Below are 107,132 nucleotides of genomic sequence, written 5' to 3'. Positions count from 1 at the left end.
TCATCGCGCGGCGTCTGCTGGCCTGAGCGCCCGCCCGTCGCGGTTTCCCCAACTTGACCCGGCCCAGCGCCGGGTCTTTTCTTTTGTACAAATCAAACAGGTTCACGGGCCTTGATCTTCGGGATTGTACATCCCTGATCTGGACCGTACGCTCCGGCGGAGAACAAAATTTGCCTTGGGTTCCGGCACCGGTTTCGGCTAAGTAGCCTGCGAACCGCATCATGCTGCGCCGCCGCAATGCAGATGCCCGAACAAGCCTTGCGGAGAAACCATGGCGCGCCTTCTGATCCTTGTTCTTGGCCTCCTGTTTGCAGGATGTAGCACGCCGCCCGGCACACCCTCGAGCGATGTTGCCGGTCTGAACCGCGCCATTCAGAACCTCAGCCCCGATGTCGATCCGCAGGAAGCCGCCCGCGCGGCGCAGATCGCCCATGACTATGCGCTGCAGCTGAGGGCCGAATACCGGGTCACCGATCCGGCGATCATCCACAACGCCAAGGTCATCAACGGTTTTCGCGAGCGCGGGCTGTGCAATGACTGGGCCGAGGACATGCTCAAGCGGCTGCGGCAGGAAAACTTCCGCACACTGGACCTGCACTGGATCACTTCGCCGCCGACCCCGTTTCGGATCATCCACCATTCCGCCGCGATCAGTGCCAAAGGCGATGGGCCCAATGACGCGATCGTGCTGGACGGCTGGCGCAACGGGGGTGACCTGTTCTGGGCGCCAGTACGCGAGGACACACGCTACAACTGGCGCCCCCGGATGGAAGTGCGCGCCGAACTGCTGGCGCAATGACGCCAAGTCGGGATAGAAAGCCCTCATGCTGCGCCTGAGCCTGATCCTGCCCGCCCTTGCCCTGCTGCAATGTGACCGCGACGAAAGCGTCGCCGCCTATGGCGCAGCCGACCGCACCTGGGTGCTGCAGGAGGTGAACGGCCAGCCCTATGACGCCAGCGCCCTGCTGCGCTTTCCCGAAGACGGCAAGATTGCCGGAAACGCGCCCTGCAACAGCTACTCGGGCACATTGAACGCGCCCTATCCGTGGTTCGAAATCACCGACCTCACCGCCACACGCGCCGCCTGCGCCGGGCTTGAGGCCGAAGGATTCTATTTCGCCGCGCTGCTGGCGATGACGCAGTCCGAGGTGTCGGGCGACGTGTTGATCCTGCGCAACGAGGACGGGCACGAGATGGTGTTCAAAGCCGCCGAGTGAATTGATCGACAAAGCGGGCGCGGGCTTCGGGCAGCGGCGTGTGACCCAGCGATGGCGCCACGCGATGCGCCAGAAAATAGCCGGTCGTGCGCAGCCCGGCGGCGATCTCGTCATCCGGGGCAGCCCCCTGCCCGCGCAGCACCGGCGGCAGAGGCAACAGCCGGTCGGCCCAATCCCCGGCGCCTTCGGCGCTGACCGCCCGGCCGGTCTTGGGCGAGACATAGGCCAGCCCCTCGGTCGTGCCGGTCACGGCGCATCGGGTCAGGTCCAGCCCAAAACCCAGTTCTTCAAGCAGGGCCAGTTCCCAGCGCAGGTAAGCCAGCGGCCAGATCTCGTCCTGGCCCAGCAGATCCATCAGCTGTTCCGTCTGTCGATAGATGCCGGGGTGCGGTTCGCGTTCGGGCAAGCAGAAGGACAGCAGCGCCACGACCGCGTTCAGCCCCGACAAGGCCAGCCGCCCCGAAAACGCCGCCGCCGCGCGCGAGCGCAACGGCTCGACCTGGAAGGTGCCGATATGTTCCTGCAGCCGCGCCCGCCACAGCACGTCCAACTGCGCGCCGGGTTGCAGGATGGGCGCGATCTTGCGGCTGGCACCCCCGCGCACCACGCCCGCATGTCGGCCATGGGTTTCGGTGAAAACCTCGATGATGGCCGCGGTTTCGCCGTGGCGGCGGGCGGTCAGAAGAATGCCATGGTCGCGCCAGTCCATGCGGGGCCCTTGGGTTGCCTTGAGGTCGCGTCGGACCGCGAAGGTAGAGCGCGGCGCGGAAAGAAGCAAATTCAATCGGAAGACACCGGCTGACGTGCCGGAATTGTGGACTTGGACCCGGGGCGATATTACCCAGAACGGGCAGCCACGAGACCAGACATGACCGACGCGACCTTTCCCAGTTTCAACCCTGCCTTCCGCCGTGCGGACATGACGGTGCATGCAGTGGGCCTCGCGTTGATCTTGATTGCGGGTGGCTTGCTGGTGGCTAAGGCGGCAACCCATCTGCAAGGTCCGCTGGTTGCTGCCGTCGTGGTTTACGTCTTGTGTGCGCTGGCGTCGAACCTGGCGTCCTGGGCCTATCACTTTCTACCGCTGCACGCACGGCGCACACTGCTGCGGCGCATCGACCACGCGGCGATCTATCCCAGCATTACGGGCACCTTCACGCCGTTCTTCGTTCTGGCTGGCACGCCCTGGACTTTGGGCCTGCTGGTGGTGTGTTGGGCGCTGACGGCGGTGGCGGTCTGGAACAAGATCACCAACGAAACAGTGAAATCGCGCTGGTCAACCGCATCCTACCTGGGGTTGGGCGCGCTGGGCCTGCTGGCCCTGCCCGACCTGCGGGGCGTACCGGTGGCGACACTGTGGTGCATTCTGGCCGGGTCCGGCTGCTATGTGATCGGAACCGCGTTCTACGCCCGCAAGACGCTGCCCTACCGCTATGCGATCTGGCACATCTGGGTGAACCTGGGCGGGATCGCCATGTTCGCGGGCGTCTGGCTGGCGCTGTCGCCTTTGTGGTAAAGCAGCCCTAGTCCAGCCCCTCTTCGTCCAACAGGTGCCGGCCCTGCCGGTCTTCGACCTCGATCACCCAAAGATCGGGGTCAAAGCTGCGCTGACGGGCAATGGCCTCGTCCACCTCGTCCTCGGGACCTTTGGCGAGCTCGATCCACTTGCGTGCGCCGCTGAGCAGGTCGAAGCTGCGCTGAAAGGCGGTGGCATTGCCGTCAAGCGTGTTGAGCTTGACCAGAACCGCGCCGGCAGTGTCGTCGCCATGGGTTACGACAAAGGCGGGGATCTCGTGCAGGCGCAGCCGGGCCAGATAGGCGTGGACCCAGAACTCGGCCGTCAGGCGGGTCATGCGTTGCCGTCTTTGAAGTCCAGCCCCATTTCCGAGTAGCGCTCGGCCTCTTCCAGCCAGTTGGGCCGGACCTTCACCTGCAGGAACAGGTGGACCTTGCGATCAAGGAATTCCTCCAACTCGGCCCGGGCGGCCTGGCTGACGGCCTTGATCGTCTCGCCGCGCTTGCCCAGCACGATGCCCTTGTGACCGTCGCGCATGACATAGATGATCTGGTCAATCTTGGCCGAACCATCCTTGCGCTCCTCCCAGTTCTCGGTCTCGACCGTCAGCTGATAGGGCAGCTCCTGGTGCAGGCGCAGGGTCAGCTTTTCGCGCGTGATCTCGGCCGCGATCATGCGCAGCGGCAGATCGGCGATCTGGTCTTCGGGATAAAGCCAGGGGCCTTCGGGCAGATGCTGTGCCAGCCAGGCACGCAAGTCCTCGACGCCGTGGCCCTTTTCGGCCGAGATCATGAAGGTTTCAGCAAAGGGGAAGCGGTCATTCAGGTCGCGGGTCAGTGACAGCAGCGCGGGGGCTTCGACCCGGTCGATCTTGTTGATCGCCAGCGCCACCTTGCGGCCCTGCGCGATCTCGGACAGGCCATCCAGGATGCGCTCGACACCTTCGGTGATACCGCGATGCGCTTCGACCATCAGCACGATGATGTCGGCATCGGCCGCGCCGCCCCAGGCCGCCGCGACCATCGCGCGGTCAAGCCGGCGGCGGGGTTTGAACAGGCCCGGCGTATCGACGAAGACCAGTTGCGCATCACCCTCCATGGCGACGCCGCGGATGCGGGCGCGCGTGGTCTGCACCTTGTGCGTCACGATCGAGACCTTGGCCCCGACCATGCGGTTCAGAAGGGTGGATTTGCCTGCATTGGGCTCTCCGATCAGGGCGATGAATCCGGCGCGTGTCGTCATTGTGTGGTGATCCTGTTTTCAAGTGCGCATCCCTATCGCAGAAAGGCACAGCGGGCCAGAGGCATTTGTCGCATTGCCGGGCCGGTACAGGAATGGCAGGACTGGCGCACAGGCCAAGCCGATCCCAGCCAGGCCGCGACCCGCATCTTGAGGATCAGGCATGAAAAGACGGGAGTTTCTTTTATCGGGCGGCGCCGCAATGGGGGCCGCGGGCTTGGGTGGACTTGCATTCGCGCCCAATAGCACTGATCAGGAACTGGCGGTTCAAAGCGCCAGCTACATGTTTCGGGACCAGCCTACGCAAGGAATGGTCAGCCTGAGCCCCGACGCTCCTCCGCCCGTCCTTTTTGGACGTCAGGGTGAAGCGATGAGACTGACGGTCAAAAACACTCTGTCCGATAATACCTCGATGCACTGGCACGGGATGCGAATCCGCAATGATATGGATGGCGTGCCTTATCTGACCCAGATGCCGCTGGGACAGAACGAAAGCTTCACCTACGAGTTCACACCCCCAGACGCCGGAACCTACTGGTATCACCCGCACTGCATGACGATGGAGCAGATGGCGCACGGTTTGACCGGAGTGATGGTCATCGCCGAGCCCGAAGACGTCGGGTTCGACAGCGAGCAAGTGATCAACCTACGGGACTTTCGCCTGGACGAGACGGGGGCATTTCTGCCCGCCTACACCCAGCGGGGCGCGGCCAGAGCCGGAACTTTCGGCAATGTGCAGACCGCGAACTGGCACCAGCATCCAGTCTATGACCACGCCGCCGGCAGCCTCGTGCGGCTGCGACTGCTCAATTCGGACACGACCCGGATCTACAAATTGCACCTGACGGGCGGAAACGCGCAGATCATCGCGTGGGACGGTCACCCGGTCACCGCCGAACTGCCGATGCCGAGTGCAGATGATCCCTTGCTGGTAGGCCCCGGTCAGCGTGTGGACTTTGCCGTTGCGATGCCAGACGGCGAAGGGGCGCAGGTCGACCTTGTGGCCAAACTGCCCGGTCAGCCCTTGAGGACGATGGCCAGCCTGCGATCGGTCGGGCGATCCGCGCACCGGGACCTGAGAGAACTGAAGCCTTTGCCGAAGAACCCGGTCGCCCTGCCCGACCTCGGCAACGCTCAGGTGCACGAATTCGTCTTCGGCTGGACGCCAGAAGGTGAACTGCCGGACAATGGGTTCTGCGGGTCTCTTGGATACAATTTCTGGTCGATCAACCGGGTTCCCTGGCCCGGAGATGCTGCCGCAGACGTCGGACCACTGGCGACGCTGGAACTGGGCAAAAGCTATGTCTTGAGGCTGCGCAATGAATCTCCGAACCTGCATCCGATCCATCTGCACGGGCTGGTCTTTGTGCCGTTGCGATCAAACCTGCGAGAATTGCCGCCGCTGGTGACGGACACCATGCTGCTGTTGAAAGACGAGGTCGTCGAAATCGGGCTGGTCGCAGACAATCCGGGCGACTGGGCCTTTCACTGCCATGTGATCGAACACCAGAAGACCGGGCTGACCGGGTTCTTGCGGGTCGTTTGAGCGGCAAGGTCTAGCCGTTGCAGACGTGGTTCGTGATAGGTGGACAGCCCTCGCGGACATTCCCGGACAGATCAAGAGCAGGCAACACCGCGATCGAAGAGATCAGCTTGTCACACGATCCAGCAGAGCCTGCGCGGCCGCCTGTTCCGCCTGACGTTTGGAGCCGGCGGTTGCCTGGGCCTCGGATCCGTCCTGCAGGCGGGCCGCGATGGTGAAAACAGGGGCGTGATCCGGGCCGCTGCGCGAAATCTCGACATAGGCGGGCGGTTTCTGCCCGCGCGCCTGCGCCCATTCCTGAAGCGATGTCTTGGCATCGCGCGCATCCGCTTCGACCGTGTGGATCCGGTCGCCCCACAGCGACAAGATCACTTTCTGCGCCGCCTCAAAACCGGCATCGCGATAGACCGCGGCGATAACTGCCTCCATGGCGTCGCCCAAAAGCGCCTGCTTGCGGCGCCCGCCCGACAGCATCTCTGACCGGCCCAGCTTCAGAACCGCGCCGATATCGATCTGGCGGGCAACGTCGGCACAGGTTTCCTTGCGCACCAGTGCGTTGAATCGGGGGGCCAGTTGGCCTTCGGTGGCCTTCTGATCCGCCTCGAGCAATGCGGTGGCCATCACAAGCCCCAGAACACGGTCACCCAGAAACTCGAGCCGCTGGTTGTCCGGACGCGTCGAAGACGAGACCGAACCATGGGTCAGTGCCCGAACCAGTAGTTCAGGGTTGGAGAACCTGTGTCCAAGGCGTTTTTCGAACGCCTTCATGTCGGTCGAAAGCTTCAATTGACCGCCTTGAAGAACCGGTCACCGCGCCAGGTCCAGAAAAACAGCATCGAACGCCCGGCGGACGAGAACATGATGCGGTCGGCTCGACCGATCAGGTTTTCATAAGGAACGTAGCCGACGCCGCCTGCGACCTGCGGCACGCGGCTGTCACTGGAATTGTCACGGTTGTCGCCCATGAAGAAGTAGTGCCCTTCCGGCACAGTGTAGACACCCGTGTTGTCAGTGCTCTGATTGCCGATATTCAGGATTTCATGCGACACGCCGCCCGGCAGAGTTTCGATCATCCGGGTCTTCTCACAGGTGCCGCCCACGCCGACCGGGCCATTTTCACAGCGGGGCCGAAGACGTTGAGGCCCTTGCGGCTCGGCGATTTCGGTAAAAGTGCCATCCGGGGTTTGCTTGGCTTCGGTGCCGTTGATGTAGACCACGCCATCCTTGATCTGGATCTTGTCTCCGGGCAGGCCGATCAGTCGCTTGATGTAGTCGCGCCCCGAAACCGGATGGCGGAACACGATGACGTCGCCACGCTCGGGCTCGCCGCCCAGTAGTCGGGTATTGTCGCCCCCCATCCAGCCGCAGATGTCTTCTGCATCGACATCGAGGCCGACACTGGGGATGATCAGACTGGGGCAGGACGCGTAGGAATAGCCATAGGCCATCTTGTTGACGAACAGGAAATCACCGATCAGCAGCGTGGGTTTCATCGACCCCGACGGAATCCAGAATGGCTGAAAGAACAGAGTGCGGAAAACGCCCGCGATCAGCAGGGCATAGACGATTGTCTTGATCGTCTCCCAGATGGCGTTTCCGGATTTGGCTTGCTCGGCCATACTGCTCTCCAGTCCTTGCTCGGCTCGGGGGGTTACATGCGGCGCGGTCGCGGGGGTGTCAAGGCCGCTGCGTCGGGATCACCAAGCGGGCGCGCCTCGATCACCACGAAGGCCTGCGCCCATGGATGATCGTCGGTCAAGGTGACGTGGATGATCGCCTCGTGTCCTTCGGGCGTCATTTCCTTCAACCGTTCCGCGGCCCAGCCGGTCACATGCATGACGGGCTGACCGGTGCGCAGATTGGTGACAGCCATGTCCTTCCAAGCGATGCCCATGCGCAGCCCCGTGCCCAGCGCCTTGGAGCACGCCTCTTTCGCGGCCCAGCGCTTGGCGTAGGTTCCGGCCGTATCCCGCCGGCGCTCGGCCTTGCGCTGCTCGGTCTCGGTGAAGACACGGTTGCGGAACCGGTCACCGAACCGATCGAGCGTGCCCTGAATGCGCTCGATATTCGCAAGATCCGTACCGATGCCGAGTATCATGAGTTCGACTCTTTCTTTGCCCTTTCAAGAGCCTTGAACGCCGACCGGGCGCCCACCCACAGGAATAGCCGCGAAATGAGAAACGCCACGACAAAGGTGATCGTGAAACCGATCACCAAAAAGTTCACCGGGATACCGGCCAATCCCTCGGACATGCCCGGAACGACAAGAAAGAACAGCCCAGCCATGACAAGGTTGGTCAACATGCCGACGACGCCCATCCATAGTGCGGCGCTCCACATGTCGCCGCTGCCCGGCATGGTCTGGTGCGTCTGAACCTGTCGGTGTCCTTCGAAAGTCGCGGCGGCCAAAAAGGGGATGAACGGCAGGAAACTGCTGGACAAGTCAATTCCGAACACCGCCGAAACGCCGAACAAAACAGCCGGGACCGCAATCGATGTGATTACGAAGACGACAAGAAACCTTGGAATGTTCAAGCGCATCGGGAGATCCAGAAGAAGGAGGCTTCAAGGCAGCGGATCATTGGCGCGCCTCATCCATCAGGCGGCGCATTTCCTGAATGGCTGGGGTGAGACCCCGGAAGATGGACTCGCCGATCAGGAAATGGCCAATGTTCAACTCGCGCACTTCGGGAAAGGCGGCAACGGGCTGGACCGTGTCATAGGACAGGCCATGGCCGGCATGCACTTCAAGGCCCAGCGAATGGGCAAAGGTGGACATCTTGCGCAGCGCCTCCAGTTCGCGTTCCGCATCGTCCACCCGACCGTCGGCATGGGCGTCGCAATAGGCACCAGTGTGCAGCTCGATCACTTCGGCGCCGATGCGGTGGGCGGCCTCGATCTGCTTGGGGTCTGCGGCGATGAAGATCGACACCCGGCAACCGACGTCACGAAGCGGCGCGATGAAATGCGCCAGACGGTTTTCCTCGCGCGCGACTTCCAGGCCACCTTCGGTGGTACGTTCCTCGCGCTTCTCGGGGACGATGCAGACGGCGTGCGGCTTGTGGCGCAGAGCGATCTTCTGCATCTCATCCGTAGCCGCCATTTCAAAGTTCAGCGGAACAGACAGAACCTCCATCAGCCCGTCGATATCGGCATCCGAGATATGCCGCCGGTCTTCGCGCAGGTGCGCGGTGATGCCGTCGGCCCCGGCCTCTTCGGCAAGCTTTGCGGCGCGAAGCGGGTCGGGATAGGCGCCGCCACGGGCGTTGCGCACGGTGGCGACATGGTCGATATTCACGCCCAAGCGCAGAGGGGTGTCAGACATCCTTCGAATCCTTTTTGTTCGCGTCGCCCGAGCCTATCGGGTTTGGTCGGGGAACGGCAGAGCTTGCTTCGGCCAAGCGTTTGATTTCTTCGAACTTCGCCTTGATCTTTGCGCGGCGGCGCATCTGATAGGTTCGGATCACCGGCAGGCTGATATAGGTGCAGATCACGCCGGCCACGATGCCGGGAATGATGCCGCCAATCATGTAGGGAAAGAACACTTCGTCATAAAATTGCGACAGCCCGTGCCAGTCAACGACCCGATCGGAAAACATCGCCAGGAAGTTATCCTTGAGGTCCCCCATCGCGCTGGCAAATTTGCCCATCAGCCCCTTGGTGTCGCCCTCTTCGTATTCGGTGCCCAGCAGGAAATGCCCAGTTTGCAGGCAGACCACGCCGATCGGAACGTAGGTCAGCGGGTTGCCGAAAAACGTGCCGCTCAACGCGGCAAGGATGTTGCCGTTCAGCAGCCGGGCCAAGACCGCGGCAACCAGAAAATGAAGGCCGTAGAATGGGGTGAAGGACGCGAACACCCCGGCCCCTACCCCGCGGGCAATGCGTTCGGGCGAGTCCGGAAGACGACGGACGCGGTGTTTGACATAGTGGAAGGCGCGGGTCCAACCGCCGCGAGGATAGACCAACTCGGACAGGACCTGGAGTACCGAGCGGCGATCACGGCGCTTGAAAACCACTCCTGATCACCCCTTCTCAGCCAGCTGCGACCGCAGCGCTTGTCATGTCCCGATACCGTTCGACCGCAGCCACGTCACTTTCCGCCTCGAGCATCAGCATCAGCGAATGCAGCTGTTCAAGATCCCGCACCTCGATACTGATCAGCAGACGATAGAAATCTGGCTTCCGGTCCACGAATTCCAGGTTCGAAATATTGGCCTTTTTCTCGCCGATCAATGTGCAAATACGTCCCAGCACGCCGGCGTCGTTGCCGATGGTCAGTTCCAACGTGGCGCCGTAGGCGGCCGGATGCGTGCCGGTATGCCAGTGGAGGTTCACCCACCGTTGCGGCTGATCCTCGAATTCGGCAAGGCGATCGCAATCGATGGAATGCACCACCACGCCCTTGCCCCGAGACGTGATACCCACGATGCGTTCGCCCGGCAAAGGCTGGCAGCACGGCGCGCGTTCAAACCCCTGCCCCGGCTCAAGCCCGATCACGGCGCGACGCAAGGGGATTGCTTCGCCCTCGTCGCGGGTCAGGTCGGGATAGACCGCGGCCACTACATCATGGGCGGTCAGTTCGGCACTGCCGACGCGGGCCAGCAACTCATCGCTGTTCTTGATGCGCAGGTGTTTGGCGGCGGTTTCCAATGCCTTGTCGGTCGCCTTGCGGCCAACATGTTCGAACCCCGCGCGGACCAGTTCGCGTCCCAGTTTGATGAACCGTTCACGGTCAACCTCGCGCAGGGCGCGGCGGATGGCGGTGCGGGCCTTGCCGGTCACGGCAATCTCAAGCCAGGTCACCTGCGGGGTCTGGCCGTCGGCGGTGATGATGTCGACCGATTGGCCATTCTTGAGCCGCGTCCACAGCGGCACACGGATACCGTCCACCTTGGCTCCGACACAGGCATGGCCGATGCGCGTATGAATGGCGTAGGCGAAATCGATCGGGGTCGCCCCGCGCGGCAGTTTCACCACGTCGCCCTTGGGGGTGAAGCAGAACACCTGGTCCGAATACATCTCGAGCTTCACCGCCTCGAGGAAATCTTCGTGGTCTTCCTCGGTATCGAACTGCTCGGTCAGGTTGGCGATCCACTTGGCCGGATCGACCGCAAAGGGGTTTTCCGTCCGCACACCGTCACGATAGGACCAGTGCGCGGCCACACCTGTCTCGGCGACATCATGCATCTGACGGGTACGGATCTGCACCTCGACCCGCTTGCCGTCACGGCCCGAGACCGTCGTATGGATCGAGCGGTAACCGTTCGATTTCGGCTGGCTGATATAGTCCTTGAACCGCCCCGGCACCGCGCGCCAGCGCTGGTGTATGGCCCCAAGGGTGCGATAGCAGTCTTCTTCGGTCTGGGTAATGATGCGGAAGCCATAGATGTCGGACAGGCGCGAAAAGCCCTGATCCTTTTCCTGCATCTTGCGCCAGATCGAGTAGGGTTTCTTGGCGCGACCAAAGACTTCGGCCTCGATCCCCGCTTTCTCAAGCTCGTGCCGCATGTCGCCGGTGATCCGGTGAATCACGTCGCCGGTTTCGCGCTGCAGCGTGATGAAGCGGCGGATGATCGACTGGCGGCCTTCGGGATTGAGGACGCGGAACGCCAGGTCCTCAAGCTCTTCGCGCATCCACTGCATGCCCATCCGGCCGGCCAGCGGCGCGTAGATGTCCATCGTTTCGCGCGCTTTCTGCACCTGCTTTTCAGGGCGCATTGCCTTGATCGTGCGCATATTGTGCAGGCGGTCGGCCAGCTTGACCAGGATCACCCGCAGGTCCTTGGACATGGCCATGAACAGTTTGCGGAAGTTCTCGGCCTGCTTGGTTTCGCGACTGGAAAGCTGCAGGTTGGTCAGCTTGGTGACACCGTCGACCAGCATCGCCACCTCGTCACCGAACAGTTCGGCGATCTTGGAATAGCTTGCCTTGGTGTCCTCGATCGTGTCGTGCAGCAGCGCGGTGATGATCGTGGCATCGTCCAGGCGCTGCTCGGTCAGAATGGCGGCAACTGCGACGGGATGCGAAAAATAGGGCTCGCCCGAGTGCCGGAACTGCCCTTCATGCATCTGCATTCCGAACTCATAGGCCCGGGCGATGCGATCGGCATTTGTCTTGGGGTTGTAGTTGCGGACCAGCGCAATCAGGTCTTCAACAGAAATCATCCGGTCCGCACCTTCGCTTGCAGGGCTTACCCCTGCCCCTGGGCCTCCATCAGGGCACGCAGGAGTTTCTCTTCGGACATGTCGTCATCTGCCGGCTTGTCCGACTCTGCACCCATCAACAGCGCCATCTGATCTTCTTCGGGCTCGTCGACCTCGATCTGTGTCTGGTTGGCCTCGATCAGACGTTCACGCAGCTCGTCCGCCGTCTGGGTTTCTTCGGCAATCTCGCGCAGAGCCACGACGGGGTTCTTGTCGTTGTCGCGGTCAACGGTGATCGATCCGCCAGTGGAAATCTCGCGCGCACGATGGGCGGCAAGCATCACCAGTTCGAACCGGTTCGGTACCTTGTCTACGCAGTCTTCGACCGTCACGCGGGCCATGAGGCGCTCTCCACAAATGAATCCGTGTCAGGAAGGGGTTTATCTAAGCGCGATTCTCTGCCTTGACAAGCGGGAAATGCCCAGCATTGGCGGCTCAGAGGGGTGTTACGGCGGCAACCTCGTCCGCAGGCAGCTGTCCGATCATTTCCCGGACGGTCAAATCCAGCACCGGATGGCGCCAATCGGGCGCGACGTCAGCCATTGGAACCAGCACGAATGCCCGATCCTGCAGGCGCGGGTGCGGCACTATCAGTTGTTCGGGCGCGGATCGCACCTGCTGGTCCATCGGCAAATCCAACCAGCGGCGGTATCCGTCCAGGTCCGGCAGAACGCGGTCGTCCCAGCAGACAAGATCAAGATCAAGTGTGCGCATACCCCAACGCTGAACCCTGGCGCGGCCGAACTCGGCCTCGACCTCATGCAGCAGGTCCAGAACACCGCGCGGATCCAGTTCCGTCTCGATCACAGCGGCTGCGTTCACGTAGTCCGGGCCGGCGCCCGCAGGGAAGCAGGGGGTCGAAAAAAGCCGGCTTTTGGCCCGAATCACCAGCCCCTTGGCCTCCATGACCTCGAGAGCCTGCGCGAGTGTCACCTTGGGCCCGTTTCCTCTCAAGGTGAGATTTGCCCCCAACGCCACGACCACTTTTGACATGGATTTGACCACTTTTATCCCCGTATTCCGTTCAGAGAATACTTGCGATACAGGTCAAATAGCCTATTTTAAAGGCATCAATGCGCGAATTTATTTTTTTCACTCACAGACACCTCCGCGCGTTGAGCGATACCGGAAGGACAAATTAATGTTTTACAAGGACGAACGGCTTGCGCTGTTCATCGACGGCTCGAATCTGTACGCCGCCGCAAAAGCACTGGGGTTTGACATCGATTACAAGTTGCTTCGCCAGGAATTCATGCGTCGAGGCAAGCTTCTCAGAGCCTTCTACTACACAGCGCTGCTAGAAAACGACGAATACTCACCGATCCGTCCGCTTGTCGATTGGCTGCATTACAATGGCTTCACCATGGTGACCAAGCCGGCCAAGGAATACACCGACAGCATGGGGCGCCGTAAGGTCAAGGGGAACATGGACATCGAACTGACTGTCGATGCCATGGAGCTTGCGCCGCGCGTGGATCATATCGTGCTGTTTTCGGGCGATGGGGATTTCCGCCCGCTGATTGCCAGCCTGCAACGTCAGGGCGTGCGCGTTTCGGTGGTTTCGACCATCCGTAGCCAGCCGCCGATGATTTCGGACGAGCTGCGTCGTCAGGCCGACAATTTCATCGAGCTTGACGATCTGCGCGACGTGATCGGACGCCCTCCGCGGGACGTGTCCGATGAACCGCGCACGGTAGCCGTCGCAGGAAAATAAGAACTCCGCCATCCACCACTCACACATGTGGAGCAATCGCGCGGTTAGGACTTCGTGTCCTGGCCGCGCTTCTTTAATCAAAAACCCGTGCTCAAACGGGTATTGGCTAACAGGACTTCATGTCAGCATGATGACAAGGCTGTCCTGACTGGACCAACAGGTGGAAAAGCCTTACCTGTCCCTGTCAAGGAGACAGACGCATGACCAAGCCCCCCCTGACCCTGTATCTGGCCGCCCCGCGCGGGTTCTGCGCCGGTGTGGACCGCGCGATCAAGATCGTGGAAATGGCCCTGCAGAAATGGGGCGCCCCGGTCTATGTCCGGCATGAGATCGTGCACAACAAGTTCGTCGTGGACGGGCTGCGCGCCAAGGGTGCCGTCTTTGTCGAAGAGCTGGACGAATGCCCCGATGACCGGCCGGTGATCTTTTCCGCCCACGGCGTGCCCAAATCGGTGCCCGCCGCCGCAGCCGCGCGCGAGATGATCTATGTCGACGCCACCTGTCCGCTGGTGTCCAAGGTCCATATCGAGGCCCAGCGCCACGCCGAGGCCGGGTTGCAGATGATCATGATTGGGCACAAGGGCCACCCCGAAACCGTCGGCACCATGGGCCAGTTGCCGGACGGCGAGGTCCTGCTGGTGGAAACGGTTGACGATGTGGCCGGGGTGCAGGTCCGCGACCCTGAAAAACTGGCCTTCGTCACCCAGACCACCCTGTCGGTGGACGACACGCGCGACATCGTGGCCGCGCTGCAGGACCGGTTCCCGGCCATCGTCGGCCCGCACAAGGAAGACATCTGTTATGCCACCACCAACCGCCAGGAAGCGGTGAAAACCGTTGCGCCCAAGTCGGATGCGCTGCTGGTGGTGGGTGCGCCCAACTCCTCGAATTCGCGCCGCCTGGTCGAGGTGGCGTCCAAGGCGGGCTGCACCTATGCCCAGCTGGTGCAGCGCGCCACCGACATCGACTGGCGCGCGCTCGACGGGATTTCCAGCATCGCCATCACCGCCGGTGCCTCGGCCCCCGAAGTTCTGGTGAACGAGGTGATCGACGCCTTCCGCGACCGCTATGACGTGACCGTCGAAACCGTCGAAACCGCCACCGAGAATGTCGAGTTCAAGGTGCCCCGCATTCTGCGCGTGCCTGCATGAGCGGCATCCCCCGCGCACCGTTGGTTCTGGGCCTGGCCGGTCTGATCCCCTTTGTCTGGGGCGCGCTGACCTACCTGAGCGGAGACCTAAATGATTGGGGCAGCCGCGCGCTGGGCCCGCGGTTCGTGGGGCCCTATGTGCAGCTGTTTTATGGCGCTGTGATCCTCAGCTTCATGTCCGGCGTTCTGTGGGGCTTTGCCACCAAGACCGCGGGCAGCCGGGCGGCGCTGTGCTATGGGCTGTCGGTTCTGCCGGCGCTGTGGGCGTTCTTCACCACCGGCGGCGGGCCGGTCGACGCGGGCACCAACCTGATGATCGGTTTTGCCGGGCTGCTGGTGCTGGACGCGCTGTTCTGGTCCTGGGGCCTGACCCCGCGCTGGTGGATGAAACTGCGGTTGCTGCTGAGCGCCGTCGTGCTGGCCTGCCTGGCCGTTGGAGTAGTCCTGTGAGCGACAAACGAACCATCGACGCCTACACAACCCGTGTGGACGACTATCTGAAAGTGCCACTGCCGCCCGAGCAGATCGAGGCGCGCGCAGCCTTTGCGCAGGCGGTCGGCGACGGGCTGGTGCTGGATCTGGGGTCGGGTCCGGGGTCGGACAGCGGTTTCTTTCTGCGCCAGGGGCTGCGGGTTCGGGCGCTGGACGCCACACCGGCCTTTGTCGAACACGCCCGCGCAAATGGCGTGGACGCGCATCTGGGCACGTTCGACGACGTGACCGAAACGGCCGAATACGATGGGGTCTATGCCAGCTTTTCCCTGCTGCACGCCCCGCGCGCCGAATTCCCGCGACACCTGGCCGCCATCCACGGGGCCCTGAAGCCGGGCGGCGTGTTCTTTCTGGGCCTCAAACTGGGCACCGAAGAGCATCGCGACGAACTGGACCGCTATTACACCTATTTCACGCGCCCCGAGATCGAGACCGCGTTGGTCGAGGCCGGGTTCGTCATTGACCGTGTCACCACCGGTATGGGAAAGGGGCTGGCCGGATCGTATGACGGTTTCATTCTGGTGCTGGCCCATGCCTGATCTGTTTGCCTATACCGATGGTGCCTGTTCGGGCAATCCCGGCCCGGGGGGCTGGGGCGTGCTGCTGCGGGCGATGGATGGAGAAACCGTCCTGAAAGAGCGCGAGTTGAACGGCGGCGAGGCCGAGACCACCAACAACCGGATGGAGCTTCTGGCCGCGATCAGCGCGCTCGAAACATTGGAGCGGCCCTCGAAAATTACCATCGTGACCGACAGCGCCTATGTGAAAAACGGGGTGACGGGCTGGATCCACGGGTGGAAGCGCAACGGCTGGAAGACCGCAAGCAAGAAGCCCGTCAAGAACGTGGACCTGTGGCAGCGGCTGGACGAAGCCCAACAACGCCATAACGTGACCTGGGAATGGGTCAAGGGCCATGCCGGCCACCCCGAAAACGAACGCGCCGACGAACTGGCGCGCGCGGGCATGGCCCCGTTCAAGCCGAAAAAGGCCCGCACATGAGTGGTCTGGCCCTGCTGGACTATGCCTCGGTTCTGGTCTTTGCGCTGACCGGCGCGCTGGTGGCCAGCCGGGCGCAGCTGGATCTTGTGGGATTTGCCTTCATCGCCTGTCTGACGGCGGTGGGCGGTGGCACGGTGCGCGATCTGCTGCTGGATCGGCATCCCGTCTTCTGGGTGGGCCAACCTGACTATATCCTGATCGCGGTAGCAGCGGCGGTGGTCGTGTTCTTCACCGCGCATCTTGTCGAAAGCCGCTACAACTGGTTGGTCTGGCTGGACAGTTTCGCGTTGTCGATCGCCGTGGCCGCGGGAACGGGCGCGGCGCTGGCGCTGGGTCAGTCGGGCGTGATCGTGGTGCTGATGGGTGTGACCACCGGTTGCCTGGGCGGGCTGATGCGCGACGTGGTCTGCAACGAGGTGCCGCTGGTGCTCAAACAGGGCGAGCTCTATGTCTCGTGCGCCTTCACCGGGGCGCTGGTGGCCGTGGTGGCCACACGTCTGGGGCTGGAGACGCTGCTGGCACTGGGCCTGTGCGCGCTGTCCTGCTGGGCGCTGCGGGCCGGATCGCTGCTGTTCGGCTGGCAGTTGCCGGTCTACAAGGCACGCCCGCCACGAAGCTAGAGGCCGCGCCAGACCTCTTCCTCGGTCAGGTTGAGAGATGTGAAGTCTTCGGCCCGCAACGATCTGTCAGCCTCCCACTCCATGAAGAATTCATCCAGTTGCGGCGGAGCGATCATCGTGCCCGAAAGCATCGAATGCACTTGTCCCCGATGGTGAATCTGGTGCTGCAGCAAGTGCAGGATCGTGCGGTCGTAACGCTCGACTTGCACCAACTCCCCACGTGGAATCCTGACGCGTGCAGTTTCATCCAAAACCTTCTCATCGCGGCAAACATCCACGAAACGTCGGTCGATGGCGCGTTGGTGCGCCGAAAGCTCGGGCAAGTCGGGATAGGGAGTTTCCGGGTCGAAGGCGTCCAATCCCATTGGCCGGCCTTCCAGAGCGGTGACGTAGAAAAGATCAACCGTATAAATGTGATTGAGAGTCTCGATGATGGACGGGAAGAAACCAGTACGGTGCTTCGCCAGTTCCTCGGGGGGCAATTGCGCGCAAGCGTCCAGAATTCGGTGGTTGGCCCATGCGTTGTTATAAGCTTGTGGCAAGAAATAGTTTTTCATTGCCGATGCCTAGTTGATTGCCAAGGCACTGTCTAGCGTGGCCTGCGGCCTGCCGCATCAACGCCGGAAATAGGTCTTCCAGATCCAGATCAGCAGCAGCGCGCCCAGCACCGCGCCGACGAATCCGGGCATCCAGCCCATGACCGTCAGCAAGGCGCGCATGATCAGCCCGCCCACCACGGCCCCGGCGATACCGATCAGCAGGGTGGTGGGGATGTCCGCCTCGATCCGCATCAGGCGGGTGGCCAGAAATCCGGCCGCGGCGCCGATGACGATCAAGGCAAGGACGGGCATCTCATTTCCTCCAGTGCGTGGGCACGATGATCAAGGCCCCCACCGACGAGATCACCGCATCCAGCCCAGGCGGTGCAAAGCTGATGCCGAACATGATGCGGATGAAATAGAACAGGAACGCCCCGCCCACGCAGATGATGATGGATTGCAGATAACCGTTGTGGGTAAAGCCCGTCACCTCGGACAGATAGCCGACGATGCCGGCAATCACGACGGTACCCATCATCACCATGAACATCAGGACGTCTCCGAGCCGAGGCGGGTTCCGGCCGGGATCGGCCAGCCCCGCAGGAAGGTTTCCCTATCCTGCGTCGCCTTGCCCGCCCGTTGCAAGCGCAGCAGTTCGACTGCGCCGGTGCCGCAGGCCACCCGCAGCGCGTCGTCCAGCACCTCGCCCGGCATGCCCTGCCCGTCCGACAGGCGCGAGGCGAGCAGCTTGACGCGCTCGCCCTCAATCTGAGTCCAGGCGCCGGGAAAGGGCGACAGGCCGCGGATCTGGCGATCGACTTCGACAGCTGGGCGCGACCAGTCCACGCGGGCCTCGGCCTTGTCGATTTTTGCGGCATAGGTCACGCCGACCTCGGGCTGCGGTTCGGGAGTCAGCTCGGGCAGGCGGTCCAGAGCCTGCACGATCAGATCGGCGCCCATCGCCGACAGGCGGTCATGCAGCTGGGCGGTGGTTTCCTCGGGTCCGATCGGGGTGGCCTGACGCAGCAGGACGGGGCCGGTGTCCAGGCCGGCCTCCATCTGCATGATACAGACGCCGGTCTCGGCATCGCCCGCCATGATCGCCCGGTGGATCGGCGCGGCCCCGCGCCAGCGGGGCAGAAGGCTTGCGTGAATGTTCAAGCAGCCATGTTTCGGAGCATCCAGGATCGCCTGCGGCAGGATGAGCCCATAGGCCACGACCACGACCACATCGGCCTTCAGCGCAGCAAAGGCGGCCTGTTCCTCGGGCGATTTCAGCGAGGTGGGATGGCGCACCGGCAGGCCCAGCGCCTCGGCGCGGGCATGCACCGGCGTGGGCCGGTCCTTCTTGCCGCGACCGGCCGGGCGCGGGGGCTGGCAATAGACGGCGGCGATCTCATGCCCGGCCTGCACCAGCGCATCCAGCACCGGCACCGAAAACTCGGGCGTTCCCATGAAAATGACGCGCATGCCGCCCTACCCCGCCTTTTTCGCCTTGCGCAGCAGCATGTCGCGTTTGACCTTGCTGAGACGGTCAAAATACATCCGGCCGTTCAGATGGTCGATCTGGTGCTGCACGCTGGTGGCTTCGATGCCGACGAAATCGCGCCGGTCGATCTCGCCTTTTTCATTGAGGAACCGGACCGTCACCGCACGCGGACGTTTGATCTTGGCCGACACGCCCGGCAGGTTCGGGCTGGCCTCGTCATGCTCGCGCAGTTCGATCGAGCTGTGCAGGATTTCGGGGTTGGCCAGGCGCACCGCGCGGCCACGCTCGGCCGAGCCGTCCACGACCGCCAGCCGCAGCATCACGCCGATCTGGGGCGCCGCCAGGCCGACGCCGGGCATCGCCTCCATCGTGTCGATCATGTCGTCCCAGATGGCACGGATCTCGTCGGTGATCTCGGTCACCGGCCCGGCCTTGGTGCGCAGGCGCTTGTCGGGCCACGGCAGGCAGGGACGGACGGTCATGCGCGGGCACGCTCACGCTTGAGCTTGACCATCTTGCGCGTGATCATCTGCCGTTTCAGCGGCTTCAGATAGTCGATGAACAGCTTGCCGTTCAGGTGGTCGATCTCGTGCTGCACGCAGGTGGCCCAAAGCCCGTCGAAGGTTTCGCGCTGCGCCTTGCCGTTCTGGTCCATCCAGGCGACCTCGACCTCGGCCGGGCGGGTGACCTCGGCGAACTGATCGGGGATCGACAGGCAGCCTTCCTCGTAGACGCTGGTTTCGTCCGAGGCCGAGATGATCTCGGGGTTGAACATCACCAGCGGGCGGGGGGTGGCGCCTTCCTCTTTGACGCAATCCAGCACGATCAGCCGTTCCAACACGCCGATCTGGGGCGCGGCCAGCCCGATGCCCGGCGCATCATACATGGTTTCCAGCATGTCGTCGGCCAGCGCGCGCAGCTCGTCCGACAGGTCGTCCACGGGCGCACAGACCTTTTTCAGGCGGGGATCGGGATGGATCAGGATGTTGCGTTTCATGGGGCTGATTTAGGTCATCGCGCGCGTGGCCGCAACGCCCCCCTTGCACCGGGCGAAATTCCCGATAGCTTTCGGGCCAACGAATGGAGCAGACATGACTTTCAACGATCTGATCGACCGCCGGGGCACCTTCAGCTCGAAATGGGACAAGATGGAGAAACTCTATGGCGTCTCGCCCGAGGACGGGCTGGCGATGTGGACCGCCGATTCCGACTATGCCACCGCGCCCTGCGTGATCGAGGCGGTGCGCCGCGCGGCGGATCACGGGGTGTTCGGCTATTCCTGGCAGCACCCGGCCTATCTGCAGGCGGTGCGGTGGTGGATGCAGAACCGTCACGACTGGGCGATCGACACCGATTGGATCCTGACCTCGCAAGGTCTGGGCAACGCCATCGCGCTGAGCCTCGATGTCTGGACCGAGCCGGGGGACGGGGTCGTGATCTTCACGCCGGTCTACCACGAGTTTGCGCACAAGGTGAACAAGACTGGCCGCCGGGTGGTCGAATGCCCCTTGGTGCGGGCCGGCGACACCTATGAGATCGACCTGGACGACGCTCAGTCGCGGCTGGACGGATCGGAAAAGCTGTTGCTGTGGTGCTCACCACAGAACCCGTCCGGGCGGGTCTGGACACCGGACGAGCTGCGCGCGGTGGCGGCTTTTGCCGAACGCAATGGGTTGATCCTGATCTCGGACGAAGTGCATCACGATCTGGTCTATCCCGGGCATACATTCGTACCGATGGACGTTGCCGCGCCGGATGCACGGCCCTGGACGGTGACGCTGACCGCACCGTCCAAGACCTTCAACATCGCCGGCCAGCGCACCGGCAACATGATCATTCCCGACGACAAGCTGCGGGCGCAAATGCGCCACCGGCTGAACACGCTGGACTACGACCCCAGCGCATTGGGCGTGGCGATGATCACCGCAGCCTACTCACCCGAGGGCGCCGAATGGGTGGATGCCCAGATCGACCACCTGAACGGCAATCGCGCGCTGTTCGATGCTGCTATTTCCGAGATCCCCGGCCTGTGGTCGATGCCCCTGCAGGCGACCTACTTGGCTTGGGTGGATTTCTCGGGCACCGGAATGGACCACGCCGAATTCGTGCGCCGTCTGCGCGATGATGCGCGGATCGCAACGTCATCCGGTCCGGGGTTTGGAACGGGAGGCGAGACCTTCGAACGGTTCAATCTCGCCACTCAGCGGGCGCGGGTCGAGGACGCGTGCGCCCGTTTGAAACTTGCTTTTTCCGACCTTCAATAAGGCCGCGCGAACGGTCTGCCCTAGTCGTCTTTGCCGAGAAGGGCGATTGGGGCATCCGGCGCGCGATAGAAATCCAGTGGCGCCTTGTCCGCCGCGACGGTGCTGCGCTTGAACTCATATCGCATCTGGCCGCCGTCTTCCTCGTCAGCGACGATCAGGCATTGATACAGGTGGTTGGCGCCGTCAAAAATATCGACCAGTCCACGCAGACGCGGTGTTGTCTCGGCCTCGACGGCGAAACCATCCTTCCACAATTTGAGGATTCTGTAGGTATTGTCGCCCATTTCCACCCGCAGGCGGCTGGACTTCTTGAGCGATGCGATTCGGGCCGCATCCAATTCGGCGCTAATTTCTTTTGAAACATAAGTACTCATCAAAATTTCCCCCAAGCTATGCCATCTATTGTGGGGGTATCTTCGTAAAAATCCAGTGAAGCCCGACCGTTGACGCGGACCTGTGGGCGATTTGTTGCACAGTCATCCCGGGCGGCACTGTGCGACTGCGCAGAGATGCTGCGCGCCGTCGGCGATGTGAACTGCGGCGCTGTCGCACTAAGCTTGGTCCGGAGACGGAAACGGAGGATCCAAGATGGGCCTGTTGGTCGACGGCACCTGGCACGACACCTGGTATGACACGAAATCCACCGGCGGAGCGTTCAAACGTTCGGCTGCCCAGTTTCGAAACTGGATAACGGCCGATGGCAATGCAGGTCCCTCGGGCAAGGACGGTTTCAAGGCCGAAGCCGGGCGATATCACCTGTATGTCAGCCTGGCCTGCCCTTGGGCACACCGGACGTTGATCTTCCGCCAGATCAAGGAACTTCAGGACCTGATCACCGTCTCGGTGGTTCATCCGGACATGCTGGACCGCGGCTGGACTTTCCAGACCGACGATCACGGCGCCACCGGCGATGCTTTGTATGGGCTGGACTATGCCTATCAGGTCTACACACGCGCCGACCCGAACTACTCGGGCCGGGTGACGGTGCCCATCCTGTGGGACAAGGTGCAAGAGACCATCGTGTCGAACGAAAGCTCGGAAATCATCCGCATGTTCAATTCGGCCTTCGACGAAATCACCGGCAACACCGACGACTACTGGCCCGCCGAGATGCGCGACGCGATCGAAGAGGTCAATGCGCGGGTCTATTCAAACGTGAACAACGGCGTCTACAAATCCGGCTTTGCCACCACGCAGGAGGCCTATGACGCGGCCGTGCACCCCCTGTTCGACACGCTGGACTGGCTGGAAGACCGGCTGTCCACGAACCGATACCTGATGGGTGATCGCCTGACCGAGGCCGACTGGCGCCTGTTCACGACCCTGATCCGGTTCGACCCGGTCTACCACCTGCATTTCAAGTGCAACCGCAGGCGGCTGATCGACTATCCCAACCTGTGGGCCTACACGCGCGAACTGTATCAATGGCCGGGCGTGGCGGGCACGGTGAACCTGCACCATATCGTGCGGCACTATCACTACAGTCACGACAGCATCAATCCGCACCGGATCATCCCGATCAACCCCATCCTGGACTATTGGGAGCCGCACGGACGCGATCAGCGCCCCGCAGCGTAATGCTCGACCATCGCCGCCAGATCCTCGGGCGGCGTTCCGCTCTGGACATAGGCGCAGGCGTTGGGGCTGTGCGCAAAGATCGACCCGTCGGAAAAGAACGTGGTGTTGGTGACGAAAATCACCCGGGCATCCGGGCGGCGATAGCTGGCGAAATCCGCGACAGCCAACGCGCTGCCTGAATCCAGAACCAAGTCCAGGATTATGATGTCGAAGGGCGTGCCATAAAGTGCAAGGATCGCTGCCTCCTGGCTTTCGACCAGAGAAACCTCAGCCCCCTGCCGTTCCAGGTGCCGCTGCCAGACCCGACCCAGGTCGGGGTTACTCTCAACAATCAGAACTTTCATTTGCAACAACCTCGGCACTTGATAAGGTGAGTGGTGCCGACCCCCATAAGCTGTGATCACGTTATTTCGTTAACAAAGGGTTAACGGTCGCTCCAGCGCTCCTCTATGAACCGGATTTGCTTGTAAAAACGGCGTAAATCCGCTTGAAGCGGGGTAAATTCGGCGTTTTGGACGATTCCGGCATGACTTACCGCACAGACGACTTGAACCCACGCGGCAAGCGTGACCACGGCGGTGGGCTGGACGACGCCATTGCCCGTCATGGCGGAGCGCGAACGGAATGGATCGACCTGTCGACCGGTATCAACCCACACCCCTATCCTGTGGCGGACCTTACGCCCGAAGACTGGGCCGCCCTGCCCGACCACGGGGCCTTTGCCCGGCTGAGCGCCACGGCCCGTCGCTTCTGGGGTGTGTCGGACGGCGCGGCGATTCTGCCCGCGCCGGGGGCCTCGGCCCTGATCGCGCGGATCCCGGCGCTGGCCCCCGTTGGTGCGGTCCAGATCACCACGCCCACCTACAACGAACATGCCGCCGCCTTTGCCGCGCAGGGCTGGACGGTACAGCCCGACGGCCCGGCACAGGCGCGGGTGATCGTGCATCCCAACAACCCCGACGGCCGGATCTGGCAGGCTAAGGACGCCAACGCGCCGCTGACCGTGATCGACGAAAGCTTTTGCGACGTGACGCCCGAGGCATCTCTCATCCGCCTTTCCGAGCGCCCCGGCGTGATCGTCCTGAAAAGCTTTGGCAAGTTCTGGGGCCTTGCGGGGCTGCGGCTGGGCTTTGCCATCGGGCATCCCGACCTGATCGCGCGGCTGAACGATCTGACCGGCCCCTGGGCGGTGTCCGGCCCGGCCCTGCGCATCGGCGCGCAGGCCTTGAATGACACGGCCTGGGCCGAGGCCACGCGCGCGCGGTTGGTCCGCGATGCGGAACGGCTGGATACGCTGATGACCGGTAAGGGCGCGCATTTGGTCGGCGGCACGACCCTGTTCCGCCTGTATGAAGTGGACGATGCCGCCACTTGGCAGGACCGGCTGGCACAGGCCCATATCTGGAGCCGCATCTTCCCCTATTCCGATCGGTTCCTGCGGCTGGGCCTGCCGCCCGAGCATGGCTGGTCACGACTCGAGGCGGCGCTGTGAGCACCGCGCTGACGCTGACCCTGGCGATGCTGCTGGACGCCGCATTGGGCGAGCCCGATTGGCTGTGGTCGCGCCTGCGGCACCCGGCGGTTCTGATGGGCAACGCCATCGGCTGGCTGGACCGCCGCCTGAATCACGGCACGCATCGCCGCGCCAAGGGCATGTTCGTCGCCCTTCTGTTGGTCCTGGGCGGCTGGGTGGTCGGTGCGGCGCTGGCGTGGCTTGGCTGGGCGGTCGAGGTCGTGGTCTGCGCGATCCTGTTGGCACAGAACTCTCTGGTGGCGCATGTCCGCGCCGTGGGCCTCGCGCTACGGCAATCCTTGCCCGAGGGCCGCGCGGCGGTGGCAATGATCGTGTCGCGCGACACCTCGCAGATGACCGAGGCACAGGTGGCGCGCTCGGCCATCGAGAGCGCCGCCGAGAACCTCAGCGACGGGGTGATCGCTCCGGCTTTCTGGTTCCTGCTGGGCGGCTTGCCCGGTTTGCTGGTCTACAAGGCGGTGAACACCGCCGACAGCATGATCGGATACCGCAACGACACGTACCGAGACTTCGGCTGGGCCGCCGCTCGGCTGGACGATCTGCTGAACCTGATCCCGGCGCGGCTGACTTGCCTGATGATCGTGGCCCTGTCAGGGCAGTGGCGCCAATGGCGGGCCATCGTTGCAGACGCGCAGCGCCACATTTCGCCCAATGCCGGCTGGCCCGAGGCAGCCATGGCCCGCGCACTGGACGTGGCACTGGCCGGACCGCGCAGCTATGACGGGCAGATGCGCGATCTGGCCTGGGTCAATGGCGAAGCCCGGCGCACGATCGGTGCAACGGAGGTTTTCCGCGCATGCGGAATGCTTTGGCAGGTTTGGGGGCTTGCGTTGGCGGGGCTGACGGTGTGGGTTGTTCTGAACACGGTTTTCTGAGGATGGTTTTCGTCATGCGCTTTGTCTCGGGCCTTGTGGCCGCTTGCCTGTTCGCTGCCCCTGCCCTTGCCCAATGCGGCGGCGGCTTCAACGCCTTCGTTCGCGGACTGAAGGCCGAAGCGGTACAGCAGGGTTTCGATACGGCCACGGTCGATGCGTTCTTCAAAGGTGTGCAACAGGACTCCAAGGTGCTGAAGGCCGACCGCGCGCAGGGCGTATTCCAGAAACCGTTCATCGAATTCTCGCGCCGCCTGATCTCGCAGGATCGGATCAGGCGCGGCCAGGCGATGGCACAGAAATACGATGCCGTGTTCGACCGGATCGAGGCCGAATACGGTGTGTCGCGCGGGGTCCTGCTGGCCTTCTGGGCGTTCGAGACGGATTACGGCGCCTTCCAGGGCGATTTCAACACCCGCAATGCGCTGGTGACGCTGGCCCATGATTGCCGCCGGCCCGAGCTGTTCCGGCCACAGATCTTTGCCGCGATCGAGCTGTTCCGGAACGGCGATTTCGACCCGAACCGCACCACCGGCGCATGGGCGGGCGAGATCGGCATGGTGCAGATGCTGCCCCGGGACATTCTGGAAAACGGCGTGGACGGTGATGGCGACGGGCATGTTCGGTTGAAAACGTCGGCACCCGACGCGCTGATGTCTGGGGGCAAGATGCTGTCGCATCTGGGCTGGCAACCGGGTCAGCCCTGGCTGCAGGAGGTCACCGTGCCCGCGCAGATGGACTGGTCGCTGAGCGGGCCGGGCAAACCGCGTCCTATCTCGGACTGGCAGGCGATGGGCGTGCAGGCGCGCAGCGGGTCATTGGCCAACCTGCCGGCCTCGCTGATCCTGCCGCAGGGGCGCAAGGGGCCGGCCTTTCTGGCCTATCCGAATTTCGATGTCTATTTCGAATGGAACCAAAGCTTTGTCTATGTCCTGACCGCGGCCTATTTCGGAACGCGCCTCGAAGGCGCACAAGTCTATGCCGCGGGCAACCCCGATCCGGGCCTGACCGGCGCGCAGATGAAACAGCTGCAGGCGAAACTGCAGGCGCGCGGCCATGATGTGGGCAAAATCGACGGCATCTTGGGGGCCGGAACGCGCGCTGCAGTACAGGCTGAACAGGCCCGACTGGGCCTGCCAGCAGATGCCTGGCCGACAGTTGATTTGCTGAACCGACTCTAGCCGCTCAATCCGTTGGGTCGTGGAACACCAGCGTGAATCCTTCCTCAGGCGTCGGTTCCGCGTAATGCCCGGAAAACCGGCGGAACTGTTCTTCGGTTGCGGCAAAGGCGTGGTCGCCCGCTGCGTTACGTGCTTGCAGTCGGGCCAGACAAACGGCGTCGGGCGTGGTCAGCACATGCATCTGATGCGCGGCATCGGTCTGATCCAGAATTTCGCGCATCCAAGCGCGGGTTTCGACCGTGTTGGCCGGGAAATCCAGAACAACCGACATGCCCGCCTCAAGCAGAGTCGTGACATGCGGACTCATCGCCGCCCGCAGACGCGTGGAACAGCGCAGATAGTCGGCACCTGTCACCATCTGATCGGCAAAAAGCGGCTTCAGCCAGGCGTCCTCGGAAATCAGAACCGTGCCGGGCTGCCTCGCGAGCTGGGCGGCAAGCGTCGATTTTCCCGCGGCGATCTTGCCGCAAAGCATGTGCAGGGTCGGAGCGGGTCGGGTCATCGGTCGATTCCTGGTTGGGCACGGCGGGTGAAGGAGAGGCCCCGATCACTCGGGTCGCACCGGGTAACGTTCACCTTTTTCGGTGATCAGGATCAACCGGCCATTGTTGCGCACGTACAGATCGCAGCGGTCGAACCCGTTGCGGTACTGCACACAGATGCTGCCATCAGCGGCGATTCTGTAGGTTCCGAAGGCCGTTCCGCCGCCATTGACCGCCGAATAGGTATAGGAATAGGCCCCACCGGCCGAGTATTTCGACTGCCCGTCGTCATAGAAAGTCAGCGTTCGCCCGGCCAACGCGTTCAGTTCAGCGGGGCTCAGGGGGATATCACCGGGGCGTACAGCCCATTCGGCAGCCCAGAGCGGCGATGCGGCGCAGGCCGCGGCGATCAACATCAGGTGTTTCATGCGGCCAGCCTAGCCCGGCCCGGCCCGATCGCGGAATAACGTTGCGGTGAGCGGTCAGGCGACCATCTGCTCGGCCTTCTTCAGATCGACCGAGACCAGCTGGCTGACGCCCTGTTCCTGCATGGTCACGCCGAACAGACGGTCCATCCGCGCCATGGTCACCGCGTGGTGGGTGATGATCAGGAACCGCGTGTCGGTCTGCCGGCACATCTCGTCCAGCAGATCGCAGAACCGGGTCACGTTGGCGTCGTCCAGCGGTGCGTCGACCTCGTCCAGAACGCAGATCGGCGCCGGGTTGGCCAGGAACACGCCGAAGATCAGCGCGGTGGCCGTCAGCGTCTGTTCCCCGCCCGACAACAGGCTGAGGGTCGACAGCTTCTTGCCCGGCGGCTGGCACATGATCTCGAGCCCCGCATCCAGCGGGTCGTCGCTCTCGACCATCACCAGATTGGCCTCGCCACCGCCGAACAGATGCTTGAACAGCATGGCGAAGTTCGCGTTGACCTGTTCGAAGGCAGTCAGCAGACGCTCGCGGCCCTCGCGGTTGAGGCTGGCGATGCCGCTGCGCAGTGCCTTGATCGCCTCTTCCAGGTCGGATTTCTCGCTGTTGAGCGTGTCGAACTCCTCCTGAACCTCCTTGGCGTCCTCCTCGGCGCGCAGGTTCACCGCACCCATCGCGTCGCGCTGACGCTTGTGGCGGTTCACCTCAGCCTCAAGGGCATCGGCGGCCGGCATGCCGTCGGGGTTCACGTCCAGCTGGTTCAACAACTGGTTCGGGGTCAGTTGCTGATCCTCGGCGATGCGCTCGGCAGCGGCGGCGACACTTTCCTTGGCCGCCTCGAACCGCGCCTCGGCCGCGGCGCGGGCTTCGCGCGCCTCCGAGGCCTTGCGCTCGGCCTCGCGTTCGGCCAGCACGGCCTCGCGTTGCAACGCTTCGGCCTGGGCCAGCTTGTCGGCGGCCTCGGCGCGGCGGGCCTCGGCGGCCTCGATCATCTCGTTCAGCTCTTCGCGCGCCTCGGCGATCTCGGCGGGCGCGGCCATCGCCTCGGTCAGCTCTTCCTCGGAACTGGCTTTGCGCTCGGCCAACTCGGCGATGCGCTTCTCGGCGGTTTCCAGACGGTGTTTCCAGCCGCTCAGGTCCTTGGCCACCTCCTGCGCGCGTCGAGTGCGGGCCTCGCCCTCGCGGCGCAACTCGTCATGGGTCGAGCGGTGCGTCAGCATGGTGATCCGCGCGGCCTCGACCGTCTGCTTGATGTCCTCGACCCGGGCACGGGCGGTGTCCAGATCGCCCAGCTCGGCCAGCGCGGCCTCGGCCTCGCGCAGCTGGGCGCGGGCCGCCATCGCATCCTGCTTGTGGCGGTCGACCGCAAGCGTCAGGTTCTCCAGCTTGCCCTGCGCCAGGTTGCGGTCGGCCTCGGCCCGGCTGAGCGCGCGGGCCGCTTCGGCCATGCGCTGATCGGCGGCGCGGCGGGCCTCGCGGGCGCGGCGGTCGGCCTCGGTCACCTCGGCCAGTTGCCGCGACAGGGCCTCGTGCGCGGCGCGGGCGCCGTCGGCCTGCGCTTCGACCTGCGCCAACTGCTGTTTCAGCGCCTCAAGCTTGTTGAGCTGCTCGAGCCGGAGCGCCGCGGCGCTTGGGGCATCCTCTGCCCAGGCGCGGAACCCGTCCCAGCGCCACAGATCGCCCGAGCGCGACACCAACCGTTGGCCGGGTTTCAGCAAGGGTTGCAGCCGCGCGCCCTGATCGGCGTCAATCAGGCCGATCTGCGCGATACGGCGGCTGAGACGGTCCGGACCCGAGACGTGTAGCGCAAGCGGCTCGGCCCCGTCCGGCAAAGGCTGATCGGCGTCATAGCCCGGCACCTGCACCCAACCCGACGGCCCATCGCCTTCGACAAGCGGGGCGCGGAGATCATCCGCCAGCGCGGCCCCCAGCGCCTTTTCAAAGCCTGGCTCGACCCGCAGCAGGTCCAGCACCTGCCCGCCCTCGGCGGTGTCGCGCTCGACCAGCTTGGCCAGCGCGGTGGTCTCGGCCCGAATCGCGCCCAACTCGCCCTCGGCCTCGGAGCGTTGGGCGCGGGCCTCGGCCTCGCGCGCCTGCGTTTCACCGCGCAGCTCGTCGGCGGCGGCCAGCGCTTCTTCGGCGGCTTCGGCGGCCTCGCGCGCCTCTTCCTCGGCGGCTTGCGCGGCCTCGAACGCTTCGTCGGCGCGGGTCAGCGCGGCGCGGGCCTCGGCAACGGCCGCGCGTGCTTTTTCCTCTTCGGCCTCGGAGCGTGCCAGCGTCTTGCGGCTGTCCTCGACCAGACGCTGCGCCGATTGGTGACGCGCGACCAGACGAGCGGTGTCCTCGGTCTCCTGCGCCAGCAGATCCTCACGCTCCTGCAGAACCGCGGCGGCCTCTCGGGCAATTTCGGCGGCTTCGGCCAGCTTGTCGTCATGGCCCCCGGCGGCCTTGGCCAGTTCGCGGGCCTCCCATTCCAGCCGTTCGATCATCTCGCCGGCGTCGCGGTTCAAACCGGTCTCACGCTCGATGTCGCGGCCCAGCTGCTGGATGCGGGCGGTCAGGGTTTCGATGGTCTGGCGCGCGCGGGTTTCCTGATCGGACAGCTGATCGCGCTGCACCTGCTGGCGCTGCAGGACGGCGGCGGCGATGGCCTCCTCCTCGCGCAGCGGCGGCAGGGTTTCTTCGATCTCGGCGCGTTTCGCGCTGGCGGCGCGTGCCTCGGCCTCGGCGCGGGCGGCTTCGGTGGTGCGGTCGCGCAGACGCTCTTCGGCCTGCTGGCGGGCCATGTCGGCCTCTTTCCAGCGGCGATACAGCAACATACCCTCGGCCTGGCGTAATTGCTCGCCGATTTCGCGATACCGCGCGGCCTGACGGGCCTGCCGCGCCAGCTGCGCCAACTGGGTGCCCAACTGTTCCAGCACGTCATCCACGCGGGTCAGGTTGGCCTCGGTGCCCTTGAGCTTCAGTTCGGCCTCATGCCGCCGCTGGTACAGACCCGAAATGCCGGCGGCCTCTTCCAGAATGCGGCGGCGGGCGCGCGGTTTGGCGTTGATCAGCTCGGCGATCCGGTTCTGCCCCACCAGCGCGGGTGAATGCGCGCCGGTCGAGGCATCGGCGAACAGCATCTGCACGTCGCGGGCGCGCACGTCCTTGCCGTTGGCCTTGTAGGCGCTGCCCACGTCGCGGGTGATGCGGCGCACGATCTCGATCTGATCGCTGTCATTGAACCCGGCCGGGGCCAGACGTTCCGAGTTGTCCATGGTCAGGACGACCTCGGCGAAGTTGCGCGCCGGACGGGTGGCGGCACCGGCAAAGATCACGTCCTCCATCGCACCGCCGCGCATCGATTTGGGGCGGTTTTCACCCATCACCCAGCGCAGCGCCTCGAGCAGGTTGGACTTGCCGCAGCCGTTGGGCCCCACCACACCGGTCAACCCGTCCGCGATGATCAGATCGGTCGGATCGACGAAGCTTTTGAAGCCGGTGAGTTTGAGTTTGGTGAAGCGCAAAGGCCGATTTCCATGATTCCCGTTCCTTGAAAGTCTGGACAAGGGAAGGCCCGCGAGTCAACGCAGTTGCGCAGGATATGGGATATTGAGCCGAGTTATCCACAATATCTTGCTGATTTGGGCGGAATTGCGCAGAGTCAATAAGGCGAACACTCGAACACCTGATACCCGGTGTCCGACCCGCTGTCATAGGTTCCGAAGTCAATGCATTCATAGTTGGTCGGCGTGACCGCAGCCAGCAGCAGCCGGTCCGACGCCCTGCGGTCGCAGGCGAGGATGCCCACGGTCACCGCCGCATCGCCCAACACGTCGGCGACCGGACAGCCCGAGACCTGCGCCATGGCCAATGCGGCCCGATCCCGGATCGGCCCCAGCCGCGGGGCATATTGGCTGTTGACGCGGACCGCCTCGGCCAGGTCACCGCGCAGGCGCACGTCGAAGACGCTGCCATTCACGGCCACGCGGGTTGCGGGCAGGTCGCGGAAATGGGGCGTGCCGGCCGAGCAGCCGGCCAGCACCAGCAAGGCGAAGAACCGGATCATGCCGCAGCTTTGCGGCAAAATGGTTAACGAAAGCTTTCCCGCGCTCAGCCGCGCAGGACCGTGCCCAAACGGGCAATGCCCTCGGCAATCGTGGCCTCGTCCGAGTTGGAGAAACTCAGCCGGATCGTGTTGGCGCCGCTGCCATCGGGGTGAAAGGCCTGGCCGGGCACAAAGGCGACCTTGACCGTCTCAAGCGCGCGGGCCAGCAGTTGCGCGCCATCCGCACCGGGCGGCAGGGTCAGCCAGATGAACATGCCACCCTCGGGCCGGGTCCATTGCACGCCTTCGGGCATGTGCCGAGCCAGCGCCGCCAGCATCGCGTCGCGGCGCGCACGGTAGGTTGCGCGCACTTTCGGGATGTGGCTGTCGAAACAGGTTTGGGCCACCTGGTGCACAGCCATCTGGTTGATGGTGGCCGAATGCAGGTCTGCGGCCTGTTTCATCAGCACAAGCTGCGCGATGACGGGCCGCGCCGCCACGACCCACCCCACCCGCAGCCCGGGCGACAGGGTCTTGGAAAAACTGCCGCAATAGATCGTCCGGCAGGCTTGCAGATCGCCCTTCCGCGCCAGTTCCAGCGCGAGGATCGGCGGTATCGCCTGCCCGTCATAGCGCAGGGCCTGATAGGCGCCGTCCTCGATCAGGGCGCAGTCCAACTCTTCGGCCAGATCCAGAAGGGCCTCGCGCCCTTGCCGATCGACGGTCTCGCCGGTCGGGTTGGCAAAGTCGGGGGACAGATAGGCGTATTTGACCGCCCCCGGCCCCGCGGCGGCCCGGTATTGCGCCGCACCCGCATTGCCGCCTGCGCGCAACCGGTCAAAGCGCGGCTCGTAGGCGTTGAAGGCCGCCAAAGCCCCCAGATAGGTCGGCCATCCGACCAGTGCCGTGTCGCCGGGCGACAGAAACAGCTTGCCCAGATAGTCCAGCGCCTGCTGCGAGCCTGAAGTGATCAGAACGTCGTCGGGGCCGCAGTCGATGCCGATCTGGCGCATGTGGCCGGCGATCCATTCCCGCAGCGGCATGTACCCTTCGGACACGGAATACTGCAGCGCCAGCGCCCGGCTGCCCGCGCCAAGCGCTTGTTGGAATGCCTGAGAAAACGCCTCGGCGGGAAACAGCGCCGGGTCGGGGATGCCGCCTGCAAAGGAAATGATGCCGGGTTGATCCAGCAGCTTCAGCAGCTCTCGGATTTCGGATGCCTTCATTCGCGCGGCGCGCGTTGCAAATAACTGGTGCATGGGCCGAGCCTCCTCCGCTGGGTCGGACTGACGCTATGACCTCCGCGCTTAAAGTCAATAATGCTGACCTAGTGTTTCAGCCAATGTGATCGCGGCCCGTTCTTGCGCGGGCCCGGCATGTGTGGTCATATGATTTGACCAATTTTCAGCGATGATCCGATGCCCTTTCAGAAAGTCCAGACCGAGAAACTGTCCCTGGCCGTGGTCAAACAGATCGAGTTGCTGATCCTGCGCGGGATCCTGCGCCCCGGTGAACGCCTGCCGTCCGAGCGCGAGTTGGCCGACCGGCTTGGCGTGTCGCGCCCGTCGCTGCGCGAGGCGATCTCGCAACTGCAGGAGCAGGGCCTGCTGACCGCCAAGGCCGGATCAGGCATCTATGTGGCCGAGGTTCTGGGCTCGGCCTTTTCTCCGGCGCTGATCCGCCTGTTCAGCAGCCATGACGAGGCCGTGTTCGATTACCTGTCGTTCCGGCGCGACATGGAAGGGCTGGCGGCCGAACGCGCCGCGCGGCTGGGCTCGGACAGCGACCTGAAGGTGATTCAGGCGATCTTCGACAAGATGGAGGCTGCCCATGCCCGCAACGCGACCGATGACGAGGCCCATCTGGACGCGCAGTTTCACATGGCGATCATCGAGGCCAGCCACAACGTGGTGATGCTGCACATGATGCGGTCGATGTTCGATCTGTTGCGGCAGGGCGTGTTCTACAACCGCCAGATCATGTTCCACCAGCGCACGACGCGCGACGCGATCCTGAACCAGCACAGGGCAATCAACGCAGCCCTTCAGGCCCGCGACCCCGAAGCCGCCCGGCAGGCGGTGGAACAGCACCTTAGCTTTGTCGAACGCTGCATGGAAGACCAGCAGAAGGCCCGGCGCAACGAACTGATCGCGCGGCAGCGGCTGGAACATGAAACCGCCGAACGATAGGGGTCAGTTGTCAGACCCGACGCAATCTTCGTATTTGTAAAATCCGTTAGTTGGGGCGGTCCTGTTCGACATTCGGTTCGGACAGACAAACTGCGAAGTAAGGAAGATACTCTGTGACGGTTTGAAGAGCTTCGTTACTGCTGGTTTCAAGGATCAGATTCAGTTTGCGAGAAAGATGAGCAAAGACCGAACGTATCGTGCGTTCGATAAACTCACGCTATTGGAGTTGAGAATCTCAGGCCTGATCCCGGACACCGTGTTATGTATTGCTCTGGTATTTATCAGGCAACACGTAACATGCCTAAAGAAGATGCCTGGCTGTACAACAAAATGAGGCGAGGGCAGAAAACAGAGCCCTCGCCATATTTGTTGAGTCTTAGATTTAGCGCTGATGTCGTCTGGCGGACGGCTGCCGGCAGCAGCGCGCCGAACAGCTCAGTGCAGCTTGTCACCGACCTCGGAGATCGCCGAGTCAATCAGCTTGTTGGCTTGCGCCGCAGTCATCTGCTTGGCAAGCACGGACTTGGCCGCCGCAACGGCCGCAGTAACAGCCTGGTCGCGCACTTCCTTCACCGCCGAGGCCTCGGCCGATGCGATTTGATCCTGTGCGGCAGCCAGACGACGCGCGATGGATTTCTCCAGATCCGCCTTTGCCTGTTCGGCAGCCAGAACCGAATCTTCCTTCGCCGCGGCCACAATGGCTTCGGCCTGAGTCTGCACTTCGCGCTGCTTGCGCTCGTATGAGGCCAGCAGGCTGCGCGCTTCTTCATGCAGGGCACGGGCCTCGTCCAGCTCGGCCTTGATGCCTTCGGCGCGGTTGTCCAACGCCCCGCCGATCATCGACGGAACCTTGAAATAGAACAGGACCGCGATAAAGACGATGAAGCCCAGCGTCACAACGAAGTCGGTGTTCGCCAGCGAGAAGAAAGGCCCGCTTGCGGCCAGCGCCGGGCTGGCGAAGCCTGCGGTCAGGATAAGAGCAAGTGTATTCCGCATGTCACTTATCCTTTCATCTGGGCGCTGACGGCACTGCTGATGGTTTTGGCATCCGCCTCGCCGCCCAGCGCAGTCACCAGTTCGGCCGCCGTATCGTCGGCAACCTGTTGAATGCTTTCCAGCGCTCCGGCACGGATTTCGGCAATTGCCTTCTCCGATTCTGCCGCCTTGGCCGCGATTTCCGCATCTGCCTTGGCAATCGCGTCATCCAGATCCGCCTGGATTTCGGCGCGCGCTTCGGCTGCGATCCGCTGAGCCTCGGCACGGGCATCGGCCAGCGCCTTGTTGTAGGCCTCTTCGGCCTCGACCGCCTTGGCCTTCAGGTCTTCGGCCGCAGCCAGGTCATTTGTAATGGTCCCCTGACGCTCGGCCAGGATCGCCGCGATGCGCGGCAGGGCCACGCGGGACAGGACCAGAAAGATGACGACCAGCGTAATGACCAGCCAGAAGATCTGGTTGGGGAACCAATCGAAGCAGAGCTGCGGCATCCCGATGGCCGAGCCATGGGAATCGACGCATTTGCCGACTGCTTCTGCAGCTATGGGTTCTGTCGCCATGATGTCCTCCGTCGGAACGTTGTCTTTACAACAGGTGGGCCGCTATGGCTTGGGCCCACCTGCGCGTAAGGATCAGGTTCCGCAGATTATACGGCGAACATCAGCAGCAGCGAGACCAGGAATGCGAAGATCCCCAGGGCTTCTGCGAATGCGATACCGATGAACAGGGTTGCGGTCTGCGAAGCAGCCGCCGAAGGGTTGCGCAGAGCGCCGGCCAGGAAGTTGCCGGCCACGTTGCCCACCCCGATTGCGGCCGCGCCGGAACCGATTGCTGCCAGGCCTGCGCCGATGTGTGCGAGATCGCCTTCCATGATGTATCTCCTTACGAATTGGAAGTTTCGATTTTGGGTTATCGTTCCTGTGCTCAGGGTCGTCCCTGATCAGTGATGCGGATGCAGAGCGTCCTTCAGATAAACACAGGTCAGAATGGTGAATACGTAGGCCTGAATGAAGGCCACCAGGACCTCGAGGCCGTACATTGCAGTGATCGCCAGAACGGACACGGGCGAGATCACGGCGACCGCGGCGAAGCCGGCGAAAACCTTGATCACGGCGTGGCCCGCCATGACGTTACCTGCAAGACGAATGGAGTGGCTGACCGGGCGCACGAAGTACGAGATCAGCTCGATGATCGCCAGGATCGGGCGCAGCGCCAGCGGCGCGCTGGACACCCAGAACAGGCTGAGGAACCCGGCGCCGTTCTTGACAAAGCCCAGAACGGTCACGGTCAGAAACACGGCCAGCGCCAGCGGAATGGTGACCGCGAAATGCGATGTCGTGGTAAACGAGGTCGGGATCAGGCCGAGGAAGTTCGCGGTGACGATGAACATGAACAGGGTCATGACATAGGGGAAGTATTTGACGCCTTCCTTGCCACAGATGTCTTCCAGCATCTTGTAGATGAAGCCGTAGGCCAGCTCGGCGATCGACTGCATGCGGGTCGGGACGATTGCGCGCTTCGAGGTGCTCAGCACCAGCAGGCCGATGATGGCCAGAACCGCGAAGAACAGCCACAGGGTCACGTTGGTGGGCGTGTACCAAGCCATCTCACCGCCGAAAAGCGGCTTGACGATGAACTGGTCCATCGGATGGAAAACCAGGCTGCTGCCTTCTGCTGCGGTGGTCTCGGTCGCCACGTTCAGTCCCTCTCGTCCTTCTCGGCCTGTGTCGAGGCCGCTTGTTTCTCTTGAGCTTCTTGCGCGCTGCGGAGCATGACCTTCACGCCCGCGACAAGGCCCAGCAATGTGAACAGCACCAAGAAGATCGGGATCGTCCCGAACAGGCTGTCCAGCCCGTACCCGATGCCAAATCCGATCCCCAGACCGGAAACCATCTCGATGACCATCCGCCAGGCCAGTTCGCCCCCGGATATGTCAGCGTCCGCACGCGGTTTCGGCGCTTTGGCCTTTTTTGCCGCGTCGATCTTGGCCTCAAGCTGCGTCAGGCGCTGCTTTGGGTCGTCATCGGTCACGGGCGTTTCCCTCGCACAGTCTTGGCGCAGTTGCTATGCGGCCTCGCGCGCAGAGTCAACGCTGTTGATGGCTCCAATTGACGCAGCTTAACCGTTTGTTTTCAAATGTATATTAAGGGAGCACGTTGTCTGCCGATCGGGTCACTGGCAATCCATTCCGCTGGAAGCACCGGATTCCGCATATTCAACCAAATGGTTGACCAAACTTTCCCGCTGTGGTTCAGCGGGATCATGTCCGATGACCTCGATACCGTCTTTGCGGCCTTGGCCGACCCCACGCGGCGCGCGATCCTGGCGATGCTGCTCGAGGATGACATGGCCGTCACCGACGTGGCCGAGCCGTTCGAGATGTCGCTGGCGGCGATCTCGAAACACCTGACGATCCTGACCCGCGCGGGGCTGATCAGTCAGGAAAAGCGCGGCCGGGTGAAATGGTGCAAGCTGGAACCAGACGCCCTGCGCGCGGCCTCGGTCTGGATGCAGGGGTTCGGGCAGTTCGAACCCGTGAATCTGGATGCGTTCGAGCGGTTCCTGGAAAACCAGCTTTCCGCGGGGGACGAGGCCTAGCGCACCACGAAGACCGACATGCTGGCATGTTTGGCCAGGTATCCGGCATGGCTGGACAGGATGAAGTCGGTAATCCGTGGCGCATGGGTGCCCACCACGATCAGGTCGGCACCGATCTCTTCAGCGGTGCGGGCCAGGTCACCATCCACTTCGACCGCCACATCCACCGAATGAATGTTGCGGAAATCGACTTGCGCTCCGCTGGCCTGGGACAACTCGTCCGCCAGATCGGACAGATGGTCCTTGATCGCGGATTCGGTTTGCGTGGGGTCGCCGGGCTGGTTGCTTGTCACGCTGACGATGGTTATCCGCGCGCCCTGCCACCGGGCGACTTGTGCCGCAACTTCGGCCGCTTTGCGCACTTCGGGTGGCAGATGCAGATCGACGGGAAACATTATGTGTTTGAACATCAGTCCCTCCTTTCACGCCGATAGCTTAGCGGGTTTGACTCAACCGGCCCTTGATGTGGCTCAATCCAAGAGGATCAGCCTTGCTGGCTGTACTCGACCCCTGTGACCACGCCGCTGGGATCGGCGCGGCACAGCCAGGGTGCCTGAGCGCCAGCCACTGCGACCTGTGTGACGGTTCCCGCCGGTTCGGCAGTTGTTGACAGAGCCTGGACATCCGCGGGGCTCCGGTTTGCCTCAGCAGCCACCAATGCCTCGCAGCTGGCTTGAAGGATTGAATTGTCGGCGGTGTCCTGCGTACACCCAAAAACCAGCATTAGCGTGGCCGAGGCAATCAATCTGTGCATGTTCCGGTCCTTTCGGAGTTTGCCTCACCCTGCCACGAACGGGCGCTTTGGCAAAGGTCAGTCCGGCGCGGTTTGTTGCCGGGCCATCCCCAGGTCATCCCCTTTCAGCAGCAGCACAAGGGCAAGGATCGTCAGCCCGATCCCCACTAGAACCAGAAGGCCCGGCGCCGGTTGGCCCAGCGCGATCTGCCAGATGATCACCCAGCTGGGCGTCAGGTAGGTATAGGCCATGACCTTGGCCGACGGCAGCAGCAGCGTGGCGTACTGCAACAGAACGAAGGTGGCCGCGCTGGCGCAGATAGCCACATAGAACAGGCCGATCCAGACGATCGCCGGCAGGTTGGCCCAGTTGGTCGCGCGGATGTCGGACCAGCCGAACACCGTCAGCACCGCGCACCCAGCCACCAGCGTGCCGAAGGTGAACACGACCGGCGGCTCGCCCCGGTTCAGCTTGCGCACCATGGGTGTATAGATCGCATGGGCCACACAGCCCCCAAAATAGATGATCTCGCCCTGCCCGATCTCAAAGGCGCGAAAGGCAAGCCAATCGGCGCGGAACACCACCCACAGCGCGCCAACTGCGCCCACGCTCAACGCAAGGGCCATGTGCGGGGTGGTGATCTGGCGCAGCAACACCCAACCTGCCACCGCCGACAGGATCGGCGTCAGGGTGAACACCGCCGCCGCGCTGACCGGCGGCGCGGTCTTCAGCCCATAGAACATCAGCACGAAATAGGCAGAGAACAGCCCGCCCAGCACCAGATAACGCCACGGCGCGCGCGCCGCGCTGCGCGGCAGGCCGGTCGTCATCCGTGCCGCAATGCCGATCACCACGCCGGCAATTGCGAACCGCGCGGCGTTCAACGCCGCCGGCGCGATCTCGTTGGCAATCATCGAACCCAGCGAGAAACTGCCCGCCACCAGCGCCGAGAACACCAGCATGGCCAGATGGCCACGCGCCTGCGGGCTCATGGCAGCCAGCCCTTGGCTTGTTCTTTGAGAAATTTGAGAAAGGTCTGCACCTTGTTGGTGCGGTGCAGATCCACATGGGTTACCAGCCACAGATTGCCGGCCCATTCCGGCAGCGGCTCCATCACTTCCTGCAACTGCGGATGGCGGGCGGCCTCCCACCGGGCCATGAAGCCGATCCCCGCCCCGGCCAGAACCGCCTCGGCCACGGTAAAGTTGTTGGAACAGCGGAAGGTGATCGCCTCGGCCGGGACATTGGCGCGCAGCCAGCGAGAAAAAGGCGCGCGGCTGTTTTCATCATCCGCCCCGACGAAGGCGTGGTTGGGGAAATCCTCGACGCCCACAGGCAGGCCGCGCCGCGCGATATAGTCCTGACTGGCATAAAGCCCCACCTCTTGCGTCATGAAGGGCTGCACCACGTTGTCCGGCTGATCTGGGGCCGCACCGGCACGTATGGCCACATGCGCCTCGCCATATTCAAGGCGGAACAGGCGGTCGCCGGTCAGATAGCGCACGATCAGGTCGGGATGGTCCTGCTGGAACGCGGTCAGCGTGGGCACCACCAGCGGCGCCAGCGAGGCCAGCGACGTCACCACCAGCTCGCCCGAGACATCGTCTCCGCGCCCCTTCAGCCGCCCGACCAGCTGGTTGAACTGATCCTCGGTGGCCTGGGCCACGCGCAGCAGATCCTCGCCCGCCTCGGTCGGGGTGTAGCCGCGCGCGTGGCGCTGGAACAGCTTGACCTTCAACCGGGCCTCGATCGCGTCGATATGGCGGATCACCGTGGCATGGTGCACCCCCAGAACCTCGGCCGCGCCGCTGACCGTGCCCATGCGCGCAACCTGGTAGGCGGTGCGGACCTCGTCCCAATTGTCCATGACAAAACCAATTCTGTGCAATTTCCAACAATGCCTGTTGATTTATCCCAGTTTCGTTCGCTCACGCAACACTCATATTGGGCTCAGACGCAAAATCCGAACCCTGAGAAGGATCCACGCCATGACAAAGACCATCCTGCATATCGACGCCTCGGCCCGCCGCACCGGCTCGGCCACCCGCGACCTGTCGGCCCGCATCGTCCAACACCTGGGCGCCAGCCGCATCATCCGCCGCGACCTGGCCACACCCCTGCCCCTGCTGACCGAGGACTGGATCACCGCCAACTTCACCCCCGCCGATCAACGCGACGCCACCCAGCGCGACCTGCTGGCCCTGTCGGATGAGTTGGTCAAGGAACTGCAGCAGGCCGACACGGTGGTGATTGGGTTGCCGATCTACAATTTCTCGGTCCCGGCCGCCTTCAAGGCCTGGATCGACCTGGTCGCTCGTGCAGGCCTGACGTTCTCTTATACCGAGAATGGCCCCAAGGGCCTGCTGGAGGGCAAGCGCGCCATCCTCGCCATCGCTTCGGGCGGTACCGCGGTGGGGTCCGAGATCGACTTTGCAACCGGATACGCCCGCCATGTTCTGGGCTTCATCGGCATCCATGACGTGGATGTGGTGGCCGCTGACCGCATGGCGCTGGACCCGGAAGCAACTCTGAGCAACGCCCAGAAAGCCGTGGCCGAACTGGCCGCCTGATCCGGCCACTGGCCATCCCCGGCCAAACCGTCCAATCTGTCCCCGAGCGGGATCGGCAGATTGGACGGTTGTCATGAAGAAGATCGGAATTCTGGGCGGGGTCGGCTGGGCGTCGACAATAGACTATTACCGCGCCATCGCCGAGGGCGCGGGGCGCCATTTTGCAGAACGCGGGCACGGATCACCGCTGCCTGTTCCTCCGATGACCATCGAATCCGTCACCCAGGCCAAAACCCGCGCGCTGCGCGGAACCTCCGGCGACGAAGCAAGCTGGTCCGCGTTCGATGCCGTTTTCCGCGATGCACTGCTGACGCTTGAGCAGGCGGGATGTGATTTCGGCATCATCGCCTCGAACACACCTCACGCCCGTTTGCATGCGATCCGGCAGGGCGTGACCATGCCGATCCTGAGTATCTTTGATGCAACCGCCGTGGCCACCAAAACGACAGGCGCCAAAAGCGCGCTGGTGCTGGGAACCTCGGTCACGATGCAAGCGCGCCACTACGCGGAACGGTTGGCGGCTGAAGGCATCACAGCCAATGACCGGCTTCCAGAGGACCAGATCGCGGAAATGCAGGCCATGATCGACACCGAATTCTATGGCGGTGCCTCGGCCAATGCCCGCCACCGTCTGCTGGCATTCTGCAACCGGCACGCCGCCCCCGGAACCGCGATCCTGCTGGCCTGCACCGAATTGCCGCTGGCCTTTCCCCAACATCTTGATGACCCGGTTTTCGAGACCGACGGGCACCTGTTCATCAATCCCTCGGCCGCCCATGTCGCCGCCGCGTTGAAAGAGGCGCTGAGCGATTGATCAGGGATGCCAGGTAACCTCGCACCCGATCCGGTCGAAGAAGGCGATCAGGTCGTCGCGCGCCATGGCCACCGTCCGGTCGTTGACAAGCGGATGCATATAAATCACGTCCGCATGCTGCGCCGCGTCGTCCATGAAAAACCGCACATCGTTGCCGACGCCGTTGATCATCGCCAGCGGGCTGACCGCGCCGGGACGGATGCCAAGGTTCTGCATCAGCCGATCCGCCGACCCGAAGGACAGGTTGCCCACCCCCAGTTCGGCGCCCAGCGCCTTGAGGTCGATCTCGCGGCTCTGCTCCAGCGTCACCAGGTAGTTCCGCTTTTTCTTGTCGCGCAGATACAGGTTCTTGAGCCGCAACGCGTTTTCGCCCGGCACCATGAACTGATCCTCAACCGCCTTCGACTCTTCGACCGTCCGCAGCGGGACGTGGCTGTGCAGGCGATAGGGCAGCCCCCAATCGTCCAGCTGCGCCAGCAGTGCATCGGAACTAAGCGGCAATGTGTCCTGAAAGGCGGATGAGGCGTCCATGGTCTTCTCCCGAATATCGCGGCAGTCATGGCCGACGGGGCAAGACGATGCAACCCGGCAAGCGCGGATGGTTGACTCGGGTGGCCAATGGGCCTAAACGCCAACGCAACATCCGGAAGCGTCTGTTCTTCCGGTCCCTTGAGTCGTTCAGGGATCGCCCCCCACCAGCGAGTTTCGCCCGTGGGGGCGTTTGTGCATTGACCCGTCTGCCCCTATCTATGGGGCGCCAACCGACAACCGGCGAAGGAGGCCGAAGGCATGTTTGAAAATCTATCCGAACGCCTCTCTGGCGTCTTTGACCGGCTGACCAAACAGGGCGCCCTGTCCGAGGAAGACGTCAAGACCGCCCTGCGCGAAGTTCGCGTGGCGCTGCTTGAGGCTGACGTGTCGCTGCCGGTGGCGCGTGCGTTCGTCAAGAAGGTGCAGGAACAGGCGACCGGCCAGGCGGTGACCAAGTCGATCACGCCAGGCCAGCAGGTCGTCAAGATCGTGCACGACGCGCTGGTCGATACCCTGCGCGGCGAGGAGGACCCCGGCAAGCTGAAAATCGACAATCCGCCCGCGCCGATCCTGATGGTCGGCTTGCAGGGCTCGGGCAAGACGACGACCACCGGCAAGCTGGCGAAACGCCTGAAAGAAAAAGAGGGCAAGAAGGTCCTGATGGCCTCGCTGGACGTCTACCGCCCGGCGGCAATGGACCAGTTGGCGGTGCTGGGCACCCAGATCGGGGTGGACACCCTGCCGATCGTGCCGGGCCAGAAACCGGTGGACATCGCCAAGCGCGCCAAGCAGCAGGCCACGCTGGGCGGATATGACGTCTACATGCTGGATACTGCGGGCCGTCTGCATATCGACGAAGTGCTGATGGACGAGGTCGAGCAGGTCCGCAACGTGGTGGACCCGCGCGAAACCCTGCTGGTGGTCGATGGCCTGACCGGTCAAGTCGCCGTCGAAGTGGCCGAAGAGTTCGACGCCAAGGTCGGCATCACGGGCGTGGTCCTGACCCGGATGGACGGTGACGGCCGCGGCGGTGCGGCGCTGTCGATGCGCGCAGTGACCGGCAAGCCGATCCGCTTCGTGGGTCTGGGCGAGAAGATGGATGCGCTTGAAACCTTCGAGCCCGACCGCATCGCGGGCCGAATCCTGGGTATGGGCGACATCGTGGCCCTGGTCGAAAAGGCCCAGGAGACCATGGAGCTCGAGCAGACCGAGCGCATGATGAAGCGCATGATGAAGGGTCAGTTCAACATGAACGACCTGAAGATGCAGCTGGAACAGATGATCCAGATGGGCGGCATGCAGGGCATGATGGGCATGATGCCGGGCATGGGCAAGATGGCCAAGCAGATGGATCAGGCCGGACTGGACGACCGGATCCTGCGCCAGCAGATCGCCATGATCCAGTCGATGACCAAGAAGGAACGCGCCAACCCCGCGCTGCTGCAGGCCAGCCGCAAGAAACGCATCGCGGCCGGTTCGGGCATGGAAGTCAGCGACATCAACAAGCTGCTCAAGATGCACCGGCAGATGTCGGACATGATGAAGAAGATGGGCAAGATGGGCAAAGGCAAGATGCTGAAACAGGCCATGAAAGGCATGTTCGGCAAAGGCGGGCCCAGCCCCGAGGACATGGCTGCGGGCATGGACCCCAAGGCGCTGGAAGCCGCAGCCAAGGCGATGGGCGGCAAGATGCCCGGCGGCATGCCCGGCATGGGCGGCGGCATGGCCCTGCCCCCCGGCCTGAGCGGGTTCGGAAAGAAGAAATAAGTGACCGCGCCCGTCGCATATCCCTGGGAGGCTCCGGCCACTGGCCCCGCTGCCGCTCTGTCGGCGCGGCTGGCTGCGGACTTGCCGCGGCTGGAGACTGCGCGGCTGGTGCTGCGCGCGCCGCGGATCGGGGATTTCGACACCTATGCCGACATCCTGATGTCGGACCGCGCCAAACACATGGACGGCCCGTTTGACCGGCAGGCGGCTTGGCTGGATTTCTCGCAATACGTCGCGGGCTGGCTGCTGCGCGGGGCGGGAATTTGGGCCATCGAGGACCGCGCGGGCGGTCAGGTTCTGGGCTTCGTGTCGATCGGCATGGAATTCGGCGACCGCGAACACGAGCTGGGCTATCTGCTGACCGAAGCCGCCGAAGGGCGTGGCCTTGCAACCGAAGCGGCCGAAGCCGCCCGCGACTTTGCGCTGGGTCCGCAGGCCCTGCCGTCACTGGTCAGCTATGTGGACCCCGACAACGCAGCCTCGGCCCGCGTGGCCGAGCGCCTGTGCGCCCAGCGCGACCTGCAGGCCGAGGCCGGGTTCGACGAGCCGGTTCTGGTCTATCGTCACCTGCCCGGCGACGGCGATGGCGGGATGGAGGCCTACGCATGACGACCTTCACCATCCCGACCCTTGAGACTGAGCGCCTGATCCTTCGGGCACCGCATCCGGACGACCTGCCGGCCATGACGGCCTTCTACTCGACCGAGCGCAGCCACATGGTGGGCGGCCCCAGGGATGCGGCGGGCTGCTGGAACGGACTGGCGAACCGGCTTGGCCACTGGGCGCTGCGCGGCTATGGCTTGTGGCACCTGACCGAAAAGGCCAGCGGTACTTTCGTGGGCTGGACCGGCATGATCTATGTGCCGGGCTGGGACGAACCCGAGCTGGGCTGGACCCTGATGGAACAGGCCGAAGGCAAGGGCCTGGGCTTCGAGGCCGCGCAGGCCGCCCGCGACCATGCGGCGCGCCATCAGGGGCTGAACGGCGTCATCAGCTACATCGCCCACGCCAATGACCGTTCGCGCGCTCTGGCAGAGCGCCTCGGCGCCACTTACGAGCGCGAGGGCGAAGTGCTGGGCAAGTCCGCACAGATCTGGCGGCACCCGAAACTCGACACGTCAACGACCGATCTGAACACCGAAAGGACCGGCCAATGAACAATCCCGTGACGCGGGCCGCGGCCTTGCTGAAAGATCACCGCGAAAGCATCGACCGGCTGGACGCGATTCTGGTCTATACGCTGGCCGAGCGGTTCAAGCACACGCAGGCCGTTGGCAAGCTCAAGGCCGAACACGACCTTCCCCCGTCCGATCCCTCGCGCGAGGCCGCGCAGATCGCACGGCTTGAAGACCTGGCGAAAGAGGCGGATCTGGACCCCGATTTTGCCAAGGCTTTCCTGAATTTCATCATTCAGGAAGTCATCCGACACCACAAGAAGCACCAGAAATAGCCGGAGCTTTCCGGCCAACGCCATCCAAAGGAGATACCACAATGGCAATGAAAATTCGTCTGGCCCGTGGCGGCTCGAAAAAGCGCCCCTTCTACCGCATCGTTGCAGCGGACAGCCGCATGCCGCGTGACGGCCGCTTCATCGAGAAGCTGGGCACCTACAACCCGCTGCTGCCGAAAGACAGCGAAGAGCGCGTGAAGATGAACATGGAGCGCATCCAGTACTGGCTGGACCAAGGCGCGCAGCCGACCGACCGGATTGCCCGCATGCTGGAAGCCGCCGGCGCCAAGGAGAAAGCCGAGCGCAACAACCCTCAGAAGGGCACCCCGGGCAAGAAAGCCCAGGAGCGCGCGGAAGAGAAAGCCGCCAAGGCTGCTGAAGCCGCAGAGGCTGCTGCCGCTCCGGCCGAAGAAGAAGCTGCTGCTGCAGAAGAGTAAACAGGCGGGCGCGTGCAGGATCAGGCTTTCACCGAAGATTTCCGCACGCAGTTCGATCTGTTGATGCGGCTCCGGCGCGATGTACGCCGGTTCCGCACCGACGCGGTGGACGAGGCAGTGCTGACGCGCTGCCTCGACGCGTTTCAGCTGGCCCCTTCGGTGGGGCTGAGCGAACCGTGGCGCGTGATCCGCGTCGAAAGCCCTGAGGCCCGGGCCGTGGCGCTGGAGAACTTCAAGGCGGCCAATGACGCGGCGCTGGCGGGTTACTCCGGTGACCGAGCGCAGTTGTACAGCCAGCTGAAACTGTCGGGCATGCAAGAGGCGCCGGTTCAGCTGGCGGTGTTCTGCGATGACGCCACCGACAAGGGCCAGGGGCTGGGCGCAGGCACCATGCCCGAAATGCGCCGCTATTCGGTGGTCTCGGCCGTCACTTTGTTCTGGCTGGCGCTGCGCGCGCATGGGCTGGGGCTGGGCTGGGTCTCGATCCTCGATCCCGGCCGGCTGACCCGCGACCTGTCGGTGCCCGAGGGCTGGCGGCTGATCGGCTATTTCTGCGTGGGCTGGCCCGAGGAAAGCTCGGACACGCCAGAACTGGAAACCCATGGCTGGGAGCGCCGCCGCGGCAGCCTGCCGGTGGAAACGCGGTAGGGTGGCATGTTTGGATTGATACGCCTTCCCATCCTGCTGCTGATCGCCTTTATTGTGGGCGTGTTCTTTGAACGCAGCAATCAACGCGAAGCCTGTGGCGAAATCGGTGTCTGGGAAAGTGGAATATGCGTGACAACGGAAATGCCCAATGACTGATCTGATCTGTGTCGGCAGCATCGCCGGGTCCTTCGGCGTACGCGGCGAGGTCCGCCTGAAAAGCTATTGCGCGGTACCAGAGGATATCGAGACCTACTCCCCCCTGACCGACGAGAGTGGCGCCCAGCGCTATCCGCTGATCATCACACGCGCGATCAAGAACGGATTTGCCGCGCGTCTAGGCGGGGTCGAAACCAAGGAACAGGCGGACGCCCTGAAGGGGCTGCGCCTTTATGCCCGGCGCGAGCAGTTGCCATCGCTGCCGGATGACGAATTCTATCACGCCGACCTTTTGGGGCTTGAGGTCTATGACACCGGGGGAACCCTGCTGGGGCGGGTCAAATCGGTGCAGAACCACGGCGCCGACGACCTGCTCGAACTGCACGGGCCCGGGCTGAAATCCACTGTATTTCTGCCATTCACCAAAGCGGCCGTACCCACGATTGACCTTGAGGCCGGGCGTATCGTCGCCGACCCTCCCGAGGGCCTGCTGTGACGCGGCGCATCCTGCTGCATCTGGGCCTTCACAAAACCGGCACGACCGCCGCGCAATCCTTTCTGTTCGAGAACCGAGCGTTGATCTGGCCGCGCCACGCATTGGTTCTGCCATATGTCACCCGCAAATCCGGGTTATCGGAAGCCGCCACGCGCCATTCGCTGTATGGGACATTCGGTACGCTGTCCGAATTCGGCAATCGCTGGCGCGAACTTCTGGCGACGCTGGATTTCGGGGAAAAGCGCGGGCTGATCCTGAGCGAGGAGAACTTCTCGGGGCTTCGCCCCAGCCGCAATCTAATTGTGGGATACGCCGAAGCCCCAGATCTGGCCGCCTGCGTGGTCGATACGCTGCGCAACCGGCTGGTCGGATCGGAACTGGACATCACCGTCTATCTCTCGCTGCGCCAGCGCGGCAGTTGGATCCGCAGTCTCTGGGCCCATGATCTTCAGCGCACGCGGCTGGTGCAGGATTTTGACACGTTCCGCGAGAGGCTCGAAGAGCTCCCTTCGCTGCAGCAGACTGCGGACGCCGTTCGTGATCGGCTGCCTTCGGTTCGAGTGCAGACCGAATGGTTGGAAGACCTGCGTGAGCGCAGCTTTGGCCCCGGCACACCTTTTGCCGAATTCCTGGACCTGCCGCCCGAGAAGGCCACCCTGCTGGTCAAGCCCACTCGCTCAAACCCGGCATTGCCGCAAGAAGCGCTTTCGGAAATGCTCGAGTTGAACCGATCGGGGCTGGACGAGGCGGCGCTGGTCCGACAGAAAGCCCGCATCGTCGAACGCGCCCAAAACAGCCTGACCACGAACACATGACGGACAAACCTGCAAAGTCACATGGCCGCAAGGCTATTCGCCCCACGCTGAAACCGCGTGAGTTGCTGACGCCCACGCCGGACCTGCATGGCGTGTGGAAGGCCAAGGTGATCACGCTGTTCCCATCTGCCTTTCCCGGCGTCTTGGGCGAAAGCCTGACCGGCAAGGCGCTGCAGGAGGGTCAGTGGCAACTGGAAACGGTCGATCTGCGGCAGTTCGGTGTCGGCAAGCATCGCAATGTCGACGACACGCCCGCAGGCGGCGGTGCCGGCATGGTGTTGCGGCCGGATGTACTGGGGGCCGCCGTTGATCACACTATGGATGGGGTACAGGGCAACTGGCCGCTGATCTACCTCAGCCCGCGCGGGCGCCGGATGGATCAGCGCATGATGCAGAACTTGGCCCTTTGCGATGGCATGACCCTGTTGTGTGGCCGATTTGAAGGCGTTGATGAACGGGTTTTAGAGCACTACGGCATCCAGGAAGTCTCGCTGGGCGATTTCGTCATGACCGGAGGCGAGATTGCCGCGCAGGCGCTGATCGACGCCACCGTGCGACTGCTGCCCGGGGTTCTGGGAAATCAGGCCTCGACCGAGGAAGAGAGCTTTTCGTCCGGCTTGCTGGAACACCCGCAATACACTCGGCCAGCCGAGTGGAACGGGCGCGAAATCCCCCCGATCCTGATGTCTGGACATCATGGGCGCATCGCCGAATGGCGTCACCAGATGGCGGAAGAGATTACCCGCACGCGCCGCCCGGACCTGTGGGATGCCTACCTGAAGGCGCGCAGGGAAGCCGACGACTAGGGTGCGCCCGCCTTCCAACGCGCCCAAATATCAGGTGAGCCGTTGAAGGCGTTGATGTCCACTCGCCCCTGCACTCCGGGCACCAAACCGGTACCCGTATACTGCCAGAACCGCCAGACTGCCTTGGGATAGACATTGCGCGGATGCCCCGCGACCGAGCGCAGCCAGAACTCGGTCTTTGGTAGCCGTCCGATACCTGTGTCCTCGTAGAAATCGACCGTGGTGTAGACGATCGGCCGGCGACCGTAGTGTCGCTCCAATATGTCGAGGAACCTTTCCGCCTCGGCCCGCACCGTCTTGCCATCGGGGCGCAGGGTGCAGGTTTTGGAATGAGGGGTCCATTCCATGTCCAGCACATGCGGCAGGTCGGCCCCTCGGGGAACGTTGCGAATGAACCAGCGGGCCTGCTCGGCCGCGGGGCGGCAGAAGTAGTAATAGTGATATGCACCCCACGGAACCCCAGCCGCCCGGGCGCCCTGACTGTGATCCTGGAACATCGGATCGGCCACGTCGCCCCCTTCGGTCGCCTTAATGAACACGAAACTGACCCCCGAGGCCTTGGCCTGACGCCAGTCGATCGGTCCCTGCCAGCGCGAGACGTCGAGCCCATGCACGGGATAGTGCTCGGGCCGCCGCCGCTCCCAGTCATGCGGGTCGGCATCCGCAAAGGCGGGGTACAGAACCGAAGGCCCGGAAAGTCCCGCAACCACCGGTTGGTCTACGATTTGGGGCGCCGGCGCACGACGCCCGCAAGACATCAGTGCCAGCGCAAGAACCACGCAGAAAATCGCTTTGCTCATCCTGTTGCTCTGCCTCTAAACCTGCTCTTGAATTATGATCCAGAATGCCCGATCCCCGGCACAAGGCAACGCCGCGGTACAGGTGACGGCGGATTCCCACCAAATCCACCGCGATTTGGCCTGAAAACCGGCGATTTGGGCTTGATATGCACGTCCGACTTCCCTAAACGGGCGCAATCCGGTGCCGCCTCTGGGGCGACTCCGGTGTTTTGGGTTGATCGCAGGAACGCACCTGCCCTTCTTCGGATCAGGGAAGCTGTGGAATAACCCGGACCAAAAGGAACATTCGACCTGACCTCTGGCGGGCTGCAGATCGCGGGACCCGGAGAAGACCAAGAGCTCTCAGATCGTGCCCAACTTCGTGGACCAACCACGAGCAGATAGGAGTAACTGCGATGGACCTGATCGCACAGCTTGAGGCGGAACAGATTGCCGCCCTGGGGAAAGACATCCCCGATTTCAAAGCCGGTGACACCATCCGTGTCGGCTTTAAAGTGACCGAAGGGTCGCGTACCCGTGTGCAAAACTACGAAGGCGTCTGCATTGCGCGCAAAGGTGGCAGCGGCATCGCCGGTTCGTTCACCGTTCGCAAGATTTCGTTTGGCGAAGGCGTTGAGCGTGTGTTCCCGCTGCATTCGACCAACATCGACAGCATCACCGTTGTCCGTCGTGGCCGCGTCCGTCGCGCCAAACTGTACTATCTGCGTACCCGTCGCGGTAAATCCGCCCGTATCGCAGAAGTCACCAACTACAAGCCCAAGGCTGGCGCCGAGGCGTAAGGAGCGGAAAGATGAAAAAAGACATCCATCCCGACTACCACATGATCGACGTCAAACTGACCGACGGCACCGTGATCCAGATGAAATCGACCTGGGGCGCCGAAGGCGATCAGCTGGCCCTGGAAATCGACCCCTCCTCGCATCCTGCGTGGACCGGTGGCTCGTCGCGCCTGATGGACGCCGGCGGTCGCGTGTCGAAGTTCAAGAAGAAGTACGAAGGCCTGGGTTTCTGAACCAGCGCCTTTGCGGAAATTCCAAGGCCGTCCCCGAGGGGGCGGCCTTTTTCGTTGGCCGCTTCTATTGCGCGTCCGGCACGTCTAGGTCAAAGACGATGATCCCGTCGGCACCATTCTGACACAGATCACACATCTGACCGCCCAACCGGCGGTGTGTCGGGTGTTCGGCGTAAGCCTTCACGGCGGGTCGATCCGCAAAGCGGATCACGAACCCATCGAGATAATCCTGCGACTTTCCTTCGAAATCGAGATTGGGGCCGCTTTCAAAGGCCAAGGCCCCGTCCAGATCTGCGCATAGCTCGGCCAAGCCGGTCAGAACGGCGCGGCGCGCGTCCTGCGGTGCATCTGATCGGAAAGTGAAGAACACGCAGTGCAATATCATGATGTCGGTTCCTGGTTGGGCAAAGTCAGATCCAGTAGGCCAAGGCGAGCGGCAGCACCAGGATCGTCGTCAGGGTTGAGACCATGATGTACCCGGCCACTTCCGGGCCATTTTCCGGAACATGCTGGTCGATGAACAGGTATGTCGCAACCGAAGACGGCATCAGGCAGCACAGGATCAACGCTCCGCGTTCGACCCCGGTAAAGCCGAACAGCCAGATAAGCGTGGTGGCGATCCCGGCAGCCAGAACGAGATGCAGACCTGTCAGAACGACTGCCCGGCCAAGGCTGCCCGTACGAAGCGTGGCCAGCGTGTGACCCAGTGTCAGCAACATCAGCGGGATCGACAGCCCGCCCAGAATGTCAAAGGATTTGGCGATCGGTTGCGGCAGGGCAGAACCCGTAGCCATCAGCGTCAGCGCGATGGCAACCGCATAGATTATCGGAGATGTTGCAAGCTTGCGGGCCGAGAACTCTCCGGCCGGGATCCACATGCCGACCGTGAAAATGCTCACCAACACCACGACGACAAAAGCCATCGTATATGCCATGCCCGCATCGCCCAGTGCCAGCAGAGTGATCGGCAACCCGATATTGCCCACATTGCCATGCATCAGCGGGGTCAGAAACGCCCGCACCGGCCAGCGCAACAGCCGCAATACCAAAAACCCGAGCACGCCGAACGCCGCAATGGCGAGGGCAGCGGCCGCCATCATGTCCAGAAACGTGGCAATCTGGATCTTGGTGGCGGACAGATGAGAGATGATCAGTGTCGGATATCCCACCTTCGAGACAATCCCGCCGATCACCTTGTTGTCGAACGGTGCGCGCGCGACCGCCAGCCCGTACCCCACACCAGCACAGATCAGCACCGGCAGAACGATGTTCAATACGTTCAGGAATACGTGCTCCAAGCCGGGTCCTTGCGTCCAAGTCAGTTTACAGACTGTGGCGGCGCACGCCCCGTTTGGCAACAACCAAGCGTCAAGCTGCGGGTATCGCGAAAAAAACCAATATAGACACTGATATTGTCCCGCAGACCCTACAGGACCGCTTTTCTTCGCGGATCACACAACATATAGTGGGTTCAAACAACGTGTAGGCAAACACGGCGCGACTTGGGAATACAGGTATGGCACATATCATCGTTGTGGGGAACGAAAAGGGCGGCGCAGGCAAGTCGACGGTTTCCATGCATGTTGCAACCGCGCTTGCGCGTTTGGGCAACAAGGTCAGCACCCTGGATCTGGACCTGCGGCAGCGCAGCCTGGGCCGCTATTTCGAGAACCGCCGCAATTTCCTTTCCACGGAAAAGCTGGAGCTGCCCAGCCCGCGTCACCATGACCTGCCCGAGATCGACGCAAGCAAGCTCAAACCCGGCGAGAACATCTATGACCACCGTCTGTCGGCCGCCGTGGCCGAGTTGGAAAGCGACAGCGATTTCATCCTGATCGACTGCCCCGGCTCGCACACAAGGCTGAGCCAGGTGGCTCATTCGCTGGCCGACACGCTGATCACGCCGCTGAACGACAGTTTCATCGATTTCGACCTGCTGGCCCGGATCGACTCGAAGGGCGAAAAGATCCTCGGGCCCTCGGTCTATTCCGAGATGGTCTGGAACGCGCGGCAATTGCGGGCGCAGGCCGGGCTGAAACCGATCGATTGGGTGGTGGTGCGCAACCGCGTGGGCACCCAGCGCATGGTCAACAAGGAAAAGATGCAGCGCGCCATCGAGATGCTGTCGCAGCGCATCGGCTTCCGCGTCGCCTCGGGCTTTTCCGAGCGTGTGATCTTTCGCGAACTGTTCCCGCGCGGGCTGACGCTGCTGGACCTCAAGGATATCGGGGTGAAACAGCTCAATATCTCGAACATCGCTGCCCGTCAGGAGTTGCGCGACATGATGCGTGAACTGAACCTGCCCGGGGTCGAGATCGACTTCTAGGCCGTCGGCGCGTAGATCGTGAACAGCTCTTTGGGTTCGGGCACGCCGCGCAGCATATAGCGCCCGACCGAGATCAGGTCCTGTTCGCAGGGCTGAGCGGCACGGGCCACGTCATCCGAGATCAAGATACGCCGGTCCAGCGAGCGGTGCATGCCTGCGATACGCGCGGCCTGGTTCACCGCCGGTCCGATCACGGTGAAATCCAGCCGGCTTTCAGCACCGATATTGCCATAAAGGATCTCGCCCGAATGCAAGGCAAGTGTGAAATTGGCGACCGGCAGGCCGGCGGCGGCCCGTTCCGCGTTGAGCTCGGCCATACGCGTCTGCAGAACACCAACGGCGGCCAGCGCGGCGCGGGCGTCCTCGTCGATCTCGCCCACGTCGAACATGGCCATCAGCCCGTCGCCCATGAATTTCAGGATATTGCCGCCACAACCCTGAACGACCTCGACCGCCACGGCCAGATAGTCGTTCAGCATCGCTATGATGTCCGACCCGGGAAGGCGTTCGGCCAGGCCGGTAAAGCCCTCGAGGTCGAAGTTCCAGATCACAGCGTCGATCTGCTGCAACGATCCGCGCCGGATTTCCCCCGACAGCACGCGCCGACCCGCATCCCGCCCCAGATAGACGCGCAGCAGATCCTGCGCCATTTTCCGGTTCGAGGCCGATTTCAAGGCCAGCCCCAGATGCGGCAGAGCATATCGGATCAGATCCAGGTGAATGTCGTCGAACCCCTCGGCATGGTCCGTCGTCCACGACATCAAGACCCCCTCGGGCATCTGATCCAGGGCAATCCGGTTTTCGGGCTCGACCTTCTGCAGAACCAGACCGGATGCAAAGTAGTCTGTGGCACCTTTCTGGTGCAGTTCGTTCAAAAACGGAAATCGGCTGGGTTCGTTCTGGTCTTTCAGCCTTTCACGCAGCTCCTTCGCGCCGGACTGCAGCATCTCGTAGAGCGGGCTGGAAACCCACTGATCAGGCAATTCCTCGCGGTGCTCGTAATTCTCGACGCTGCCCCCTTCGTCCCGGTACCAGTTGAAACCGGTGCCGCCGTAAGTGGGGTGATAGGCGCTCTGGGCGGCGTGAAACCGCATCAGGGGAACGCCCGCATCTACAAGCCGCAGGCAATAGCCTTCGAGTATTTCCGACTGTTCGGCCCCTTCCAACCCCCGGTCCAGCAACCATCCAATCAGATCATCGGCGCGGGCTTTGGGGTCGGTGGATGGCATCTTGGGGCTCCGTCTGGTCTGCACCCCACTTGGGGGCTGCGGGGCCAGATTACCAGAGGTCAGTCCATCCCGGCCAGCCGCCGCAGCATCATCCGCAACAGCGCCGCCTCGCCCGTGGTGAACATGCCCGCCAGCCGAGCGTCATAGTCGCGGGCGATGTCGCGCAATTCGCGGTACACCGTCAGACCGGCGGGTGTCAGGGTCAGCCGCTCCATCCGGCGGTCGTTTTCGTCGCGGGTGCGCCGCAGGTATCGGCGCTGTTCCAGCTTGTGCACCGCGCGGCTGATCTTGGTCTTGTGCATCTTGGCACGTTCCCCGATCTGCTTGGCGGTCATCTCTCCGTAATTGCCAAGGTGGAACAACACGCGCCATTCGGTGCGCAGCATCCCATAGCGGTTCTTGTAAACCTTCTGGAAATCCAACGAGCTTTCCTCGGCCGCCTGGTTGAGCAGGAAGGGCAGGAAATTTCGCAGGTCGAAGTCATCTTTTTCGGCGGAATCTGGCTGTGTCATGGTTGTTAGTTACAAAATCAACTATTATCCGACAAGCAGCAAACGGAGGAACCCCGATGAATCGTCCGACTGACCCGCACGCTCTGACCCAAGCCAGCACGCCCGTTGGCACCCATGCAGGCTATATGCCCGGCTTTGGCAATGACTTTGAAACCGAGGCGCTGCCCGGCGCGCTGCCGCAGGGCATGAACAGCCCGCAGAAATGCAACTATGGCCTATATGGCGAACAGCTTAGCGGCACCGCCTTCACCGCCAACCCGCCCGAGCGCACCTGGTGCTATCGCATCCGGCCGTCGGTCAAGCATTCGCACCGCTATGAAAAGACCGACCTGCCCTATTGGAAAAGCGCCCCGAATGTCGATCCGGACGTGATCAGCCTGGGCCAGTACCGCTGGGACGCGGTGCCCCATTCCGACCAGCCGCTGACCTGGCTGACCGGCATGCGCACCATGACCACCGCCGGCGACGTGAACACCCAGGTCGGCATGGCCAGCCACATCTATCTGGTCACCGAATCGATGGTGGACGACTATTTCTTCTCGGCCGATTCCGAGCTTCTGGTGGTGCCGCAGGAAGGCCGGCTGCGTTTTGCGACCGAGCTGGGCATCATCGACCTGGAACCCAAGGAGATCGCCATCATCCCGCGCGGGCTGGTCTACCGCGTCGAGGTGCTGGAAGGCCCCTGCCGCGGTTTCGTCTGCGAGAACTACGGCCAGAAATTCGAGCTGCCGGGCCGCGGCCCGATTGGCGCCAACTGCATGGCCAACCCGCGCGACTTCAAGGCGCCGGTGGCCGCGTTCGAGGATCGCGAGGTGCCCTCGACCGTGACGATCAAGTGGTGCGGCCAGTTCCACACCACCAAGATCGGTCACAGCCCGCTGGACGTGGTGGCCTGGCACGGCAACTACGCGCCCTACAAATACGACCTGCGCACCTATTGCCCGGTCGGGGCCATTCTGTTCGACCACCCCGATCCGTCGATCTTTACCGTGCTGACCGCGCCTTCGGGCGTTCCGGGCACGGCCAATATCGACTTCGTCCTGTTCCGCGAACGCTGGATGGTGATGGAGGACACGTTCCGCCCGCCGTGGTACCACAAGAACATCATGTCCGAGCTGATGGGCAATATCTACGGCCAGTATGACGCCAAGCCGCAGGGCTTCGTGCCGGGCGGCATGAGCCTGCACAACATGATGATCCCGCATGGCCCCGACAAGGAAGCCTTTGAAAAGGCATCCAACGCCAATCTGGGGCCGGACAAGCTGGACAACACCATGTCCTTCATGTTCGAGACCCGCTTTCCGCAGCACCTGACCGCCTTTGCCGCGAACGAGGCGCCGCTGCAGGATGACTACATCGATTGCTGGACGGATCTGGAGAAGAAATTCGACGGCACGCCCGGAAAGAAATGACACCGGTGGCCCCACGGCCACCGCACCGCACAAGGAAACGCAATGCCTTTGATGAAATCCTGGGTGGCCTCGGCCAATGACGCGAACCACCCGTTTCCGCTGAACAACCTGCCCTATGGCGTCTTTTCGACCGAAGGCACCGAACCCCGCTGCGGCGTGGCCATCGGGGACATGATCCTTGACGTGTCCGCCGCCGAGGCCGAAGGGCTGATCACGCTGGGCGACGAGCCGCTGTTCGACCTGCCCTTCTGGAACCCGCTGATGGAGCAGGGACCGGCGGTCTGGGCCGCGCTGCGCGAGCGGCTGACCGCCCTGCTGGCGAAAGGGTCGAAAGAACAGGACAAGATCGAACCGCTGCTGGTTCCGCAGGCCGAGGCCCAGCTGCACATGCCCTTCGCCGTCAGCGAATTCACCGATTTCTACGCGGGCAAGCACCATGCCACCAATGTGGGCACCATGTTCCGCGGCCCGGAAAACGCGCTGCCACCCAACTGGCTGCACATCCCCATCGGCTACAACGGCCGCGCCTCGTCGGTGGTGGTTTCGGGCACCGATATCCGCCGCCCGTGGGGGCAGTTGAAATCGCCCGACCATGACCGACCCGCCTTCCTGCCCAGCCGCCGCTTCGACATCGAGCTGGAGATGGGCGCCATCGTCGGCACCCCGTCCGACGGCCCGATCACCGTGCAGGAGGCCGACGACCACATCTTTGGCTATGTCCTGCTGAACGACTGGTCGGCGCGCGACATTCAGGCCTGGGAATACCAGCCGCTGGGCCCGTTTCAGGCCAAGGCCACCGCCACCTCGATTTCGCCCTGGATCGTGACCAAGGCCGCGCTGGACCCGTTCCGCTGCGACACGCCCCCGCGTGAGGTCGAGTTGCTGGACCACCTCAAGGACTGCGGCCCGATGCTCTATGACATCGAGCTTGAGGTAACGATGGCGCCCGAAGGCAAACCGGCGTCCACCATCGCGCGCACCAACTACAAGGAAATGTATTATTCCTCGGCGCAGCAACTGGCGCATCACACCACCTCGGGCTGCCCGATGAACGTAGGCGATCTGCTCGGCTCGGGCACGATCTCGGGCCCGACGAAGGACAGCCGCGGCTCGCTTCTGGAACTCAGCTGGGGCGGCAAGGAACCGATCACGCTGGAGACCGGCGAAACCCGCAGCTTCATCGAAGACGGCGACACGCTGACCCTCAAGGGCGCCGCCCGGGGCGACGGCTACACGATCGGTTTCGGCGACTGCACCGGCACGGTGCTGCCTGCCCTTGAAGACCCATACGCACGATAAGGAGCGCCAAATGGCCAAGGCATTCGCGTCCCAGGGGGACATGACCGAAAAGAAGATCTCGTTCACCGAGGTGGGCGAAGGGCTATATGCCTTCACCGCCGAAGGTGACCCGAACTCGGGCGTGATCATCGGCGATGACAGCGTGATGGTGGTCGAGGCCCAGGCCACGCCGCGCCTTGCGCAAAAGGTGATCGACTGCATCCGTTCGGTAACCGACAAGCCGATCACCCATGTGGCGCTGACCCATTACCACGCGGTCCGCGTGCTGGGCGCCAGCGCCTTCGGTGCGCAGCAGATCATCATGTCGGACATGGCCCGCGCCATGGTCGTCGAACGCGGGAAAGAGGACTGGGACAGCGAGTTCCAGCGCTTTCCGCGCCTGTTCGAAGGGCACGAGAGCATCCCCGGCTTGACCTGGCCCACCACTACTTTCAGCGACACGATGACGGTCTATCTGGGCAACCGCCGGGTCGATCTGATGCATCTGGGGCGGGCGCATACGGCCGGCGACATCGTCATCCACGTGCCCGACCAGAACGTGATGTTCACCGGCGACATCGTCGAATACCACTCGGCCTGCTATTGCGGTGACGGGTATTTCAGCGACTGGGGCGAGACGCTGGATCAGATCCAGTGGTTCGACGTGGACGCCATCGCGCCGGGGCGCGGCGATGCGCTTGTCGGCAAGGAAATGGTGAACGCCGCCATCGAGAACACCCGCGATTTCGTCGAAAGCACCTATCGCCCGGCGGCCAAGGTGGCGGCACGCGGCGGCAGCCTGAAAGAGGCCTGGGACGCGGTGCGTGCGGAGTGCGATCCGAAATTCTCGGACTACGCCATCTATGAACACTGCCTGCCCTTCAACGTGGCCCGCGCCTATGATGAGGCGCGCGGCATCGAGACCCCGCGCATCTGGACCGCCCAGCGCGATCTGGAGATGTGGGAGGCCCTGCAGGGCTGAGAAATGGCCCGGCAACTTGATCCAGATCGTGTTGCCGGCCTGAAAACGATGCAACCATGGAGGAGAGCCATCGGCGCCCCGCGCCGGTGGGCAGGGAATGTGCGCCCGGCGCACGGAACTTGGGGAGAGAGCCCATGAACAAGATTTTTGAACAGCCGCTCTATGCCTATGCCCGCAGCCCCGATCAGGATGCCCCGGCCCCGGTGCGGCATCAGGTGATCGTGATCGGCGCGGGCCCGGTCGGGCTGGCCGCCGCCATCGACCTGGCCCAGCAGGGCGTCGAGGTGGTGGTGCTGGACGACAACGACAAGGTCAGTTTCGGCAGCCGCGCCATCTGTTTCGCCCAGCGCACGCTGGAAATCGCCGACCGGCTGGGGTGTGCCCGGCCGATGGTGGGCAAGGGCGTGCTGTGGAACACCGGCAAGGTGTTCTTCGACGACCGCAAGGTCTATGAATTCAACCTGCAGCCCGATGAGGGCTACGCCCATCCGGCCTTCATCAACCTTCAGCAATACTACTTTGAGCAGTTCATGGTCGAACGGGTCCGCGCGTTGCAGGCCCAAGGCGCACCGATCGAAATCCGTGGCCGCAACAAGGTCGAGGCGATCGGCACCCATGACGACCACGTCAAGCTCGAGGTGGAAACGCCCGAGGGGTCGTACACCGTCGAAGCCGACTGGCTGATCGCCTGCGACGGGGCCAATTCGCCCACCCGTCGGATGCTGGGGCTGGATTTCGTGGGCCGCGTGTTCGAGGACAACTTCCTGATCGCCGACGTGATCATGGAGGCCGATTTCCCGTCCGAACGCTGGTTCTGGTTCGACCCACCCTTCAACCGCGGCCAGTCCGCCCTGCTGCACAAACAGCCCGACAATGTCTGGCGCATCGACCTGCAACTGGGCTGGGACATCGACAAGGAACGCGAAAAGCGCCCCGAAAACGTGATCCCGCGCCTCAAGGCGATGCTGGGCGAGGATGTCCAGTTCGAGCTGGAATGGGTCAGCATCTATACTTTCCAGTGCCGCCGGATGGAGAAATTCCGCCACGGTCGGGTGATCTTTGCCGGCGACAGCGCCCATCAGGTCAGCCCCTTCGGCGCGCGTGGGGCCAATTCGGGCCTGCAGGACACTGACAACCTGTGCTGGAAGCTGAAGATGGTCCTTGATGGTCCCGCGCCCGACGGCCTGCTGGACAGCTATGATGTCGAGCGCACCCATGGTGCGGACGAGAACATCCTGAACTCCACCCGCTCGACCGATTTCATCACGCCGAAATCGGAAATGTCGCGCATCCTGCGCGACGCGGTTCTGGACCTGAGCGAACATTACGACTTCGCTCGCCCGCTGGTGAATTCCGGGCGGCTGAGCGTGCCCTGCACCTATGATGGCTCGCCGCTGAATTCGGCGGATGCGCTGGATGGTCCGGCCGAAACGCGCCCCGGATCGCCCTGCCCCGATGCGCCGCTGGGGGATGAATTCCTGTTGCCCAAGCTGGCGGGCAAGTTCACCCTTCTGACCATCGACGCCGACGCCCCTGACATGATCGAGGAAGAGGGTGTGACGGTCGAGCGGCTGGCGCTGTCGGTCAAGGATGACCGGACGCTGGCGCTGAAGCGGCGGTATATGGGCGACGCGGAAGGTGCGGTCTATCTGATCCGGCCCGACCAGCATGTGGCGGCGCGGCGCGACAGCTATGAAGACAACGCGTTCCGGCATGCGATCCGCCGGGCCATCGGCAAGGAGTAGGCACAATGGATGAACTGATCCTCACCCCGAATATCGACGGCGCGGATAATTTCTATGCCGATCTGCTGGCCGCGCACGACGGTCTGGACAAGGCCAAAAGCGATGCGTTGAACGCGCGTCTGGTGCTGGTGCTGGCCAACCACATCGGCGACCGGACCATCCTGAAACAGGCGATCGACGCGGCCAAAGCCCGATGAGCGACGTCGTCCTGTATGACTATTGGCGGTCCTCGGCCAGCTACCGGGTGCGCATCGCGCTGAACCTGGCCGGGATCGCCTATCGCGCGCAGACCGTCGATCTGGTCAAGGGCGAGCAGACCGCGCCCGCTCATCTGGCGCGCAACCCGCAGGGCTTTGTGCCGGTGCTCGAGATCGACGGCGCGCAATTGACCCAGTCACTGGCCATTCTCGACTATCTCGACCGGACGCGGGGTCTGAACCTGCTGCCGGAAAAGCCGGTTGCGCGGGCCAGGGCGCAGGCGCTGGCCCATGCCATCGCGGTGGATCTGCACCCGGTCTGCAACCTGAAGGTCGCCCGCCACGCCACGCAGTTGAGCGGCGGAAAGGGCGACATGCCCGGCGACTGGATGCGCCATTTCATCCGCCCCGGTCTGCTGGCCTTCGAGGCAATGCTGGCCGGATTCGAACAGGCCCCCTATTGCACGGGTTCGGCGCCCGGTTTGGCCGATCTGTGCCTGATCCCGCAGATGTACAACGCCCGGCGCTGGCAGGTCGATCTGTCGGACATGCCGCGCATTCTGGCGGTCGAGGCGGCCTGCGCGGACCACCCTGCCTTTGCAGCGGCCCACCCGGACGCCCACGCGCCGGGCTGAGCCGCGCACAGGGTCTGTGTGCCAATGCGTCTGTGCACCGGCGCCGATCGGGCCTAGCCTTGTGCCGGAAATCACCGCACGAGGCCCCCGATGCCACAGATCACCGGCTATCACGCCCATGTCTATTTCGACGCCGAAACGCAGGAGACCGCCCGCCGTGTCTGCGAAGAGGCTGCACGCCTGTTCCCCGTCGAGATGGGCCACATGCACAGCCGCAATGTCGGCCCCCACCCGCGCTGGAGTTGCCAGTTGAGTTTTGCCGCAGATGCCTTCGACAAGGTGATTCCATGGCTGATGCTCAACCGGCAGGGGCTGACCGTGTTCACCCATCCTGAAACCGGCCAGCACCTGCCCGACCACCGCGACCGGGCGATCTGGATGGGCGAGATGCTGGACTTGGACCTGTCGATCTTTGACCGGCTGGGCGCCTAGCCCAATGCCCGCGCCTGTTCCCTGAGCTTGAATTTCTGGATCTTGCCCGTCGATGTCTTGGGCAGCGGCCCGAACACCACCGTCTTGGGCGCCTTGAAGTGAGCCATGTGGTCGCGGCAGAACGCGATCAGATCGGACTTGGTCGCTTCGGCGCCCGGCTTCAGCTCGACAAAGGCGCAGGGCGTCTCGCCCCATTTCTCGTCCGGTTTGGCGACCACGGCGGCCTCCATCACGGCGGGGTGCTTGTAAAGGATATCCTCGACCTCGACCGACGAGATGTTCTCGCCCCCCGAGATGATGATGTCCTTTGACCGATCCTTCAGCGCGACATAGCCGTCGGGATGCATCACCCCCAGATCGCCCGAGGCGAACCAGCCGCCGCGGAACGCTTTCTGCGTGGCCTCGGGGTTCTTGAGATACCCTTTCATCACGATGTTGCCCTGCATGAAGATCTCGCCCATGGTCTCGCCATCGGCCGGCACCGGCTCGAGCGTTTCGGGATCAGCCACCATCAGCCCCGACAGGGCAACGTATTTCACCCCCTGCCGCACTTTGAGCGCGGCGCGCTCCTCGGCGGGCTTGTCGTTCCAATCCTCCTTCCAGGCGCACACGACCGACGGCCCGTAGGTCTCGGTCAGGCCATAGACATGGGTGACCTCGATCCCCATCCCCTCCATCGCGGCGATCACCGCGGCAGGCGGCGGGGCGCCTGCGGTCATCACCTTGATTTCATGGCCGAAATCCTTGAGGTGATCGGGTGCGTTGGCCAGCATGTTCAGAACGATGGGCGCGCCGCAGAAATGGGTCACGCGCTCGTCGCGGAAGGCGCGGTAGATTGGCTCGTCCCGCACCGCACGCAGGCATACGGACGTGCCCGCGTTCGCGGCCATGGTCCACGGAAAACACCAGCCATTGCAGTGGAACATCGGCAGCGTCCACAGATAGACCGAATGTTGCGGCATGCCCCAGGTCAGGATGTTCGAGGTGGCGTTCAGCGCCGCGCCACGGTGGTGATAGACGACACCCTTGGGGTTGCCCGTGGTGCCCGAGGTATAGTTCAGCGTGATCGCGTCCCATTCATCGGCAGGCAGAGACCAAGAAAATTCCGGGTCGCCCTCGGCCAGCAGGTCGTCATAGGTCAGCGCGCCCAGCTTCTCGCCACCGTCGAAACTCGGGTCCTCGATGTCGATCACCAGAATGTCGTGATCCACCTGCTCCAGCGCCTGATTCACCACGCCCGAGAATTCGGGATCGACCAGCAGCACCTTGGATTCGGCGTGGTTCAGGATGAAGGCGATGATCGGGGCATCGAGCCTTGTGTTGATGGTGTTCAACACCGCGCCGGCCATGGGTACGCCGAAATGCGCCTCGTACATTTCGGGGATGTTGGCGGCAATGATCGACACCGTATCGCCCTTGCCCACCCCACGCGCAGCCAACGCGCTGGCCAACCGGCGGCAGCGCGCATAGGTCTGCGCCCAGCTATAGCGTCGGTCGCCATAGACCACGGCCGGATAGTCCGGGTAAACGGCCGCCGTCCGCTCGATATAACTAAGCGGGGACAGGGCCGTGAAATTGGCCGGGCCTTTGTCCAGATCGCGCTGATAAATGCTGTGGGTCGCCATCCGCCTCTCCTCCCCAATTCGTCGGATTTTTCGTATTGAGCACAAAGGTTGCCGCAAAACAAACCCGTAAAAATACGCGAGGCGAATATACTGGAGCTACGCGATCGGGTAATCTGGCCCTACTGCGTACCGGGCTTTCGGGCTGATCTGCGGTATCTGGTTCATCCGCGCCCGCCGGGCATTGTGATTCCCGCGCGTCGCGTCTTACTGAAAGGACATGTCATGGACGGCACGTTCAACGAAAACGATCTTTCCCGCGTGGTCGAGGCCGACCGCGCCCATATCTGGCACCACTTGATCCAGCACAAGCCGTTTGAGACGAACGATCCGCGCATCATCGTCGAAGGCAAGGGCATGCGCGTCTGGGATCAAAAGGGCAAGGAACACCTGGATGCCGTCTCGGGCGGCGTATGGACGGTGAACGTGGGCTATGGCCGCGAATCCATCTGCAAGGCCGTCTACGACCAGCTGATGAAGCTGTGCTATTTTGCAAACTCGGCGGGCTCGATCCCCGGGGCGCTGTTTGCCGAAAAGCTGATCGAGAAGATGCCGGGCATGAGCCGGGTCTACTACACCAACTCGGGGAGCGAGGCGAACGAGAAAGCTTTCAAGATGGTCCGCCAGATCGCCCACAAGAAATACGGCGGCAAGAAGACCAAGATCCTGTATCGCGACCGCGATTATCACGGCTCGACCCTGGCGGCGATGTCGGCGGGCGGTCAGGATGAGCGCAACGCGCAATACGGCCCCTTTGCGCCGGATTTCGTGCGCGTTCCGCACTGCATGGAATACCGCAAGCACGAACTGGACGGCGCGCCCGACGAGAACTTTGGCGAATGGGCCGCCGATCAGATCGAAGCGGTGATCCTGCGCGAAGGTCCCGACACCGTAGGCGCGCTGTGCCTTGAGCCGGTGACCGCCGGCGGCGGCGTGATCGAAGCGCCCGAGGGCTATTGGCAGCGCGTGCAGGAGATCTGCAAGAAGTACGACATCCTGCTGCATATCGACGAGGTCGTCTGCGGCGTGGGTCGCACCGGCACCTGGTTCGGGTACCAGCAATACGGGGTGAAACCCGACTTCGTGACCATGGCCAAAGGCGTGGCCTCGGGCTATGCCGCGATTGCCTGCATGGTGACTACCGAGGAAGTCTTTGACATGTTCAAAGACGATGCCGCGGACCCGATGAACTATTTCCGCGACATCTCGACCTTTGGCGGCTGCACCGCCGGGCCGGCCGCGGCGATCGAGAATATGCGCATCATCGAAGACGAGAACCTGCTGGGCAATTGCGCAGCGATGGGGGATCGCATGATGGGCAACCTGCAGGCACTGATGGACAAGCACAAGGTCATCGGCGACGTGCGCGGCAAGGGCCTGTTCCTGGGTGCCGAACTGGTCGCGGATCGGGCGTCCAAAGAACCGGTGGATGAAAAGCTGGCCCAAGCGGTCGTGGCCGATTGCATGGCGCAAGGGGTAATCATCGGTGTCACCAACCGCTCGGTCCCCGGCCGCAACAACACGCTATGCTTCTCTCCGGCTTTGATCGCCACGGCGGACGACATCGACCAAATCACCGATGCGGTTGATGGCGCACTGGGGCGTGTGTTCGGGTAAACCCAGCGCGGGATAGAAGACCAAGTGAAGCCGGCGTTCTTCGCGCCGGTTTCTTTTTTTAGCTCCATTTGCTCAGGCAATAGCCTTTGTTTGAGTCAATCAGCGCATCCAGACCAAAGTCTAGGATTTGCGCCCGCTGATGACAAAATGAGTTAGCGAAAAGAAAAACCGGCCCCTCGCGGCCAAGGATCTCTGCTCATCCGCCCATTCCTTGGCTTCCTGATCCGGAACGAGCTTGTTGGACTCGGCAAACCTTTTCATCAGGGTGATCATCATATTGGCCAGCCCATCTGGCCGGAGTTCGTTATCGCAAATCGTGATCGGCGTGATGCTTTCCACAGTGAAACCCGCGTCTCTCAATATCGGTGGCAGTCGTGCGGGCACGTCTCTCCCGACAAAGTGCTCGTCCCAGGCTTTTATCATCTGATCCATTCTTGCCGGATCATCACTGTACCAAACCAGACTGTCGAAATGGATGTCGCCCACGACAAGCAGACCAGCCGTCCTGAGACAGCGATGGGCCTCCGCCACCGCGGCGGCAATGTCGTCTAAATACTCGTAAACCTGAACCGATACCGCCTTGTCGAGTGACGCATCCTCGACCGGAAGTTGGCCTGCCTCACCCTCCATGATCTGGACCCAGTCATATTCATGGCAGCGGTTTTTGGCGGAACTCCGCATCGCCTCACTTGGATCGATCCCCAAAACACGCCCGGTCGGACCAACCGCCCGCGCGAGCTCTGCTGTCAAAAGACCGTTGCCGCATCCAACGTCCGCAATGGTATCACCCGGGGCTGGTCGCAACGCGTCAAAAGACCCTCGCCGCCGCCGGGTGACATCGGCACCTTGATACACGCTATCGAGTAGACGCGTTGTTGCTACATCAAATTCAAGCATGGCACTCGCAAAACCAATGTTGGTCAATTCAGCACGTGCAAGCCTAGCGGTTTTTGGTCTAATTGTCTGCCTGCGCAAAAAAGCAGGCACTCAGGCATCAAAAAAAGCCGCCCCTTGTAGCGCGGCCTTTCTTTCACTGTTTACTGAATGAGGAGGCCAGAGGGGCAAGTACCCTAGAAACCACCCCACCAAGCAGCTCCAGTTCGTGCAACCTGCGTTTTTGTGCGTCAGTTCGCCCTTTTGATTTCGACTTCATCAAATTCGAAACGGCCAGTTCCAAAGGCTGCCAGGCCTATCCCCGCACGAGCGCCCTGGCTGGAGTTCGTGGACGTTCGCTTTGAGAACAGCGTTTGAACGACCTTGGTCCCGTTGGCAAAGAAAACCACATGCGCCCCACGGACCTGGAAGGTCAGCTTGTTCGGGGCGCCGACACGTATCGCGTCATGTCTGTCCGCGTGTACCAGCCGCAATTGGCGACCGTCCTTTTGCAGTACGTGATAGCGCCCTTTGTCGTCCACAGTGAACGCCACATACTTCCCGGACTTTCCGCTGCCAACCAGAATGCCCACACCGCTTTTGCCGCTGAACTCTCCGTCCACCACGGCAGAGATTACCATGTCCTGCGTGCTCTCCAACGAATCCGAGCCGGGAAACTTCACCCACGCCACATCGTTGAACTGAAGGCTACGCGCATCCTGTCTGTTCTCCATGACGAATTTTTCATCGGCCACATAAACAGCCCAGGGCGGCTTGGCCGATTGAAAGTCGATCTGCCCACCCAGCATGAGCGTCGTGTCGTCGCCATCAAAGGTTTCAACCAAAACGTCAGGAAGGTCAGGTTCGGTGATCGTGTCCTGTGATCTTGCCACTGTCGGGTGGCAAATCGCCACTGCCGTCAAGACAAGAAGGGCTTGTGTAAGTCTTTGGCAAATAGGCATTTCAGTATTCCGCATTCAATTCATCAGTGAAACTCAGTAGATGATTACATCAAATGCGTGTAGTGACCATGACGGAATCCCATACTTGGTTTATGCGAAATCCAATCTGGTCGATCCAAAGAAAAAAGCCGCCCCGAACGGGACGGCCTTTCTTTCACTGTCTCTCGAAAGAGGATCAGGCGGTCAGAGCGGCCTGTGCCTTGGCGACGATCGCGCCGAACGCTTCCGGTTCGTGCACGGCCAGATCGGCCAGGACTTTGCGGTCCACTTCGATACCGGCCAGGTTCAGGCCGTTGATGAAGCGGGAATAGGTCAGAGCTTCGTCATGCGAACGAACAGCGGCGTTGATGCGCTGGATCCACAGGGCGCGGAAGTTGCGCTTGCGGTTCTTGCGGTCGCGGGTTGCGTACTGGTTGGCCTTGTCGACGGCCTGACGGGCAACCTTGAAGGTGTTCTTGCGGCGGCCATAGTAACCTTTGGCGGCCTTGATGACCTTCTTGTGACGGGCGTGAGTTACGGTTCCACCTTTAACGCGGGACATATCGATATCTCCTCTTAGCGGTCGTAGGGCATGTAGCCCTTGACGATCTTGGCGTCGGGGGCGGACAGGGTGGTGGTGCCACGGGCGTCGCGGATGAACTTCTTGGTCCGCTTGATCATGCCGTGCCGCTTGCCGGCCTGAGCCGACATGACCTTACCGGTCGCGGTCACCTTGAAGCGCTTCTTGGCGCTCGATTTGGTCTTCATCTTGGGCATTTCCGTCTCCTTTCAGGGTTCGGTACGAAACGCGACTCGGCATGCCACATCGGCCGGTCGCGCGATCAGATGCGCCGTTTACGCAAGTTCGGTCATGCTGGCAAGGGGTTTTTGACCCGTTCGGGTGCTTTTTGCACCGGGGTCGGGAACCGGGGCAGCGGTGCCGCCCCGGTTGGTGTCATCAGTCGGCGAACTTTCGGATTTCGCCGCTTTTCAGTCGCGCGCTGTACGAGGCCAGTTCCTGACGCACCACTTTCATCAGGAAGTAGAGCGCAAAGACGTTGACCACGGCCATGGCAAAGATCGCCGCGTCCGAGAAGTCGATGACCGGACCCAGGTTGGCCGCAGCCCCGATCACCACGAAAACGCAGAAGATCAGCTTGAACGCCAGCTCCTTGGTGTGACCCTCGCCGAACAGGTAGGTCCAGGCCTTGAGGCCATAGTAGGACCAGCTGATCATCGTCGAGAAGGCGAACAGGATCACCGCGATGGCCAGGATGTAGGGGAACCAGCTGAAGGCGCTGCCGAAGGCGGCCGAAGTCAGGCTGACGCCCGAGTTGCCATCCACGGTTGCGATCGCCGTGCCGGCTTCGTTCAGCACGTACAGGCCGGTTGCCGGGTCGATCACCAGCTGCTGGGTGATGATGATCACCAGCGCGGTCATGGTGCAGATCACCACGGTGTCGATGAACGGCTCGAGCAGTGAAACAAAGCCTTCGGTGATCGGCTCTTTGGTACGGACAGCCGAGTGTGCAATGGCCGCCGAGCCAACGCCTGCCTCGTTCGAGAATGCGGCGCGCTTGAAGCCTTGGATCAGAGCACCGACCATGCCGCCCGCGACACCCAGACCGGTGAAGGCACCAGCGAAGATCTGACCGAAGGCCCAGCCGATCATGTCAGCGTTCATGATGATGATGACCAGAGCAGTGGCGACATACAGGATGCCCATGAACGGCACGACCTTCTCGGTCACGCGGGCGATCGACTTCAGGCCGCCCACGATGACCATGAACACCACGGCCGCGAAGACCAGGCCGGTGATCCAACCGGGATAGTCACCGACGATGCCCGCGATCTGCTGGTGCGCCTGGTTGGCTTGGAACATGTTGCCCCCGCCCAGCGCGCCAAGGATACAGAAGATCGAGAACAAGACCGCCAGGATCTTGCCGCCGGGCAGACCCAGCTCGGCAAAGCCCTTGGACATGTAGTACATCGGGCCGCCCGAAACGGTGCCGTCTTCGTACTCGTTGCGGTACTTCACACCCAGCGTACATTCGGTGAATTTCGAAGCCATGCCCAGAAGGCCGGCGAGGACCATCCAGAAGGTCGCACCGGGGCCGCCGATGCCGACTGCTACGGCGACGCCCGCGATGTTGCCCAGGCCGACCGTACCGGACAGGGCCGTTGCCAGCGCCTGGAAGTGACTGACCTCGCCCGCATCGTTGGGGTCGGAATAGTCACCTTTGACCAAGCTGATCGCATGACTGAAGAACCGCATCTGCACAAAGGCGAAATACAGCGTGAACACCGTCGCGGCCACGACCAGCCACATCACGATCCAGGGAAAGCTCGTCCCCGGAAAAGGTGCGAAGATAAAGCTGACGAAGGGGCCCGTCAGATTCGCGAAGGTCTGGTTGATCTTTTCATCCAGACCGGGGGCCTCCTGCGCAAATGCGGGGTTGGCCAGCAGGGCCGCGGCCGCACCGGACAGGCCCAGGGTTTTGATCGATTTCATGTCTGCTCCTCCCGTCAGTTCACGACTGTGACCGGAACGTCGGCATGCATGACCAAATTCTGGGTCGAACTGCCGAAGATTCGCTTTTTGATGCCGTCAGCCGAGGATCGTCCCACGACGATCTGCGATCCGCCGTTTTCGACCGTGATCGCGTTCAGCGTTTCGGCCACATCGCCATGGCGGACAATACCGCGGGCGCTGAAGCCTGCGGCCTTCAGGGCCTCGACGGCGGGTTCCACCACGCGGCTGGTGGCAAGCGCGATCTCCTCTTCGCGCCGCTTGTGCCGCAAGGCGTTTTCCTCGGGAGTTTGGAAAGTATAGGGCGACCATTCGATGACATAGGCAACCAGCAGTTCACACGATCCAATCCGACTTGCCAGATCCTTGGCAAAGCCGACCGCGCGATCCCCGGTCTCTGTCCCGTCCAGTCCTATGACAATTTTCGTTGTCATCTCGTTCCTCCGTTTTTGTTGATTTGGCCGGGGCCCGTGCCCCCGGCAGGGCAGCCGGAACCTGGAACTCGTTTTACAAGACTGCCCTTCGGTCAAGTATCAGGAAAAATCACTAGGAAAAGGAGATTTTTTCGGTCTATTTTCAGGAAAATATGCCGCCAGACCTCAAAAACGCAGGGAAATTGCCTGATGGACAGGGATTTGGATAAGATCGATCAACGGATATTGGCCGAGCTTGAGGCCAATGGACGCCTGCCAATAGTCGAACTGGCGGCCCGAGTAAACCTGACCAACACGCCGTGTTCCGAGCGGGTGAAACGGCTGGAAAAGAGCGGGTACATCACCGGCTACAGCGCGGTGATCGACAAAGAGAGGCTGGGGCTGGGGCACTTGACGGTGGTGCAGGTTTCGCTGACGGCCACAGCCGAACACTCGCTGGATCGTTTCAACGAGGCCGTGCGACGGGTACCTGAAATCGAAACCTGCCTGATGGTCGCCGGATCATTCGACTACATGCTGACCGTGCGGACACGCGACATCGCGCATTTCCGAACGGTTTTGGGCGACAAGATCAACAAGCTTCCGGGGATACACCAGACAAGCTCTTTCACGGTGATGGAAACCGTAAAAGAACCTGTCGGCGCCAAAGCAAGACCCGGCGGACCGGGTGGCTGATCCTATTCGGGATCCGTCGAGTAGATCAGACGCTCGTCGCAGGGGGCGACGCGCAGGATGTTTGTCGAGCCTGGCACGTTGAACGGAACACCGGCGGTCACCACGATCTGATCCGAGGCGCCGGCAAATCCGCTGGCACGCGCGGCGCGCGCCGCATTGACCACGGCGCTTTTGAACCGCTCGAGCTCGGGCGTCATCACGCAGTGACAGCCCCAGCTGAGGCACAGACGCCGCGCGGTTCCCCGCAGCGACGTCATGGCGATGATCGGGACACCGGGACGCTCGCGGGCGGTGAGCAGCGCGGTGGTGCCGCTTTGGGTAAAGCAGCAGATCGCCTTGATGTCGGTCTTTTCGGCAATTTCACGGGCCGCGGCCACGATGCCGTCGGCAACAGTCGTTCCCTTGGTCTGGCGCGAGGCGTCGATGATCTGTTTGTATGTTGGGTCGGCTTCAACCTCGATCGCGACCTTGTTCATGGTCTGAACGGCCTCGATCGGATACGAGCCCGCGGCCGACTCGGCGCTCAGCATGATGGCGTCGGTTCCCTCATAGATGGCGGTGGCGACGTCCGACACCTCGGCGCGGGTGGGCATCGGGCTTTCGATCATGCTTTCCAGCATCTGGGTGGCAACGATCACCGGCTTGGCGGCGGCGCGGCACTTGCGGACCAGTCGCTTTTGAATCGGAGGCACGGCCGAGACCGGGAGTTCGACCCCCAGATCGCCACGGGCGACCATGATGCCGTCCGATGCGTCGAGAATTTCGTCGAACGCCTCGACCGCGGCGGGTTTTTCAATCTTGGACAGGATGGCGGCACGGCCATCGGCCAGGGCGCGCGCTTCGTAGACGTCCTTGGCACGCTGCACGAAGCTCAGCGCAAGCCAGTCGACACCCAGCTGGCAAACGAACTCCAGATCGTCCCGGTCCTTTTCGGACAGGGCTGCCAGCGGCAGCACCACGTCCGGCACGTTCACACCCTTGCGGTTCGAGATGGTTCCGCCGATTTCAACTTTGCAATCCGCGAAATCGGGGCCGCATTTCTCAACCACAAGCCGGATCTTGCCGTCGTTGACCAGCAGATGCGCCCCCGCTTCCAACGCCTGAAAAATCTCGGGATGCGGCAGGCAGACCCGGCTGACATCGCCCGGAGTTTCGTCCAGATCCAGACGGAACGCGGCACCTTCGACCAACTCTTCTGCATCATTCGCAAACACACCGACCCGCAGTTTCGGGCCCTGAAGGTCAGCCAGAATGGCGATCGGACTGTCGAGATCCTTTTCGATCTGACGAATGATCCGGTGGCGTTCACGGATTTCGTCGTGGCTGCCATGGCTCATGTTCAGGCGGAAAACATCGGCGCCGGCCTCGTGCAGAGCACGGATCATATCATAGTCGTTGGACGCCGGGCCCAGCGTCGCCACGATTTTCACATTTCTCAGGCGTCGCATCGATCTTGCTCTCCTTGATGGTCGAATGTTACCGCAAACAATGGTCGGTTTGCTTATTGCGCAATTCCCTTTCCGAGGCAACTGTCCTACACCTGCGGCAAACTAGATGACAGGCTCATGACATACACTCCGTTTTACGTGCACGGGGCGGATCGCCCGTCCCGCTGGCTGATCACGTGCGACCATGCCACCAACACCGTCCCGCCGCAGATCAACGGCGGCGATCTGGGCCTCCCGCGTGAAGACATGGAGCGCCACATCGCCTATGACGTAGGCGCCTACGAGGTGTCGAAACATCTGGGCGAGATCCTGAACGCGCCGGTGATCGCGGCCAATTTCTCGCGGCTGGTGATCGACCCTAACCGGGGCGAGGACGACCCGACGCTGCTGATGAAACTGTATGACGGGTCGATCATTCCAGCCAACCGTCACGCCGACGCCGCCGAACGCGAACGGCGCCTGAACCTGTGCTATCGCCCCTATCACGAGGCGCTGGCCAAGATGGCCGCGCTGCCCCACGCTGTTATCGTTTCGATGCATTCCTTCACGCGCCAGTTGCGGGGCCGCCCGCCGCGCCCCTGGCATGTCGGTATCTTGCACACCGCAGACGAGCGGTTCTCGGCCCCGCTGATCGACCGGCTTCGGGCCGAGGAGGATCTGTGCGTCGGCGTCAACGAACCCTACACCGGCGTGTTGCCGGGGGATGCGATCGACCGGCACGCCACCGCTTTTGGCCGCCCCAACGCACTGATCGAGCTGCGCAACGACCTGATCGCCGATCATGCCGGGCAACGCGCCTGGGCCGAGCGCCTGGCGCCGATCCTGCAGGATGCGCTTGCCGCAAGCGGGCTGTAACGCTGGAAATATCCGCGACCAAACGACGCCCGTGCTCTTGCGCGGCGCGCGGGCGGCCCCCATTCTCTGGGATGAAAGGAGGCCGTCATGACACCTGAAACCCTGACAGCCTTTTTCGGCTGGATGACCGTTGTGAACTTTGCGGTCCTGCTGCTGTCGACCCTGATGGTGGTGGCCCTGCAGGACCGCATCGCCGCCATTCACGGCCGCATGTTCCAGATGGAAAAGGCCGAGGTCAGAAAGGCCTATTTCAAGTATCTTGCCAACTACAAGATCCTGACCCTGATCTTCTGCCTGATGCCTTGGATTGCCCTCAAGCTGGTCTGAACCGGCGCGCGTTGTGCAATGGCCTCGGGCTTGCTAGGTCTGGATCAAATCCCTTCAAACCGGAGCCCGACCATGGACCCCCAGACCGAGATCGAACTTCAGGCCGCCGCTTTCCGCCGTCTGCAGAAACACCTGATGCAGGACCGCACCGACGTTCAGAACATTGACATGATGAACTTGGCCGGGTTCTGCCGAAACTGCCTGGCACGGTGGTATCAAGAGGCGGCCAATGAAAAAGGCATTGAAATGGGCAAGGACGAAGCCCGCGAAATTTTCTATGGCATGACCATGGATGAGTGGAAGTCCAAATACCAGACCGAGGCCAGCCCCGAAAAACAGGCCGCCTTCAAGGTCGCGTTCGAAGAGAACGTGGGCAAAAAAGACTGACACCATAACGAAAAGGCCCGCCAGATCGGCGGGCCTTTGCATTCAAATCGCTGCCTTCAGGCTTTCGTCCAGATAGATCTCGCGCAGACGCGTGGCGATCGGGCCCGGCGTGCCGTCGCCCAGCGCTACGCCGTCGATCTCGACCACCGGCATCACGAAAGCGCTGGCCGAGGTGGTGAAGGCCTCGTCGGCCTCTTTTGCTTCGTCGATCGTGAACAGGCGCTCCTCGACTTCCATCTGCGCCTCGGTCGCCATGCGCAGCACGGCCTTGCGGGTGATCCCGTGCAGAATGTCGTTTGACAGCGGGCGGGTAACGATCTTGCCGTTCTTGACGATATAGGCGTTGTTGCTGGTGCCCTCGGTCACGTACCCGTCTTCGATCATCCAGGCATCATCGCACCCTGCGGCCTTGGCCATCATCTTGCCCATAGACGGGTACAACAGTTGCACCGTCTTGATGTCGCGGCGGCCCCAGCGGATATCCTCGATCGAGATGATCTTGGCCCCTTTCTTCGCCGCCGGGTTATCCGCCAGCCCGGGCTTGTTCTGGGTGAACAGAACCAGCGTCGGTTTGGTGTCAGCCGAGGGGAAGACGAAATCGCGGTCGCCGTCGCTGCCGCGGGTGACCTGCAGATAGACCAGCCCCTCAGTGATGCTGTTCAGCTCGACCAGCTTGCGGTGGATTTCGAGCAGCTCGTCCTTACTGCAGGGCTCGGCCATCTGCAATTCGTCCAGCGACCGCTTCAGGCGCACCGCGTGCCCTTCGAAGTCGATCAGCTTGCCGTCCAGCACGCTGGTCACCTCATAGACGGCATCCGCCATCAGAAAGCCTCGGTCGAAGATCGAGACCTTGGCTTCGGTCTCGGGCAGGTATTCGCCGTTCACGTAAACGGTGCGGGTCATGTCATATCCTTCTCGTCCTTGGGCTGCGCCCATTCCTCGCCTCAGCGCGTCACCCCCAGAGCGCCGCCTGCGGCGGGTGTACTCCGGCCGCGTCGAAAACCAGCGGGGTGTCGCGGTCTTCGGCCAACAGAAGCGGGCCGTCAAGGTCCGTCACCAGCGCGCCCTGCGCCACCAGTGTCGCAGGCGCCATCGCCAAAGAGCTGCCGACCATGCAACCCACCATGATGCCATAGCCCTCGGCCTGCGCCCCGCGGCGCAGTTCCAGCGCCTCGGTCAGACCGCCGGTCTTGTCCAGCTTGATGTTGATCACGTCATATTTGCCCTTCAATCCGGGCAGGCTGGCGCGATCGTGGCAGCTCTCGTCGGCGCAGACCGGCACCGGGCGATCGAGTCCGATCAGCGCCTCGTCATCGCCGGCGGGCAGCGGTTGTTCGACCAACGCGACGCCCAACCGCACCAGATGCGGCGCCAGATCGGCATAGACCTCGGCCGACCAGCCCTCGTTGGCATCCACGATGATCTTTGCATCCGGTGCCCCGGCTCGCACAGCCTCGAGCCGCGGCATGTCGTCGGGCGTGCCCAGCTTGATCTTCAACAGCGGACGATGCGCGTTCTTCGCCGCCTGCACCCGCATGGCGTCGGGCGTATCCAGCGACAAGGTATAGGCCGTGATCTCGGGCTTGGGCGCGGGCAGGCCGGCCAGTTCCCAGGCGCGCTTGCCCGCCCGCTTGGCCTCAAGGTCCCACAGGGCGCAATCCACCGCATTGCGCGCGGCCCCGGCGGGCAGCAGATCCATCAGCGACTGGCGCGTGAACGTGTTGGGCAAACCGCGGATCTCGGCCTCGACCGAGTCCAGCGTTTCGTCATACCGGGCATAAGGCACACATTCGCCCCAGCCCTGATGCGCCCCATCCGTCAGGCGCACCGTCAATACCTTTGCCTCGGTCCGCGACCCGCGCGAGATGGTGAACACCTGCGCCAGCCGGAACACATCACGAGAGACGTCGATCTGCACGCGCGCCCTCCTTTGTCTTTGCAGTTTCCAGCGCCGGTGGCAGGTTTCCCCGCCATCGGCGCCTCGGTTGGATCACATCGCGGCCAGCGCGTCCACCAGCTTGCCCGCGCCGAACCGGTACGGATCGGTCGCCGGCAGGCCCATCTCGGCCTCGACCTTGGCGATGTAGGCTTTCGCGTCCTCCTCGCTCAAGTGCTGGGTGTTGATCGACACACCCGCGACCTGGCAGGCGGGGTTCGCCACGCGCGCCAAAGGCAGGGCCGTGTCGCGCAACTGCTCCAGCGTCGGCAGAGAATATTCCGGCAGACCGCGCATGTGGGTGCGGGTCGGCTCGTGGCACAGGACCAGAGCATCCGGCTGACCGCCATGAATCAGCGCCATGGTCACGCCGGAATACGAGACGTGGAACAGCGAGCCCTGCCCCTCGATGTGGTCCCAGTGATCGGGATCGTTCTCGGGCGTCAGGTATTCGACGGAACCGGCCATGAAATCGGCCACCACGGCATCAAGCGGAACGCCCTGCCCGGTGATCAGAATGCCGGTCTGACCGGTGGCGCGGAAGGTCGATTTCATGCCGCGCTTGCGCATCTCGGCATCCATCGACATGGCCGTGTACATCTTGCCCGCCGAACAATCGGTGCCCACCGCCAGACAGCGCTTGCCGCTGCGCTTGCGGCCGTTGGCGATCGGATAGCCCACCGTGGGCACGCGAACGTCATGCAGCGTGCAGCCATGGGTCTGGGCGGCGGCGACCAGATCGCCTTCGTCGCGCAGCAGGTTGTGCAGGCCCGAGGCCAGGTCATAGCCCATTTCCAGCGCGGCGATCAGGACCTCTTTCCAAGCCTGGCTGATGACGCCACCGCGGTTCGCGACACCGATGACCAGCGTCTTGGCGCCGGCGGCCTTGCCTTCGGCCAGGGTCATGTCGGTCAGGCCCAGATCGGCCTTGCAGCCCTCCATCCGCAGCTGACCCACGGCGTTTTCCGGGCGCCAGTCCCGAATGCCGATCGCGACCTTGGCGGCCAGTTGGTCGGGGGCATCACCCAAAAACAGCAGATACGGTGTCTCGATCATCGCGCGCTCTCCTTTTCTTCCGCCCCAACCTATTGAAGGCCGTCAACGAGCGTTTCTCGTTTTCCTCCGACCTCCCGCACCTCGGCCGGAGAATTTTGCAAGATTTCCCCGAACGGCGCAAAAAGCTTCGAAATTTTCAAAACGATGAAACTTTGACCGCCGCATTCCGGGGGTTGCGCACAGCTTTCTGCAACAGCATTGCCGCAGTTGCACAATCAGGCTTGCGCAGGGTCGCGCAATTTAATACCCAATTGCCAACTGAAATCGCAATTTCATTACCCAACGAGGTGCCGATGAGCTTTCGTATCCAACCCGCCGCCCCGGCGCGACCAAACCGCTGTCAGCTGTTCGGCCCCGGTTCCAACACCAAGCTGTTCCCCAAGATGGCCGCCTCGGCCGCGGACGTGATCAACCTCGACCTCGAAGATTCGGTGGCCCCGTCCGACAAGGACACCGCCCGCGCCAATGTGATCGAGGCGCTGAACACCGTGGACTGGGGAAACAAGTACATGTCGGTGCGCATCAACGGGCTGGATACGCCCTATTGGTACCGCGATGTCGTTGACCTGCTGGAACAGGCCAGCGACCGGCTGGATCAGATCATGATCCCCAAGGTGGGCTGCGCCGAGGATGTCTATGCGGTTGACGCCTTGGTCACTGCGATCGAACGCGCGAAGGGCCGCACCAAGCCCATCAGCTTTGAAGTCATCATCGAATCCGCCGCCGGTATCGCCCATGTCGAGGAAATCGCGGCCTCCTCCCCACGCCTGCAGGCCATGAGCCTGGGCGCGGCCGATTTCGCCGCCTCGATGGGGATGCAGACCACGGGAATCGGCGGCACGCAGGAAAACTACTACATGCTGCGCGAGGGCCAGAAATACTGGTCGGACCCGTGGCACTGGGCACAGGCTGCCATCGTGGCCGCCTGCCGCACCCATGGGGTGCTGCCGGTCGACGGGCCGTTCGGCGACTTCTCGGACGACGAAGGCTATATCGCGCAGGCGCGCCGCTCGGCGACGCTGGGCATGGTCGGCAAATGGGCGATCCACCCCAGGCAGATCGCGCTGGCCAATCAGGTCTTCACCCCGTCGGGCGAGGCGGTGGCCGAAGCGCGCGAAATCCTTGCCGCGATGGAGCAAGCCAAGGCCAATGGCGAAGGCGCCACCGTCTACAAGGGGCGGTTGGTCGACATCGCCTCGATCAAGCAGGCCGAGGTGATCGTGGCGCAGGCCGAACTGATCGCCGCGAACGGCTGATGGGGAATTATGAGAAAAGGCGCTCGTTTTGTGCGCCTTTTCCTGACTTCGGTTGGCCTCAGCGGCCGAACACGTTGTTTGGTGTCCAAGTAAACTTTTCACCCTGCTTGCCGGATTTCATCATCAGGCAAGACGTTCCCAGCTTCTGGAAATAGATGATCTTCAGAGGGTACCAGCCCGCCTTTGGAACTTCGACCTCGGTGCGCTGGTTGGCTTCACACCCCTGGATCCCGGTGACACGGCCGATCTGCTGGCCACCGACATAGGCCTCGAGCCCGTCATTGGACCATGTTTCAAGCTCGTAAATGCCCGGAGAATCAAAGCGCATGTACCCGGTGATTTCAGCGGCAACATTGTAGGGGTCCGTGAATGTCAAAACCGGCTCGCCCTTGTTGGTGTCGGCGTAGTCCAGCCCGCGCAGTGGCTTGCCCGGCTTGGCCTTGGACAACACGCTTTTGGCCTGGCTCAGATCGCGGATCTTTCTCTGAGTACCCTGCCCCACATATTTCACGTTCAACCCCGCCTTGGGATTGGGCTGCGGGTTGGCGGGCTGCAATTTCAAAGGCGCGGCAAATGCGGCACCGGCGACCATCGCCACCACGGCCGCCAATACGCCTGTCCGAACAAAACTCATGATCGTGTCTCCCTGACATCGCGCCCTGTTCGATCTGATGCCGAATTTCTGGCGCTTTCAGGCCGACGATATTCCGGGACACAGATGCCTGCAAGGTCCTAGCGACAGTGGGCTCAAGCTCAGGACCTCAGGTCTTTCGGGGATCCCATGACCACGTAGGACGTGATCGAGGTGACATGGGGCAACGTGCCCAATACGTCGGTATGGAAGGTCTTGTAGGTCGACAGGTCAGCGCACTCCACCCGCAGCAAGTATTCGATCGTACCGGTGATGTTGTGGCATTCGACCACTTCGGGCGCCAATTGCACCGCTTTTTCAAAACCTTCCTGAGCGGCCTTTGTATGCTCACCCAGTCCGACGCCGATATAGGCGACAAAACCGACGCCCATCGCCGCAGGGTTCAAAACGGCGCGATACCCGCTGATGACGCCGGACCGCTCAAGCTCTTGCACCCGGCGTAGACAGGCTGACGGCGAAAGCCCTACGCGGTCCGCCAGTTCAAGGTTGCTGATCCGGCCATTTCGGGCCAGCTCTTGCAATATTTGCTGATTCTTTAGGTCAATATTCGCCATTTGTTGCAAGCTTTATGTAATCGAGAACGAAATCGCAATTTCATTTGACCAAACCTGGGCGATCTTTGCGCCATGACTTACGACATCCTACTTGCGCTGGTCGCGTTTGCCTTTGTCTCGTCCATCACACCAGGGCCGAACAATCTGATGTTGATGGCCTCAGGGGCGAACTTCGGGTTCCGGCGGACAATCCCCCATATGCTGGGTATCGGCCTGGGTTTCATGCTGATGGTTTTGTTGGTCGGCGCAGGATTGGTGCAGGTGTTCGAAGCCTACCCCATCAGCCACGTGATCCTCAAAATCGCGTCGGTGGCCTATCTGCTATTCCTCGCGTGGCGAATTGCCAATGCGGCTCCTGCCAAGGGCCCGAGGCACGTCGGACGGCCCATGACGTTTCTGCAGGCGGCAGCGTTTCAATGGGTGAACCCCAAAGCCTGGGCCATGGCGCTGACGGCGACGACCGCCTATGCCCCGGGCCAGACCCTGCAAGCCATTGCGCTGGTTGCCATTGTATTCGGCTGCGTGAATCTGCCATCTGTCAGCACCTGGACGGTTCTGGGCCAGCAGATGGCGCGCGTGCTGACCAACCGACGACGGCTGACCGTGTTCAACTGGTCGATGGCGGTTCTTCTGGTGATTTCCTTGTACCCGGTGCTGTGGCCAGACTGAGGTCGCCTGACCGCGTACCTTTTCGCCACGCGCGAGGAAACGTACCCCGACATGCGGTGCCGAGTTGCATCCGGGGCGACCTCGGGTCATATAGCGGAGAACTTTCGCGTTGAGAGGCGTCATGACCCAGTATCTGGATTTCGAAAAACCGCTGGCCGAGATTGAAGGCAAAGCCGAAGAGCTGCGCGCCCTGGCCCGCGCCAACGAAGAGATGGACGTAGCGGACGAAGCCGCCGCGCTGGACGCCAAGGCGGCCAAGCTGCTGGACGAGTTGTACAAGGACCTTACGCCCTGGCGAAAATGCCAGGTAGCCCGCCATCCCCAACGTCCGCACTGCAAGGATTATGTCGAGGCCCTGTTCACCGAATTCACCCCGCTGGCTGGCGACCGAAATTTTGCCGACGATCTGGCGGTCATCGGCGGCCTGGCACGGTTCAATGATCAGCCGGTGATGGTGATCGGCCATGAAAAAGGCTCGGACACCAAATCGCGGATCGAGCGCAACTTCGGCATGGCCCGCCCCGAAGGCTATCGCAAAGCCGTGCGCCTTATGGAAATGGCTGGTCGGTTTGGTCTGCCGGTGATCACCTTGGTGGATACTGCCGGCGCGTATCCGGGCAAGGGCGCCGAAGAACGCGGGCAATCCGAAGCGATCGCCCGTTCAACCGAGATGTGTCTGAAAATCGGTGTGCCGCTGGTGTCTGTCATCATCGGCGAAGGCGGCTCGGGCGGCGCGGTGGCTTTTGCCACGGCCAACCGGGTAGCGATGCTGGAGCACTCGATCTACTCTGTTATTTCGCCCGAGGGCTGCGCGTCGATCCTGTGGAAAGATGCCGAAAAAATGCGCGAGGCCGCCGAGGCGCTGCGCCTGACCGCGCAGGACCTTCAAAAGTTGGGCGTCTGCGACCTGATCATCCCCGAACCCAAAGGTGGCGCGCATCGCGACCGCCCTGCCACGATCGAATCCGTGGGCAAGGCGATCGCCAAGATGCTGAAGGATCTGAACGGCAGGGATGCCACCGCGCTGATCAAGGACCGGCGTCAGAAGTTCCTGGACCTCGGATCCAAAGGACTGGCGGCCTGATCCGTCAACCACCCAATGAGCGCAACAAACTGACCGAGGGCACGCCCGTAACAGGCAGGCCCTTGGCTTGCTGATACGCGGTGATGGCCGCGGTGGTGTTCTTGCCGATCACCCCATCAGCGCCTTGCGTATCATACCCGGCAGCCGTCAGACGCCGCTGCAACTCTTTGCGATCTTCCAGCGTCAGGCCGGTTTCGTCGGGCCCGAATGACGCCTGAAAGGGTGCGCCACCGGCGATCCGATCGGACAGGTGCCCGACCCCGATCGCGTAGCTGTCCGAGTTGTTGTAGCGTTTGATCACCTGGAAATTGCGGAACACCGCTATGCGCGGCCCGGGTTTCTGCGGCTGCAGAATTGCTACCGGTGTGCCCGAATTTGCCGCTGCAGATCCGACCTCACCCCCCCAGGGCTGGCCCCGCACCCAACCCGCTCGCGACAGGTAGGCGGCTGTCGAAGCCAACGAGTCTGTCGGATCGTCGGACCAGATGTCGCGTCGGCCGTCTCCGGTGAAATCCACGGCGTAGGCCAGATACGAGGTCGGGATGAATTGCGTATGCCCCATGGCACCGGCCCAGCTGCCGGTCATGTTCGCCGGCGACGTGTCACCGTTCTGAAGGATCTTCAACGCCGCAATCAACTGGCTTTCAAAGAACGCCCCGCGACGCCCGTCATAGGCCAGCGTGGAAAGGGCCGAAATCACGGGCACATCGCCCCGCCGCTGCCCATAGCGGCTTTCCAGCCCCCAGACCGCCACCACGACCTCTTTGTCCACGCCATAGCGCGACTCGATCTGCGTGAGGGTCGCGTTGTGACGTTGCAGCATCTGCTTGCCGGTACTGATCCGCTCGTCTGACGCGGCGATGGCCAGATAGTCTTCGAGCGAGCGCTTGAACTCGACCTGGTTGCGGTCGCGTTCGATCACATCTGGCAGGTAACCGGCCCCCTGAAACGCCCGGTCGATCGTCGCTTGCGAAATACCCTGCCCTGCCGCGCGCGCCTTGAAACTTGCAACCCAAGAATCCCAGCCGGCATTGGGTACTGCCCGCATTCGCGACGCGGTTGTTCCGGTTGGCGCGGACCCGCCCGCGCAGGCGCTCAGAAAACCTGCACCGAGGCCCAGTGAGAATGTCCGTCGATTGATCATGGCTGAAATCTGCTCTTGTTTGTTGTTGGCAGCAGCGTAGCGCAGCAAATGCCTTGAGGCCAGCTTCGCAACCGCCGCCCGTTTGGATTTCACACTTTGAGCAAAGGCCCGCTCAGCTGACCAGCAGGCGCAGACCCTGGGTCACATCCGATCGCACCGCCAACCGCAAACCCGGTTCGTCCCCCGCCTTCAGAGCGGCGATGATCAGCTTGTGGTAATGCGGCGGCTCGGTCCGTCGCAGGCGGCCATAAAGAGCACGCATGGTCGGACCAAGCTGCAGCCAGACGGTTTCGGCCATCGCAAGCATGGCCGGAGCCTGCGCCCGCAGATAAAGCGTGCGGTGAAACTCGAGGTTCGTGCGGATGTAGCCGACCGCATCGCGCTTGGTCACCATTTCGGCCACGGTCATGTTGATGCTCTGCAACCGGTCGATCAGAGCCATATGCGCCCGAGGCAGCGCACGGCTGGCCAGCTCGACCTCGAGCAGGGCCCGCAGCGCGGCCAATTCTTCAATCCGGTCGTTGCTGAGTTCGGGCGTGGAAACCCGACCCGAGTTGGACAGAAACAGCGCCCCTTCGGCGGCCAGACGGCGAACGGCTTCGCGCGCCGGCGTCATGGACACACCGAACTCCTTGCCGATGCCGCGCAACGTCAGCGCCTGACCGGGTGGAATTTCCCCATGCATGATTCGAGACCGCAGGGCGCGGTATACCTGATCATGGGTCGCGATCTGGGAGTCGGAGCTGCGGGTGGTCAACATGCCCTCATGTGATCACAAATCCCCGTGAGGTCAACCGGCGGGCGCATCGAACCTGTAGCGGTGCAGTTCGGCCCCATTGTCGCGCAGCCAGTGCCGGGCCGCTTTGTACGGGCCGAACAGCCGCTCGACCTGCGCCCAGAACGCCGCCGAATGGTTCATTTCGGCCAGATGCGCGACCTCATGAGCCGCGACATAGTGCAGGATTTCGGGGGGCGCCAGAATCAGCCGCCACGAAAACATCAACCCTCCCGCTACACTGCACGACCCCCACCGCGACCGTGTATCGCGCATCGTCAGACTGGAGTAGCCCCGCCCCAGCATGGCCGCATAGTCGTCGCAGGCTTCGGTCAAGCGATCACGCGCCAGCTCTTTCAAAAAGCGGGCGAGGCGCCGCGCTTCGGCCCCTTCGGGCACCGCAACCTGATCGGCGTGCAAACTGACCCGGCGCCCCTCCGCCGGCACGATTCGCCTTGGCACACCTTCGACCGGCAGGGTTTCCCCGAAGCCGACCGACGCCGGAACGGGCCGCGCGCCCAGATGCTGGCGGATCCAGTCCTCCTTTGAGCGCGCAAAGCCGATCGCCTCGGATTCGGACACAGCCTGCGGATAAGTCAACGTAACCCGGCCATCCAACTGGGAAATCCGCAAGCTTATGCGGCGTGCCCGCGCCGATTTGCGCAAGGTCAGCGCAACGGGAGGCTGTCCGGGCAATGAATGTCGCCCCATGGTGCGATCTCCTTGGCGCAAAGGCTTTGACAGTACCCGCCGCATGTGGCAGGTGACCTGAATCGTTAATACGACTCACCTGATATCAAGGGGAATTGACATGCCCAAGGAAGAATGGGGCGTAAAGCGCGTTTGTCCGACCACTGGCAAACGGTTTTACGACCTGAACAAGGACCCGATCATCAGCCCCTACACCGGCGAGATCGTGGAATTGGAAACCGGCAAAAGCCGGATGATCGCAGCCGACGCCGAAGATGCAGCGTCGGTCAAGGCGCGCGAAGCCTCGTCCGATGACGAACTGCTGGACGATGATGACGCAGTCGATGTCGATCTGGACGACGATCTGCTTGAGGACGACGACGAGGACAACGTCTCGTTGGACGACATCACCGACGTCGCGTCGGAAGACGAAGACTCGTGATCCGGCCGGGGCGGCGCAGGCTGCCCCGCGCCCCGATGCGCCCCGTGCGCCGCGCATCTTTTTTCACCGAATCCGATTTTTTGGTCTTGCACTCGCGCACGTCGTTTCATAAACGTCCGTCCACCGCACAGGCGGTACCGGAAAGGGGCCTTAGCTCAGTTGGGAGAGCGCTTGCATGGCATGCAAGAGGTCAGGGGTTCGACTCCCCTAGGCTCCACCAAATCCCCTCCCATTGCATCCATTCCGCCACTCGGGCTACACCTGCGCCGATCCGATGCCCGTGGTTCTTTCCAGTATGTCCACGCCCTGCTGTTTCCAGAAATGCAGAAGGTCAATGAAGATCCAGTTCTCGGCCAGTTTGTCGCCTGCGCGGCGATAGATGTCGATCACCCGAAACTCTCCGGGCGTTTGGGTCGCCGGCATACCCATGAACCCTCCGGTCGGAACAGCCGTGAAGTTCGGCCAGCCGAAAAACCCGCCGTAGTGACCTTCGGCCAGCCGGCAGACATGTTTGGTCTTTGACCGCTCGGCGAATGCCGCGCGGAAGGGACCGGCATGTTGCTTGCCATACCGATCAATCGTGTAGGTGGCGCCAATTCCCTCGGGCCCCCACCAGATCATGTCGTCATGCCAGGTACGGCTCAGCTCTTCGCTCAGGGACAGGCCACTTTTCCACTGGCCCAGGTCAGAAATCATGGCGTTGATCAGCGCCAGAGTCTGCTCCCCTTCTTCGGCGGGTTGATCCGTGCCAAGGATACCGTCGTGTGTCAGGGGCCCGGGCTGTACAAGATGGGCGGCGGTCTGTGGCGGAAACGGGTTCTGACCAGCCTGCACCATCAGATGCGGGATATCGAAATACATCGCGGTCTCGACGATCTTGCCGTCTTGCACCTTGTTGAACTCGCAATAGCGCAGGAATGCCATTTTGCCTGTCGGTCGAATGCCCAACCAGGAGTGGTCGAACAGACCCATCAGGTGGCCCATGGAAACCACCCAGACCTCGCGCTCGTCGGTCAGCGAGTTGTACCCCGCAAAGAATATGTCCTGACGCCGCTGCATGCGTTTGAGGCTGGTTCGAAGAGGGGCCCAGAAGTTTTCCGCTACGTCGTGGACCCCCGAAATCTGACCGAACGGATGAAAGCCGCGCCACAGCAGATTCGGCGCACAGAATCGCCCCATGACATCTGACAGCTTGTCGTTGGTGGCCAACTGCAGTCCCTCATAGAACGCCTTCACCAGATCTTTCTCTTTTTGAAAGCTCATCTGTTTTTCATTGTTTTGCAGCATCTTGCGCCTGTTGTTGCCTGAGGGTGAATCACTGATCTCCGGCATATTTGCATACGTATGCAAAAATGTCTTGCCAGAATTGGCAAACCAAGAATACCCTTTTGCAAACGTATGCAAAACGATTCCTTCCCGGGGGGCTTCATGGCGGAAATTCAACTGCGCAATGTCGGCAAGCGATGGGGATCGTTTGTTGGGGTTCACAACTTCGATCTGACGATTGCCGATCGCGAGTTTCTGGTTCTGCTTGGCCCGTCCGGCTGCGGCAAGACCACGACAATGCGCATGATCGCGGGGCTTGAGGACGTGACCGAGGGCGACATCCTGATCGACGGCAAGGTGGTCAACGATCTTGAACCCAAGGACCGCGACGTGGCGATGGTGTTCCAGAGCTATGCCCTCTACCCCAACATGAATGTCTATGAAAATATCCGCTTCCCGCTGAAGGTCCGCGGGATCGACCCCGCAACCCATGACGAGAAGGTGCGCCGCGCCAGCGCCATGGTCGAGCTGGACGATTTTCTCCATCGCAAGCCGGCTGAACTGTCGGGCGGTCAGCGTCAGCGTGTCGCTCTGGCCCGCGCGATCGTGCGCGAACCGAACGTGTTCCTGATGGACGAGCCGCTGTCCAACCTCGACGCCAAGCTGCGTGTATCCACCCGCGCGCAGATCAAGAATCTCAGCCACGAACTGGCCGTCACCACGATCTATGTCACCCATGACCAGATCGAGGCGATGACCTTGGCCGACCGTGTCGTGGTGATGAAAAAGGGCATCGTGCAACAGGTCGGCAGCCCGACCGAGATTTACGACCGCCCGGCCAACACTTTCGTCGCCAGTTTCATCGGCTCGCCCGCCATGAACCTGATGGATGGTCAGGTCGAGGGCGGCGTTTTCCGGACCACGGGTGTCGAAATCCCGGGGGTGGACGTTGCTGATGGCCCGCTGACCTTGGGGTTCCGCGCCGAGGATGCGACACTGGCCGAAGGTCAGGGCCAGATCACTGCACCGATCTACACGCTCGAGCTGCTGGGTGACGCCACCATGATTTCGGTCCGGGTCGGCGGTGCACTGGTCTCGGTCAAAGCCGACAAAGCATTCCGCGCCGAAATAGGCGAGATGGTCTCGTTCTCGGTGCCGAAAGAAATCTGTCACCTGTTCGAAGCAGAGAGCGGTGCGCGGATCGGGGGCTGACCCCAACCAAAGCCCGAAAGGGCCAACCAACGGTCCGGACGTCGACGACGGACCGATCCTGACAGGGAGAAACGCATGAAACTCAAGACAATTCTGATGGCAGGCGCCATGACCATGGTGACCAGCACTGCATGGGCGGCGTGTTCGTTCGAGAACACCGTTCCGCTCAAATCATTGTCCGCCGGGTTCGAAGCCTGGAAGGCCGTCACCGACGCGATGGCCGAGTGCGGCAATTTCGGCGCATCGCTGGACCAGGAGTTCCGCGAGAAGCAGCCCGAAGCCTTTGCGGCGGATCCGGCTCTGTACCAGATCGGCGGCGTGTCGAATGCAACGCTGGTGCCGCTGCTGAACGCGGGCACCATTCGTCCGCTTGATGATCTGGTCGCGAAATATGGCCAGGACCTGCTGCCGAACCAGCTGATCAAGGTGGACGGCCAAACCATGGCCATCGCCATGATGGTGAACGCCCAGCACCTGATGTACCGCAGCGACGTTCTGGCCGATCTGGGGATCGACGAGCCCAAGACCTATGATGATGTTCTGGCCGCTGCAGCCAAGATCAAAGAGGCCGGCGTCATGGATTACCCCATCGGCGGCACCTTCAAGACCGGCTGGAACCTGGGTCAGGAATTCGTGAACATGTATCTGGGCGAAGGCGGTGAGTTCTTTGCTGACGGCAACATGCCTGCGATCAACAACGATCAGGGCGTGAAGGCTCTGGAGACGCTCAAGGCCATGACCGAATACATGGACCCCGAGTATCTGGTGTCGGATTCCACATACGTTCAGCAGCAGTTCCAACAAGGCAAGATCGCCATGGCCAACCTGTGGGCCAGCCGCGCGGCCGCAATGAACGATGAGGCCGAAAGCCAGGTCGTCGGCAAGGTCGTCATGGCGGCCGCTCCGATGGGCTCGGCCGCTCCGGCAACCACGATCTGGTGGGACGGTATCGTTCTTGCCTCGAACATGAGCGACGAGGAAGCCGATGCCGCGTTCCGCGTGGCGCTGGAAGGCATGGATGCAGAAATGGTCGAGGCCAACAACAACGCCGCCGTCTGGCTGAACCCGGCCTACAAGCCCGGTGATCTGGCCGCAGGTGCAGCCGCTTCGGCAGAAGCCGGCGCCAAAGCCTATCCCGCATCTGGCCCGATGGGGATCATGCACACTGCGCTTGGCAATGGCCTGGCCGATTACCTGACCGGCGCCAAGGACGCACAGACCACGCTGGCAGACATCGAGGCGGACTATCTGACCGCCGCGAAAGAGGCCGGACTGGTCAACAACTGATCCTGCCGCGGGAGGGCCTAGACCCTCCCGCACCCAATCCAACGAGAACCATGAGAAAGGCAGAGCCATGAATTTCCGGACATTTGCCGCCTTTGTCGGCCCCTCTGTCTTTATGATGCTTCTCTTTATCGCTTTCCCGCTGGTCAGCGTGTTCAAGCAGAGTTTCTACGTCACCCAGCCCATCTATGAGACGGTCGAGGTCGAGACCTGCACGCCGGGCTTCCTGACCCAGACCTGCGTGACCGAGGAAAAGTCCGTTCCGAGGCTGGACGAAGAGGGCGAGATCATCACGCAGACCCAGTTTGTCGGGCTGGAGAGCTATCGCAACGTGCTGGAGCCTGAACGCGCCTGGCGCGCGATCAGCGAAGGCAGCTGGAGCGTGCTGTCCACGATCAATTTCTGGAAGGCGCTGCGCTTTACGTTGACCTTTACCTTGATCACTCTGCCCTTGGTGATCGGTACCGGGCTGCTGATCGCCATCGTGATCAACAATGCGGCGTCGGCCATACGTGGTCCGGTGATCTTTGTGTCGCTCCTGCCCTTCATCATCACGCCGGTCATCGGCGCCCTGTCGATCAACTGGCTGTTTCGCGGCGACGGCATCCTGACGGCCATGCTGGAATGGTGGCTGAACCGCGACATCGCGCTGTTCGCGCAGGCCTGGACAATCGAGTTGCTGATGATGCTATACCGCGTCTGGCACGTCGCACCCTTTGCCGCGATCGTGTTCTACGCCGGTCTTCAGACCGTAAACCAGGACAGCCTTGAAAGCGCAGTGATCGACGGCGCAAGCCGCTGGCAGCGCCTGAAATACATCGTCATCCCGCACCTGATGCCGCTGATCATCTTCGTGTCGATGATCCATCTGATGGACTCCTACCGGGTGTTCGAAGAAATCGTCGGCTTCTCGAGCCAGGGCTACGTGATCTCGCTGCAATGGCTGACCTATGACTTCCTTGTACCGGATCAGGCGGGCAACCGTTCGATCAGCCGGGCCTCGGCCAGCGCCATGCTGACCATGGTCGGAATCGTCATCCTTCTCATCGCACCGCTGCGCCGGACATGGCGCGACCACAAAGGAGGTCACTGATATGTCCTCGCGTGCCCTTCGCCAACCGCTCGGCCTGCGCCTGTCGTCGAACCTGTTTCTTGCGTTCTGGTGCCTTGTGGCGGCCTTCCCGATCTTCTGGATCGCGGTGATGAGCTTCAAATCACCCGTGGACGCATTCGACAGCAACGCGCTGAACGTGATCTTCGGTCCAGCGACTCTTGCGACCGGGGAGGGCCTTTCCATCCTCGACATCATCCTCGGCATTGTCACCATCTGGGTCGCGGTGATTGCGACGACCAAAACACTGCCCTCGATGGTCAGAACCTACACCAAGCCGGGTCAGGCCTGGTTTGGTTGGATCATCGGCGGATTGGCCTTGGTGCTGGGTTTTCTGTTGGTGTTTTTCGTGATCCTGCCGGCCGTTCTGAACGTGCTGAACCCACTTTTCGGCCCGCTGGGGCGGGACGTGGTTGGTCTGACGACCGAGCACTACAAGACCGTCTGGATCGACCGCGGCTTTTCCAACAACTTCAAGAACTCGCTGATCGTTACCGCGGGCGTCGTGACCGTGTCGCTGACCGTGGGCACGCTGGCGGGCTATGGGCTGGCGCGGTCGGGCTCGACGCTGGCGTTCTGGATCCTGATCGTCGCGTTGGTGTTCCGCGCGCTGCCGCATTCGGTTCTGGTGGCGGGCTATCTGCCGGTCTTCATCAACTCGGCCGAATGGCTGCGCCCGATCCTGGGGGAAAACGCGCCCACGCTGTACGGCAAGCCCTTTGCCGTGATCGCGGTTCTGGTGGCGATCAACCAGCCCTTTACCATCTGGATGCTGCGGTCGTTCTTCCAGAACATCCCGGCCGAGTTGGACGAAGCCGCGCGCGTGGACGGCTGCAACCATTTCCAGGCCTTCCGTCGGGTGATCATGCCCGTGATGTGGCCGGGCGTCATCACCACCGGGCTGTTCAGCTTCCTGCTGGCCTACAACGATTTTCTGGTGACCTCGCTGCTGCTGGACGCGCAGAACCAGACCATGGTTCCGGCCATCGCCGGCATGTTCAACCGCGAAACCACCACCACCGACCAGGTCGTCGCCGTGGCCGCGGCCGTGTCGATCACCGCGCCGCTGTTCTTCCTGGTCATGATCTTCCAGCGCCAGATCGTCAGCGGCCTGACCGCCGGCGCGGTCAAGGGCTAATGAGCCGCCGGTTCCGCCATAACGCCCTGACGCGCCATCCGGCGCTGAACAGGTTGCCCAGGGATTTTCCCGGGTTTGGGGGCATGTCCCCCCGATCCCCAATCCCTGACAATCTGACAAGGACAAGACGATGAAAGGTTCCCGACCTGAACAAGCGGTTCTGACCCGCGACACCGACCTGAACAAAACCGAAGACACGCGCCGCGTGATCGAAACCATGGTCGACGGCCTGAATGACCACCGCATCAACGACATTGGCGAGTTCTTCGCTGAAGGATTCCGCTGGATGGGCAATCAGGGCTGCGGCACGAAGAACGGTCTGCAAGAGTTCCAGGACAACTGGCAGCGCCCTTTCCAGGCCGCGTTTTCCGACAAGGTCTGCATCGACGAGGCGCGGCTTTACATGGGCGAATGGGCCGCGGCCTTTGGCCGGCAGGAGGCGACCCATTCGGGCGAATTTCTGGGCATCCCGCCCACCGGCAAGCGGGTCGAGATCCGCTACATGGATTTCTGGAAAGTGGTCGACGGCAAGATCGTCGACAACTGGGTGAACGTCGATTTCGCCCATGTCGCCGCGCAGCTGGGCGTCGACCTGTTCCAGGGCCACGGCTGGGAAGCATATGACCGGGGCGAGAAAACTCCGCCCCGCCCCGACAACTGAGGATCATGACAATGGCAATCGAGTATCTCAAACGCGGCAAGTCCGACGCAGACCGGGCCGAGGATGACGCCAAGACCCGCGCCGTGGTCGAGGCGACGCTGAAGGACATCGAAACCCGTGGCGACGCCGCGGTGCGCGAGTTGAGCGAGAAGTTCGACAACTATTCGCCCGCCTCGTTCCGCCTGTCGCAGGACGAGATCGACGACCTGATCGCTCAGCTGTCAGACCGCGAACTGGCCGACATCAAGTTCGCGCAGGAGCAGGTGATGAACTTCGCCCGCGCGCAACGCGCCTCGATGACCGATATCGAGGTCGAGACCCTGCCGGGCGTGATTCTTGGCCACAAGAACATCCCCGTGCAGTCGGTGGGCTGCTATGTGCCCGGCGGCAAGTTCCCGATGGTGGCTTCGGCCCACATGTCCGTGGCCACGGCCAGCGTTGCGGGTGTGCCGCGCATCATCGCCTGCACCCCTCCGTTCCAGGGTAAGCCGAATCCGGCGGTGATCGCCGCCATGCATCTGGGCGGCGCGCACGAGATCTATGTCATGGGCGGCATCCAGGCGATCGGCGCCATGGCTCTGGGGACCGAAACGATCGACCCGGTGCACATGCTGGTTGGCCCCGGCAACGCCTTCGTGGCCGAGGCCAAGCGCCAGCTGTTCGGCCGCGTCGGCATCGACCTGTTCGCCGGCCCGACCGAGACCATGGTGATCGCCGACGAAACCGTCGATGCCGAGATCTGTGCCACCGACCTGCTGGGGCAGGCCGAACACGGCTATAACTCGCCCGCGGTTCTGGTCACCAATTCGCGCAAGCTGGCCGAAGAGACCCTGTCCGAGATCGACCGCTTGCTGGGCATCCTGCCGACGGCCGACACCGCGCGGGTCAGCTGGGAGGATTATGGCGAGGTGATCCTGTGCGACAGCTATGACGAGATGCTGCAGGTCGCCGACGAGATCGCCTCGGAGCATGTTCAGGTCATGACCGACCGCGATGACTGGTTTCTGGAGAACATGACCTGCTATGGCGCGCTGTTCCTAGGGCCGCGCACCAACGTATCGAATGGTGACAAGGTGATCGGGACCAACCACACGCTGCCCACCAAGAAGGCCGGGCGTTATACCGGCGGGTTGTGGGTGGGCAAATTCCTGAAGACCCACAGCTATCAGAAGATTCTGACCGACGAGGCGGCAACTCTGATCGGCGAGTACGGCTCGCGCCTGTGTCTGCTGGAAGGGTTCGTGGGCCATGCTGAACAATGCAACGTACGGGTGCGCCGCTATGGCGGCATCAACGTGCCTTATGGCGCACCGGCCCCATACCGGGATGCCGCCGAATGAGTGACAGGCATACGCAGCACAAGGCGCTGATCGCGCCGCTTCGGGCGGCGATGTATGATTTCGACGAACCCGGCGTGCGGGAAGCACTGGCGCAGGTGACCGCGCCCGACGCCCTGTTCCGCCTGTGCCACCCCTTCGGTGACAGCACCGGCAGCGAGGCGTTTTACGATCGGGCCTACAAAGGCCTGCTGGATGCCTGGCCGGACCTCGAGCGGCGCGACTATATCGTGATGGCCGGGCCGGACGAGTTCGACGCCGACTGGGTCGGCTGCGGCGGCTACTACACCGGCACCTTCACCGGTCCGTGGCTGGACATCCCGCCCACCGGCCACCAGGTCACCATGCGGTTTCACGAGTTCTACCGGTTCGAGAACGGCCGGATCGTCGAAATGCAGGCCCTGTGGGACATCCCCGAGGTGATGATGCAGGCCCGTGCCTGGCCGATGGCGCCCAGCCTGGGCCACGAATGGCATGTGCCGGGCCCGGCCACGCAGGACGGTCTGGTGCCGGGGCCCTATGACGCCGACAAGGGCCGCGCCACCTGCCAGCACATAATCGACATGCTGGAACATCTGAAAAAGCACCCCTCGCAGGGCGGCCCCGAAGTGATGGAGATGGAGCGGTTCTGGCATCCGCGCATGAACTGGTACGGGCCTTCGGGCATCGGCACCGGGCGCGGCTATGCCGGGTTCCGCAACTGGCACCAGATCCCGTTCCTGAACGGGATGCCGGATCGCGGGCAATATGTCGATGACATCACCTATCATTTCTTCGGCGATGGCGATTACGCGGCAGTGACCGGCTGGCCCAACATGATCCAGACCGTCACCCATGACGGGTGGATGGGCATTGCGCCCTCGGGCAAGCGGATCACCATGCGCAGCCTCGATTTCTGGCGACTGGAGAACGGACTGCTTCGCGAAAACTGGGTTCTGGTCGATCTTCTGGACGCCTATGCGCAGCTTGGTGTTGACGTCTTTGCCCGCCTGCGGGAATTCAACAAGGCCCGGAACCTGGGCCGCATTGAAACCCCGGATGGAATGAGCTGATGACACAACTGCCCCGCACCCCTTCGTTCTCGCTGAGCGGCAAGACCGCATTGGTCACCGGCGCGTCTTCGGGCATCGGATTGGGGTGCGCTGTCGCCCTGGCCGAGGCCGGGGCGCATGTGGTCTGCGCCGCGCGCGGGGCCGAGCGGCTGACCGAAGCGGTGTCCGCCCTGCAGGCGCAGGGCTGGTCGGCCGAGGGGCGGGTTCTGGATCAGGGCAACCTGACCGCGTTGCAGGCGCTGTTCGACGCGCAAGCCTTTGACGTGGTGGTGAACTCGGCCGGAACCGCGCGGCACGGGCCGGCGGTCGAAACCACGCCCGAGGATTTCGACGCGGTCACCAGTGTCAACCTGCGCTCGGCCTATTTCCTGTCGGCCTACGCGGCCAAGGCGCTGATGGCAGCCGGGCGGCCCGGTTCGATCATCCATATCTCCAGCCAGATGGGCCATGTCGGCGGCATCGACCGGGCGCTGTACTGTGCGACCAAGCACGGGCTGGAAGGCATGGTCAAGGCGATGGCGATCGAATGGGGCAAGCAGGGCGTGCGCATCAACACGGTCTGCCCGACCTTCATCCGAACCCCGCTGACGCAATCGACCTTCGACAACCCCGAACGTGCGGCCTGGATCATGGACAAGATCAAGCTGAACCGCGTGGGCGAGGTCGAGGACATCATGGGCGCGGTTCTCTATCTTGCCTCCGAAGCCTCGGGGCTGGTCACCGGCACGTCGATGCTGATCGACGGCGGATGGACGGCGGACTGATGGCGGACAAGGTCACATCGCTTCAGGTTGCGCAACTGGCCGGCGTCAGCCAGTCGGCGGTCAGCCGGGTGTTCACGCCCGGCGCTTCGGTCAGCAAGAAGACCGAGGAAAAGGTGCGCAAGGCGGCGGCCGAACTGGGCTATCGTCCCAACGTGCTGGCGCGGGCGATGGTGTCGGGCAAAAGCCGGATCATCGGCCTGGTTGTCGGCTACCTGGACAACTACTTCTATCCCGAGGCGTTGGAGAAACTGTCGAACCGCCTGCAGGAGCATGGCTATCACGTGCTGATCTTCATGGCCTCGCGCTCGGCCGGGAACATCGACGACGTGATGGAAGAGATCCTCGACTATCAGGTGGACGGGGTCATTCTGGCCTCGGTGCCGATGTCGTCGGACATCGCCACCCGCTGCCAGCAGGCCGGCGTTCCGGTGGTGCTGTTCAACCGCAGCCAGGATCTTGAGGGTATCACCACCGTGACCTCGGACAACTATGCCGGCGGTCGTAAGGTGGCCGAGTTCTTGCTGGCGGGCGGGCACCAACGTATCGCCTATATCGCGGGCTGGCAGGGTGCCTCGACCCAACGCGACCGCGAGGCTGGTTTCCTTGCCGCACTGCGCGACGCCGGCAGCGATCTTTTTGCACATGGGATCGGCGAGTTTCACACCGAAAATGCCCGTGCGGCGGCCCGAACCATGTTCGACGTGGCACCGGAGCGCCGACCTGACGCGGTTTTCGTCGCCAACGATCATATGGCTTTGGCGGTCATGGATGTTCTACGCTTTGAGCTGGGCCTGCGCATCCCCGAAGACGTCTCGGTCGTGGGGTACGACGATGTGCCCCCCGCCGGATGGCCCGCATACAATCTGACGACGATCCGGCAGCGGGCGAACCTGATGGTCGCGGAAACGGTTGCCGCGCTGCTGGATCACATCGAAGAACCCAAGACTTCTGAACCCCGCAAGGTGGCAATTGACGGACCGCTGATCGTACGAACCTCGGCCCGGTTGCCCAAGGGATGGAACCCAAAAAGGACGAACACATGAAGGGATTTGACCCCAAATTCCGGGATTTTCCCGACTATATCATCGGCATCACCAAGGAAATCTGGGAAGATCGCGGGATCGCCACGCTGCATGAATATTACAGCGACGACATCGTTGTCCGTTCACCGGGTTCGGTCGTGCTGGGCAATCAAAACGTCATCGGCGCGACGATGGCGACCCTGGCCGAGTTTCCCGACCGGCAGCTTCTGGGCGAAGACGTGATCTGGTCGGGCACGCCCGAAGAGGGGATGCTGAGTTCCCACCGCATCATCTCGACCGCCACGCACCTTGCCGAAGGTGTCTATGGCAAACCAACCGGAACCAAGCTGCGGTACCGGATTCTGGCCGATTGCCATGCGATCGACAATCAGATCAACGATGAATGGCTGATCCGCGATCAGGGGGCCATCGTGCGCCAGATGGGCTGGGACCCCAAGGAATACGCGGCCGACCTGATCGCTCGCGAGGGCGGGCCGGAAAACTGCGTGAAACCTCTGACGCCCGAGATCGACCAGCCCGGCCCTTACAAGGGTCGAGGCAACGACAATGAATGGGGCCAGCGCTATGCCGATATTCTGACCCGGATCATGAACGCCGACATGGGCGCGATCGGGGCTGAATACGACCGCGCGGTTCAGTCGGAATATGTCGGCGGGGTCACCGGACACGGTTGGGACTCGGTCGACCGGTTCTGGATGGGATTGCGAGCCAGCTTCCCCAATGCCGAGTTCCGCATCGAACACCAGATAGGCCGCGACGATCCCAACATGCCACCCCGTGCCGCACTGCGCTGGAGCCTGTGGGGCAAGCATGACGGATGGGGGGTGTTCGGAGCCCCCACCGGAGCGCAGGTCTATGTTCTGGGCATCAGCCATGCCGAATTCGGCGAACTGATCAGCGGCGAACCCAAGCTGCGCCGCGAATACACCCTGTTTGATGAAACCTCGGTCTGGAAGCAGATCCTTCTGCAGGGCGCAGAGGTCTGAATGCACGCTCCGGTCGAATATCGTGTTCTGGCGTGCGGCCTGCGCGAAACCGATGCAAGCCGACGCTTGCACCGGTTCCGGCAAAGCCTTCGAGCGCGCCGCCTGAATTTGCGGCCTCCGGGAACGTGATCGAACATCTGCCGACCATTCCCTCAAACGCAAAATCCGGAACCAGAATCATGACACAATCAACCATCGCATCACGCATCGTCCGTTATGGAGAGCTCAAGCCGTGCAAGACGGCCTTCATTGATGCCCACACGCCGGGCAGCGATCAGAAAGAGAACTTTACCATCATCGGCGGCGGTGTTTCGGAGTCGCCGGATCAGCATGTGCACATAACCGACAAGATCGGCTTCAATATCGGGGCCGCCGGCCAGCCGCCCAAATGCCGCAACTCGCTGCACAGCCATACGACGGCCGAGGTCTTTTTTGTCGCCAAGGGCCGCTGGCGGTTTTTCTGGGGTCGCTATGGCACGGCGGGCGAGTTCATTGCCGAGGAAGGTGACATCTTCGACATTCCCACCGGCATTTTCCGCGGGTTCGAGAACGTGGGCGACGACTACGGGATGATCATGTCCATTCTGGGCGGCGACGATGCAGGCGGCGGCGTAACCTGGGCACCTCAGGTTATTGAAGACGCCCGGGCGCATGGGTTGATGCTGGGTGACAACGGCGTGCTCTACGACAGCAAGAAGGGCCAGGACCTCCCGCACAACGTCCGGCCCATGCCCCTGCTGACCGAGGAGCAGCTGAAATCCTATCCCGAAGTGCCGGTCGAGGCCGTGATAGGCAAATACGTGGCCCGCTACTGGGACCTGATGGCGCTGGCGGCCGACAAACCCGCCAAGGTGATCGGTGAAAACGGTCTGATCAAGGACAAGCCGGGCTTTGAGGTCGACTTCCTGACCCGTGGCTCAGGTGTTCAAAACCCCACCAAATCGGCCAAGCCCGTCGTGCTGATGCCGGCAAGCGGCCATTGGCGGGTCACCGTCGAGGATGTCGAAACCACGATTTCGGGCGGGGATACTGTGCTGGTGCTGCCCGGCGAAGCCTATACCATCACTCCATCCATGACCGGAACGGCCGGGTTGTACCGCATCACCGCGACCGACGATCCTGCTGGCGCAACCTGGACCGGCAACTGATCAAGAAAGGACCCCGCATGACAAAGATACTTACCACCCATGTGGGGTCTCTGCCCCGATCCCAGGAAGTTGTCGACTTCATCTTTACGCGCGAGCGGCACGAGCCCTATGACGCCGATGCGTTCGACAGTTGCATGACCAAGGCCGTGTCTGAAACGGTTCGGCGTCAGGTCGAGGCCGGTGTGGACATCGTCAGCGACGGAGAGACCTCAAAAATCTCGTACGCGACATACGTAAAGGACCGCTACACAGGTTTCTCGGGGGACAGTCCACGGAATGCCCCCGCGGACCTGAAGATGTTTCCCAGTTTTTTGCAACGTCTTGCCAACGAAGGGGGCACACCCCAATACGCCCGGCCGCAATGCACGGGCGACGTTCGCTCGAAAGGCCAAGACGAACTGAACAAGGATATCCGCAATCTCAAGCAGGCAATGGCTGAGCACGGAGTCGAACATGGCTTCATGAACGCCGCCTCGCCCGGGGTGATTTCTCTGTTTCTGCAGAACGCCCACTACCCCAGCCGTGAAGCCTATTTGGCCGCGCTCGCGGATGCGATGAAGCAGGAATATGAAACGATCGTCGCAGCGGGACTGGATCTTCAGTTGGACTGCCCCGATCTGGCCCTTTCCCGGCACATGCTGTTCGCTGATCTGTCCGATGCCGAATTCATCGCGATCGCCGAGATGCATGTCGAAGCCCTGAACCACGCGCTGCAGAATGTCCCGCAAGATAGGGTCCGGGTGCATATCTGCTGGGGCAACTACGAAGGCCCGCATTGCTGCGACATTGCGATGGATCAGGTATTCACGACCCTGATGGCAACCAAATCCCGCTATGTTCTGTTCGAAACGTCGAACCCGCGCCACGCCCATGAGTGGACCGTCTTCCGGGATCGCAAGAGCGAAATCCCGGACGACAAGATCCTTGTGCCCGGCGTCGTAGACACGACAACGAATTTCATCGAACACCCCGAGCTGGTGCGGCAACGCATCGAGCGGTTCACCAACATCGTCGGGCCGGATCGGGTCATCGCCGGGAGTGACTGCGGGTTTGGCACTTTTGCCGGCTTCGGTGCGGTCGACCCCGACATCGCCTATGCCAAGTTGGCCTCCCTGGCCGAAGGTGCCAGATTGGCATCGGCATGACGCCCCTGGTTCTTCTTCCCGGAATGATGTGCGATGCCCGACTGTTCGGGCCGCAAATCGAAGCCCTGTCCGGACGGGTGCCGCTGATGACCCACCCGCTGAGCGCCCAGGACAGCGTCGAGGCAATGGCGGCCGATGTACTGAGCCATGCACCGCCGATATTTGCCCTTGCGGGGCTTTCCATGGGCGGGATCGTTGCCATGGAGGTCCTGCGCCAGGCGCCAGAACGTGTTGAACGGCTGGCCCTCCTGGACACGAACCCGCTGGCCGAAACAGACGAGGTCAAAACCCGGCGAGGTCCGCAGATGGAGGCCGTGCGCCAAGGTGGATTGCGGCAGGTCATGCGTGACGAGTTGAAGCCGAACTATCTGGCCGATGGCCCTCGACAGGGCGCAATTCTTGACCTTTGCATGGCCATGGCAACCGATCTGGGCCCCGAGGTATTTCTTCGCCAGTCCATCGCACTCATGGGCCGCCCGGATCAAACGGACACCTTGTCCGTTTATCAAGGTCCAAGCCTCGTTCTATGCGGCGAGGATGACAGACTATGTCCGTTGGAGCGGCACGAACTGATGCACAAGCTTCTCGGAAACAGCACGCTGGAGGTCGTAATCGGTGCGGGGCACCTGCCCACCCTCGAACGACCACAGGAAACCACAGCGGCGTTGCGCCGTTGGTTGGAGGTTCCATGACACCGTCCCTACTTGCCTTGCTGCGCAAGGTCGACACACCCACAGTCTGCAACGCCATCGAGATGGCACAAGGCAAGCGCGGGTTTAACCAATTCACGCGTGGTACGATGTTCTGCTCGGCCCCGTCCGAGGGCGCAATCGTCGGATTTGCCCGTACGGCCAAGATCGCTGCGGTGCAACCGCCCTCCGAAGCGCCGGAAGTCATCAGGCAGCGGCGAATGGACTATTACAGATACATGGCCGAGGCCCCGGCTCCCTCAGTTGCAGTGGTTGAGGATGTCGATTTCCCCTCCTGCATCGGCGCCTATTGGGGCGAAATCAATACGTCTGTACACAAGGGATTCGGAATGGCAGGCGCGCTCACCAACGGGGTCATGCGGGACCTTGGTGACATGCCGCAAGGGTTCCCGGTCATCGCCGGTTCTATCGGGCCCAGCCATGGTTTCGTTCACGTCCGAGAAATCGACACACCTGTTTCGATCTTCGGCCTGACGGTCAATCCATCGGATCTCATCCATGCGGACCGGCATGGTGCTGTTGTCGTGCCCGCCAATCTGATCGATCAGCTCGAACACGCCATTCTGAAACTCTTTGAAACCGAACGAATAATTCTGAGCGCCGCTTCTGAACCCGGCTTCTGCTTCGAGAAGTTTGAAGTCGCTTGGGCCGCATTTGAAAAAGCGCGCGTTTAAGGGTGCACTTAGTCTGATCGATCGCTGACCTGGGTCAGCGGTTGGTTGGTCGGTCGTAGCCTTCGTCTTGGGAACTTCGATTGCGCATTTTGCGCTTTTCTTTTCTTTTGTTAGTCGGCGATTGTTGGGTTGGTGCTGAACGAGCGGTGGAAAACGAGCAAAGCCGCCCTTGGGCGGCTTGGTCGGTGTTTTGATCTTGTGGTTTTGGTTGCGGGAGCAGGATTTGGACTTTGGCGAACCCAGATTCCCGCAACTGTCGAAGGCTAAGGGACTAAGCTATCAATTGTTTGGACTACCGCGACAATGTGTGAGACGGCATTCTTCGCGTCAGCCAGATCACAATCGAAGAGAGCCCCTGAAGCTTCGTTGTAATCGGCATTGTGAACAATCAGGTCTCGCCGGTATGCAATGGCGTTCAATGTTGCTTTAGTCTGATCAGGTGTAGCTCCCATGGTAGCGGAAATCTTCTTCCATTTTTGCTTTTGCCCCCACACAAAGGCGAGGCCATCCGCCACATCATCTGCTTTCTGAAAAGTCCTATATCGCACCATGTTTGAAACAGAGTTCCTGAACTCAACAATGGTTTGCGCGGGGCTTGCAGCATTGATTTTCAATACGGCATCTAAAGGAACACCTTCATTCAGCAGCTTTGCTGTTAGCGGGATGCCGTTAGCAAACTGTTCAGTAGATTTCTCCACGATAAGTTCCGAGACATAGTGATCCAACGCTGAGATGGACGCGACCCAAACATATCTCAACCCGAAGTCAGCCGAATAGCCGATCTTCTCAAGATACTCATATATTTCAATCGCTTCACTACACTGTTGAATATGGCTCTCGAAGTTATTCTTCGCGGCAGTCATCTGATACCAGGAGTTCAATTTTCGAAGTGATCGCCTCGAAGATTTCATCGAATTGTTTGACATTCTTTAAGGCGTTGTCTTTGACGACACCGACGATATCGTCTGCCTTGAGAAGGTCTTCATTAAGTCGGTAGATAGGAACTCCAGAAACTGTCGCTGTATGTATCAGCCCCTGGAAGTCTGGCACCCTACCAAGAGCGTAGAGACCTGTGTTGTCCTCAGAAAGAACGCCTTTCCAATCATCATGAGCTTTTTGATAGCAGTCCGCAGACACTACCATTCCAACACTCGCCAACTTGGGAACCAGTCCCGCCGCCACGCTTTCGTCAATCTGCTGAATACGCTTGTCGAACTTTTTTGCAGCTTTACTGGCATGCTTGTTGAAGCGCGCATTAATAGTTCCCAGAAAAACCGGCGTAGACTCACGCAGAGGATATCCTGCATCTACAAACTTGCCGAAGTTCACAGTCTTCCATTCAAACCATTTGGTGAGATGGGTCCCAAGTGTTTCAACAGCCATCAAAGAGAACGGATCAGGGTTCGTCGGGACTACAAATCCATCGCAACCCATGAAGAAGTTCTGGTTTATTGCGCCTAATCCTGGGTTCAAATCGATTATTGTGAAATCGATTCCATGCCGTTCTTCAATCAAACCGATGAGCGAGTGGATGGCGCCAGGAAGGTTTTTCAAAGCAGAGAGCGACCCACCAGTTTCCTGAGCCAAACTCAACTGCCCTTCATAAGCTGCAAGATCAGCATGACCTGGCAAGACAAAAAGGCTGTCATTGTTTTCCGCTGTGGGACAGTCAAAAGCCTTCAATGCCTCTGGCTTCCCTTCAAAGACAGGTGCAACACCATCCTTGATGTTGTTGAGCTTCGTGGCCGGATCATCATAATAATCATCGAATCTGTCGAACCCCAAGGCCAGGGCCGTGAGGTTGACCTGAGAATCCCCATCCACCAGGAGGACTCTGTGCCCGTGCTCGGTTAGTTTCCACCCAATATTATACGCGGAAACAGTCTTTCCGGTCCCACCTTTGTGGTTGAACATGGCCAATCTGATCGCCACAGGTTTCTCCTTTGAATTGATTCTTCCGCACGCTATACAGCTCGCCGAGAGATGAAAAGTGCTAATCTTTCCAGAGCATTATCGGCGCCCTCATTTTCGTCCCAAGAGTCGTTTCCTGACTGATATCAAACTAACCTCGCATGTGCGGTGATCGCAAACCCTCCCTCGCCTGCCTCCGCCAACTCACGATGTCCTCAACTTCTATTTCGAAGGTGTCCTCAATGGGAAACAGGTTCTCGATAGGGGAAAAAAGGACTTGCTCCAAAAAAACGCTTCCAACAGGAAAACCTCGCTTGGTCCCACGGTGGCGCCTTGGCTTTTTCAGACTGTGCCTTTCTCGAAAGCTCCGATGCTCTACCATGGTCAGCCCAAACTTCTCTGCAACCTCGTTGATTGCGCCCGCGAAAGCCCTTCGCAGTTCTTTCGGTCGGCCACGGTCGTTTAGCCGAACCACGGAGCGGGGCCTCACACGCTTGGCTTTGGCCTCCACCCGCTTCCCGGCCTGTTCCCGCGTCTCCAAACCATCAATTACCAGGAAATGCGCATGCAGGTTGTTCGGTCTGTCAGTATGGATTGCGGCATAGACCTTCACATCGGGCGAACCTGCTGCCAGACGTTTCGCAATCAGGCGCACAGCTTCCCTGGCGGGCTCTCCGGCAAAGTCGTTGGGAAGGCTGCACATCAGTTTCTCGGCAACACGGATGCCCTTTTTACCGCCCCTCCCGGCGCGGCGCCGCAGCGCCTCGCGCATGACAGATTGCAAGGCTTTAGGATCGTCCCCTGCGCCAAGATTCAGCACCACTGTATCGCCTGGTTTGACGGCGGCGGGCCGCGCAATATAGCGGAGATTGGCAATGGTTTTCTGCGCAGCCTGTTTCTCGGACAACCGCGCGCGTCCCGGCCGTGCTCCGGTGGTAATACCCTCAAAGCGTGTTGTAAGTTTAAGCATATCTGTTGCAGCTGTCGGGTTTTAAGGGCATTGCCTTAAATCCCCTTGTGCGCCCTCCCTTTTTTTTCATCAAAACGGGAAACAGGACCTATCTCCTTCCGAGCACAAAAATTGTGAACCTGAAGGAGAACAAATGACACGAGCCAGCAGATTCAACGAACACGCAACACGCTGCCTGCTGCCATTTCGGGAACTACCCTCAAAGACGCGGGACGCACTGTGCGTGATGGGCGCATCCAGGCCGCAGAAAATCATGATTCAGAACTCTGCCGCGTTGCTGATTGCAACAGTGCTGTCCAAGGTGCCCTACGCCACGCGCCGCGACATCCGCGAGAGTATTACCCGGGCAGTCTGGTCAGTGGTCGAGGCAGGTGAATTGCCTGGGCACCAGGACGGTGCCCCTCGCACGGTCTATGCCGCCAGATGCGCCGCCAGGCTGTTCTGGTTCTTCGATCAAACCGATACAAACTGCGACTGTCCGCCCCGGAAATTGCCGCGCGCTGGACGTCATCGCCAGGATGCCGCAAGGTCATCACTTTGATGACCCATTGGCATCCTGGCGATGACAGAAATGAGAAGAAGGTCATTTTTCTCAAGGGGTTGAAGATACCCTCCTTCTCTTCTTCTCTTTTTTTGTTTCTTTTTGCGCCCCTAAACAAAAAAATGACTCTCGTATAAATTCACCAACCCCATATTCAGTCCTCTACCCAAGGACACCAAATGACAAAGAAAAAACTTCTCCCCTTAAAACCCCAGATCTTTACAGCCAAATCGAAACCCTCACCAAACCGCGAGATGAATCCGCAGGCCGCAATACCTCCGAGATCTTCGAACATGTTGTCGAAGATGCAGAGGGCAATACAATAACCGCGAAAAAAACCAAGCGCTCCCGGCGCAAAACTGAGCCGGATTTCATCAAGGTCTATATTGCTGACCTGGCACGGCTGTTCGGCTGCCAACCCCGTGTCCTGACCGCGCTGGCAAAGCGCATGGAATTTGATTCCAATATCGTCGCACTGACACCCCGGATCAGGCAGATCGTAGCCAACGAATGCGGGTTTTCAAACACCCGAAGCCTGAAGAATGCCCTGTCCAAGCTCTCCGCCAAGGGCCTCATCAAGAAGATCGGACACAGCGAATATCTGATCGACCCAAGGGTTTTCGCCAAGGGCGCCTGGGAAAAGATCGAGCACGCCCGCGAGATCTACGATGGCATTGAAGGCACGGTGTTCGACACCGCCAAAGTCCGAACTGATCTCGATACGCATTTTGAGTTCGGTCAAGACAAAAAGGCCGATCAAGCAACACGCGAAGACTTCAATGCACAGTGCAAGATCAATGAACGGCTTGCCCGCGCCCCATGCGTTGAACCTGGCGAGATCCCGTTTGACTGACGGCTGAAGAGATCAACCGCAGCCCGATTGTTCTGTATGCTTCGGGCTGCTTGCCATTCATCCGGCCTGATTGCCTGCAAGCTTCTTGAGGCGCTCCAGCCGCTCCGTCGCCTCATGACCGGTCATCGTTTTCCGGAGTTCTTGCTCCTCCAACGCAAAGAACAGGCGGTGCGTCGTCGAATAGCTTGATGTATCCGCAAGATCGACGCCACCGTTGCGCAGATCCTCCCAATCTTCATCGCAGGCCCAATCAACCTTCTCCTGGATCTCGGCGTCGGTCATTCTTGCCATCGCCAATCGGTGCGGTGCCCAATATTCTTCCATAATCCACTCCTTGATAGAAAACCCGCGCTGGTTCCCCGGCGCGGGCTACTGTCAGCCTCTCAACTCAGGGCATTCGCTGCTCTTTCGCGCTGATGGTTTTAGGTGTCCTCAGCGAAAGGAGACCAGGATGCCCCTCGACAGATTGATCGACTTGATTGCCGAAGTTGCCGTTAAACGCACCACCCAGAAGGGCGGGCGGGAGCCAGAAACCCCGGACGCAGTGCGCCTACCATATTGGATTCGCAGGCCTTTCCAACCTCAACTTCAAGCATTGCGGGTATTTTTTGTTTGCCTTTTCGAAAGTTCCTTGCACAACTGATTGCCGCATCCTGGAGATATCACAATGGCACCTGCTCGAGTTGTAATTTACGCTCGTTTCTCATCGGACCTTCAGAACCCCAAGTCGACTGAAGACCAGATCCGCGAATGCAGCGCACATGCCAAGCGGGAAGGTTGGAAGATCACGGAGATATTTCAGGACCAAGGCATCTCCGGCGCCACCGCCGAGCGCCCTGGATATCAAGCGCTGTTGGCAGCTGTGCAGGCCAGAGCTGTCGATATTGTTCTGATCGAGCATATTGACCGTCTGGCGCGGGATACTGAGCATATGACGGCTTTCTATAAGGCCGCCACGCACGAGGACGTGGAGATCCATTCGCTCGGGAAAGGCAAGCTGGGTATCCTCGATATCGGTATCATGGGAACTTTGGCGGCCCTTTACCTGGAAGATCTGGCAGACAAAACCCGCCGGGGTCTGGCCGGACGCATAGAACGGGGCAAAAGCGCTGGAGGGTTGTCCTACGGCTATCGACGTACCTTGGACGACCGCGGGGACCCGATCAAGGGTACACTGGAGATCGACGAAACCCAGGCCGCAGTGGTCGCCCGTATCTTCCGGGAGTATGCCGATGGCAAGTCTCCCTTGCGGATCGCTTCCGACCTCAATGCCGACAAGATCCCCGCCCCGCGCGGGCGCGACGAGGGATCTGGGCACTGGAAGCAGAATACCATCAACGGCAACCGCGAGCGCGGCACAGGTATCCTGAACAACGAACTCTACCAGGGTCGGCGCATCTGGAATCGCCTGCGCTATTCCAAACACCCCGACACAGGTCGGCGCGTGTCCAAGCTCAACTCACCCGAAGCCTGGAAGACCCAGGAGGTGCCGGAACTGCGCATCGTGGAGGAAGATCTTTGGAACGCCGTCAAGGCACGCCAGGAGGCACTTTCCAAACAACGCGGCAAAAGAACTGCCACGACAAAAACGGGTTATCTGCTTCGCAGCGCCTTCGGCGACGCAAATTCCTGTTGTCGGGCCTGCTCACCTGCGGCAATTGCGGCGGCAAGCTGACAGTTGCAGGCTCCGGCAAGAGCAGGCGCTATTATTGCGCGAATGCAAAAGAGAAAGGCGCCACTGATTGTTCTGGCATGCCGGCCCTGAAGGAAGACCTGGCGGCGGAAACGATCCTGGGAAACCTGCGCGGAAGCCTTTTTGCAGGATACAGCTTATCAAAGATTCCGATCCCGCTACGAAGCGCAACTCGAGGCAACACTGCACCAACAGGGCGATGCGCTACGCCTGTTCGACGAGGAGACCAAACAGCTCGAACAGGATCACGCGAGCCTCCTGCGCGCGGTGAAGAACGGTCTGCATTCCGATGCTGTCATCAAGGAGCTCAACGCAGTTCATGCAAAACTTGAACTTAGGAGCGCGGAACGGGAAGCTAAGGTGCCTGTCCCGATAGAATTGCCGGAAGACCTTCCTACACTCTATAGGGACTTTGTCGCCAATATCACCAGCACCCTATCAGATGAGGGCGTGGCGGGCCGGGCCAGTGATGAACTGCACGCGCTCCTGGACCAAGTCATCATCCGCTGGAACGCAGAGACGCGCAGCCATGAATTCGAGATGCGGGGGGATCTTCTGGAACTAATCGGCAAACCGCAGGGAAAATCTCTGGGCGCTGATGCCGAATTGGAAAGTTCGGCTGTTTTGGTTGCGGGAGCAGGATTTGAACCTGCGACCTTCAGGTTATGAGCCTGACGAGCTACCGGGCTGCTCCATCCCGCGACACTTTGGGTTGGTCTGCTGCCTATTTGGCTGTTTGAGACCTGGTCGTGTTTTTGATCGTTTTAGAGAGGGGGGATTTTTCTAGGTTTGGCGGTGACCTACTCTCCCGGGGCTTGAGCCCAAGTACCATTGGCGCTGCAGTGCTTAACTTCCGGGTTCGGGATGGGACCGGGTGTTTCACTTGCGCTATGACCACCAAACCGAGGAAAATCCCCGTCGCTCTTTTTGCTTTGCAAAAAGGCGGCGCGCGGGAGGCGGCGTATTCGCTTGCGAATGCGCGTTCCCGCACGGTTGTTGTGTCACCCCTTGCGGGGTTTCACATCAATCAACGTTGTCCAACTCAAGGTCAGTGTATGCTTCTGGTGATTTGTCTTTCTGTTACTGGATCAAATCAAGCCTATCGGGCGATTAGTACCGGTCAACTGAACGCATTGCTGCGCTTACATCTCCGGCCTATTGACGTGGTGGTCTTCCACGGCCCTCAGGGAGACCTTGTTTTGAGGGGGGCTTCCCGCTTAGATGCCTTCAGCGGTTATCCTGTCCGATCATAGCTACCCTGCACTGCCGTTGGCACGACAACAGGTCCACCAGTGGATCGTTCACCCCGGTCCTCTCGTACTAGGGGCAACTCCTCTCAAGTCTCCTACACCCACGGCAGATAGGGACCGAACTGTCTCACGACGTTCTAAACCCAGCTCACGTACCTCTTTAAACGGCGAACAGCCGTACCCTTGGGACCTGCTCCAGCCCCAGGATGAGATGAGCCGACATCGAGGTGCCAAACACTGCCGTCGATATGGACTCTTGGGCAGTATCAGCCTGTTATCCCCGGCGTACCTTTTATCCGTTGAGCGATGGCCCTTCCACTCGGGACCACCGGATCACTATGGCCGTCTTTCGACTCTGCTCGACTTGTCAGTCTCGCAGTCAGGCTGGCTTCTGCCATTGCACTCAACGAGCGATTTCCGACCGCTCTGAGCCAACCTTCGCGCGCCTCCGTTACGCTTTAGGAGGCGACCGCCCCAGTCAAACTACCCGCCACGCAGGGTCCCGGATCCGGATAACGGACCGCGGTTAGACATCAAGAATGCAAAGGGTGGTATCTCAAGGGAGGCTCCACAGGAACTGGCGTCCCTGCTTCGAAGCCTACCACCTATCCTGCACATTGCAGTCCTGATGCCAGTGCGAAGCTGTAGTAAAGGTGCACGGGGTCTTTCCGTCTAACCGCGGGAAGCCTGCATCTTGACAGGCAATTCAATTTCGCTGAGTCGATGTTGGAGACAGCGGGGAAGTCGTTACGCCATTCGTGCAGGTCGGAACTTACCCGACAAGGAATTTCGCTACCTTAGGACCGTTATAGTTACGGCCGCCGTTTACCTGGGCTTCAATTCAAGGCTCTCACCTCTCCTTTTAACCTTCAGGCACCGGGCAGGCGTCAGACCCTATACGTCGTCTTGCGACTTCGCAGAGCCCTGTGTTTTTAATAAACAGTCGCCACCCCCTGGTTTGTGCCCCCAGCCCCTAGTTGCCTAGGAACCGGGCCTCCTTCTCGCGAACTTACGGAGGTATTTTGCCGAGTTCCTTCAACATCGTTCTCTCAAGCGCCTTGGTATGCTCTACCAGTCCACCTGTGTCGGTTTAGGGTACGGTCTGATGGAGGGCTATTTCCAGGAACCACTCAGCAGCCCAATCAATCCGATAAGATTGAACTACACCTGTGATCCGTCACATCCTCCTGGCCCAGGAATATTAACCTGGTTCCCATCGCCTACGCCTTTCGGCCTCGGCTTAGGGGCCGGCTTACCCTGCTCAGATTAGCTTTAAGCAGGAACCCTTGGACTTTCGGCGAGAGTGTCTCTCACACTCTTTGTCGCTACTCATGTCATCATTCTCACTAGTGATCTCTCCACCGGATCCCTCACAGGCCGGCTTCATCGAAAGATCCTCGCCTCCAATATCCCCGAAGGGATCAAGGAGGCATGGATCTATGTCACACTACGCTCTGCTACCATGCCTTACGGCATCCTAAGCTTCGGCTCATGGCTTGAGCCCCGTTACATCTTCGCCGCAGGACAACTTGTTTAGACCAGTGAGCTGTTACGCTATCTTTAAAGGATGGCTGCTTCTAAGCCAACCTCCTGGTTGTTTTGGTCGTCCCACCTGCTTTCCCACTTAGCCATGAATTGGGGGCCTTAGCTGTAGGTCAGGGTTGTTTCCCTCTCCACTACGGACGTTAGCATCCGCAGTGTGTCTGCCATCTAGTACTCCCGGGTATTCGGAGTTTGGTTAGGATCAGTAAGCCTGTGGG

Annotated in this window: 129 protein-coding genes, 2 tRNA genes and 2 rRNA genes (2 of these 133 only partly in view); 68 read left to right on the top strand and 65 right to left on the bottom strand. The window is 61.8% G+C overall.

Annotated elements, in window-relative coordinates:
- The 3 genes from K3752_RS02080 to K3752_RS02070 all read left to right on the top strand — a co-directional run.
- Nucleotides 1-26, top strand: partial view of an acyl-CoA dehydrogenase family protein gene (locus K3752_RS02080; RefSeq protein ID WP_260064623.1) — the end only. It extends 1,666 nt beyond the left edge of the window; only the last 26 of its 1,692 coding nucleotides appear in the window; its start codon lies beyond the left edge, outside the window; it ends in the stop codon at nt 24-26.
- Between the two features lie 245 nt (nt 27-271).
- The gene (locus K3752_RS02075) at nt 272-799 is read left to right on the top strand and encodes a hypothetical protein (protein WP_260064621.1); all 528 of its coding nucleotides are present in this window, start codon (nt 272-274) and stop codon (nt 797-799) included.
- A 25-nt stretch (nt 800-824) separates the two neighbouring features.
- Nucleotides 825-1,217 carry an META domain-containing protein gene (locus K3752_RS02070; RefSeq protein WP_170343431.1) on the top strand — a complete coding sequence of 131 codons (393 nt, stop codon included), beginning with the start codon at nt 825-827 and terminating at the stop codon, nt 1,215-1,217.
- Here the strand turns inward: K3752_RS02070 and recO are convergent.
- Complete coding sequence (recO, locus tag K3752_RS02065; protein ID WP_170343430.1) at nt 1,201-1,926, bottom strand: DNA repair protein RecO; 726 nt, start codon at nt 1,924-1,926, stop codon at nt 1,201-1,203. The two genes, K3752_RS02070 and recO, sit on opposite strands and share 17 nt — an antisense overlap.
- Before the next feature lie 159 nt (nt 1,927-2,085).
- On the opposite strand from recO, the gene trhA reads away from it, so the two are divergent.
- The gene (gene trhA / locus K3752_RS02060; RefSeq protein ID WP_260064617.1) at nt 2,086-2,733 is read left to right on the top strand and encodes a PAQR family membrane homeostasis protein TrhA; all 648 of its coding nucleotides are present in this window, start codon (nt 2,086-2,088) and stop codon (nt 2,731-2,733) included.
- A gap of 7 nt (nt 2,734-2,740) precedes the next feature.
- Here trhA and K3752_RS02055 read toward each other — a convergent pair whose 3' ends face one another.
- Both K3752_RS02055 and era read right to left on the bottom strand, forming a co-directional pair.
- A complete protein-coding gene (locus K3752_RS02055; protein ID WP_260064615.1) occupies nt 2,741-3,070 on the bottom strand; it encodes a DUF1491 family protein in 330 nt (109 codons plus the stop codon).
- Complete coding sequence (gene era / locus K3752_RS02050) at nt 3,067-3,975, bottom strand: GTPase Era (RefSeq protein WP_170343427.1); 909 nt, start codon at nt 3,973-3,975, stop codon at nt 3,067-3,069. Before era ends, K3752_RS02055 begins: the two co-directional genes overlap by 4 nt.
- Before the next feature lie 160 nt (nt 3,976-4,135).
- On the opposite strand from era, the gene K3752_RS02045 reads away from it, so the two are divergent.
- Nucleotides 4,136-5,518, top strand: a complete 1,383-nt coding sequence (locus K3752_RS02045; protein WP_260064612.1) for a multicopper oxidase family protein — start codon at nt 4,136-4,138, stop codon at nt 5,516-5,518.
- A 102-nt stretch (nt 5,519-5,620) separates the two neighbouring features.
- Here the strand turns inward: K3752_RS02045 and rnc are convergent, their stop codons facing one another.
- From rnc to folK, 9 genes are all read right to left on the bottom strand, one after another.
- Nucleotides 5,621-6,301: a ribonuclease III gene (gene rnc / locus K3752_RS02040; RefSeq protein WP_170373281.1), complete on the bottom strand. Its 681-nt coding sequence runs from the start codon at nt 6,299-6,301 to the stop codon at nt 5,621-5,623.
- Nucleotides 6,298-7,134: a signal peptidase I gene (gene lepB, locus K3752_RS02035; protein WP_170342658.1), complete on the bottom strand. Its 837-nt coding sequence runs from the start codon at nt 7,132-7,134 to the stop codon at nt 6,298-6,300. Before lepB ends, rnc begins: the two co-directional genes overlap by 4 nt.
- Nucleotides 7,135-7,166: 32 nt before the next feature.
- Entirely contained in the window at nt 7,167-7,613 is a 447-nt protein-coding gene (gene acpS, locus K3752_RS02030) for a holo-ACP synthase (protein WP_093965271.1), read from the bottom strand.
- Nucleotides 7,610-8,056, bottom strand: a complete 447-nt coding sequence (locus tag K3752_RS02025) for an ABZJ_00895 family protein (RefSeq protein ID WP_170584928.1) — start codon at nt 8,054-8,056, stop codon at nt 7,610-7,612. The genes acpS and K3752_RS02025 overlap by 4 nt, the downstream gene beginning before the upstream one ends.
- A 37-nt stretch (nt 8,057-8,093) precedes the next feature.
- Nucleotides 8,094-8,840 carry a pyridoxine 5'-phosphate synthase gene (locus K3752_RS02020; protein WP_260064605.1) on the bottom strand — a complete coding sequence of 249 codons (747 nt, stop codon included), beginning with the start codon at nt 8,838-8,840 and terminating at the stop codon, nt 8,094-8,096.
- Complete coding sequence (locus K3752_RS02015; RefSeq protein ID WP_260064603.1) at nt 8,833-9,531, bottom strand: DUF2062 domain-containing protein; 699 nt, start codon at nt 9,529-9,531, stop codon at nt 8,833-8,835. The genes K3752_RS02020 and K3752_RS02015 overlap by 8 nt, the downstream gene beginning before the upstream one ends.
- 16 nt (nt 9,532-9,547) lie before the next feature.
- Nucleotides 9,548-11,680 (bottom strand): bifunctional (p)ppGpp synthetase/guanosine-3',5'-bis(diphosphate) 3'-pyrophosphohydrolase, encoded by a 2,133-nt coding sequence (locus K3752_RS02010; RefSeq protein ID WP_170343420.1) that lies wholly within the window; start codon nt 11,678-11,680, stop codon nt 9,548-9,550.
- Nucleotides 11,681-11,706: 26 nt separating this feature from the next.
- Nucleotides 11,707-12,060: a DNA-directed RNA polymerase subunit omega gene (rpoZ, locus tag K3752_RS02005; protein ID WP_170343419.1), complete on the bottom strand. Its 354-nt coding sequence runs from the start codon at nt 12,058-12,060 to the stop codon at nt 11,707-11,709.
- 94 nt (nt 12,061-12,154) lie between these two features.
- A complete protein-coding gene (gene folK / locus K3752_RS02000) occupies nt 12,155-12,724 on the bottom strand; it encodes a 2-amino-4-hydroxy-6-hydroxymethyldihydropteridine diphosphokinase (RefSeq protein ID WP_409233607.1) in 570 nt (189 codons plus the stop codon).
- Nucleotides 12,725-12,860: 136 nt separating this feature from the next.
- Here folK and K3752_RS01995 point away from each other — a divergent pair, with 136 nt between their 5' ends.
- The 6 genes from K3752_RS01995 to K3752_RS01970 all read left to right on the top strand — a co-directional run bounded on the left by K3752_RS01995 (nt 12,861) and on the right by K3752_RS01970 (nt 16,694).
- Entirely contained in the window at nt 12,861-13,433 is a 573-nt protein-coding gene (locus tag K3752_RS01995; RefSeq protein ID WP_093965260.1) for an NYN domain-containing protein, read from the top strand.
- A gap of 200 nt (nt 13,434-13,633) precedes the next feature.
- Nucleotides 13,634-14,584, top strand: a complete 951-nt coding sequence (gene ispH, locus K3752_RS01990) for a 4-hydroxy-3-methylbut-2-enyl diphosphate reductase (RefSeq protein WP_260064598.1) — start codon at nt 13,634-13,636, stop codon at nt 14,582-14,584.
- Entirely contained in the window at nt 14,581-15,033 is a 453-nt protein-coding gene (locus K3752_RS01985; protein WP_170584917.1) for a DUF3429 domain-containing protein, read from the top strand. The genes ispH and K3752_RS01985 overlap by 4 nt, the downstream gene beginning before the upstream one ends.
- On the top strand, nt 15,030-15,614 hold the full coding sequence (locus K3752_RS01980; RefSeq protein ID WP_260064593.1) for a bifunctional 2-polyprenyl-6-hydroxyphenol methylase/3-demethylubiquinol 3-O-methyltransferase UbiG: 585 nt from the start codon (nt 15,030-15,032) through the stop codon (nt 15,612-15,614). The genes K3752_RS01985 and K3752_RS01980 overlap by 4 nt, the downstream gene beginning before the upstream one ends.
- Nucleotides 15,607-16,074, top strand: a complete 468-nt coding sequence (gene rnhA, locus K3752_RS01975; protein WP_260064591.1) for a ribonuclease HI — start codon at nt 15,607-15,609, stop codon at nt 16,072-16,074. Before K3752_RS01980 ends, rnhA begins: the two co-directional genes overlap by 8 nt.
- Entirely contained in the window at nt 16,071-16,694 is a 624-nt protein-coding gene (locus K3752_RS01970; RefSeq protein ID WP_093965252.1) for a trimeric intracellular cation channel family protein, read from the top strand. The genes rnhA and K3752_RS01970 overlap by 4 nt, the downstream gene beginning before the upstream one ends.
- Here the strand turns inward: K3752_RS01970 and K3752_RS01965 are convergent.
- The 6 genes from K3752_RS01965 to def (K3752_RS01940) are packed head-to-tail and all read right to left on the bottom strand — an operon-like array spanning nt 16,691 to nt 19,719.
- The gene (locus K3752_RS01965) at nt 16,691-17,251 is read right to left on the bottom strand and encodes a DinB family protein (RefSeq protein WP_260064589.1); all 561 of its coding nucleotides are present in this window, start codon (nt 17,249-17,251) and stop codon (nt 16,691-16,693) included. The genes K3752_RS01970 and K3752_RS01965 overlap by 4 nt on opposite strands.
- A gap of 57 nt (nt 17,252-17,308) precedes the next feature.
- Nucleotides 17,309-17,545, bottom strand: a complete 237-nt coding sequence (locus K3752_RS01960) for a GlsB/YeaQ/YmgE family stress response membrane protein (RefSeq protein WP_149776373.1) — start codon at nt 17,543-17,545, stop codon at nt 17,309-17,311.
- 1 nt (nt 17,546) lies between these two features.
- Entirely contained in the window at nt 17,547-17,783 is a 237-nt protein-coding gene (locus K3752_RS01955) for a hypothetical protein (RefSeq protein ID WP_260064586.1), read from the bottom strand.
- Nucleotides 17,783-18,703 carry a methionyl-tRNA formyltransferase gene (fmt, locus tag K3752_RS01950; RefSeq protein WP_260064584.1) on the bottom strand — a complete coding sequence of 307 codons (921 nt, stop codon included), beginning with the start codon at nt 18,701-18,703 and terminating at the stop codon, nt 17,783-17,785. The genes K3752_RS01955 and fmt overlap by 1 nt, the downstream gene beginning before the upstream one ends.
- A gap of 6 nt (nt 18,704-18,709) precedes the next feature.
- Nucleotides 18,710-19,204 carry a peptide deformylase gene (gene def, locus K3752_RS01945; protein WP_170462030.1) on the bottom strand — a complete coding sequence of 165 codons (495 nt, stop codon included), beginning with the start codon at nt 19,202-19,204 and terminating at the stop codon, nt 18,710-18,712.
- On the bottom strand, nt 19,201-19,719 hold the full coding sequence (gene def / locus K3752_RS01940; RefSeq protein WP_170462032.1) for a peptide deformylase: 519 nt from the start codon (nt 19,717-19,719) through the stop codon (nt 19,201-19,203). Before def (K3752_RS01940) ends, def (K3752_RS01945) begins: the two co-directional genes overlap by 4 nt.
- A gap of 94 nt (nt 19,720-19,813) precedes the next feature.
- Here def (K3752_RS01940) and K3752_RS01935 point away from each other — a divergent pair, with 94 nt between their 5' ends.
- The gene (locus K3752_RS01935; RefSeq protein ID WP_260064580.1) at nt 19,814-20,986 is read left to right on the top strand and encodes a MalY/PatB family protein; all 1,173 of its coding nucleotides are present in this window, start codon (nt 19,814-19,816) and stop codon (nt 20,984-20,986) included.
- Between the two features lie 20 nt (nt 20,987-21,006).
- Here the strand turns inward: K3752_RS01935 and K3752_RS01930 are convergent, their stop codons facing one another.
- Nucleotides 21,007-21,360 (bottom strand): hypothetical protein, encoded by a 354-nt coding sequence (locus K3752_RS01930; protein ID WP_093965240.1) that lies wholly within the window; start codon nt 21,358-21,360, stop codon nt 21,007-21,009.
- A gap of 214 nt (nt 21,361-21,574) precedes the next feature.
- Between K3752_RS01930 and K3752_RS01925 the strand changes: the two genes are divergently transcribed.
- Nucleotides 21,575-22,564 carry a glutathione S-transferase family protein gene (locus K3752_RS01925; protein ID WP_260064577.1) on the top strand — a complete coding sequence of 330 codons (990 nt, stop codon included), beginning with the start codon at nt 21,575-21,577 and terminating at the stop codon, nt 22,562-22,564.
- On the opposite strand, the gene K3752_RS01920 is transcribed toward K3752_RS01925, so the two are convergent.
- Entirely contained in the window at nt 22,546-22,908 is a 363-nt protein-coding gene (locus K3752_RS01920) for a response regulator transcription factor (RefSeq protein ID WP_170342693.1), read from the bottom strand. The two genes, K3752_RS01925 and K3752_RS01920, sit on opposite strands and share 19 nt — an antisense overlap.
- Before the next feature lie 182 nt (nt 22,909-23,090).
- Here K3752_RS01920 and cobD point away from each other — a divergent pair, with 182 nt between their 5' ends.
- The 3 genes from cobD to K3752_RS01905 are packed head-to-tail and all read left to right on the top strand — an operon-like array spanning nt 23,091 to nt 26,151.
- Nucleotides 23,091-24,056 carry a threonine-phosphate decarboxylase CobD gene (gene cobD, locus K3752_RS01915; protein WP_260064574.1) on the top strand — a complete coding sequence of 322 codons (966 nt, stop codon included), beginning with the start codon at nt 23,091-23,093 and terminating at the stop codon, nt 24,054-24,056.
- On the top strand, nt 24,053-24,973 hold the full coding sequence (gene cbiB, locus K3752_RS01910; RefSeq protein ID WP_260064569.1) for an adenosylcobinamide-phosphate synthase CbiB: 921 nt from the start codon (nt 24,053-24,055) through the stop codon (nt 24,971-24,973). The genes cobD and cbiB overlap by 4 nt, the downstream gene beginning before the upstream one ends.
- 14 nt (nt 24,974-24,987) lie before the next feature.
- On the top strand, nt 24,988-26,151 hold the full coding sequence (locus K3752_RS01905) for a lytic murein transglycosylase (RefSeq protein WP_260064559.1): 1,164 nt from the start codon (nt 24,988-24,990) through the stop codon (nt 26,149-26,151).
- Nucleotides 26,152-26,155: 4 nt separating this feature from the next.
- Here K3752_RS01905 and K3752_RS01900 read toward each other — a convergent pair whose 3' ends face one another.
- The 5 genes from K3752_RS01900 to K3752_RS01880 all read right to left on the bottom strand — a co-directional run bounded on the left by K3752_RS01900 (nt 26,156) and on the right by K3752_RS01880 (nt 32,351).
- The gene (locus K3752_RS01900) at nt 26,156-26,653 is read right to left on the bottom strand and encodes an ATP-binding protein (protein WP_260064556.1); all 498 of its coding nucleotides are present in this window, start codon (nt 26,651-26,653) and stop codon (nt 26,156-26,158) included.
- Nucleotides 26,654-26,698: 45 nt separating this feature from the next.
- Entirely contained in the window at nt 26,699-27,061 is a 363-nt protein-coding gene (locus K3752_RS01895; RefSeq protein WP_170366247.1) for a hypothetical protein, read from the bottom strand.
- Nucleotides 27,062-27,115: 54 nt separating this feature from the next.
- Entirely contained in the window at nt 27,116-30,571 is a 3,456-nt protein-coding gene (locus K3752_RS01890; protein ID WP_260064553.1) for a chromosome segregation SMC family protein, read from the bottom strand.
- A 137-nt stretch (nt 30,572-30,708) separates the two neighbouring features.
- On the bottom strand, nt 30,709-31,113 hold the full coding sequence (locus K3752_RS01885; protein WP_170434859.1) for a hypothetical protein: 405 nt from the start codon (nt 31,111-31,113) through the stop codon (nt 30,709-30,711).
- Nucleotides 31,114-31,157: 44 nt separating this feature from the next.
- Nucleotides 31,158-32,351: a PLP-dependent aminotransferase family protein gene (locus tag K3752_RS01880; protein ID WP_260064550.1), complete on the bottom strand. Its 1,194-nt coding sequence runs from the start codon at nt 32,349-32,351 to the stop codon at nt 31,158-31,160.
- Nucleotides 32,352-32,510: 159 nt separating this feature from the next.
- Here K3752_RS01880 and K3752_RS01875 point away from each other — a divergent pair, with 159 nt between their 5' ends.
- On the top strand, nt 32,511-33,281 hold the full coding sequence (locus tag K3752_RS01875; protein ID WP_260064548.1) for an FCD domain-containing protein: 771 nt from the start codon (nt 32,511-32,513) through the stop codon (nt 33,279-33,281).
- 435 nt (nt 33,282-33,716) lie between these two features.
- On the opposite strand, the gene K3752_RS01870 is transcribed toward K3752_RS01875, so the two are convergent.
- From K3752_RS01870 to K3752_RS01850, 5 genes are all read right to left on the bottom strand, one after another.
- The gene (locus K3752_RS01870) at nt 33,717-34,277 is read right to left on the bottom strand and encodes a F0F1 ATP synthase subunit B (protein ID WP_093965218.1); all 561 of its coding nucleotides are present in this window, start codon (nt 34,275-34,277) and stop codon (nt 33,717-33,719) included.
- A gap of 5 nt (nt 34,278-34,282) precedes the next feature.
- Nucleotides 34,283-34,834 carry a F0F1 ATP synthase subunit B' gene (locus K3752_RS01865; protein ID WP_260064546.1) on the bottom strand — a complete coding sequence of 184 codons (552 nt, stop codon included), beginning with the start codon at nt 34,832-34,834 and terminating at the stop codon, nt 34,283-34,285.
- A gap of 86 nt (nt 34,835-34,920) precedes the next feature.
- The gene (locus K3752_RS01860; protein WP_005981269.1) at nt 34,921-35,145 is read right to left on the bottom strand and encodes a F0F1 ATP synthase subunit C; all 225 of its coding nucleotides are present in this window, start codon (nt 35,143-35,145) and stop codon (nt 34,921-34,923) included.
- A 69-nt stretch (nt 35,146-35,214) separates the two neighbouring features.
- Entirely contained in the window at nt 35,215-35,970 is a 756-nt protein-coding gene (locus K3752_RS01855; protein WP_093965215.1) for a F0F1 ATP synthase subunit A, read from the bottom strand.
- A 2-nt stretch (nt 35,971-35,972) separates the two neighbouring features.
- Nucleotides 35,973-36,305, bottom strand: a complete 333-nt coding sequence (locus tag K3752_RS01850; protein WP_093965213.1) for an AtpZ/AtpI family protein — start codon at nt 36,303-36,305, stop codon at nt 35,973-35,975.
- Nucleotides 36,306-36,536: 231 nt separating this feature from the next.
- Here K3752_RS01850 and K3752_RS01845 point away from each other — a divergent pair, with 231 nt between their 5' ends.
- The gene (locus tag K3752_RS01845) at nt 36,537-36,872 is read left to right on the top strand and encodes a helix-turn-helix transcriptional regulator (RefSeq protein ID WP_040634579.1); all 336 of its coding nucleotides are present in this window, start codon (nt 36,537-36,539) and stop codon (nt 36,870-36,872) included.
- Here the strand turns inward: K3752_RS01845 and K3752_RS01840 are convergent.
- The 4 genes from K3752_RS01840 to K3752_RS01825 form a co-directional block, all read right to left on the bottom strand.
- Nucleotides 36,869-37,282, bottom strand: a complete 414-nt coding sequence (locus K3752_RS01840; RefSeq protein WP_170361483.1) for a universal stress protein — start codon at nt 37,280-37,282, stop codon at nt 36,869-36,871. The two genes, K3752_RS01845 and K3752_RS01840, sit on opposite strands and share 4 nt — an antisense overlap.
- A gap of 74 nt (nt 37,283-37,356) precedes the next feature.
- A complete protein-coding gene (locus K3752_RS01835; RefSeq protein ID WP_260064535.1) occupies nt 37,357-37,626 on the bottom strand; it encodes a hypothetical protein in 270 nt (89 codons plus the stop codon).
- A gap of 57 nt (nt 37,627-37,683) precedes the next feature.
- Complete coding sequence (locus tag K3752_RS01830) at nt 37,684-38,598, bottom strand: DMT family transporter (protein WP_260064528.1); 915 nt, start codon at nt 38,596-38,598, stop codon at nt 37,684-37,686.
- Nucleotides 38,595-39,473, bottom strand: a complete 879-nt coding sequence (locus K3752_RS01825) for a LysR family transcriptional regulator (protein ID WP_260064525.1) — start codon at nt 39,471-39,473, stop codon at nt 38,595-38,597. The genes K3752_RS01830 and K3752_RS01825 overlap by 4 nt, the downstream gene beginning before the upstream one ends.
- A gap of 121 nt (nt 39,474-39,594) precedes the next feature.
- Between K3752_RS01825 and K3752_RS01820 the strand changes: the two genes are divergently transcribed.
- Both K3752_RS01820 and K3752_RS01815 read left to right on the top strand, forming a co-directional pair.
- Nucleotides 39,595-40,176: an FMN-dependent NADH-azoreductase gene (locus K3752_RS01820; protein ID WP_170366227.1), complete on the top strand. Its 582-nt coding sequence runs from the start codon at nt 39,595-39,597 to the stop codon at nt 40,174-40,176.
- A gap of 73 nt (nt 40,177-40,249) precedes the next feature.
- The gene (locus K3752_RS01815) at nt 40,250-40,990 is read left to right on the top strand and encodes an aspartate/glutamate racemase family protein (RefSeq protein ID WP_260064522.1); all 741 of its coding nucleotides are present in this window, start codon (nt 40,250-40,252) and stop codon (nt 40,988-40,990) included.
- On the opposite strand, the gene K3752_RS01810 is transcribed toward K3752_RS01815, so the two are convergent.
- Nucleotides 40,991-41,521 (bottom strand): prolyl-tRNA synthetase associated domain-containing protein, encoded by a 531-nt coding sequence (locus tag K3752_RS01810; RefSeq protein ID WP_260064513.1) that lies wholly within the window; start codon nt 41,519-41,521, stop codon nt 40,991-40,993. It lies immediately after the preceding gene.
- Nucleotides 41,522-41,779: 258 nt separating this feature from the next.
- Here K3752_RS01810 and ffh point away from each other — a divergent pair, with 258 nt between their 5' ends.
- Genes ffh through trmD form a run of 10 tightly spaced genes read left to right on the top strand, consistent with a single transcriptional unit; the run spans nt 41,780 to nt 48,096 of the window.
- Nucleotides 41,780-43,288, top strand: a complete 1,509-nt coding sequence (gene ffh / locus K3752_RS01805) for a signal recognition particle protein (protein ID WP_093965200.1) — start codon at nt 41,780-41,782, stop codon at nt 43,286-43,288.
- Complete coding sequence (locus K3752_RS01800; RefSeq protein WP_260064510.1) at nt 43,289-43,897, top strand: GNAT family N-acetyltransferase; 609 nt, start codon at nt 43,289-43,291, stop codon at nt 43,895-43,897. It begins immediately after the preceding gene.
- The gene (locus tag K3752_RS01795; RefSeq protein WP_260064508.1) at nt 43,894-44,445 is read left to right on the top strand and encodes a GNAT family N-acetyltransferase; all 552 of its coding nucleotides are present in this window, start codon (nt 43,894-43,896) and stop codon (nt 44,443-44,445) included. Before K3752_RS01800 ends, K3752_RS01795 begins: the two co-directional genes overlap by 4 nt.
- A complete protein-coding gene (locus tag K3752_RS01790) occupies nt 44,442-44,738 on the top strand; it encodes a chorismate mutase (RefSeq protein WP_005981236.1) in 297 nt (98 codons plus the stop codon). The genes K3752_RS01795 and K3752_RS01790 overlap by 4 nt, the downstream gene beginning before the upstream one ends.
- A gap of 41 nt (nt 44,739-44,779) precedes the next feature.
- Complete coding sequence (gene rpsP, locus K3752_RS01785) at nt 44,780-45,175, top strand: 30S ribosomal protein S16 (RefSeq protein WP_093965193.1); 396 nt, start codon at nt 44,780-44,782, stop codon at nt 45,173-45,175.
- 12 nt (nt 45,176-45,187) lie between these two features.
- A complete protein-coding gene (bluB, locus tag K3752_RS01780; protein WP_260064502.1) occupies nt 45,188-45,823 on the top strand; it encodes a 5,6-dimethylbenzimidazole synthase in 636 nt (211 codons plus the stop codon).
- Nucleotides 45,824-45,829: 6 nt separating this feature from the next.
- Nucleotides 45,830-45,979: a hypothetical protein gene (locus K3752_RS01775; protein ID WP_170367892.1), complete on the top strand. Its 150-nt coding sequence runs from the start codon at nt 45,830-45,832 to the stop codon at nt 45,977-45,979.
- Nucleotides 45,972-46,475 carry a ribosome maturation factor RimM gene (gene rimM, locus K3752_RS01770; RefSeq protein ID WP_170367890.1) on the top strand — a complete coding sequence of 168 codons (504 nt, stop codon included), beginning with the start codon at nt 45,972-45,974 and terminating at the stop codon, nt 46,473-46,475. The genes K3752_RS01775 and rimM overlap by 8 nt, the downstream gene beginning before the upstream one ends.
- Entirely contained in the window at nt 46,472-47,290 is an 819-nt protein-coding gene (locus K3752_RS01765) for a hypothetical protein (protein ID WP_260064485.1), read from the top strand. Before rimM ends, K3752_RS01765 begins: the two co-directional genes overlap by 4 nt.
- Nucleotides 47,287-48,096, top strand: a complete 810-nt coding sequence (trmD, locus tag K3752_RS01760; protein ID WP_260064484.1) for a tRNA (guanosine(37)-N1)-methyltransferase TrmD — start codon at nt 47,287-47,289, stop codon at nt 48,094-48,096. Before K3752_RS01765 ends, trmD begins: the two co-directional genes overlap by 4 nt.
- On the opposite strand, the gene K3752_RS01755 is transcribed toward trmD, so the two are convergent.
- Entirely contained in the window at nt 48,093-48,896 is an 804-nt protein-coding gene (locus tag K3752_RS01755) for a GH25 family lysozyme (protein WP_170343377.1), read from the bottom strand. The two genes, trmD and K3752_RS01755, sit on opposite strands and share 4 nt — an antisense overlap.
- Before the next feature lie 395 nt (nt 48,897-49,291).
- Here K3752_RS01755 and rplS point away from each other — a divergent pair, with 395 nt between their 5' ends.
- Nucleotides 49,292-49,675: a 50S ribosomal protein L19 gene (rplS, locus tag K3752_RS01750; protein ID WP_039541573.1), complete on the top strand. Its 384-nt coding sequence runs from the start codon at nt 49,292-49,294 to the stop codon at nt 49,673-49,675.
- Between the two features lie 11 nt (nt 49,676-49,686).
- On the top strand, nt 49,687-49,908 hold the full coding sequence (rpmE, locus tag K3752_RS01745) for a 50S ribosomal protein L31 (RefSeq protein ID WP_093965180.1): 222 nt from the start codon (nt 49,687-49,689) through the stop codon (nt 49,906-49,908).
- Between the two features lie 64 nt (nt 49,909-49,972).
- Here the strand turns inward: rpmE and K3752_RS01740 are convergent, their stop codons facing one another.
- Both K3752_RS01740 and K3752_RS01735 read right to left on the bottom strand, forming a co-directional pair.
- Nucleotides 49,973-50,293, bottom strand: a complete 321-nt coding sequence (locus K3752_RS01740; protein ID WP_260064474.1) for a Dabb family protein — start codon at nt 50,291-50,293, stop codon at nt 49,973-49,975.
- 25 nt (nt 50,294-50,318) lie between these two features.
- The gene (locus K3752_RS01735; protein WP_260064469.1) at nt 50,319-51,206 is read right to left on the bottom strand and encodes an AEC family transporter; all 888 of its coding nucleotides are present in this window, start codon (nt 51,204-51,206) and stop codon (nt 50,319-50,321) included.
- 218 nt (nt 51,207-51,424) lie between these two features.
- On the opposite strand from K3752_RS01735, the gene K3752_RS01730 reads away from it, so the two are divergent.
- Entirely contained in the window at nt 51,425-52,234 is an 810-nt protein-coding gene (locus K3752_RS01730) for a division plane positioning ATPase MipZ (protein ID WP_093965175.1), read from the top strand.
- Here K3752_RS01730 and K3752_RS01725 read toward each other — a convergent pair.
- Entirely contained in the window at nt 52,231-53,463 is a 1,233-nt protein-coding gene (locus K3752_RS01725; protein WP_170407893.1) for an adenylate/guanylate cyclase domain-containing protein, read from the bottom strand. The two genes, K3752_RS01730 and K3752_RS01725, sit on opposite strands and share 4 nt — an antisense overlap.
- A gap of 59 nt (nt 53,464-53,522) precedes the next feature.
- On the bottom strand, nt 53,523-53,975 hold the full coding sequence (locus tag K3752_RS01720; RefSeq protein WP_093965172.1) for a MarR family winged helix-turn-helix transcriptional regulator: 453 nt from the start codon (nt 53,973-53,975) through the stop codon (nt 53,523-53,525).
- 56 nt (nt 53,976-54,031) lie between these two features.
- Here K3752_RS01720 and hmgA point away from each other — a divergent pair, with 56 nt between their 5' ends.
- The 7 genes from hmgA (at nt 54,032) to K3752_RS01685 (ending at nt 60,656) form a co-directional block, all read left to right on the top strand.
- Entirely contained in the window at nt 54,032-55,387 is a 1,356-nt protein-coding gene (gene hmgA, locus K3752_RS01715; protein ID WP_170366204.1) for a homogentisate 1,2-dioxygenase, read from the top strand.
- Between the two features lie 42 nt (nt 55,388-55,429).
- Nucleotides 55,430-56,686, top strand: coding sequence for a fumarylacetoacetase (gene fahA, locus K3752_RS01710; RefSeq protein ID WP_260064463.1), 1,257 nt, complete (start codon nt 55,430-55,432; stop codon nt 56,684-56,686).
- A gap of 10 nt (nt 56,687-56,696) precedes the next feature.
- The gene (locus tag K3752_RS01705; protein ID WP_260064462.1) at nt 56,697-57,647 is read left to right on the top strand and encodes an MBL fold metallo-hydrolase; all 951 of its coding nucleotides are present in this window, start codon (nt 56,697-56,699) and stop codon (nt 57,645-57,647) included.
- A 134-nt stretch (nt 57,648-57,781) separates the two neighbouring features.
- A complete protein-coding gene (locus K3752_RS01700) occupies nt 57,782-59,392 on the top strand; it encodes an FAD-dependent oxidoreductase (protein WP_260064461.1) in 1,611 nt (536 codons plus the stop codon).
- Nucleotides 59,393-59,397: 5 nt separating this feature from the next.
- Nucleotides 59,398-59,589: a DUF2783 domain-containing protein gene (locus tag K3752_RS01695; RefSeq protein WP_260064460.1), complete on the top strand. Its 192-nt coding sequence runs from the start codon at nt 59,398-59,400 to the stop codon at nt 59,587-59,589.
- Nucleotides 59,586-60,224, top strand: coding sequence for a maleylacetoacetate isomerase (gene maiA, locus K3752_RS01690; protein WP_260064458.1), 639 nt, complete (start codon nt 59,586-59,588; stop codon nt 60,222-60,224). Before K3752_RS01695 ends, maiA begins: the two co-directional genes overlap by 4 nt.
- Nucleotides 60,225-60,314: 90 nt before the next feature.
- Entirely contained in the window at nt 60,315-60,656 is a 342-nt protein-coding gene (locus tag K3752_RS01685) for a DOPA 4,5-dioxygenase family protein (RefSeq protein WP_170343368.1), read from the top strand.
- On the opposite strand, the gene K3752_RS01680 is transcribed toward K3752_RS01685, so the two are convergent.
- Nucleotides 60,653-62,281: an acyl-CoA synthetase gene (locus K3752_RS01680; RefSeq protein ID WP_260064455.1), complete on the bottom strand. Its 1,629-nt coding sequence runs from the start codon at nt 62,279-62,281 to the stop codon at nt 60,653-60,655. The genes K3752_RS01685 and K3752_RS01680 overlap by 4 nt on opposite strands.
- 222 nt (nt 62,282-62,503) lie before the next feature.
- Here K3752_RS01680 and K3752_RS01675 point away from each other — a divergent pair, with 222 nt between their 5' ends.
- Nucleotides 62,504-63,895, top strand: coding sequence for an aspartate aminotransferase family protein (locus K3752_RS01675; RefSeq protein WP_170361432.1), 1,392 nt, complete (start codon nt 62,504-62,506; stop codon nt 63,893-63,895).
- Between the two features lie 120 nt (nt 63,896-64,015).
- Here the strand turns inward: K3752_RS01675 and K3752_RS01670 are convergent, their stop codons facing one another.
- The 6 genes from K3752_RS01670 to K3752_RS01645 form a co-directional block, all read right to left on the bottom strand.
- On the bottom strand, nt 64,016-64,819 hold the full coding sequence (locus K3752_RS01670) for a methyltransferase domain-containing protein (protein WP_260064449.1): 804 nt from the start codon (nt 64,817-64,819) through the stop codon (nt 64,016-64,018).
- Between the two features lie 200 nt (nt 64,820-65,019).
- Nucleotides 65,020-65,661, bottom strand: a complete 642-nt coding sequence (locus K3752_RS01665; protein WP_170361428.1) for a hypothetical protein — start codon at nt 65,659-65,661, stop codon at nt 65,020-65,022.
- Nucleotides 65,662-65,905: 244 nt separating this feature from the next.
- The gene (gene rplT, locus K3752_RS01660; RefSeq protein WP_170344760.1) at nt 65,906-66,271 is read right to left on the bottom strand and encodes a 50S ribosomal protein L20; all 366 of its coding nucleotides are present in this window, start codon (nt 66,269-66,271) and stop codon (nt 65,906-65,908) included.
- 14 nt (nt 66,272-66,285) lie between these two features.
- Complete coding sequence (gene rpmI / locus K3752_RS01655) at nt 66,286-66,486, bottom strand: 50S ribosomal protein L35 (RefSeq protein ID WP_039523697.1); 201 nt, start codon at nt 66,484-66,486, stop codon at nt 66,286-66,288.
- 181 nt (nt 66,487-66,667) lie between these two features.
- The gene (locus K3752_RS01650; protein ID WP_260064446.1) at nt 66,668-68,221 is read right to left on the bottom strand and encodes a sodium:alanine symporter family protein; all 1,554 of its coding nucleotides are present in this window, start codon (nt 68,219-68,221) and stop codon (nt 66,668-66,670) included.
- Nucleotides 68,222-68,235: 14 nt separating this feature from the next.
- The gene (locus K3752_RS01645; RefSeq protein WP_093965150.1) at nt 68,236-68,673 is read right to left on the bottom strand and encodes a universal stress protein; all 438 of its coding nucleotides are present in this window, start codon (nt 68,671-68,673) and stop codon (nt 68,236-68,238) included.
- A 189-nt stretch (nt 68,674-68,862) separates the two neighbouring features.
- On the opposite strand from K3752_RS01645, the gene K3752_RS01640 reads away from it, so the two are divergent.
- Nucleotides 68,863-69,348, top strand: coding sequence for an Lrp/AsnC family transcriptional regulator (locus K3752_RS01640; RefSeq protein ID WP_093965149.1), 486 nt, complete (start codon nt 68,863-68,865; stop codon nt 69,346-69,348).
- A gap of 2 nt (nt 69,349-69,350) precedes the next feature.
- Here K3752_RS01640 and pyk read toward each other — a convergent pair whose 3' ends face one another.
- The gene (gene pyk / locus K3752_RS01635; RefSeq protein WP_170361425.1) at nt 69,351-70,796 is read right to left on the bottom strand and encodes a pyruvate kinase; all 1,446 of its coding nucleotides are present in this window, start codon (nt 70,794-70,796) and stop codon (nt 69,351-69,353) included.
- Nucleotides 70,797-70,913: 117 nt separating this feature from the next.
- Here pyk and K3752_RS01630 point away from each other — a divergent pair, with 117 nt between their 5' ends.
- The 3 genes from K3752_RS01630 (at nt 70,914) to K3752_RS01620 (ending at nt 72,365) form a co-directional block, all read left to right on the top strand.
- Nucleotides 70,914-71,651: an N-formylglutamate amidohydrolase gene (locus tag K3752_RS01630; protein ID WP_170366179.1), complete on the top strand. Its 738-nt coding sequence runs from the start codon at nt 70,914-70,916 to the stop codon at nt 71,649-71,651.
- A gap of 87 nt (nt 71,652-71,738) precedes the next feature.
- Nucleotides 71,739-71,978, top strand: coding sequence for a DUF6868 family protein (locus K3752_RS01625; protein WP_260064432.1), 240 nt, complete (start codon nt 71,739-71,741; stop codon nt 71,976-71,978).
- A 72-nt stretch (nt 71,979-72,050) separates the two neighbouring features.
- Nucleotides 72,051-72,365: a DUF1244 domain-containing protein gene (locus K3752_RS01620; protein WP_149776299.1), complete on the top strand. Its 315-nt coding sequence runs from the start codon at nt 72,051-72,053 to the stop codon at nt 72,363-72,365.
- 42 nt (nt 72,366-72,407) lie between these two features.
- Here K3752_RS01620 and K3752_RS01615 read toward each other — a convergent pair whose 3' ends face one another.
- From K3752_RS01615 to dgcN, 3 genes are all read right to left on the bottom strand, one after another.
- The gene (locus tag K3752_RS01615; RefSeq protein ID WP_260064430.1) at nt 72,408-73,268 is read right to left on the bottom strand and encodes a D-amino-acid transaminase; all 861 of its coding nucleotides are present in this window, start codon (nt 73,266-73,268) and stop codon (nt 72,408-72,410) included.
- Nucleotides 73,269-73,317: 49 nt separating this feature from the next.
- Nucleotides 73,318-74,283 carry an N-acetyl-D-Glu racemase DgcA gene (gene dgcA, locus K3752_RS01610; protein ID WP_260064425.1) on the bottom strand — a complete coding sequence of 322 codons (966 nt, stop codon included), beginning with the start codon at nt 74,281-74,283 and terminating at the stop codon, nt 73,318-73,320.
- A gap of 72 nt (nt 74,284-74,355) precedes the next feature.
- The gene (gene dgcN, locus K3752_RS01605) at nt 74,356-75,357 is read right to left on the bottom strand and encodes an N-acetyltransferase DgcN (protein WP_170453004.1); all 1,002 of its coding nucleotides are present in this window, start codon (nt 75,355-75,357) and stop codon (nt 74,356-74,358) included.
- Nucleotides 75,358-75,650: 293 nt separating this feature from the next.
- Between dgcN and K3752_RS01600 the strand changes: the two genes are divergently transcribed.
- The gene (locus tag K3752_RS01600; protein ID WP_260064423.1) at nt 75,651-76,613 is read left to right on the top strand and encodes an L-malyl-CoA/beta-methylmalyl-CoA lyase; all 963 of its coding nucleotides are present in this window, start codon (nt 75,651-75,653) and stop codon (nt 76,611-76,613) included.
- 58 nt (nt 76,614-76,671) lie between these two features.
- Here K3752_RS01600 and K3752_RS01595 read toward each other — a convergent pair whose 3' ends face one another.
- Nucleotides 76,672-77,247, bottom strand: coding sequence for a PA14 domain-containing protein (locus tag K3752_RS01595; RefSeq protein ID WP_260064412.1), 576 nt, complete (start codon nt 77,245-77,247; stop codon nt 76,672-76,674).
- A 119-nt stretch (nt 77,248-77,366) separates the two neighbouring features.
- On the bottom strand, nt 77,367-77,819 hold the full coding sequence (locus K3752_RS01590; RefSeq protein ID WP_260064403.1) for an Lrp/AsnC family transcriptional regulator: 453 nt from the start codon (nt 77,817-77,819) through the stop codon (nt 77,367-77,369).
- 72 nt (nt 77,820-77,891) lie between these two features.
- Between K3752_RS01590 and K3752_RS01585 the strand changes: the two genes are divergently transcribed.
- Nucleotides 77,892-78,488, top strand: coding sequence for a LysE family translocator (locus tag K3752_RS01585; protein WP_260064401.1), 597 nt, complete (start codon nt 77,892-77,894; stop codon nt 78,486-78,488).
- 121 nt (nt 78,489-78,609) lie between these two features.
- A complete protein-coding gene (locus K3752_RS01580) occupies nt 78,610-79,572 on the top strand; it encodes an acetyl-CoA carboxylase carboxyltransferase subunit alpha (RefSeq protein WP_260064399.1) in 963 nt (320 codons plus the stop codon).
- 4 nt (nt 79,573-79,576) lie between these two features.
- On the opposite strand, the gene K3752_RS01575 is transcribed toward K3752_RS01580, so the two are convergent.
- The 3 genes from K3752_RS01575 to K3752_RS01565 form a co-directional block, all read right to left on the bottom strand.
- Nucleotides 79,577-80,716: a lytic murein transglycosylase gene (locus K3752_RS01575; protein ID WP_170361404.1), complete on the bottom strand. Its 1,140-nt coding sequence runs from the start codon at nt 80,714-80,716 to the stop codon at nt 79,577-79,579.
- A gap of 112 nt (nt 80,717-80,828) precedes the next feature.
- The gene (locus tag K3752_RS01570) at nt 80,829-81,476 is read right to left on the bottom strand and encodes a GntR family transcriptional regulator (RefSeq protein ID WP_093965127.1); all 648 of its coding nucleotides are present in this window, start codon (nt 81,474-81,476) and stop codon (nt 80,829-80,831) included.
- 30 nt (nt 81,477-81,506) lie between these two features.
- Nucleotides 81,507-82,202 (bottom strand): M48 family metallopeptidase, encoded by a 696-nt coding sequence (locus K3752_RS01565; protein ID WP_254437155.1) that lies wholly within the window; start codon nt 82,200-82,202, stop codon nt 81,507-81,509.
- A 100-nt stretch (nt 82,203-82,302) separates the two neighbouring features.
- On the opposite strand from K3752_RS01565, the gene K3752_RS01560 reads away from it, so the two are divergent.
- Together K3752_RS01560 and K3752_RS01555 are read left to right on the top strand one after the other, a co-directional pair.
- Nucleotides 82,303-82,623 (top strand): TIGR02300 family protein, encoded by a 321-nt coding sequence (locus tag K3752_RS01560; protein WP_170342794.1) that lies wholly within the window; start codon nt 82,303-82,305, stop codon nt 82,621-82,623.
- A gap of 144 nt (nt 82,624-82,767) precedes the next feature.
- Nucleotides 82,768-82,843 (top strand) — tRNA-Ala (locus K3752_RS01555).
- A 35-nt stretch (nt 82,844-82,878) separates the two neighbouring features.
- On the opposite strand, the gene K3752_RS01550 is transcribed toward K3752_RS01555, so the two are convergent.
- A complete protein-coding gene (locus tag K3752_RS01550) occupies nt 82,879-83,886 on the bottom strand; it encodes an ester cyclase (RefSeq protein WP_260064393.1) in 1,008 nt (335 codons plus the stop codon).
- 165 nt (nt 83,887-84,051) lie between these two features.
- Here K3752_RS01550 and K3752_RS01545 point away from each other — a divergent pair, with 165 nt between their 5' ends.
- The 14 genes from K3752_RS01545 (at nt 84,052) to K3752_RS01480 (ending at nt 98,154) form a co-directional block, all read left to right on the top strand.
- Complete coding sequence (locus K3752_RS01545) at nt 84,052-85,101, top strand: ABC transporter ATP-binding protein (protein WP_170361386.1); 1,050 nt, start codon at nt 84,052-84,054, stop codon at nt 85,099-85,101.
- 75 nt (nt 85,102-85,176) lie between these two features.
- The gene (locus tag K3752_RS01540) at nt 85,177-86,388 is read left to right on the top strand and encodes an ABC transporter substrate-binding protein (protein WP_170361384.1); all 1,212 of its coding nucleotides are present in this window, start codon (nt 85,177-85,179) and stop codon (nt 86,386-86,388) included.
- A 112-nt stretch (nt 86,389-86,500) separates the two neighbouring features.
- A complete protein-coding gene (locus K3752_RS01535; protein ID WP_260064380.1) occupies nt 86,501-87,478 on the top strand; it encodes a carbohydrate ABC transporter permease in 978 nt (325 codons plus the stop codon).
- A 1-nt stretch (nt 87,479) separates the two neighbouring features.
- The gene (locus K3752_RS01530; protein WP_093965119.1) at nt 87,480-88,634 is read left to right on the top strand and encodes a carbohydrate ABC transporter permease; all 1,155 of its coding nucleotides are present in this window, start codon (nt 87,480-87,482) and stop codon (nt 88,632-88,634) included.
- Nucleotides 88,635-88,764: 130 nt separating this feature from the next.
- Complete coding sequence (locus K3752_RS01525; RefSeq protein ID WP_260064377.1) at nt 88,765-89,295, top strand: ester cyclase; 531 nt, start codon at nt 88,765-88,767, stop codon at nt 89,293-89,295.
- Between the two features lie 11 nt (nt 89,296-89,306).
- The gene (gene hisD, locus K3752_RS01520; RefSeq protein ID WP_260066236.1) at nt 89,307-90,635 is read left to right on the top strand and encodes a histidinol dehydrogenase; all 1,329 of its coding nucleotides are present in this window, start codon (nt 89,307-89,309) and stop codon (nt 90,633-90,635) included.
- On the top strand, nt 90,632-91,684 hold the full coding sequence (locus K3752_RS01515; protein WP_260064376.1) for an ester cyclase: 1,053 nt from the start codon (nt 90,632-90,634) through the stop codon (nt 91,682-91,684). The genes hisD and K3752_RS01515 overlap by 4 nt, the downstream gene beginning before the upstream one ends.
- Nucleotides 91,684-92,448 carry an SDR family NAD(P)-dependent oxidoreductase gene (locus tag K3752_RS01510; protein ID WP_260064374.1) on the top strand — a complete coding sequence of 255 codons (765 nt, stop codon included), beginning with the start codon at nt 91,684-91,686 and terminating at the stop codon, nt 92,446-92,448. The genes K3752_RS01515 and K3752_RS01510 overlap by 1 nt, the downstream gene beginning before the upstream one ends.
- The gene (locus K3752_RS01505) at nt 92,448-93,491 is read left to right on the top strand and encodes a LacI family DNA-binding transcriptional regulator (RefSeq protein WP_217355743.1); all 1,044 of its coding nucleotides are present in this window, start codon (nt 92,448-92,450) and stop codon (nt 93,489-93,491) included. Before K3752_RS01510 ends, K3752_RS01505 begins: the two co-directional genes overlap by 1 nt.
- Nucleotides 93,488-94,477, top strand: coding sequence for an ester cyclase (locus K3752_RS01500; RefSeq protein ID WP_260064372.1), 990 nt, complete (start codon nt 93,488-93,490; stop codon nt 94,475-94,477). The genes K3752_RS01505 and K3752_RS01500 overlap by 4 nt, the downstream gene beginning before the upstream one ends.
- A gap of 179 nt (nt 94,478-94,656) precedes the next feature.
- Complete coding sequence (locus K3752_RS01495) at nt 94,657-95,625, top strand: cupin (RefSeq protein ID WP_260064371.1); 969 nt, start codon at nt 94,657-94,659, stop codon at nt 95,623-95,625.
- Between the two features lie 17 nt (nt 95,626-95,642).
- A complete protein-coding gene (locus K3752_RS01490; protein WP_260064369.1) occupies nt 95,643-96,770 on the top strand; it encodes a cobalamin-independent methionine synthase II family protein in 1,128 nt (375 codons plus the stop codon).
- On the top strand, nt 96,767-97,462 hold the full coding sequence (locus K3752_RS01485) for an alpha/beta fold hydrolase (RefSeq protein ID WP_170510860.1): 696 nt from the start codon (nt 96,767-96,769) through the stop codon (nt 97,460-97,462). Before K3752_RS01490 ends, K3752_RS01485 begins: the two co-directional genes overlap by 4 nt.
- A complete protein-coding gene (locus tag K3752_RS01480; protein WP_260064365.1) occupies nt 97,459-98,154 on the top strand; it encodes an RraA family protein in 696 nt (231 codons plus the stop codon). The genes K3752_RS01485 and K3752_RS01480 overlap by 4 nt, the downstream gene beginning before the upstream one ends.
- Nucleotides 98,155-98,417: 263 nt before the next feature.
- Here the strand turns inward: K3752_RS01480 and K3752_RS01475 are convergent, their stop codons facing one another.
- From K3752_RS01475 to K3752_RS01465, 3 genes are all read right to left on the bottom strand, one after another.
- Nucleotides 98,418-99,017: a hypothetical protein gene (locus K3752_RS01475; RefSeq protein WP_260064363.1), complete on the bottom strand. Its 600-nt coding sequence runs from the start codon at nt 99,015-99,017 to the stop codon at nt 98,418-98,420.
- Complete coding sequence (locus K3752_RS01470; RefSeq protein ID WP_260064362.1) at nt 98,998-100,086, bottom strand: ParA family protein; 1,089 nt, start codon at nt 100,084-100,086, stop codon at nt 98,998-99,000. The genes K3752_RS01475 and K3752_RS01470 overlap by 20 nt, the downstream gene beginning before the upstream one ends.
- A gap of 130 nt (nt 100,087-100,216) precedes the next feature.
- Nucleotides 100,217-100,972 carry a MobA/MobL family protein gene (locus tag K3752_RS01465; RefSeq protein ID WP_260064360.1) on the bottom strand — a complete coding sequence of 252 codons (756 nt, stop codon included), beginning with the start codon at nt 100,970-100,972 and terminating at the stop codon, nt 100,217-100,219.
- 196 nt (nt 100,973-101,168) lie between these two features.
- Here K3752_RS01465 and K3752_RS01460 point away from each other — a divergent pair, with 196 nt between their 5' ends.
- Nucleotides 101,169-101,576, top strand: coding sequence for a hypothetical protein (locus K3752_RS01460; RefSeq protein WP_260064358.1), 408 nt, complete (start codon nt 101,169-101,171; stop codon nt 101,574-101,576).
- Nucleotides 101,577-101,730: 154 nt separating this feature from the next.
- On the opposite strand, the gene K3752_RS01455 is transcribed toward K3752_RS01460, so the two are convergent.
- Nucleotides 101,731-101,994 (bottom strand): hypothetical protein, encoded by a 264-nt coding sequence (locus K3752_RS01455; protein ID WP_260064356.1) that lies wholly within the window; start codon nt 101,992-101,994, stop codon nt 101,731-101,733.
- A gap of 30 nt (nt 101,995-102,024) precedes the next feature.
- Between K3752_RS01455 and K3752_RS01450 the strand changes: the two genes are divergently transcribed.
- Nucleotides 102,025-102,429, top strand: coding sequence for a hypothetical protein (locus tag K3752_RS01450; RefSeq protein WP_260064355.1), 405 nt, complete (start codon nt 102,025-102,027; stop codon nt 102,427-102,429).
- Nucleotides 102,430-102,486: 57 nt separating this feature from the next.
- On the opposite strand, the gene K3752_RS01445 is transcribed toward K3752_RS01450, so the two are convergent.
- Nucleotides 102,487-102,711, bottom strand: coding sequence for a hypothetical protein (locus K3752_RS01445; RefSeq protein WP_260064353.1), 225 nt, complete (start codon nt 102,709-102,711; stop codon nt 102,487-102,489).
- A 385-nt stretch (nt 102,712-103,096) separates the two neighbouring features.
- Here K3752_RS01445 and K3752_RS01440 point away from each other — a divergent pair, with 385 nt between their 5' ends.
- Both K3752_RS01440 and K3752_RS01435 read left to right on the top strand, forming a co-directional pair.
- Entirely contained in the window at nt 103,097-104,104 is a 1,008-nt protein-coding gene (locus K3752_RS01440; protein WP_260064351.1) for a recombinase family protein, read from the top strand.
- The gene (locus K3752_RS01435) at nt 104,062-104,454 is read left to right on the top strand and encodes a zinc ribbon domain-containing protein (protein WP_260064349.1); all 393 of its coding nucleotides are present in this window, start codon (nt 104,062-104,064) and stop codon (nt 104,452-104,454) included. Before K3752_RS01440 ends, K3752_RS01435 begins: the two co-directional genes overlap by 43 nt.
- A 293-nt stretch (nt 104,455-104,747) precedes the next feature.
- Here the strand turns inward: K3752_RS01435 and K3752_RS01430 are convergent.
- The 3 genes from K3752_RS01430 to K3752_RS01420 form a co-directional block, all read right to left on the bottom strand.
- Nucleotides 104,748-104,824 (bottom strand) — tRNA-Met (locus K3752_RS01430).
- Nucleotides 104,825-104,909: 85 nt separating this feature from the next.
- Nucleotides 104,910-105,024, bottom strand: a 5S ribosomal RNA gene (rrf, locus tag K3752_RS01425).
- 187 nt (nt 105,025-105,211) lie between these two features.
- Nucleotides 105,212-107,132: ribosomal RNA gene (locus K3752_RS01420) — 23S ribosomal RNA — on the bottom strand; it runs 906 nt beyond the window's last position.

This window comes from Ruegeria sp. B32 (genome assembly GCF_025141855.1).
Classification (GTDB): Bacteria; Pseudomonadota; Alphaproteobacteria; order Rhodobacterales; family Rhodobacteraceae; genus Ruegeria; species Ruegeria arenilitoris.
The sequence above is the reverse complement of the archived record's forward strand: the minus strand, read 5'-3'. Positions and strand labels throughout refer to the sequence as shown.

What these genes read in the sequence shown, in the direction of transcription:
- K3752_RS01700 (WP_260064461.1), top strand. Translation starts at nt 57,782, where the DNA reads ATGAACAAGATTTTTGAACAGCCGCTCTATGCCTATGCCCGCAGCCCC.
- K3752_RS01895 (WP_170366247.1), bottom strand. Translation starts at nt 27,061, where the DNA reads ATGAAACACCTGATGTTGATCGCCGCGGCCTGCGCCGCATCGCCGCTC.
- K3752_RS02055 (WP_260064615.1), bottom strand. Translation starts at nt 3,070, where the DNA reads ATGACCCGCCTGACGGCCGAGTTCTGGGTCCACGCCTATCTGGCCCGG.
- K3752_RS01830 (WP_260064528.1), bottom strand. Translation starts at nt 38,598, where the DNA reads ATGAGCCCGCAGGCGCGTGGCCATCTGGCCATGCTGGTGTTCTCGGCG.
- K3752_RS01965 (WP_260064589.1), bottom strand. Translation starts at nt 17,251, where the DNA reads ATGAAAAACTATTTCTTGCCACAAGCTTATAACAACGCATGGGCCAAC.
- rpmE (WP_093965180.1), top strand. Translation starts at nt 49,687, where the DNA reads ATGAAAAAAGACATCCATCCCGACTACCACATGATCGACGTCAAACTG.
- K3752_RS02045 (WP_260064612.1), top strand. Translation starts at nt 4,136, where the DNA reads ATGAAAAGACGGGAGTTTCTTTTATCGGGCGGCGCCGCAATGGGGGCC.
- K3752_RS01650 (WP_260064446.1), bottom strand. Translation starts at nt 68,221, where the DNA reads ATGAAATCGATCAAAACCCTGGGCCTGTCCGGTGCGGCCGCGGCCCTG.
- K3752_RS02010 (WP_170343420.1), bottom strand. Translation starts at nt 11,680, where the DNA reads ATGATTTCTGTTGAAGACCTGATTGCGCTGGTCCGCAACTACAACCCC.
- dgcN (WP_170453004.1), bottom strand. Translation starts at nt 75,357, where the DNA reads ATGATCGAGACACCGTATCTGCTGTTTTTGGGTGATGCCCCCGACCAA.
- K3752_RS01740 (WP_260064474.1), bottom strand. Translation starts at nt 50,293, where the DNA reads ATGATATTGCACTGCGTGTTCTTCACTTTCCGATCAGATGCACCGCAG.
- acpS (WP_093965271.1), bottom strand. Translation starts at nt 7,613, where the DNA reads ATGATACTCGGCATCGGTACGGATCTTGCGAATATCGAGCGCATTCAG.
- K3752_RS01960 (WP_149776373.1), bottom strand. Translation starts at nt 17,545, where the DNA reads ATGCCCGTCCTTGCCTTGATCGTCATCGGCGCCGCGGCCGGATTTCTG.
- K3752_RS01525 (WP_260064377.1), top strand. Translation starts at nt 88,765, where the DNA reads ATGAAAGGTTCCCGACCTGAACAAGCGGTTCTGACCCGCGACACCGAC.
- rnhA (WP_260064591.1), top strand. Translation starts at nt 15,607, where the DNA reads ATGCCTGATCTGTTTGCCTATACCGATGGTGCCTGTTCGGGCAATCCC.
- rpmI (WP_039523697.1), bottom strand. Translation starts at nt 66,486, where the DNA reads ATGCCCAAGATGAAGACCAAATCGAGCGCCAAGAAGCGCTTCAAGGTG.
- K3752_RS01885 (WP_170434859.1), bottom strand. Translation starts at nt 31,113, where the DNA reads ATGATCCGGTTCTTCGCCTTGCTGGTGCTGGCCGGCTGCTCGGCCGGC.
- K3752_RS01630 (WP_170366179.1), top strand. Translation starts at nt 70,914, where the DNA reads ATGACATACACTCCGTTTTACGTGCACGGGGCGGATCGCCCGTCCCGC.
- K3752_RS01545 (WP_170361386.1), top strand. Translation starts at nt 84,052, where the DNA reads ATGGCGGAAATTCAACTGCGCAATGTCGGCAAGCGATGGGGATCGTTT.
- cobD (WP_260064574.1), top strand. Translation starts at nt 23,091, where the DNA reads ATGACTTACCGCACAGACGACTTGAACCCACGCGGCAAGCGTGACCAC.
- K3752_RS02025 (WP_170584928.1), bottom strand. Translation starts at nt 8,056, where the DNA reads ATGCGCTTGAACATTCCAAGGTTTCTTGTCGTCTTCGTAATCACATCG.
- ffh (WP_093965200.1), top strand. Translation starts at nt 41,780, where the DNA reads ATGTTTGAAAATCTATCCGAACGCCTCTCTGGCGTCTTTGACCGGCTG.
- K3752_RS01620 (WP_149776299.1), top strand. Translation starts at nt 72,051, where the DNA reads ATGGACCCCCAGACCGAGATCGAACTTCAGGCCGCCGCTTTCCGCCGT.
- K3752_RS01500 (WP_260064372.1), top strand. Translation starts at nt 93,488, where the DNA reads ATGAAGGGATTTGACCCCAAATTCCGGGATTTTCCCGACTATATCATC.
- ispH (WP_260064598.1), top strand. Translation starts at nt 13,634, where the DNA reads ATGACCAAGCCCCCCCTGACCCTGTATCTGGCCGCCCCGCGCGGGTTC.
- K3752_RS02075 (WP_260064621.1), top strand. Translation starts at nt 272, where the DNA reads ATGGCGCGCCTTCTGATCCTTGTTCTTGGCCTCCTGTTTGCAGGATGT.
- K3752_RS01815 (WP_260064522.1), top strand. Translation starts at nt 40,250, where the DNA reads ATGAAGAAGATCGGAATTCTGGGCGGGGTCGGCTGGGCGTCGACAATA.
- fahA (WP_260064463.1), top strand. Translation starts at nt 55,430, where the DNA reads ATGCCTTTGATGAAATCCTGGGTGGCCTCGGCCAATGACGCGAACCAC.
- K3752_RS01825 (WP_260064525.1), bottom strand. Translation starts at nt 39,473, where the DNA reads ATGGACAATTGGGACGAGGTCCGCACCGCCTACCAGGTTGCGCGCATG.
- K3752_RS01865 (WP_260064546.1), bottom strand. Translation starts at nt 34,834, where the DNA reads ATGGCGACAGAACCCATAGCTGCAGAAGCAGTCGGCAAATGCGTCGAT.
- K3752_RS01460 (WP_260064358.1), top strand. Translation starts at nt 101,169, where the DNA reads ATGACACGAGCCAGCAGATTCAACGAACACGCAACACGCTGCCTGCTG.
- hmgA (WP_170366204.1), top strand. Translation starts at nt 54,032, where the DNA reads ATGAATCGTCCGACTGACCCGCACGCTCTGACCCAAGCCAGCACGCCC.
- K3752_RS01900 (WP_260064556.1), bottom strand. Translation starts at nt 26,653, where the DNA reads ATGACCCGACCCGCTCCGACCCTGCACATGCTTTGCGGCAAGATCGCC.
- K3752_RS01445 (WP_260064353.1), bottom strand. Translation starts at nt 102,711, where the DNA reads ATGACCGACGCCGAGATCCAGGAGAAGGTTGATTGGGCCTGCGATGAA.
- K3752_RS01835 (WP_260064535.1), bottom strand. Translation starts at nt 37,626, where the DNA reads ATGCACAGATTGATTGCCTCGGCCACGCTAATGCTGGTTTTTGGGTGT.
- K3752_RS01590 (WP_260064403.1), bottom strand. Translation starts at nt 77,819, where the DNA reads ATGGCGAATATTGACCTAAAGAATCAGCAAATATTGCAAGAGCTGGCC.
- K3752_RS01595 (WP_260064412.1), bottom strand. Translation starts at nt 77,247, where the DNA reads ATGAGTTTTGTTCGGACAGGCGTATTGGCGGCCGTGGTGGCGATGGTC.
- def (WP_170462032.1), bottom strand. Translation starts at nt 19,719, where the DNA reads ATGAAACGCAACATCCTGATCCATCCCGATCCCCGCCTGAAAAAGGTC.
- K3752_RS01720 (WP_093965172.1), bottom strand. Translation starts at nt 53,975, where the DNA reads ATGACACAGCCAGATTCCGCCGAAAAAGATGACTTCGACCTGCGAAAT.
- K3752_RS01640 (WP_093965149.1), top strand. Translation starts at nt 68,863, where the DNA reads ATGGACAGGGATTTGGATAAGATCGATCAACGGATATTGGCCGAGCTT.
- K3752_RS02070 (WP_170343431.1), top strand. Translation starts at nt 825, where the DNA reads ATGCTGCGCCTGAGCCTGATCCTGCCCGCCCTTGCCCTGCTGCAATGT.
- K3752_RS01775 (WP_170367892.1), top strand. Translation starts at nt 45,830, where the DNA reads ATGTTTGGATTGATACGCCTTCCCATCCTGCTGCTGATCGCCTTTATT.
- K3752_RS01550 (WP_260064393.1), bottom strand. Translation starts at nt 83,886, where the DNA reads ATGAGCTTTCAAAAAGAGAAAGATCTGGTGAAGGCGTTCTATGAGGGA.
- K3752_RS01810 (WP_260064513.1), bottom strand. Translation starts at nt 41,521, where the DNA reads ATGGACGCCTCATCCGCCTTTCAGGACACATTGCCGCTTAGTTCCGAT.
- K3752_RS01490 (WP_260064369.1), top strand. Translation starts at nt 95,643, where the DNA reads ATGACAAAGATACTTACCACCCATGTGGGGTCTCTGCCCCGATCCCAG.
- K3752_RS01925 (WP_260064577.1), top strand. Translation starts at nt 21,575, where the DNA reads ATGGGCCTGTTGGTCGACGGCACCTGGCACGACACCTGGTATGACACG.
- K3752_RS01935 (WP_260064580.1), top strand. Translation starts at nt 19,814, where the DNA reads ATGACTTTCAACGATCTGATCGACCGCCGGGGCACCTTCAGCTCGAAA.
- fmt (WP_260064584.1), bottom strand. Translation starts at nt 18,703, where the DNA reads ATGCGCGTCATTTTCATGGGAACGCCCGAGTTTTCGGTGCCGGTGCTG.
- K3752_RS01955 (WP_260064586.1), bottom strand. Translation starts at nt 17,783, where the DNA reads ATGTTCATGGTGATGATGGGTACCGTCGTGATTGCCGGCATCGTCGGC.
- K3752_RS01615 (WP_260064430.1), bottom strand. Translation starts at nt 73,268, where the DNA reads ATGACCCGCACCGTTTACGTGAACGGCGAATACCTGCCCGAGACCGAA.
- K3752_RS01845 (WP_040634579.1), top strand. Translation starts at nt 36,537, where the DNA reads ATGTCCGATGACCTCGATACCGTCTTTGCGGCCTTGGCCGACCCCACG.
- K3752_RS01505 (WP_217355743.1), top strand. Translation starts at nt 92,448, where the DNA reads ATGGCGGACAAGGTCACATCGCTTCAGGTTGCGCAACTGGCCGGCGTC.
- K3752_RS02020 (WP_260064605.1), bottom strand. Translation starts at nt 8,840, where the DNA reads ATGTCTGACACCCCTCTGCGCTTGGGCGTGAATATCGACCATGTCGCC.
- K3752_RS01840 (WP_170361483.1), bottom strand. Translation starts at nt 37,282, where the DNA reads ATGTTCAAACACATAATGTTTCCCGTCGATCTGCATCTGCCACCCGAA.
- K3752_RS01645 (WP_093965150.1), bottom strand. Translation starts at nt 68,673, where the DNA reads ATGACAACGAAAATTGTCATAGGACTGGACGGGACAGAGACCGGGGAT.
- def (WP_170462030.1), bottom strand. Translation starts at nt 19,204, where the DNA reads ATGACCGTCCGTCCCTGCCTGCCGTGGCCCGACAAGCGCCTGCGCACC.
- K3752_RS01995 (WP_093965260.1), top strand. Translation starts at nt 12,861, where the DNA reads ATGTTTTACAAGGACGAACGGCTTGCGCTGTTCATCGACGGCTCGAAT.
- hisD (WP_260066236.1), top strand. Translation starts at nt 89,307, where the DNA reads ATGGCAATCGAGTATCTCAAACGCGGCAAGTCCGACGCAGACCGGGCC.
- K3752_RS01600 (WP_260064423.1), top strand. Translation starts at nt 75,651, where the DNA reads ATGAGCTTTCGTATCCAACCCGCCGCCCCGGCGCGACCAAACCGCTGT.
- K3752_RS01510 (WP_260064374.1), top strand. Translation starts at nt 91,684, where the DNA reads ATGACACAACTGCCCCGCACCCCTTCGTTCTCGCTGAGCGGCAAGACC.
- pyk (WP_170361425.1), bottom strand. Translation starts at nt 70,796, where the DNA reads ATGCGACGCCTGAGAAATGTGAAAATCGTGGCGACGCTGGGCCCGGCG.
- rpoZ (WP_170343419.1), bottom strand. Translation starts at nt 12,060, where the DNA reads ATGGCCCGCGTGACGGTCGAAGACTGCGTAGACAAGGTACCGAACCGG.
- K3752_RS01870 (WP_093965218.1), bottom strand. Translation starts at nt 34,277, where the DNA reads ATGCGGAATACACTTGCTCTTATCCTGACCGCAGGCTTCGCCAGCCCG.
- K3752_RS01565 (WP_254437155.1), bottom strand. Translation starts at nt 82,202, where the DNA reads ATGGGGCGACATTCATTGCCCGGACAGCCTCCCGTTGCGCTGACCTTG.
- K3752_RS01680 (WP_260064455.1), bottom strand. Translation starts at nt 62,281, where the DNA reads ATGGCGACCCACAGCATTTATCAGCGCGATCTGGACAAAGGCCCGGCC.
- K3752_RS01580 (WP_260064399.1), top strand. Translation starts at nt 78,610, where the DNA reads ATGACCCAGTATCTGGATTTCGAAAAACCGCTGGCCGAGATTGAAGGC.
- K3752_RS01625 (WP_260064432.1), top strand. Translation starts at nt 71,739, where the DNA reads ATGACACCTGAAACCCTGACAGCCTTTTTCGGCTGGATGACCGTTGTG.
- K3752_RS01880 (WP_260064550.1), bottom strand. Translation starts at nt 32,351, where the DNA reads ATGCACCAGTTATTTGCAACGCGCGCCGCGCGAATGAAGGCATCCGAA.
- K3752_RS01820 (WP_170366227.1), top strand. Translation starts at nt 39,595, where the DNA reads ATGACAAAGACCATCCTGCATATCGACGCCTCGGCCCGCCGCACCGGC.
- K3752_RS01695 (WP_260064460.1), top strand. Translation starts at nt 59,398, where the DNA reads ATGGATGAACTGATCCTCACCCCGAATATCGACGGCGCGGATAATTTC.
- rpsP (WP_093965193.1), top strand. Translation starts at nt 44,780, where the DNA reads ATGGCAATGAAAATTCGTCTGGCCCGTGGCGGCTCGAAAAAGCGCCCC.
- K3752_RS01575 (WP_170361404.1), bottom strand. Translation starts at nt 80,716, where the DNA reads ATGATCAATCGACGGACATTCTCACTGGGCCTCGGTGCAGGTTTTCTG.
- trmD (WP_260064484.1), top strand. Translation starts at nt 47,287, where the DNA reads ATGACGGACAAACCTGCAAAGTCACATGGCCGCAAGGCTATTCGCCCC.
- K3752_RS01930 (WP_093965240.1), bottom strand. Translation starts at nt 21,360, where the DNA reads ATGAGTACTTATGTTTCAAAAGAAATTAGCGCCGAATTGGATGCGGCC.
- trhA (WP_260064617.1), top strand. Translation starts at nt 2,086, where the DNA reads ATGACCGACGCGACCTTTCCCAGTTTCAACCCTGCCTTCCGCCGTGCG.
- K3752_RS01530 (WP_093965119.1), top strand. Translation starts at nt 87,480, where the DNA reads ATGTCCTCGCGTGCCCTTCGCCAACCGCTCGGCCTGCGCCTGTCGTCG.
- rplS (WP_039541573.1), top strand. Translation starts at nt 49,292, where the DNA reads ATGGACCTGATCGCACAGCTTGAGGCGGAACAGATTGCCGCCCTGGGG.
- K3752_RS01705 (WP_260064462.1), top strand. Translation starts at nt 56,697, where the DNA reads ATGGCCAAGGCATTCGCGTCCCAGGGGGACATGACCGAAAAGAAGATC.
- K3752_RS01515 (WP_260064376.1), top strand. Translation starts at nt 90,632, where the DNA reads ATGAGTGACAGGCATACGCAGCACAAGGCGCTGATCGCGCCGCTTCGG.
- K3752_RS01790 (WP_005981236.1), top strand. Translation starts at nt 44,442, where the DNA reads ATGAACAATCCCGTGACGCGGGCCGCGGCCTTGCTGAAAGATCACCGC.
- K3752_RS01570 (WP_093965127.1), bottom strand. Translation starts at nt 81,476, where the DNA reads ATGTTGACCACCCGCAGCTCCGACTCCCAGATCGCGACCCATGATCAG.
- rplT (WP_170344760.1), bottom strand. Translation starts at nt 66,271, where the DNA reads ATGTCCCGCGTTAAAGGTGGAACCGTAACTCACGCCCGTCACAAGAAG.
- K3752_RS01485 (WP_170510860.1), top strand. Translation starts at nt 96,767, where the DNA reads ATGACGCCCCTGGTTCTTCTTCCCGGAATGATGTGCGATGCCCGACTG.
- K3752_RS01585 (WP_260064401.1), top strand. Translation starts at nt 77,892, where the DNA reads ATGACTTACGACATCCTACTTGCGCTGGTCGCGTTTGCCTTTGTCTCG.
- K3752_RS01675 (WP_170361432.1), top strand. Translation starts at nt 62,504, where the DNA reads ATGGACGGCACGTTCAACGAAAACGATCTTTCCCGCGTGGTCGAGGCC.
- K3752_RS01480 (WP_260064365.1), top strand. Translation starts at nt 97,459, where the DNA reads ATGACACCGTCCCTACTTGCCTTGCTGCGCAAGGTCGACACACCCACA.
- K3752_RS01725 (WP_170407893.1), bottom strand. Translation starts at nt 53,463, where the DNA reads ATGCCATCCACCGACCCCAAAGCCCGCGCCGATGATCTGATTGGATGG.
- K3752_RS01905 (WP_260064559.1), top strand. Translation starts at nt 24,988, where the DNA reads ATGCGCTTTGTCTCGGGCCTTGTGGCCGCTTGCCTGTTCGCTGCCCCT.
- K3752_RS01440 (WP_260064351.1), top strand. Translation starts at nt 103,097, where the DNA reads ATGGCACCTGCTCGAGTTGTAATTTACGCTCGTTTCTCATCGGACCTT.
- era (WP_170343427.1), bottom strand. Translation starts at nt 3,975, where the DNA reads ATGACGACACGCGCCGGATTCATCGCCCTGATCGGAGAGCCCAATGCA.
- K3752_RS01795 (WP_260064508.1), top strand. Translation starts at nt 43,894, where the DNA reads ATGACGACCTTCACCATCCCGACCCTTGAGACTGAGCGCCTGATCCTT.
- rimM (WP_170367890.1), top strand. Translation starts at nt 45,972, where the DNA reads ATGACTGATCTGATCTGTGTCGGCAGCATCGCCGGGTCCTTCGGCGTA.
- K3752_RS01985 (WP_170584917.1), top strand. Translation starts at nt 14,581, where the DNA reads ATGAGCGGCATCCCCCGCGCACCGTTGGTTCTGGGCCTGGCCGGTCTG.
- K3752_RS01755 (WP_170343377.1), bottom strand. Translation starts at nt 48,896, where the DNA reads ATGAGCAAAGCGATTTTCTGCGTGGTTCTTGCGCTGGCACTGATGTCT.
- K3752_RS01560 (WP_170342794.1), top strand. Translation starts at nt 82,303, where the DNA reads ATGCCCAAGGAAGAATGGGGCGTAAAGCGCGTTTGTCCGACCACTGGC.
- K3752_RS01495 (WP_260064371.1), top strand. Translation starts at nt 94,657, where the DNA reads ATGACACAATCAACCATCGCATCACGCATCGTCCGTTATGGAGAGCTC.
- lepB (WP_170342658.1), bottom strand. Translation starts at nt 7,134, where the DNA reads ATGGCCGAGCAAGCCAAATCCGGAAACGCCATCTGGGAGACGATCAAG.
- K3752_RS01535 (WP_260064380.1), top strand. Translation starts at nt 86,501, where the DNA reads ATGATGCTTCTCTTTATCGCTTTCCCGCTGGTCAGCGTGTTCAAGCAG.
- K3752_RS01730 (WP_093965175.1), top strand. Translation starts at nt 51,425, where the DNA reads ATGGCACATATCATCGTTGTGGGGAACGAAAAGGGCGGCGCAGGCAAG.
- maiA (WP_260064458.1), top strand. Translation starts at nt 59,586, where the DNA reads ATGAGCGACGTCGTCCTGTATGACTATTGGCGGTCCTCGGCCAGCTAC.
- K3752_RS01450 (WP_260064355.1), top strand. Translation starts at nt 102,025, where the DNA reads ATGGAATTTGATTCCAATATCGTCGCACTGACACCCCGGATCAGGCAG.
- K3752_RS01860 (WP_005981269.1), bottom strand. Translation starts at nt 35,145, where the DNA reads ATGGAAGGCGATCTCGCACACATCGGCGCAGGCCTGGCAGCAATCGGT.
- K3752_RS01875 (WP_260064548.1), top strand. Translation starts at nt 32,511, where the DNA reads ATGCCCTTTCAGAAAGTCCAGACCGAGAAACTGTCCCTGGCCGTGGTC.
- K3752_RS01475 (WP_260064363.1), bottom strand. Translation starts at nt 99,017, where the DNA reads ATGACTGCCGCGAAGAATAACTTCGAGAGCCATATTCAACAGTGTAGT.
- recO (WP_170343430.1), bottom strand. Translation starts at nt 1,926, where the DNA reads ATGGACTGGCGCGACCATGGCATTCTTCTGACCGCCCGCCGCCACGGC.
- K3752_RS01685 (WP_170343368.1), top strand. Translation starts at nt 60,315, where the DNA reads ATGCCACAGATCACCGGCTATCACGCCCATGTCTATTTCGACGCCGAA.
- K3752_RS01540 (WP_170361384.1), top strand. Translation starts at nt 85,177, where the DNA reads ATGAAACTCAAGACAATTCTGATGGCAGGCGCCATGACCATGGTGACC.
- K3752_RS01970 (WP_093965252.1), top strand. Translation starts at nt 16,071, where the DNA reads ATGAGTGGTCTGGCCCTGCTGGACTATGCCTCGGTTCTGGTCTTTGCG.
- K3752_RS01920 (WP_170342693.1), bottom strand. Translation starts at nt 22,908, where the DNA reads ATGAAAGTTCTGATTGTTGAGAGTAACCCCGACCTGGGTCGGGTCTGG.